This window comes from Nocardia jinanensis, assembly GCF_014645735.1.
GTDB lineage: Bacteria > Actinomycetota > Actinomycetes > Mycobacteriales > Mycobacteriaceae > Nocardia > Nocardia jinanensis.
In genome coordinates, this window is sequence record NZ_BMMH01000016.1 from 1 (window position 1) to 115,343 (window position 115,343).

Genomic DNA, 115,343 nt, shown 5'->3' on the forward strand with positions numbered 1-115,343 from the left:
GAGCGGTCGCGGTTGTTCGGGTTGGCTCGGTCGAGTTGGGCCGATTATGATCGTTCGTTGATCAGTGCGGGTGGTGGTGTGTTCGACCGCACCGCGAAGGCGATTCCGGTGAGCGCGGAAGTCCGTGCCGCACTGAAACTTTCGGCGTCGGTCACCCGGCTCTCGCCCCCGGAGATGATCCGTGCGATCCTCGAGGCCCCGGTCGATCTGCTGTGGAACGGCGGTATCGGTACCTATATCAAGGCGAGCACCGAAACCAATGCCGATGTCGGCGATAAGTCCAATGATGCTGTCCGGGTAAATGCGGATCGTCTGCGGGTGAGGGTGATCGGTGAGGGCGGTAATCTCGGTGCGACGGCGCTGGGGCGTATCGAGTTCAGTCGTAACGGTGGGAAGATGAACACCGACGCGCTGGATAATTCCGCGGGTGTGGATTGCTCGGATCACGAGGTGAATATCAAGGTTCTGCTCGACGGTGTGGTGTCGGCGGGTGAGTTGGCGGTGGAGGATCGCAATCCGCTGTTGGCCGAAATGACCGACGAGGTCGCCGAATTGGTGCTGCGTGACAATATCTCGCAGAACTTCCGGATCGGCCTGTCGCGTTCGGGGGCCGGGCAGCGCGGTGCGGTGCACCGGCGGCTGCTCACCGAACTGGAGACCCGCCGCGGCGTGGACCGGCACCTGGAGGCGCTGCCCACCGATGCCGAGATGGATCGGCGGATAGCCGTCGGGGCCGGGCTCAGCTCGCCGGAACTGGCCACGATGATCGCCCATGTGAAGCTCGCGCTGAAGTCCGATCTGCTCCACGGGGACCTGCCCGACAGCTCCACCTTCGCGGCGGTGCTGCCGGACTATTTCCCGACTCCGCTGCGGGAGCGTTTCGCCGGTGCCATCACGCGGCATCCGCTGCGGCGCGAGATCGTGGCCACCGTGGTGATCAACGAGATGGTCGATTTCGGCGGCGCGACCTTCGCGTTCCGCTTGTCCGAGGAGATCGGTGCCACCACCGACGACGCGGTCCGCGCGTTCACGGCGGCGGTGGAGATCTTCGGGCTGCGGGAACTGTGGCAGCGCATCCGGACCGAGAAGATGCCGACCTCCGTGCGCGACCAACTCGAACTGGAATCCAACCGTACGCTGGAACGAGCCGCGCGCTGGCTGTTGCTGAACCGGCCGCAGCCGATCGCCATCGGCGCGGATATCTCCCGCTATCGCGAGGGTGTGCGTGCACTGGCGGACCGGGTGCCGGGCTGGTTGCCGAAACCGCTCGCCGAACGGGTCGCGGCGCATGCTACCGAGGCGACCGACCACGGTGCCCCGGCCGACCTCGCCTCCGAGGTCTACCGGCTGATCCATCTCTTCCCGCTGCTGGATGTGCTGGATATCGCCGATATCGCGGAACGGGATTCGCGGGAGATCGCCGAACTCTATTTCGCGCTCAACGCGCATCTGGAGATCACCCGGTTGATCAGTGCGGTCGGTGACCTCGACCACGATCAGCGCTGGGCGGGCCTGGCGCGGCTGGCACTGCGCGACGACCTGTACGAATCGCTGCGATTGCTGACGCTGGATATCGCCACGGCCACCGATCCGGAGGATCCGGTGACCGAGAAGCTGGACTACTGGGAGCAGACCAATCGGTCACGCCTCATCCGGGCGCGGGCCGCGCTCACCGAGATATTCGGGGTGTCCCGGCACGACCTGGCGACTCTCTCGGTGGCCGCACGGCAGGTGCGGAGCCTGGCGGGTAGTTCGGAGTCGGGCATCGTCGCCTGACGGCGAGGTGCACGATCGGCCGTCCGGCGGGAGCCGGGCGGCCGCCGCCGTATGCGGAGCTTGTGGGGCAGTGGCCGGGCATGGGCGGTCGGCGGTCCCTCAGGTGTGATGGCTGCGAGTACCGCAGGATGCGCAGAACCTGGCCGTGGGCAACAGTTCGGCGTCACATTCCCGGCAGCGCGCCGGTTCGGCGGGGGCGAAGCGGTTACCACATTCGACACAGAACTTGGCGCCCGGCGGGTTCACCGCGGCGCAGGCTGTGCAGGCCGGGTTCTCGGATGCCGCGGGGCCCAGTTCGGCCGGCTTCGCCGTGGGCGGGAGCGCCGCCGCGGGCTGTTCCTCCCGCTGCTGCTGATGTTGCTGCCAGGGCGAGCTCGGCGCGGGCGGGAAATGCCCGGCGGCCGGTGGTGCGGACTGCCCGATGGCGTTGATACCCAGTGCCGCGCCCAGGAAGCCGCCCTCGTGGCCGTGTCCGGACGCCAGGCCCTGTCCCGCTCCCAGCGCCATTTCCCCGGCCGCGTACTGCCGGAAATCTCCGGCGAGCCTGATGTAGGTGACGTCTTTGGCGAGTCGTTTGAGCCGGTCGGCGTCCTCGGGGGCCAGGGTGATGTCGAAATTGCCGAGCCGGGGTATCCGTAGTCCGTATTCGTAGAGCGCGGTGTTGGTCTGTCGTACCACCGCCTGCTCGATGACGGGCAGTAGACCGGACAAGCCCAGTACCGGCCATTCACCCTGCGAAACATGCTGTGTCACCGCGACCTTCATCGCTTTGAGCAGTAGGTCGGCGCTCCACGATTCGACCCCGGCCGGATCATGGAGATCCGTACTGCCGGCCAGTGAGGTGATCAGCTGCCCGGCGTCGCGGACGCTCAGCGCGAATTCGCCGAAAACGCGCAGGGTGACTATCTGCTCGCTGATGGGGTCGGCGATATCGGCCAGTCGGCCGCCGAACTTGATACCGGCGAATTCCCGGGTGGAAACGAAGTAGAGCTCGGCGCGGTAGTAGTTGCCGCCGGTGAGCGTATCCATCAGTGCGCCGAGGACGGGTAGTTCGTCCGCGTCGATCCGGTGCCGTCCCGGGCCCAGCGTGCCCAGGACTTGGCCGGATTTCACGAACAACGCCGTCTGGTCGGCATTGACGATGGCACGGGAGTACCGCCGGATGTTCACATCCGGCCACTTGTAGACGAGTTGCTTCTTACCGGTCTCGGGGACGGCGATGAACTCGCGTTCGAACCAGGCCATCTCAGTGCTCCCTACGCAATTGACGTGTCCAGCGTATCGACGTTCAGCGGCTCGATCAATGGCACTTACAGTGCGGCCGACCTCGCGTTTTGCCCAAAGCCGCTGGTTTCCCCTGTGTTACATCCAGCGGCCCCCTATTGATCGTGCCGCTAACTAGCGGTACATTGCTCGCAGACATGATCTGCGCCACTCGAAAGGCAAGACGATGACAACAGTGCAAGAGCCTCGGGGACAGGCGGCGCCGACGGAGAGTCTGCACGCCGAAGATGCGGGCTACCACAAGTCGCTGCGCCCCCGGCAGCTCCAGATGATCGCCATCGGTGGCGCCATCGGAACAGGCCTGTTCCTCGGCGCCGGCAGCCGGCTGCACGACGCCGGACCGGGCCTGTTCCTGGTCTACGGCATCTGCGGCATCTTCGTGTTCTTCATTCTGCGGGCACTCGGCGAACTGGTCCTGCATCGCCCCTCCTCGGGCTCGTTCGTCTCCTACGCTCGTGAGTTCTACGGTGAGAAGCTGGCCTTCGCGGTCGGCTGGATGTACTTCTTCCACTGGTGCATGACCGGCATCGTGGATATCACCGCGATCGCCACGTATGTGCACTTCTGGGGCGCCTTCGAGGTGATACCGCAGTGGACCATCGCGCTCATCGCGCTGGCCCTCGTGGTCTCGATCAATATGATCTCGGTGAAGTGGTTCGGTGAGCTCGAGTTCTGGGCCGCGCTGATCAAGGTCGTCGCGCTGGTGAGCTTCCTGATCATCGGCACCATCTTCCTGGCCGGTCGGTTCGATATCGAGGGTCAGCCCACCGGGCTCAGCATCATCTCCGACAACGGCGGTCTGTTCCCGGCCGGATTCCTGCCGCTGGTCGTGGTGACCACCGGTGTCGTCTTCGCCTATGCCGCGGTCGAGCTCATCGGCACCGCGGCCGGTGAGGCCGAGAACCCCGAGAAGATCATGCCGCGCGCCATCAACTCGGTGATCGCCCGGATCGCGCTGTTCTACGTCGGTTCGCTGGTCCTGCTCGGCCTGCTGCTGCCCTACACCGCCTTCAAGTCCGGTGAGAGCCCGTTCGTCACCTTCTTCTCGAAGATCGGTATCGACGGTGCCGGTTCGGTCATGAACCTGGTGGTACTGACCGCGGCGTTCTCCAGCCTGAACGCCGGCCTGTACTCGACCGGTCGCATCCTGCGCTCGATGTCGATGAACGGCAGCGCGCCCACCATCGCGGGCCGGATGTCCAAGAGCGGTGTGCCCTACGTGGGTATTCTCGCCACCGGTGTGATCGCCCTGGCGGGTGTCGGACTGAACGCGATGGTGCCCGAGAAGGCGTTCGAGATCGTGCTGAACGTCTCGGCGCTGGGCACCATCTTCTCCTGGACCGCGATCGTGCTGTGCCAGCTCCAGCTGTGGAAGTGGGCTCGCGACGGCAAGATCACCCGGCCGAAGTTCCGCCTCCCCGGTACCCCGTACACCAGCTACGCCACCCTGGTGTTCCTGGTCGGCGTGGTGCTGCTGATGCTGTTCAGCGAGGAGATCGAACAGCGGGCCGCGGTGATCGCGATGCTGGTGATCGGTGTTCCGGCGCTGGTCGGCGGTTGGTTCCTGGCTCGCAAGCGGGTCACCGAGCTCACCACGGCACGTGCCGCGGTGGCCGCCGGTTCGGCTCCGGCCGAAGAACCCGGCAGCACCGTTCGTATCCTCGACGAACCCGAGGACAAGCAGTAACGCGACGGCTGCGCCGCGAAATACCCCGGGGAGCAAACCCGGGGTATTTCGCATTCCCAGGGAAGGGAATGTCTGCTCTTCCGTGTCCGTGGAGCGGGATCACAATAGACTCTCTCTGTTCTTCCGCGGGTTTGAGAGGTCGTGCATGCCAGAGCATCCCAGCTCGTCGCAGCCCAGCCCATCCGAGCGTCCGCTCCCGCCGCCCTGGTCGAAGCGGCGGGTCCGCGGCGTGGAAATGCCGCGGCGCGGCGCGCACACCTGGTCGACCCTGCGTACCAACAGCAGTGAGAGTGTGCGTCGGCCCGCCGCGGAATCGGACCTCACCCGCGCTGCCGAAGAATTGCTCGCCGAATCCGGCAGTGCCGAGCCGCGCAGTGCGACCGACGCCGCCTCGGTGCCCAGCGGGTCCGGCGTCTTCGTGCCGGTGACCGTGGGGGCGGTGCCCGCGGTCGTGGCGCCGCCGCAGTCCGACAGCCCGCCCGCCCCACCGGATCTTTCGGATTTCGACCGGGCCATCGCGGCGTTGACCGGCGACGATATCGCCCGGCTCAACAGTCTCGCCGGACCCGACGATGACGACGATGATCTCGAAGAACTCCTGCTCGGCGACGACGAGGACGATATCGACGATCCCGACCCGTTCGCGGGCTTCGAAGACGAGATGCTCTCCGGGCGTAATGCCCGGTCGCGGCCGAGCGTGCGCCGGCTCGGTGCGGGCTTGGTGGCCCTGCCGCGGGTGGACCCGGTGGACCCGGCCACCGCGGTGCTCGCGGATCCGGTAGTGCCCGAGCACAAGCGTTTCTGCTGGAAATGCCAAGCGCCCAACGGCCGGTCCGGTCCGGAGGGCCCCGGCACCGTGGCCGGGGAGTGCACGCGCTGCGGATCGGCCTACAACTATCTGCCCGCCTTGTCCGCGGGCGAGGTCGTGGCGGAACAGTACGTGGTCAAGGGCTGTCTGGCGCACGGCGGCCTGGGCTGGATCTACCTGGCGGTCGATACCAATGTCAGCGACCGCTGGGTGGTCCTCAAGGGGTTGCAGAATCCGCAGGATTTCGAAGCCCATGTGGTGGCGCTGGCCGAACGCCAGTTCCTGTCCGAGATCACCCATCCCGGTGTGGTCAAGATCTACAACTTCGTCAAGCACCGCTCGCACCGCGAAGTGGCCGACGGTTATATCGTCATGGAGTACGTGGGCGGGCGCTCACTGAAGAAGATGCTGGATATGGCGGGCCCGGAACGTATTCCGGTCGCCGAGACCATCGCCTACATGATGGAGGTGCTGCCCGCTCTCGACTATCTGCACTCGTTCGGGCTGGCCTACAACGACCTCAAACCGGACAACATCATGGTCTCCGACGACGAGGTCAAACTCATCGACCTCGGTGCAGTGGCGGCCATGGAGTCCTACGGAAGTATCTACGGCACGCCCGGCTATCAGGCGCCGGAGATCATCGAAACCGGTCCGACGGTGGCCACCGATGTCTACGCGGCCGGTCGCACCCTGGCCGCGCTGATCCTGGACCTGCACAAGGATTCCCACGGCAACTACCGGACCGAGATGCCGACCCCCGACGAGTATCCGTTGCTGCGGCGCTACCCGTGCCTGCACCGACTGCTGGTACGCGCGACGCATACGGATCCGAGCCGCCGCTTTCCGTCCACCTATGCCATGTACTGTCAGTTGGCCGGCGTGTTGCGGGTGGTGCTCGCCGCCGACTCCGGCCGCGAACATCCACAGGCCTCGGTCGAATTCGGCCCATTGCGTGGTGATTTCGGCATCGACACCTTGATCGGCCAGACGGATGGAATGGTCGACGGCGGGCATCGCAGTCTCGGCCTGGACGCCGCCGCGGTCGTGGCCACGCTGCCCGTCCCGCTGATCGATGCCGACGACCCCAGCGTCCAGCTGCTGAGCCCGCTGCTGCACGGCGACGCCCGGCAGACGCTGGATTCGTTGCGCCAGACCTCCGAACGTATCGCCGCCGGCACCATCGACGCACCGGAGACCTTCGAGGTCGAGGGGGCGCTCACCGCTGTGCGCGCCCATCTCGACCTGGGTGAACTGGGTACGGCGCTCGCCCTGCTGGACGCCCTGCGCCCCAGCACCACCACCGATTGGCGCATCGAATGGTTCACCGGTGTCGCCGATCTGCTGGAGGGGCACTACGAGCGCGCGTACCTGCGTTTCGACGAGGTGCACACCATGCTCCCCGGTGAGCTGGTTCCGGCACTGGCCCTGGCCGCTACCGCCGAACTGGTTCTGCAGACAGTGGCCGATCCCGATGATTCCGATCGCTGGCACACCGCCGCCTCGGATTTCTACCGGCTGGTCTGGCAGACCAATCACGGAGTGGTCAGCGCGGCGTTCGGGCTGACCCGGCGATTGGCGGCCGATGGTGAACTATTGCAGGCTGTGCAGGTTCTGGACGAAGTGCCCGTGACCTCCCGCCACCACGGCACCGCCCGTATGACGGGCAGTCTGCTGCTGGTGTCGCGGCCACATCGGGAGATCACCGAGATCGATCTGCGCGAGGCCGCATCCCGATTGGAGCTCGTCGACGAGCCGCGGGCGCTGCAGATGCAGGTAGTGGTGGTCGGTGCGGCGCTGGAATGGTTGAAATCCCGGATGCGCCCGGTCTCGGCCGACGCCACGCTGCTGGGCTATCCGCTCACCGTGGCCGGGCTCAGGGGCGGGCTGGAGTCACGGTTACGGGCGCTGGCCCGGACCGCTCCGGGCCGGCTGCACCGCTATCGGCTGATCGATCTGGCCAACAGCGTGCGCCCGCATACCCGCTGGTGAGGTTACGGGGTGGCCCGGCGGCGCCGGATCACGGCCGGTAGCAGGGGCGCGGACACCAGGACGATCACCAGCAGGAGCAGCCAAAGCCAGCCACCGAACACCAGCGCGAGAATCAGCGTGAAGACCGCCGAGCCGCCGGCCAGCATCGCGAATCCAACTGCGGGATCGGTGGTCTCCGGCGGCGCGGGCGGTGGGGTGGGTGCGGGGAGATCGGTGAACAGGGCCGCGAGTTCCGGGGTGGTCTGTGCGGCAGTCGCGGCGGCGGTGCGCTCCTCGTATTCGGTGAGCGTCAACAGACCCGAGCCGAGATGGTCGGCGAGCTCCCGCAGTGCGCGATCGCGCTGCTCGACGGTGATCCGCGCGCCGGGTAGCTCACTCATCCTCGCAGCATAGGACGGTTTCCGGAGTCCGGGCCGGTCTGGTGTTCGCCACTGTCGGGAAGGCTTCGGCGGCGGTTCATGCCGATTCCCAGACATGGGGAGTAACTACGCTGGCCTCACAGAATTGCGGGCAGAGGAGTTGTGTATGTCCACCGTGATCCAGCCTCGGCGCCCGGCGGCCGAGGCATGGGACTGGCAAATGAACGGGTCCTGCCGCGGCCTCGAATCCACCGTGTTCTTCCATCCCGAAGGAGAGCGGGGCCGGGCTCGTGCCGCCCGGGTGCGGCGCGCCAAACAGATCTGCGATACCTGTCCGGTGCTCGACCGGTGCCGTAGTTACGCGCTGGCGGTCGGGGAGCAGTACGGAGTATGGGGCGGTATGTCCGAGGACGAACGCCGCACACATACCCAACGGGCCGTTACTTCAAGCTCGACGAACTAGCAAATCTCACCCCAACACCGACTGAATCGGACCTTTCGGTCGTGTCCGGCACAAGTCGTCCCGGCGTCTTTGTGGTTTCCTTGTTATATGGCTGCTGGTGTGGAGTACACGATCGATGAACTGGCGCGGGCCGCCGGCACGACCGTGCGCAGCCTGCGGGTTTATCACGAACGGGGGGTCCTGCCCCCGCCGCAGGTCAAGGGGCGGACGGGTTACTACAGTCCAGATCACCTCAATCGGGTGCGCACGATCAGCAGGCTGCTCGATCGCGGAATCAAGCTGAACGGGATCAAGGAACTGCTCAAGGCCTGGGATCGCGGCGACGATCTCGGCGATATCCTCGGTGTCGGGCCGCTGCTCGGCGGTATGGAATCCGATGAACCGTCCGCGGACGAATCGGCAGTGCCCGGCGATGCCATTCCCGCCACCGAGCTGCAGGAACGCTACGCCTCGGTGCCCAACGGGCTGGCCCGGATCGTCGCGGCCGGGCTCTACGAGCCGGTGGACGCCGTCACCTATCGTCCCGCTGACCGGCAGCTCATCCGGATAGCAGAGCAATTGGCCGCCGCCGGTGTTCCCGACGCCGAAGTACTGAGTGAACTCGAACGCATCCGCGCCGACAGCGACCGGATGGCCCGCCGCTTCGTCGACCTGTTCCATCGCACGGCCTGGCAGAAGTACCGGGATTCCGAGCAGGACGCCGCCGACCTGGCCGAATTGACCACACAGCTACAGCTCGCCCGCACTCTGCCCGGGAAGGCCGCCGCGGAGCTGGTGAACAAGTTCGTCGCGCACTACATCGACAGCGACAGCGAACTGGCCGATCTGCCCGCGGAGGCCTGAACGGGTATGCCCGGGTTCCCCGGGTTGGGAACTGCTCGATCGGGGTCGCGCCGTATGACGGTACATTCGACGGCGGCTCTTCCGTCGGCCGGTGAACTTCCGGCGTATGTACCTAGGTAATTTTCATCCCTTCTACGGATGCGCGCGGCCCGAGGCGGGTGCAGAATCTGCTTCTTGGCACCTGACGCGGTAGATGAGGCATGGAATGGGAAGCGTGACACTGTGGATGCAGATATCACTCGACGGGTTCGCGGAGGGACCCGACGAGGCGGTCCACTGGCCGGTCGTCGACGAGGAACTCTGTACCGAATACCTGGATGAACTCCGCCGGGCCGATCTGCTGCTGTACGGGCGGAGAACCTACGAGATCCTGGCGGCCTTCTGGCCCACCGCGGATCTGGCCCCGGTCTCCCCGTTCTATGTCGAATTCGCGCGATTCTGGCGCGCCGCGCCGAAACTCGTCGTGACGCGCACTCTGCGGAATCCGTCCTGGAACACCCGGGTCACCGGGCCGGACCCGATCGAGGAGGTGCGGCAGCGCAAAGCGGCGGGCCAGAACATGGTGCTGTTCGGCGGCGCAGAAACCGCGCGATCCTTCATGGCCCACGACCTGATCGACGAGTTCCGGCTCTTCGTGCACCCGTTACTGCTGGGTGGCGGGGTTCCCCTTTTCCGGTCACCGGTCGACACCAGCGGGTTGCAACTGGTGGATGTGCTGACCTTCGACAGCGCGGTGGTCCAGATGCACTATCGGCAGCAGGACTGTGTGATGTGCTGAGCGTCACAATATCCCCGGCTGTGTGCGCTACGTGAAATGAACGGGTTCGCCGGACGGCCCACCGTGACGTGCACTAATTTACGTTCCTATGGCGGTGATCTACCCGGACGGTGCGGCACCCGCCGCACCCGCGACCGAGTTCTTCGGTCGGATGCGGGAACTGGCGCGCCTGCACGACCTGCTGCGTTCCGGTACCGCGCGCCTGATCACCCTGATCGGGCCGGGCGGTATCGGCAAGACCCGGCTGGCCGCCGAAGCGCTGCGCCGGATAAGCCGCGCCGATCCCGGCCGGCCGGTGTACTGGGCGCGCCTGGCCGAACTCGAACGCGACTGCGCCGATTCGGCCGAGAACGTATTGCGCTCGGTGGTGCGGACCGATATCAGCGATCCCGACGCATTGGATGTCGGGGTGGGACCGCGTGCGGGTGCGCTCGCCGAACACGCGATCCTGGTACTGGACAACTGCGAACACGTGCTCGCGGCGGCGGGCCGGGCGGTCATCGACCTGCTCGCCACCACACCCGGCCTCACCGTTCTCGCCACCAGCCGCGAACCCGTCGGCTGGGCCGACGAATACATACTGGCCGTACCGCCGCTGTCGTCGTTCGAATCGCTACAGCTGTTCCGGCAGCGCGCCGAGCTCACCGGACGCCCCGTTCCCGAGGATCCGGCGCAGCTCGCTGTCGTCCGCCGGATCTGCCGCCGGGTCGAGCACAATCCGCTGTTCATCCGGCTGGCTGCGGCCCGGCTGCGTCATCAACCGCCCGCCATGGTGCTGGCCGAACTCACCGGCGACGCGACCGACCAGCGGATGCAGTGGTCGCAGAGCGCGCGGGCGGGCACCGAGCGGCGGCACCGCGGGGTCTACGACGTGATCGCCTGGTCCTTCGACCTGTGTGCGGCCGACGAACAGTTACTACTGCAACGGATGTCGGTGTTCGCGGCCGGATACGAGACCGACGGGGTGACACCGCAGCGCAACGGGGTCGAACTGCCCGCCGTCGTCGCGGTCTGCGCGGACGATGTACTGCCCGCCGGACAGGTGGTGCCACTGCTGGAGCGGCTGGCCGAGTGCTCGCTGGTCTCGACATTCCGCACCGAGACCAGTGTGCGCTGGTATCTGGTGGAGAGTGTGCGCCTGTTCGCCGGTGACCGGTTGCGCCGCGACCCGGCCGAGGTGAACCGGATGGCCGCCCGGCACCGCCGCTACCACCGCGATCGAGTGGTCGCCGCCCGGTCGCTCTGGTTCGGCCCGCGCGAACAATCGTGGCTCGACTGGGCCCGTACATCCTGGGATGACATCCTGATCGGTATCGAGACCGGTCTCGCCGATCCCGGGGAGGCACTGGTCGGCCTGGAGACGGCCTCGGTGCTGCTGTCGGTCTGGGTTCCGTTCGTCAAAGGTGGGAGCCGGGCGCTGACCAGGCTCACCGCGGAGGCTCTCGACATCACCCGGGCCGAGGGGATCACCGAGCACCATATCCGGGCCACCGCCCTGCTCGGCTGGTACTACCTGTGGCAGGGCGAAGCCGATCGGGCCGCGGCACTGCTCGACGAATGCGTCGCCGGACGGAATCCGGGCTCGTCGTGGCGGGATACTCCGGAGATCGATATCGACCTGCCCGCTTCGGTCGAATGGATCTGGGGCCTGGAACTGATGCTGTTCCGGATGGACGCGCGCGCTGTCACGGTCCTGGAGCGGGCCGGCCACAAGTTCACCGCGCAAGGCGATCGGGTGGGGGTGGAGCGCGGTCAGATCTTCGCGGCTCTCGCGGCCTCCATGCTGGGTGATCCGGATCGGGCGAACCGGATCACCCGCCGGCATCTGGAACGCTCGGTGGCCTCGGAGTCCTCGTCGGCCGCCCATTGGGCACGGGTCGCACGCACACTGGCGCTGGCGCGTTCCGCCGAACCGGCCGCTGCGCTGGAACCTGCCCATGCGGTGGTGTCCGGAATGAGTTCGGGCCGTGACACCTGGATGACGTCGTGGTCGGTGGCGGTGTGCATGCTCGTGCTGACCCAGGTACTCACGGGGGATCCCGCCGCATTGGGTGCCGCGGCGGCCATCCGTATCCGTGCCACCGAACTGGCCTGGCTGGTCGGGGTTTTCCGGGCCTGCCACCGCTCGCTGGGGATATGTATCGAGCGGGTGCCGATGGTGGTGCTCGGCGTGCGCCGTGCGACGGAGGTCGCGACGGCGGTCATCGGACCGGCGGATTTCGCCGCCGCCGAACAGCGGGGCGAGCAGTTCCGCCCCGGCGGTGACGCGGTACGGGAATACCTGCGCCATCGCTGGCCGGTGCGTCCGGTAGTGGCGGACGCACCGGTGGATCGTGGTGAACCGGCCGATTCACGCTGGGACAATCTCTCGCCGGCCGAACGCGAGGTCGCGGTCCTGGCCGCCGCGGGCTGGCCGAACAGTGCCATCGCCCAGCGGCGTGGTAGTTCGGTGCGGACAGTGGACGCGCAGGTCGCCAGTATCCGGCAGAAGCTCATGATCGGCTCCCGCCGGCAGATCCCGGATCATATTCCGGTCCATCTCACCGGGGCTGTGGATACCGAACGTGCTACCGCCGCCGACCGTCCCCGGAACCGGCGGCGTACGCCGCGCCTGCCCGACAGGCAGTGATCGCGCGGCGCGGGTATCACCGACAGGCGTAGTAGTACGGCTTGTAGGCGCAGATGTCGAGGTAGCCGCCCTGGTCACCGTCGTAGGTGAAACTGCGCTCGGCCGGGATCGCGTGGACCGGCTCGCTGCGGTTGCTGGGATCGCTGGGCAGGTCGTGGGTGTCGCCGTAGCTGCCGTGACCGGGGTGGGAGTCGTCGCGGCTGCTGTGGCCGGGGGCGTCGGCGAGAGCCAGCTGAGGGGCCACGGTGGCGGGGATCGCGGCGAGGGCTCCGGCCAGCACGGTGGCGGCGGCGATTCTCTTCACGAATCCGAAGGTGCGGGTGATGTTCATGGTGTGCTCCGTTCTGTTCCGGCAGATAGAACGTCTACGGTGAGTCAATGTATGTGGGTCCGTAGTTCTATGTGCCGCTGTTTAACGGTACGGTACACGAGTGTTCGAATGCGCGTCCATGCATTTCTCAGCAATGGGAAAGGATCGGCCGGATTCGGCCGAACAGGCTTACAGCCGGGGATCGACGGGTTCGGATTCCAGGGCCAGCACCGCGAATACCGCCTCGTGCACCCGCCACAGCGGCTCACCGCTCACGAACCGCTCCAGGGCCTCGATACCCAGCGCGTATTCCCGCAGTGCCATCGACCGCTTTCGGCCGAGTCCCCGGTTGCGCAGCCGGCGCAGATTGTCCTCGCGGAGGTACTCGGGCCCGTAGATGATCCGGAGGTACTCCGGTCCACGGCACTTGACACCGGGCTGGACCAACCGGCCGCCGGGCGCCTGCGAAGTCACCTGATCACGGCGGGTTTCCGCAGGTAGCGGTTCGTCTGCGTGACCGGGAGCGGCATTGCCGGGCCACCCGTCGCCGGTGCCGGCGAGATCGCCCGCCGCCGTGATATCCGGGTCCCGGGGCCGTGACTTCGGCACGCCGTGTACGAGGGCGTCCACCGGTTTGACCACCATCCCTTCGCCACCGGCCCCGGTGAGCGTCGTCCACCACGCGGTGGCCGCCGCCTCGCTCGACGGATCGGTGAGATCGACGGTCATCCGTCCGGTCGGCGCGAGCAGGGCCGGGTCGGCGGCCACCAGGCGATCGATCAGTTGCAGCTGCCGGTGATGGTCGTGTACCGCGTAGCAGTTCCCCTCGCCGGCGAGCACCCCGAACGGTGCCAGCCGCAGGCCCGTCAGACCCTCGACCGGCCAGCAGTAGCGGCCGTACGCGCGGGTGAACGCGGCGATATCGGTGGCGCGCCCGGCCATCCGGTCCCGCAGGGGACCCACCTCCTGGCCCCGGGTGGCGGCGGCCGCGAGTACCTCCGTCGCGGCGTCCAGGGAGGCGCGCCCCGCGGCGCCGACAGCGGCATACTGATCGCGCAGGAGTTGCTGGGCCTTCGCCGACCAGGGCATGAGTTCGGTGTCCAGTAGCAGCCACCCGGTCCCGAGTTCGTCGAACAGACCGGCCGTTTCGGCGGCCGTACGTACACGGGCCAGCAGCGCCTCGGTGCGGTCCGGATCGTCGAAGAAGGGGCGTCCGGTCCGCGTATAGATCATGCCGGTGCCGTGGTCCACGCCGAACCGCTCCCGGGCGGCGGCGGCCGATCGAGCGACCAGGACGACCGCTCGCGACCCCATATGTTTCTCCTGGCACACCAACCGCGTGACACCTTCGCCGCGGAAGTAGGCGAATGCCTGCGCGGGGTGTTCGAGGTAGCCCGGGAGTTCGGAGGTGGCGCAAGGTGCCATGGTCGGCGGAAGGTAGATCAGCCAGCGCGGATCCACGGCGAACCGGCTCATCACCTCGAGCGCCGCACCCGCGTTCTCCGCGGCGATCCCTACCCGGCCGTGGTGCCGGGTCTCGACCACGCGCCGGCCGATCACGTCGTCCAGGTCCAGGATCGCGGGATCGCGCTGTACCGGCGCGCCGCCCGGTTCCTCCGCCGGTGTGAGCGGCCGGACCGGCTCGTACCAGACCTGTTCTGCCGGAACGGATACCGGCTGCCGTTCCGGATAACGAAGTGCCGAGAGTCGCCCGCCGAAAACCACGCCGGTGTCCAGGCAGAGGGTGTTGTTCACCCACCGCAGGTCGGTGACCGGGGTGTGCCCGTACAACACGATCGCGCGGCCGCGGTAGTCCTCGGCCCAGGGGTAGCGCACCGGCAGACCGTAGGAGTCGGTTTCGCCGGTGGATTCGCCGTACATGGCGAAGGATCGGACCCGCCCGGAGGACCGTCCGTGATATTCCTCCTTCAACCCGGCGTGGGCGACCACCAGTCGCCCTCCGTCGAGTACATAGTGGCTGATCAGGCCGCGGCAGAAGTCGAGGGCCGCGGCGCGGAACCGCGGATCCTCGGCCTCCAGCTGTGCCAGCGATTCGGCGAGTCCATGAGTCGGGTTCACCTTCTTACCGCCGAGCGCGCGCACAAGCTTGTTCTCGTGGTTGCCGGTGACACAGAGGGCGTCACCGGCGCGGACCATACCCATCACCAGGCGCAGCACCCCGGGAGTATCGGGTCCGCGGTCGACCAGATCACCGACGAATACGGCGGTACGGCCCGCCGGGTGCCGGGCGCCGACCGCCCGGCCCGCCGCGTCGCGTTCGAGCCGGTAACCCAGCACGCCGAGCAGAGTCTCGAGTTCGGACCGGCAGCCGTGTACATCGCCGATCACATCGAAGGGTCCGGCGAGGTCCCGCCGATCGGTCCACAGCCGCTCGTCCACGATGCGGGCCCCGGCGATCTCTTCCACGCCGCGCAGCGTGTGCACGCGCCGGAAGCCCTCCCGCTCCAGCCCGCGCAGCCCACGGCGCAGTTCGCGCTGCTGCCGGTGGACCACATGGGCGCCCAGGGCTGCCCGGTCCAGCCGGTTCGAATTGCGTTGCGCGCAGATCGAGTCCGGGACATCCAGCACGATCGCCACCGGCAGTACATCGTGGGCGCGGGCCAGCGCGACGAGTTCCTTCCGCGCGCCGGGCTGCACATTGGTGGCGTCGACGACGGTTCGGAGTCCGCGCCGCAATCGCACGCCGACGATATGGTGCAGCAGCGTGAAGGCCTCGGGTGTCGCGGCCTGATCGTTCTCGTCGTCGCTCACCAGTCCCCGGCAGAAATCGGAGGAGATCACCGAGGTCGGCGGGAAATGAGTGCGGGCGAAGGTGGATTTGCCCGATCCGGTGCAACCGATGAGAACCACCAGGCACAGATCGGGTACGGCGACATCGTTCACCGGGCGGCTCCTTCGGCATCGTCGATGGCCCGGGTGAAGACAGCGAGCTGACAGGGCGGCCCGACCTCGGGGTCGGGGGCGCCGATCGGGGTGAAGCGGGCCAGATAGCCGTAGTGCTCCGCCACCCGTCCGGCCCAGGCGCGGAATTCGTCCCGGGTCCATTCGAACCGGTGATCCGAATGCCGGAACTTCCCGGCGGGCAAACCGTCGTAGCGGACGTTGTATTCGGCATTGGGTGTGGTCACCAGCACTGATAGTGGGGCCGCGGCGCCGAAGACCACATATTCGAACGCGGGTAGCCGCGGCGGATCGATATGCTCGACCACCTCCATCAGTACCGCGGCATCGTACCCACGCAGGGAGGTATCGGTGTAGGTGAGCGACCCCTGGCGCAACGTGATCCGGCGCGTGACCTGTTCGGGCATTCGATCCAGCCGGAGTCTGCGCCGGGCGATCGCCAGTGCGCGTGCGGACACATCGATACCGGTGATTTCCTGGAAGGATCTGTCGCCGAGCAACTCCCGGAGCAGCGCGCCTTCGCCGCAGCCGAGGTCGAGGACCCGGGCGGCTCCCGTCGCGCGGAGTGCGGCCAGGACGGTGGCGCGGCGCTGCGCAGCCAGCGAGGGTGTGGTCCCGGTCGCCGGGGTGGGGTCCGCGTCCGCGGTGACTGTGCCCCGGGCCGTGCGGTCCGGGCGGATGCTGTCGGCATCCGTATCGGCCGCCCCGACGGCCGGGGTGTCCTGCGGCGGCTCGTCCACGGCGCCGAGATCCTCCGGATCCGTATCGTCCAGTTCGGCCAGCCGGGCGAGAGCCGTGCGAATCAGTGACTGACGGCGCGTCAGATAGCGGCGCGTTATCCAGTCCCGTTCGGGGTGACCGGGCAGCCAGGAGCCGGCCGCCCGCAGGAGTTTGTCCACCTCGCCGGCGTCGAGCCAGTAGTGCTTCGCACCGTCCAGAACCGGGAGCAGGACGTAGAGGTGCCCGAGTGCCTCGGCCACCCGCAGCGTCCCCGACAACACCAGCCGCAGATGGGCCGAATCACCCCATTCGGGGAACGCGGGATCCAGCGGCAGCGGGGTGGCATCCACCGTCCAGCCGAGCGGGGCGAAAACGCGTTCGGCCACCTCCGCGCCGCCTCGGCAACCCACCGCGGGTAACTCGAGACGCAACGGCACCGGGGTGCGGGCGAGTTCCGGGTGCTGCGCGCAGTCGCCGCGCAGCGCACTGCGGAACACGGTCCCGATCGCCACCGACAGCAGTGACGACGCTGCGTACGGGCGATCGTTGACGTACTGGCCGAGGGCGAAGGCTTGCGTCTCGCGAGACGTCCCGCGCACGAGCCGTACCGGATCCACCTCCAGCAGCAGTGCCGCGGTACACCGCTCGGCCGCCGCCTCGGGGTAGAGCACATGGGCGGTGCCGAACGACAGACCGAACTCCTGCACGCGATCGGGATTCTTGTGCAGCAGGAACCCGAGATCGGTCGCAGGCGTGGAGGAATCCGCGTCCCGCGTACAAGTGATGGTCAACAGCATGCTGAGATCGTCGTCGAGCGGCAGCAGTGCGGCAAGACAGTTTCGGCGCGCTCTGCGGTCTGCGCCGCCGGCCCGGCTAGCCGGGCCAGCGCCAGTTCGCCACTTCGGGGATGTCCTCGCCGTACTCCCGCGTCCAGGTGCGGGCGCGCAGGCGGGCGTCGACCATTCGCTGGCGCAGACCGGCCCCCTGCTGCCGCAATGCCGGAACCCGGTCGATCACATCCATCACCAGGTGATACCGGTCGAGATCGTTGAGCATGACCATATCGAAGGGGGTCGTGGTGGTGCCGCGCTCCTTGTACCCCCGCACATGTAGACCCGAGTGATTGGTGCGGCGGTAGGTCAGCCGGTGGATCAGCCACGGATAGCCGTGGAAGGCGAAGATCACCGGGGAGTCCCGGGTGAACAGGGTGTCGAATTCGCTGTCCGGTAGCCCGTGCGGATGTTCGTCGGCCGGTAGCAACCGCATCAGATCGACCACATTCACCACTCGCACCCGCAGCCACGGCAGCTCCTCCCGTAGGATCGCCGCGGCGGCAAGGGTTTCCAGAGTCGGCACATCGCCGGCGCAGGCGAGGACCACATCCGGAGTGGTGGCCGGCTCGTCGCGATGGCCGGCCCATTCCCAGATACCGATACCGCGGGCACAGTGCAGGGCGGCCTCGGTGGCCGGAAGCCAATCCGGTTGCGGTTGTTTACCGGCCACCACCACGTTCACGTAGTGGCGCGATCGCAGGCAGTGGTCGTACACCGACAGCAGTGTGTTCGCGTCCGGCGGCAGATACACCCGGACGATCTCGGGCTTCTTGTTCAGCACCACATCGAGGAAACCCGGGTCCTGGTGGGTGAAACCGTTGTGGTCCTGGCGCCACACATGCGAAGACAACAGATAGTTCAGGCTCGCCAGCGGCTGCCGCCACGGTACCGCCGCGCTCGCGTCCAGCCATTTGGCATGCTGATTGAACATGGCGTCCACGATGTGCACGAACGCCTCGTAACAGGTGAACACCCCGTGCCGGCCCGTGAGCAGATATCCCTCCAGCAGGCCCTGGCACATATGCTCGGACAGCACCTCGATCACCCGGCCGTCGCGATCCAGTTTCTCGTCGTGGTCCCCGATCTCGGCCTGCCACTTCCGGCCGGTGACCTCCAGGATGTCCTGTAGCCGGTTGCTGGCCAGCTCGTCCGGAGCGAAGGTCAGGAAGTTATCGGGATTGTTGGCGGTGACCGTGCGCAACCAGCCGCCGAGCACCCTGGTCGCCTCGTGCTCGGTGGCCCCGGGTCCGGGAACGTCCACCGCGAACTCCCGCCAGTCGGGCAGTCGCAGATCCCGTACGAGTGAACCCCCGTCGGCTACCGGGTTCGCGCTCATCCGTCGTCCTCCGGCCGGTACTAGCCGGCACAGTTCGGAGACCGGCGCGCCGGATTCGTCGAACAGTTCCTCGGGCCGGTAGGAACGCAACCACTCCTCGAGTACTGCCCGATGGGCGGCATTCTCGCGGGCGGCCGGTAGGGGCACCTGATGCGCGCGGAAGGTGCCCTCCACCGGCTCACCGTCCACGACCGGTGGTCCGGTCCAGCCCTTCGGCGTGCGCAGCACGATCATCGGCCAATGCGGGCGGGTGGTATCGCTGCCGTCCCGGGCGGCGCGCTGGATCTGGGCGATCCGTTCCAGGCAGGTGTCCATCGCGGCGGCCATATCCTGATGCACCCGGGCAGGCTCGGCACCGGCGACGATCAGCGGCTCGTAACCGTAGCCCCGCAACAGTGAGACCAGTTCGTCCTCGGGAATACGTGCCAGCAGAGTCGGATTCGCGATCTTGTATTCGTTCAGGGCGAGGATCGGTACCACCGCGCCGTCGCGCGCCGGGTTCACGAATTTGTTGCAGTGCCAACTACCCGCCAGCGGGCCGGTCTCGGCTTCACCGTCCCCGACCACGCAGAACACAGTGAGATCCGGGTTGTCCAGCGCGGCACCGAACGCGTGCAACAGCGAATATCCGAGCTCGCCGCCCTCGTGGAACGAGCCCGGCGTCTCCGGGGCGCAGTGGCTGGGAACCCCTCCGGGAAAGGAGAACTGGGCGAACAGCGCGCGCATCCCCTCGCCGTCGCGGGGGATATAGCTGTACAGCTCGGAATAGGTGCCCTCGAGCCATGCGCAGGCATTCGGCCCCGGACCGCCGTGTCCGGGCCCGGCGACGAACACCGCGTTCAGATCGCGCGCCAGGATCGCGCGATTCGCGTGCACCCACACCAGATTCAGACCCGGCACAGTGCCGAAATGCCCGAGCAATCGGGGTTTTATGTGCTCGGGTGCCAGCGGGTCACGGATCAGCGGATTGGCCCTCAGATAAATCTGCCCGACCGCCAGATAATTGGCCGCCCGCCACCACGCGTCGAGGGCTTCGAGCTCCTCGGGATCCAAAGGTCCCGGCGCCGCCGACAGCACATAAGGCCGGGGCGCGACGGATTCACCACCGCGACCGCCCACATTGTCGGCACCGGTGTCCCCGCCTGCACTCGCCAACTGCGTCATACGCGGAACCTCCTGGAGGTCGTGGTCGCGCCGGGCCGCCGCACCCCCCGGGTGCGGATTGTCACCACGATAGCTGGAGGTGTGCCACACTGCCCCCGGTTCGCGGGACGACGTCCGGCGGAACTTCTCTGCTCTCACTCCCGCCATACCCGTACCGCAGAGCGGAAATCTGTGCCCCGGGCCCTGACCCGTGGGTCACCCGGAGAAAGAGCGTCCGAGTCCCGTCCCGCTCGGACATCGAGGGAGGAGCCGACCCCGGTGCGGGGACCCACCATGTGTACCCGGGATCTGTCAGATCGGTACACCCGAAGGGCGCCCCTTCGCGGTGGAGGCCCGCCCGATCCCGGAGCGACCGAGTGAAGGAGCGCAGAGACCGACCGCGTGCGTCCGGGCCCGGCCGTTGATCGGTGGCCATCGACCACTGGCGGAGCCGTGAGCCTACCCGCGCTGATCAAGGCATACGTTCGTACGCACCTTTCGTCTACTCCGGATGGTCCACCTCAGTGGCGGGGCCCGCCCGGGTTCTGGAGCGACCGAGTGAAGGAGCGCAGAGACCGACCGCGTGCGTCCGGGCCCGGCCGTTGATCGGTGGCCATCGACCACTGGCGGAGCCGTGAGCCTACCCGCGCTGATCAAGGCATACGTTCGTACGCACCTTTCGTCTACTCCGGATGGTCCACCTCAATAGGCGGGGCCCGCCCCGGTTCTGGAGCGACGTAGCGAAGGAGCGCAGCGACTGAGCGAAGGAGTGAAGAACCGGGGTTAATAGGGCCCCGCCAGCGGCGCCGAAGGCGCCGCCAATAAACACAGTAGGGTGCGGCCCATGCAGACAATCGGCAGGATCATCGCTGTCACCGCCTTCGCCGCGGCCGCCTGCGGCCTCACCGCGTGCGGGTCCGGTGACACCGGCAGCACCGCGACAACCTCCACAGCGGCCGATTCGTCCGGCGTCCCGGGACAGTCCGCCCCCACCGAGTCGAAGGGCCGCGAATGCACGGCCGACGATATCGATGTGCAGGGGGGCTTCGGTGCGATCCCGCAGATCACCCTCCCCGACGACTGCGACCCACCGAAGCAACTCGTGACCAAGGATCTGGTACCCGGAACGGGCCCCGGCGCCGCTCCCGGCCAGCAACTGACCATGAATTACGCCCTGGTCACCTGGTCGGACGAGACGCAGCTGGACTCCTCGTTCGACCGCGGCGAACCTTTCGAACTCACCCTCGGCGACGGTATGGTCATCCCCGGCTGGGAGCAGGGACTCGAAGGGGTTCAGCAGGGCGGGCGCCGGTTGCTGATCATTCCGCCCGAACTGGGCTACGGCGCCGGTGGTAACGGGGTGAAGCCGAACGAGACGCTGGTCTTCGTCACCGACGCGGTCACCGTACGGAGTTGATTCGCCCGCCGTCGGCGGGGCGAGCGACACCATGAACACCGCTACCGGGCTGCAAGGCCTACGACCCGGTCAACTAACCTGGTCGGGATGCGTATCCCGGGCGCGTGAAACCGCAGGTGCTCGCCGTTCCGGACGGTACGCCGAGGGTGCGTACCCGCGCGCCGTCGCCAGACCACGCGCCATCACCCGGCCACCAGCACGGATATCGTGCGAGCCGGCGAACACGAACCGACGAGAACAAGGAGCATGTCCGTGAAGAGCACCGTCGAGCAGCTGAGCCCGACCCGGGTCCGGATCAATGTCGAGGTGCCCTTCGAGGAGCTGAAGCCGGACTTCGATCGCGCCTACAAGGCCTTGGCCAAGCAGGTGCGCATTCCCGGCTTCCGCCCGGGCAAGGCGCCGGCCAAGCTGCTCGAGGCGCGCCTGGGCCGCGGCGCGGTTTTGGAGCAGGTCGTCAACGACGCCCTGCCCGGCCGCTACAGCGAGGCCGTCACCACCGCCGACGTGAAGGTCATCGGTCAGCCGGAGATCGAGATCACCAAGATCGAGGACGGCCAGGAGCTGGCCTTCACCGCCGAGGTGGACATCCGGCCGGAGATCGTCCTGCCCGAGGACTACAGCACCATCGCCGTCACCGTGGACGCCCTCGAGATCACCGATGCCGATATCGATGAGCAGCTGCAGTCGCTGCGTCAGCGTTTCGGCACCCTGAACGGTGTCGAACGTGCCGTCCAGGAAGGCGATTTCGTCTCCATCGATCTCTCCGCGACCGTCGACGGTGCGGAGGTGCCGGAGGCCGCGACCACCGGTCTGTCGCACGAAGTCGGGTCCGGTCAGCTCATCGAGGGCCTGGACGAGACCCTGATCGGGCTGTCGGCCGGAGAGTCCAAGGAGTTCACCTCCACCCTGGTCGCCGGCGAACACGCCGGCCGGGAAGCCGCCATCACGGTGACACTCGGTTCGGTCAAGGAACGGGAACTGCCCGAGGCCGATGACGAATTCGCCCAGCTCGCCAGTGAATTCGACACCATCGACGAGCTGAAGGACGATCTGCGGTCCCGCGTCGAGCGGGTCAAGAAGGTGCAGCAGGCCGGCGAAATCCGCGACAAGGTGCTCGAGCAGCTGCTCGACAGCGTCGAGGTGCCGCTGCCCGAGGCCGTGGTGAAGGCCGAGATCGATGCGGTGGAGCACGACGCGGTCCACGGTTTCGACCACGACGAGGCCAAGTTCGCCGAGGCGCTGGAGGCGCAGGGCTCGAGCCGCGAGGAGTTCGACGCCGATACCAAGGAGGCCGCCGAGAAGTCGGTGAAGACCCAGCTGCTGCTGGACGCGGTCGCCGAGGCCGAGGGCACCCAGGTCGGCCAGGAGGAGCTCACCGAGCGCATCCTGTTCCAGGCCCAGCGCTACGGGATGGCCCCCGAACAGTTCATCCAGCAGGTGCAGCAGGCCGGCCAGCTCGGCGCCGTTTTCGCCGATGTCCGCCGCGGCAAGGCCCTGGCGGAAGTGGTCGGCCGGGTGACGGTCACCGATTCCGAGGGCAACAAGGTCGACACCGACGAAATGTTCGGCAACACCAAGGAATCCGACGCCACCGACGAGGCGGCCACCGAGGAGTCCACCGCGGACACGGAGTAACCCACTCGAGGATTTGCATGCAGGAAGCCCTGGGACCTGAGGCGGTGTTGGCCATCCGGAGACAGAACACGATCGACAACTGTCACCGGTTCGCGCATGCCGAGGGCCCCGGGGTTTCTTCGTCCCCGCGACTTCGATCCTCGATCGGCCACCCGGCCGCCGTGTGGCCGGTCGTTCAGGTAAGGGCGGTCATTGGGCACCTACAGTGTTCTGCATCCAGCGAGGCCGGTCGAGGCGCACCTTTGCGCACACCTTCCACCTGCTCCGGACGGTCCACCTCAGTGGTCGGGGCCCGCCCCGGTTCTGGAGCGACGAAGCGAAGGAGCGCAGCGACTGAGCGTAGGAGTGAAGAACCGGGGTTAACAGGGCCCCGACCCCGCGCCGCCGGAGGCGGCGCCATCAATATTGCGCTCTGAGCGAATCGGGGTGGTACCGGGAGTTCGGTGCCGCCCTGCTTCGTTAATGTTTGTGACAGCAACGAGCCGGCGAGAGAAGGCAGGTATCCGTGACAATCAACCAAGCCGAGGTCATGACAGCTCCGACCGCTGGGCTCACTCTCAGCGATTCCGTGTACGAGCGCCTGCTGCGTGAGCGCATCATCTTCCTCGGCACCCAGGTCGACGATGACATCGCGAACAAGATTTGTGCGCAGATCCTGTTGCTGTCGGCGGAGGATCCGACCAAAGATATTTCGCTCTACATCAACTCGCCGGGCGGGTCGGTGAACGCGGGTATGGCGATCTACGACACCATGCAGTACGCCGAATGCGATATCGCGACCACCGCGATGGGTCTGGCCGCGTCCATGGGCCAGTTCCTGCTGACCGCGGGCGCGAAGGGAAAGCGTTTCGCGCTGCCGCACACCCGGATCATGATGCACCAGCCGTCGGCCGGTATCGGTGGTTCGGCCGCGGATATCGCGATCATGGCCGAGCAGTTCGCTTACACCAAGCGTGAGCTCAACGAGTTGCAGGCAATGCACACCGGTAAGCCGGTGGAGCAGATCAACGCCGACGCGGATCGCGACCGCTGGTTCACGCCCGATCAGGCGCTGGAATACGGCTTCATCGACCGTGTGATCAGCAATGCGCGCCAGGCGGGCGGCACGGGCAGCAACTAGGGCGTCGTCCGCGAATCCGGGCGGGATCGCCGGCCGGTTTTCGCGAATCCGTCCAGCGGACAGCTCACTCACAGACTTGGAGACGAATATGCCCAATCCGATCGATCCTCGCGGCCTCGGCGGTATCGCCCCGGCGGGCCCGCAGTCGCGCTACATCCTCCCGTCGTTCATCGAGCATTCGAGTTTCGGCGTCAAGGAATCCAACCCGTACAACAAGCTGTTCGAGGAACGCATCATCTTCCTCGGCGTGCAGGTCGACGACGCGTCGGCGAACGACATCATGGCGCAGCTGCTGGTGCTCGAATCGCTGGATCCCGATCGTGACATCACGATGTACATCAATTCGCCGGGTGGTTCTTTCACTTCGCTGATGGCCATCTACGACACCATGCAGTACGTGCGTGCCGATGTCGCGACCGTCTGCCTCGGACAGGCGGCTTCGGCGGCGGCGGTGCTGCTGGCGGCCGGTACTCCGGGTAAGCGCGCCTGCCTGCCGAATGCCCGGGTGCTGATCCATCAGCCGTCGGTCGAGGGCGGTATCCAGGGTCAGGTGTCGGATCTGGAGATCCAGGCGGCCGAGATCGAGCGTATGCGCCGGTTGATGGAGGCCACGCTCGCCCGGCATACGGGCAAGGATGCCGAGGTGATCCGCAAGGATACCGACCGCGACAAGATCCTGACGGCCGAAGAGGCCAAGGAGTACGGGATCATCGATACGGTGTTCGACTACCGCAAGCTCAGCGCCCAGAAGTGAGGCGTGTCCGGGTCCGGCGCGCCGCGTGAGCGGTACGCCGGGCCGGCCGGGGCAGCGGTTCCCGGCCGAGGTGGATTCCATGCGACGCATCCCGACACACCCCGGGTGATCCGATGTCCGAGAAAACGTGCCGCGACGCGGTATCCGCGTGAATCCCCGCACAACCGCGACGAGAAACCTGCCCGAGTTGTCGACCTCCATCGCACACACCGGGTACGGTCAAACCCAGGGACCTTTGTTCCCGGTTGACAGCACCGCCCTTCGATCCGGGTGATCGAGCCGGATTCGCTCCACCGCAGGCGGCGGTCGGCTGGAAGCTGGACGGATGGTTGCACGCGAACAAGGAAGTAGGGACCCACGAGATGGCGCGCATCGGCGACGGCGGCGATCTGCTCAAATGCTCGTTCTGCGGAAAGAGCCAGAAGCAGGTCAAGAAGCTCATTGCGGGACCAGGGGTGTACATCTGCGACGAGTGCATCGATCTGTGCAACGAAATCATCGAGGAGGAGCTGGCCGAGTCCAGCGAGGTCAAACTCGATGAGTTGCCCAAACCCGCGGAGATCCGGGATTTCCTGGAGAACTACGTGATCGGGCAGGATACTGCCAAACGCACGCTCGCGGTCGCGGTGTACAACCACTACAAGCGTATTCAGGCCGGGGACAAGGGTCGTGACGCGCGCGGGGAAAGTGTCGAGTTGGCGAAGTCCAATATTCTGATGCTCGGCCCCACCGGCTGCGGTAAGACCTATCTGGCGCAGACGCTGGCGAAAATGCTGAATGTTCCGTTCGCGATCGCCGATGCCACCGCGCTGACCGAAGCCGGTTATGTCGGTGAGGACGTCGAGAACATTCTCCTCAAACTCATTCAGGCCGCGGATTACGACGTCAAGCGCGCCGAGACCGGGATCATCTACATCGACGAGGTCGACAAGATCGCACGTAAGAGCGAGAACCCGTCGATCACCCGTGATGTCTCCGGCGAAGGTGTGCAGCAGGCGCTGCTGAAGATCCTCGAGGGGACCCAGGCGAGTGTGCCGCCGCAGGGTGGGCGCAAGCATCCGCATCAGGAGTTCATCCAGATCGACACCACCAATGTGCTGTTCATCGTGGCGGGCGCGTTCGCCGGTCTGGAGAAGATCATCTCCGACCGTACGGGCCACCGCGGGATCGGTTTCGGCGCCGAGGTGCGGTCGAAGGCCGAGATCGACACCACCGATCACTTCTCCGAGGTGATGCCGGAGGATCTGATCAAGTTCGGTCTGATCCCCGAGTTCATCGGCCGGTTGCCGGTGGTGGCGTCGGTGACCAACCTGGACAAGGACTCCCTGGTGAAGATCCTGTCCGAGCCCAAGAACGCTTTGGTGAAGCAGTACATCCGGTTGTTCGAGATGGACGGTGTGGATCTGGAGTTCACCCGTGACGCGCTCGAGGCAGTGGCCGATCAGGCGATTCTGCGCGGTACCGGCGCGCGTGGTCTGCGCGCCATCATGGAGGAAGTCCTGCAGCAGGTGATGTTCGATATCCCGAGCCGCGACGATGTGGCCAAGGTTGTCGTCGACGCGGATACGGTCAACGACAATGTGCTGCCCACCATCGTGCCGCGTAAGCGGGAGCGTCCGGAGCGCCGCGACAAGTCGGCCTGACCGGCTTCGCGATCGTTCCGACGCGGGAACGGGGCCGGCCCGGAGCCGGCCCGCTGTAATCTCGGTGGCCCCTCGGCATTCGTGCGATGGAGAGCAGGTCATGGCGACACAGCTGCGTGCGCGGGACGAACGGTTCGGGCGTCGCTGTGACGCCGATACGCCCACGCGGTCGATCCGCGTGGGCGTATTGCTGTCCTCGATCGCAGCCGTGCTGGCCTCGTGCCTGCTCACCACTGCTCCGGCCGGTGCGACCGTGCGCGAGGTCAGTGTGACACCGGACCTGAACACCGGTATCCGGACGAACTACGGCACCGGGTGCAGCTACACCGTGCGGGCCTGGCTGAGCGAGGCGGTGACCGAGGTGACGTTCCTGGACAACGGGGTCCCGTTCGCTACGCTCCCGCCCGCCGGCGGTGGGCTCGCGCTGGTGCACTGGGTGCCCGCTTACGAGGGCGACCACACCCTGCAGGCCGTCCAGCCGACCGGCGGCGACGACCAGGCGCCCTATGTGCAGGTCTTCGTCGGCCGTGGTGAGCACATCGGCTACGCGTGCTGGGTCATCTGAGCCGGATTCATGCCCAGGGCACCCGGCAGGAATCGGTGCTGAATCCCTGCGCGGTGATGCCCAGAGCGTGGTTGTTGCGTGCCCGGGAATTTTCCAGGGCGATCTGATAGGTCAGTTCGACGACCTCCGCGCGGCCGAAGCGTTCTACCAGGTCGGCGACCTGCTCGTCGGTGACGGTCATCGGGGTGGCCGTCATGGCGTCGGCATAGGCGATGGCCGCGCGCTCGTCGTCGGTGTAGTGCGGTGACGTCTCGTAGTCGGCGATGTGCTGGAGACGGTCTATGTCCAGGCCGTCCAGCCGCTGCAGCATGGTCCCGAAGTCGACGCACCACGAACAGCCGATGGTCCATGCCGTCCGGTAGACCGCGATTTCACGGATATTGGCCGGTAGTTTCTTCGATACCTTCTCGGCGAGCATTTCGTGCACCCCACCGGCGACCAGGATTCCGGTGTGATGCGCGCCGACCGCGAAGGGTTCGGGGACTTCGCCGACTTTGCGCTTGGCGAACCAGTACAGCGCTCTGGTCAGTGGACCGGCGTTCTCCGGGGCTACTGCGGGAATGCGTGAAGTGCTCATCGGGTCTCCTCCTGAGGTGGGTAAGTTGTCCCTGCAACTCGGACGAGATAGCGACCCGTGGCGTGACGCCCCGGAGCGCCTACGGTGACGGCCGAGCGCACCCGTGCCCTGAGATCAGGCTATGCCGGGTGCGCGGTGGGGACCAGGCCGGTCGTAGGCGGCTCCGGGGCAGAGCGATGCGGCGGCTCAGCGCAGTCGAGCCGCCGCATCGCGGCTCATTCGGGTTCGACCGACATATCCTCGGCGCTCCAGTAGGCGCGCATCCGGATGATCCGGCCGTCGTCGTCGAACTCCATCGCATCGATCGGGCTGAGCGTCATCCGCTGCCCGCCCGCTCTGGTTACCAGAGTGAACACGAAGGCGGCGTGGTTTCCGGCGATCCGTACGGTCTCCGGGGCGAGGCTGGTCTCCCGCTCGAGGCTCGCGATCACGTCGTAGAACTCGCGGATGGCCTCGTGCCCCTGTTTGGGCTCGGTGCCGATCGGGTCCTCGATCACGGCGTCGGGGGCATAGAGATCGACGATATCCGCGGTCGGTCCGGTGCCGACCAGTTTCACGTACTGTTCGACTACATCGCGGATCTCCCGTGCCATCACCACTCCTACCGAAATGAAACGTGTTCTAGGTTCGGGAGCGTAGCAGTTGCTTGCGCGTCCGGTATAGGAATCGGCGCGTGACAGGATATTCGCATATCCGCCCACCGCTGTGTTGTGGCCGGATAATGCCAGGTAGAGACGGTGAACCCGCAGAGCGGGCGGGTATCGCCGCTGATCCCTCGGTTCGCCGTTGAACCGCCGCCGTGCAGGTATGTGTCTGCTGATAATTTCGCAGCGAACACTTCGAGTGTTACGTGTTCCAGGCGGTATTTTGCGCAGGAGCCTATTGGCCGGGTGTCCGTGATCCGGGTGCCCTCCGGGCGAGCGAATCAGAAATCATTGCTATGACTGCAGGTCCGGACGGTGTGTCGATCGTTCGGTGTCGGTATTGTGATGTTGAATCGACCCGGTCAACCAGATGTTCGAGCGATGAGTGAAAGCGGAGGAGATATGGCACTGCCAACGATGACCGCGGAACAACGCACGGAGGCTCTGGCCAAAGCGGCGGCGGTGCGCAAGGCGCGCTCCGAACTGATCGGTCAGGTGAAAGACGGCAAAGTCTCTGTCGCCGACCTGCTGCGCAAGGCCGATAGTGATGAACTGGTCAAGAAGACGAAGGTGGTCGCCGTGATCAAGGCGCTGCCCGGCGTCGGCCCCGTGAAGGCCGCCAAGCTGATGGACCAGGCGGATATCCCGGAGGATCGCCGGATCGGCGGGCTGGGCGCCCGTCAGCGGGCGGCGCTGCTGGAGGCGCTGGCCAACTGAGGAGGGGGAGCGTCCGGCTCGGACGCTCCGAACTCCGGCCGTGGCCGAGCCGGTCGGTGAAACGACCGGCGTGGCCCGGCGTGGCTGTCGCGAGCCGTCGTATCCGATCACGCGCGCCGATTCGGCGCGTCGGTTCCGGGCGGTTCGCGGCCCCGATCGGGGGAGTATGGCTACCGTGGCCGTATGGCCATCCGCGAAGAACTCGATGCGTTCCTCGACGAATATCAGTCCACTCTGAGCGCCTACGACGCCGAACGTACGGCCGCGCTGTGGGGGACCCCCGGCACGATAGTCGGCGACGATTTCGTCGGTGCGCTGCATTCACGCGACGAGATGGCCCAGGGGCTGGCGCAGGCTCATCCCATTTATCAGATGCTCGGTTTGACGCGCGTCGACCATACCGTGATCGATTACGCGGAGCTGACCGGTTCGCTGATTCGTGTGCGCGTGCGCTGGCATTTCTACGACAGCGACGACGACCTGCTGACCGATAGCGATTACGAGTATCTGTTGCGCCGAGACGACGAGGGATTGCGTACCTACGTCGCGGTCGCCATCGACGAGGCGGAGAAACTGTCCCGGCTGGCGGCGGACCGGGGAATCAGGTTGCCGGGGATGTGACCTTTCGGCGTCCGGAAGCGGCCGGCCCGGAATTATGCGTCGGTCGCGCGGGCGCCGCGCTCGGCCAGTAGTGCCGCTATTCCGTCGAGAATGCGCTCGGTACCGAATTCGAGGGCGGCATCCCGCTGGGGTGTCCGTGCATGGTGCCCGGTGGGGGCCGCGGGTTCCGATATCGCCGCGGTCAGCTGTGGAAACCGGCCGCCGGCCAGTTCCAGCGCCGCGGCCATCGCGCCGGTGAATTCCTCCTCGGTGGCTCCGGGGCCCACTACTTGCTGCGCCAGGCTGCGCACATGCCCGTTCAGCACGACGAGCGTGTCCAGCCGCTCCGGCCCGGTCAGTTCGATATCGGCCACCGCTGCCAGCGCGGATTCGGTCCAGCCCAGTTCGTTGGGGCCCATCGGCCGCGCTCCGGCCAGTAGTTCCATCACCCACGGGTGGCGCCGGTAGCGCTCGAAGGTCAGCAGGGCCCATGAGCGTAGGCCGCTGCGCCACGGCTCGGGGCCCGAGGTGTCCAGGACGGGCAGCCCGTTCATGGCCTCTTCCACCATCAACGCGGTGAGTTCGGCCTTTCCCGGGAGGTGGCGGTACAGCGACATCTTCGTGTAGCCGAGCCGGTCGGCCAGTCGCTGCATCGACAGGGCGGCCAAGCCTTCGGTATCGGCCAGTTCGACCGCCGCGGCGACGATCGCGGACCGCGTGAGGGTGGGTTTGGGCCCGCGGGTCGGTCGCCGGTCGGTTCCCCAGAGCAGCTCCAGCACGGTCGGCGTGGCCATCGGATGCCTTTCGGAGGTGGTTGACGTGGAACTGTGTCTACCATACGCTGAATCGCGTCCGATGGAAACAGTTTCTGTTGGACGCAGACATGGATGGAGTTCATCATGCAGAACCGCACCGTTCTCGTCTCCGGCGCGAGCATCGCCGGCCCCGCGCTCGCCTACTGGCTCGACCACCACGGATTCGATGTCACTGTGGTCGAGCGCGCACCCGCCCTGCGTCGTGGCGGTCAGGCCGTGGACTTCAAGGGGTCCGTGCAACGCACGGTGCTCGAGCGGATGGGCGTCTACGACGAGATCCGGCGGCGCAGTACCGGGGCCACCGATATGGTCTTCGTCGATGCCGGCGGCCGGGAACAAGCGCGAATGTCCGGCGACTTCACCGGCGGCGATGTCGAGATCCTGCGGGGTGATCTCGCCCGGATCCTCTATGAGCTCACGGCCCGGCGCTGCGCTTACGTGTTCGGGGATTCGATCAGCGCGCTGCGGGAAACCGCCGATGACGTCGAGGTCGAATTCGAACAGGGGCCGCCGCGCCGGTTCGACCTGGTGATCGGCGCGGACGGTATCCATTCCCGGGTGCGCCGCCTGGCGTTCGGGCCGGAAGAGGAGTTCGTCCGGCATCGCGGCTACTACTACGCCATCGCCGGGGAGCCGCCCGCGAGTGAACGCGAGGACGGTCCGCGCCGGCGGGTCTCACACGCGTACAGCGCGCCGGGGCGGCTCGCCGTGCGCGGTGGTCCGAAAGCACAGCAGCTGTACATGTTCGCCGCACCCGAACTCGGGTTCGCCGACGACGCCGAGAAGCGTCGAGTACTGGTCGAGCAATTCACCGGGATGGGCGGCGCGGTACCCGAGATGCTCGCCGAACTCGCGGAGTACGACTTCTACCTGGACGCGCTGGCCCGGGTGCGCATCCCCAGCTATGTGTCCGGGCGAGTGGCCCTGGTCGGCGACAGCGCCTACGGGAACACTCTCGCCGGTTTCGGGACCGGTCTGGCGCTGGTGGGGGCCTACGTGCTGGCCGGTGAACTCGCCGCCGCCGCAGGCGATCACACCGTGGCCTTCGCCCGGTACGAGCAGATCATGCGCCGGTACGCGAAGCTCGGAGGCAGTAGCAGCCCGGGGCCGTTCCTGGCGCCGAAAACGGCCTGGGGTCTGCGACTGCGCAACTGGTTCCTGGGGTCGCGCTGGTTCGATCTGATGGACAGGTTCGCCGGGGACGCCAAGGACGATATCGATCTGATCGACTATGCCGGTGTGGCGCCACGGTAGCGTGCAGGACAGCTCGCCGGTCCGCGCTTCGGGTGACGGGCTCGGGTCACCCGGTGGTGGTGGAGCCGCGAATCCGCTCCGGATGGCTGTAGATGTTCATCGTCTCGCCGCGGACGAAACCCGCCAGGGTGAGGCCGGACTCGTCGGCCAGATCGACGGCCAGCGAACTGGGCGCCGAGACGGCGGCCAGCACCGGAATACCGGCCAGGACCGCCTTCTGCGCCAGTTCGAACGACGCGCGCCCGCTGACCACCAGTACGAGATCGGGAGCCGGGATCCGGTTTTCGCGCAGGGCCCAGCCGATCACTTTGTCCACCGCATTGTGGCGGCCGATATCCTCACGTACCGCCAAGACCTCCCCGGCGGTGGTGAACAGGCCGGCCGCGTGCAGACCACCGGTGGCGTCGAACACCGACTGGCGGCTGCGCAGTCGGTCCGGCAGTACGGCCAATACCTCGGCGTCGAGCAGCGGCTCCGGACTCGGCAGGGGATACCGGCTGCGCATCCGGATCTCGTCCAGCGCGGTGCGCCCGCAAAGACCGCAGGCGCCGGTGGTGAGGAAAGGGCGGGCCGGTAGGACGATCGGGGCGTGCAAGCCCACATCCAGCACGTTGTAGGTGTTGTGTCCCTCGTCGTCGGTACCGGCGCAATAGCGGGCGCTGTGGATATCGGCGGCCCCGGCGATCAGCGTCTCACCGAACAGGAAACCGTGCACCAGGTCGATATCGTGGCCCGGGGTGCGCATGGTGACGGTGAGCGATTCGCCGCGGATCCGGATCTCCAGCGGCTCCTCGACGGCCAGGGTGTCGGGACGGATGATCTCGCCGGACGGGGTGATACGCCGCATCGGGCGTCGCGCGGTGACTCTGCTCATCGCGTGCGGTGGATATGGCGTTCGAGCCGGATGGTGACGGCCTTGGACACCGGGGTGTTCGACCGCGCCGCCACATGGCCGAGGGGTACCAGCGGGTTCGTCTCGGGATAGTAGGCGGCGGCATTACCGCGGGGCGTCGAATAGGCCACCACCCGGAATCCCTCTACCCGCCGGTCGATCCCGTCGGTCCACTCCGAGACCAGGTCGACCAGATCACCGTCGCGGAAACCGAGTTCGGCGATATCCCCGGCGTTGACCAGGACCACCCGGCGGCCGTGGTGCACTCCGCGATAGCGATCGTCGAGACCGTAGATGGTGGTGTTGTACTGGTCGTGGCTGCGCAGCGTCTGCAGGATCAGCCGCCCCGCCGGTACCGGTACCCAGCTCAGCTCGTTCACCGCGAAATTGGCCTTCCCGGTGGCGGTCCGGAATTCGCGGGTATCGCGCGGCGGGTGCGGGAGCACGAAACCGTTGCGCTGCCGGACCCGGGTGTTGTAATCGGCGCAGCCGGGCACCACCCGGGCGATGGCGTCGCGGACGAGGTCGTAGTCGCCGCGAAACTGCTCCCACGGCACCGGATGGCCGGGCCCCAGTAGCGCGTGGGCGAGTTCACAGACGATCGCGACCTCGCTGCGCAGTTCCGGGCTCACCGGATTCAGCCGGCCGGTGGACAGATGCACCATCGACATCGAATCCTCCACCGAGACCTGTTGTCGCACACCGTTCTGGATATCCAGGTCGGTGCGGCCCAGGGTGGGCAGGATCAACGCGGTGGCCCCGTGGACGACATGGCTGCGGTTGAGTTTGGTGGAGACCTGTACGGTCAGCGCGCAACCGCGCAGTGCCGCTTCGGTGACCGCGGTATCGGGTGTGGCGGCGACGAAATTGCCACCCATACCGAAGAAGACGCGGGCGTGGCCATCGCGAAGTGCCCGGATCGCGGCGACGGTGTCGTAGCCGTGCGCGCGTGGACTGGTGATACCGAATTCGCGATCGAGCGCGCCGAGGAAGGATTCGGGAACCTGCTCCCAGATGCCCATGGTGCGGTCGCCCTGCACATTGGAATGCCCGCGGACCGGGCACAGACCCGCGCCCGGTTTCCCGATCATGCCCCGGGCGAGTAGCAGATTCGCCGCCTCCTCGATGGTGGCCACCGCATGGGTGTGCTGGGTGAGGCCCATGGCCCAGCACACGATGGTGCTCTTCGACCCGGCCAAGAGTTCGGCGGTGCGGCCCAGTTCGTCGCGGGACAGCCCGGTCGCGGTGAGCACGGTATCGAGGTCGACGGCGCGGATATGTCGTTCGTAGTCGGTGAATCCCGCGGTGTGTCCGTCGATGAAATCGCGATCCAGTACGGTACCGGGCGCCCGGTCCTCGGCCTCGAACAGCAGTTTCGCCAGACCCTGGAACAGGGCCATATCGCCGCCCAGGCGGATCTGCAGGAAATCGTCGGCGATATCCACGCCGGTGGTCAGACCCCGCACGGTCTGCGGATCGCGAAAGCCGATCAACCCGGTCTCGGGCAGGGGATTGATCGCGACGATCCGCGCGCCCGCCTTCTTGGCGTCGGCGAGAGCGCTGAGCATCCGCGGATGATTGGTGCCCGGGTTCTGCCCCGCGACCAGGATCAGCTCGGCGGCCGCGAAATCGTCGATGGTCACCGAGCCCTTGCCGATACCGATCGAACCGGTCAGCGCGGTGCCCGAGGATTCGTGACACATATTGCTGCAGTCGGGCAGATTGTTGGTCCCGAAGCTGCGGACCATCAGCTGGTAGAGGAACGCCGTTTCGTTGGCGGTCCGGCCCGAGGTGTAGAAGACGGCCTCGTCCGGGGAGTCCAGATCGCGGAGCTGATCGGCGATGAGCCGGTAGGCCTCGTCCCAGGGGATGGGGGAGTAATGGGTATCGCCTGGACGCAGCACCATCGGATGGGTGAGCCGGCCCTGGCGGCCCAGCCAGTACCCGGAGCGGTCGGCGAGGTCGGCGATCGAATACCGGGCGAAGAACTCGGGCCCCACCGTGTCGAGCGTCGCCTCCTCGGCGACGGCTTTCGCGCCGTTCTCACAGAATTCGGCGGGCCGGCGGTGACCGGTCGGCTCCGGCCACGCGCAGCCCGGACAGTCGAACCCGTGCACCTGATTGACCCGGGCCAGGGTCCGCGCGGTGCGGGCGACACCCATATCGGATACCGCGCGCCGCAACGCCACGGCGACCGCTGTGACCCCGGCAGCCTGCTCCTTCGGTGGAGTGACGGTCAGTTCGGACTCGTCGATATCGTCGGTCGGGGCGTTGCGCTGCATACCGCCATTGTGCGCGCGCAGCCGACCGCCGGGAAAGGCGACCGTCACGTCGGCGACTCGGAGCCCTACGGGGACCAGGGCACAGTGGTGCGCCGCGAGCGGGATCGATACCAGAGGTGGTTCCGGCAGCGCATGAAGCGAGCCGTTCGGACCAGGCTTGATGTCGCGGCGGGGCGATCAGGCACCGTGATAGGTGAGGACCTGTTCGCTGATGCGGATCCGGCCGCCCGGCGGGAGTTCGGTCGGTGACTGACTGATCCGCGTCCAGCGCGGTTCGCCCGGGGTGGAGACGAATGTTCCGGCCGCGGTGCCGGCGTCGCGGAGGAAGACCTTCCCCGCATCCACCGACAGGTAGGCGTGTACCCGGGAGATGTGCCGGTCGCGTTGGAGGACCAGGGGTGCGGCCGTTTTGCGGCGCACCGATTCGTCCACCGAGGGCCCGCGGCCGATGACATAGGCGCGGTCGAGCGGGTAGGCGGTACCGTCCTCGGCCACCAGGGCGGGCGCGGCCGGATGTTGCGGTTCGGCGGTGTGCGCGGGGGTGTGCAGATGTGGTCGCGCCGATTCCTTGCGCAGCCGGATCGGCTGAGCTTCGGCGCGCATCGGCGCCGGTGCGGCCGACCATGCCCGGGTGCCGGGTAGCGGCTCGGGGGTGGGGGCTGCTTCGGCCGGACCGGTACGCGGCCCGGACCGCGATTCGAGTTCCGGCTCGCTCGCGGCGAGCCCGGCCGGAGCGGTCGCGGCGGGCTCATAGGACGCCGCCGCTTTCTTCGCCGGTGTGGCGGCGTGGTGCTGGTTCTGGGATTTCCGCCGCACCGCGGCCTTGATGACGAATCCGCCGCCGGGGACGACGCCGGCGCGCAGATCTGTCCGCGGGTACGGCGTGACCCGGCCGTCGGATCCGGGGCCGACGGTCAGCGTCCGTACCGGGTCGCGGACTATCTCGTCCACCCAGGTGAACGCGCGGGCGCCGACGAGCCGCCGGGAGCCCTCCGCGCCGGAGATCATCGCGGAAACCGGACCGCGCAGTAGTACCAGGGTCCCGTCGGCGGTGGGTGCGACCAGCCCGAACGGTGGTGGCTCCGAACCGGTACCGAAGACGACCGCCGCGAGCCGCTGCGCGATGGCCGCGCCGGGGTGTTCGGCGTCCGCCACTGCCTCGACAGCGCCGAGAATCCGCTCGCTGGACGCATTGGCACCCACGAGGTAGATCACGACATCGCCGAATCGCGCGACCAGGCCCTCGCCCGGTGCGATCCCGATAGTGGACGTATCAACGCGCACCCGCGGCTCCTTCCTGGCGCACCACCGGATCCAGCATAGATGCGAATCCGTTACCCGGCCTATGAGATGGTTGCGGCGGACCGCCGGATGGGAGGCCGGGGCGTCCGCTCGCACGGGACAGGAAGAAGGAGCTCATGCCGCTCAGCACATCGGACGAGCGCACCGCCCTGATGGCCGTCGATCCGCAGCACGGGGTGCTGTGCGGATTTCCGGTGCTGCGTGAAATCGGGGCAACGGCCGAGATCCGGGCATCGCGGTGCGTCTCCCGGTCGGGTGCGGCGTGATCCGGGCGGCCGGTGCCGTGGATATCCCGGTGCTGCAGGAGATCGAGGTGCGGGCGGGAGAACCGTTCGCCGCGGTGGGGATGGACGCGATCGCCGGTGACGAACCACTCGCGGCCGAGGTGCTGGGCGAATTCGTCCTGGACGATCGCGCCTGGGTCTGGGAGGAGAAGGGCCGGGGACCGGTGGGTTACCTGATCGTGAGCATCGTCGACGGGAACGCGCATATAGATCAGGTCTCGGTACTGCCCGAATACCGTGGGGCGGGGATCGGCCGTCGCCTGATCGACCGCGCGGTGCGCTGGGCCGCCGACCATCGGCTGCCCGCGATAACGCTCACCACCTTCATCGAGGTGCCGTGGAACGGGCCCTACTATCGGCGACTGGGTTTTCGTTACCTCGATCCGGCCGCGGAGCCCCCGGAGTTGCACGCGTTGCGGGCGGCCGAGATCGCGCACGGTCTCGATCTCTGGCCCCGCTCCTGTATGTGGGCCGCCGTCGGGACCTGGGAATACGCTCAGTTCATCCGGTAGCGCCGGCCACCGCGGCGACGGCCGCGGCGTGGGCGGCCGCGCGGTCGGCCGGAACCAGGCCGATACGGGTGCGGCGGTCCAGGAGATCGGCCGCGTCGAGGGCGCCCTCCTGCTCGAGTGACCAGACGAACTCCGCTGCCAGTACATCCGCGCCGGGCGCGACCGGTTCGGCCAGTTCGGGGTTCGCGGCGGCGAGCGTGACGATCGCGGGAGCTTCGGCACCGTAGCGTTCGATGAGGAGCTGAGGTGCGGCGAGCCGGTCCCGGGCCACCCCGCCGACCGCGCCGGTCAGCGGTAGCTCTCGCGTCCGGCAGGGCCCCGCCCACAGTCCCGCGTGTGCGATGGCCGCGTCGACGGCGTCCTGTGCCATCTTGCGGTAGGTGGTGAGTTTGCCGCCGACCACCGTCACCAGCCCGCTCGGCGCGGTGAGGACAGCGTGTTCCCGCGAGATATCGGCCGTACTGTCGCCCGCCGTACGCAGCAGCGGCCGCAGCCCGGCGTAACTGCCACGGATATCGATGTGGGTCAGGGGGATACGCAGCACCGTGTTGACGGTATCGAGCAGGAAGTCGATCTCGGCGCCGGTGGGCCGCGGTTCGTCGGGGACCGGCCCGGGGGCGTCCTCGTCGGTCAACCCGAGGTAGACCCGCCCGTGTGGGGCCGGCAGGGCGAAGATGAAACGGCCCACGGCGCCGGGTACCGGTACGGTCAGCGCCGCGGTGAGTCCGCCGAAGGCGGCGGCGTCGAATACCAGATGGGTGCCCCGGCTGGGGCGCAGTTCGATGGTGGTGTCGACCTGGTCCGCCCAGACGCCGGTCGCGTTCACCACCGCCGCGGCATGCACCTCGAGGGTTTCGCCGGTCAAGGTGTCGCGTAGGAGGGCCCGGTTCCCGGCGGCCTCCTCGGCGGCGACGCGGGTCAGTACGGTCGCGCCGTGGGCGGCGGCGGTACGCGCCAGTGCGACCACGAGTCGCGCGTCGTCCACGAGTTGTCCGTCCCAGGCCTGCAGGCCGCCGCGGAGCCCGTGCTGCCGCACCGTCGGCGCCAGCCGCAGTGCCTCGGCCCGGGTCACCCGCCGGGAGCGCGGCAGTAGCGCGCCCGGTGTGCCCGCGGCGGCGCGCAGCCCGTCGCCGGCCAGGAAACCCGCGCGGATGAGGGCTCGGGTGGACAACCCGATCTCCGGGAGCAGGGGGACCAGTTGCGGTAGCGGTCGCACCAGGTGGGGAGCGGTGCGGCGGAGCAGGATTCCGCGCTCGACCGCGCTCTCGTGCGCGATACCTACCTTCCCGCTCGCCAGGTAGCGCAGCCCGCCGTGCACAAGTTTCGAGCTCCACCGGCTGGTCCCGTGGGCGAGATCGTGGCGTTCCACCAGCACGGTGCGCAGCCCGCGAGTGGCCGCGTCGAGCGCTACTCCGGCGCCGGTCACCCCGCCGCCGATCACCAGTAGATCGATATTCGGATCGTCGCCGAGGGCTGTGAGTTCACGCAGCCGGCGATGCGCGTTCAACGCGGGTCCCGAGGTGGGGAAAGGGTTCTCGGCCATTTGTTTCTCGGCACGGCGCCCGCCGCGAGGACGGGGCGGACGGTCGCGGGTGGCGACCGCCGGGGTGCGCCGGGCGCTACTCCTTCCTGGAAGGTGGGATCACGGGGCGAGATAGGTATCGAGGGCGTGCCGCAGTTCGGTGTCGAGGGCGGGACCGTCGAGCAGATGGGTGACCGTGGCTGCCGATTGCACCGCGGACTGGGTGATCAGCAGCACCATGGCGGCCAACCGGCCGGGTTCGCCGGCTCGTACCGAACCGTCTGCCTGACCCGCCTGGATCTCGGTGGTGAACAGGTCGAGCAACTGCCGCTGGTTGCGGCCCAGCCGCCCGAACACGTAGGTCAGCATCAAGTCGGTATCGGTGCGGAAGATCTTGCCGAACAGTGGGTTCGACCGGACCTCGGCCGCGCCGGTCACCACTCCGGTGACCAGCCGGTCGCGTGCGAGCCCGCCGGTGGGCACGGCTTCGGCGATGATCTCGCGCAGTTCGCGCACGAGTAATTCGGCGACCAGGGCGCGGCTGTCGGCCCACCGCCGGTAGACCGTGGGCCGGCTGACACCGGCCCGGCGGGCGACCTCGGTGAGTGTGGTGCGCCGGACCCCGAATTCCGCGACACAATCGCGCGCCGCGTCGAGGATCGTCTGCTCGACGGGCGCGGTGCCGGGGTCCGGGGCGGCTGTGCCGGTGGACACGGGCTCGACCTCATCTCCGGTTCGGGTTACTGCTTGACAATGCATGTCAAACTGTAACGCATGACCAGTGAGCAAGGCGAACCTGTGGCGAACTCGGGGTCGAGCGCGGGGCGACCGGATATGGTGTGGGACGCCTGGGGCGTCGCCTCCGGGCACACCCCGCTGCCCGAGCGGATCCGTGGCCTGCTGACGCAGGTGTTCGGGGTCTCCGGGGAGCCGGCGCCGCGTCGTGATGAGGGCGATGTGCCGCTCCGGCCGCCGGTCCTGTCCCCGGATCGGCGGGCCGGTCTGGCGCAGCTCGTCGGTGCCGCCCACCTCTCCAGCGAACCGATCGACCGGTTGCGGCATGCCGGCGGCAAGAGCACACCCGACCTGCTGCGACGGCGCGACCCGGCCCCGCAGGACGCACCGGACGCCGTGATTTTCCCGGCCGATCACGACGAGGTCGCCGCCGTGCTCGCCTACTGCTCGGACGAGGGCATCGCCGTAGTGCCCTTCGGGGGTGGCACCAGCGTGGTCGGCGGTCTCGACCCGGTCCGCGGCGATTTCGGCACCGTGATCGCGCTGGACCTGCGTCGGTTGGACGCGCTGCTGGACTGCGACCCTGTCTCCGGTACCGCGGCCTTCGGCGCCGGTGTCACCGGACCGCGTGCCGAGCAGTTGCTCGCCGAGCACGGGCTCTCGCTCGGTCACTTCCCGCAGAGTTTCGAATTCGCCAGTATCGGGGGGTTCGCCGCGACCCGATCCTCGGGTCAGGCCTCCGCGGGATACGGCCGGTTCGACGATATGGTCCAGCGGATCCGGGTGGCGACACCCACCGGCGACCTCGTACTCGGCCGGGCGCCCGCCTCGGCCGCCGGACCCGATCTGCGTGAACTGTTCGTCGGTTCCGAAGGCACTCTCGGTGTGCTCACCGAGGTCACGGTCCGGGTGCACCCGGTACCGGAGACCACTACCCATATGGCCTGGTCCTTCCCGGATTTCGAAACGGGAACGGCCGCGTTGCGGGCGGTCGTGCAGACGGGTGCCGCGCCGACGGTGCTGCGGTTGTCCGATGAAGCAGAAACCGGGTTGAACCTGGCCCGGGCCGGGAATGTAGCCGGGGCATCGGTTGCCGGTTGCCTCGCGGTGACGACCTTCGAGGGCACCGCCGCGCACACCGCCGCCCGTGGTGCCGAGGCCGCGGCCCTGCTGCGTGCCGCCGGCGGCACCGCACTCGGCCCCGAACCGGCCCGGGAGTGGCAGCACGGTCGTTTCGCGGCGCCCTACCTGCGTGATGCGCTACTGGATGCCGGGGTGCTCTGCGAAACCCTGGAAACCGCGACCACCTGGAGCGCGCTGGCCGATCTGAAGGCGAAAGTGACAACCGCCCTCACCGATTCACTGACCGCCCAGGGCGCACCGGCCCTGGTGATGTGCCATATCTCGCATACCTATCCGACCGGCGCGTCGCTGTACTTCACCGTCGTCGCCAAACTGCTCGACGAGCCGATCGCCCAGTGGCGGGCCGCGAAAACGGCCGCCGGTGATGCCATCGCCGCCGCCGGCGCCACCATCACCCACCACCACGCCGTCGGGGCCGACCACCGGGCCTGGCTGCCCGCCGAAATCGGCGACCTGGGGATCCGGGTGCTGCGCGCCGTGAAACGCGAGATCGACCCGGCCGGGATCCTCAACCCTGGCAAACTGCTGCCATGACTCGCCGCAACGCAGCGGATTCCCGGGAAGTGCGTACGGTCGCCGTGGTGACCAACCCGGCCTCCGGCCAGGGCCGGGCGCGCGAGGCCGCCCGCACAGTCGTAGACCGGCTCTCCAGCGCGGGGATCGAGGTCGTCGAGATCCACGCGCCCTCCGCCGCGCGGACCCGCGAACAGGTGCGCGAGGTGGTGCGCGGCGCGCCCGACGCGGTCGTCTGCGTGGGCGGCGACGGGCTGGTCAACACGATTCTGGATCCACTGGCACATTCGGGTGTCCCGTTGGCTCTCGTCCCGGCGGGTACCGGCAACGATCTGGCGCGTGAACTGGGTATCGCCGACGAACCGGGCCACGCCGCGGAACTGGTCCGGTCCGGCCGGTCGCGCACCATCGATCTGGGCCGGTTGGAACCGGCCGGGCACGACCCGATGTGGTTCGCCACCGTCGCGTGCACCGGCTTCGATGCGCGAGTCACTCTGCGCGCCAACCGGATGCGGTATCCGCGCGGCCGGTCCCGCTATACCTTCGCCGCGGTCGCCGAGATCGCCCACGGTATCGCCGTGCCCTACCGGATCGCCCTGGACGGGCCGTCGGCGGAGGTGATCACCACCGACGCGCTACTGGTCGCGGTGGGTAACACCACCACCTACGGCGGTGGGATGCTCATCTGCCCGGATGCCCGGTGCGACGACGGACTGCTGGATGTGACCGTCGTCGGCAAGGTCTCGCATCTGGAGATGCTGCGGATCCTGCCCGCGCTGTCGGCGGGAAAGCGGATCGAGCATCCCGCGGTGGCCCAGTACCGCGCCGAATCCCTGAGTTTGAGCGCCCCCGGCGCTCCGGCCACCGCCGATGGCGAACCCGCGGGCCGGCTACCGCTGACCGCGCGCGCCGAACCAGGGGCGCTCACCGTGCTGACGCCCTGACGCCGGAATCAGGCGGCGAACCGCACCCGGAGCCGGTCGACGACGCCGCGGTCGATTACCACGACCGAGGCGGGCGCCGGCCGTGGACCGGTCCCGGTCTCCAGTCGGAGCAGCATGCGTCTCCAACGCCATACGTGCCAGTTGAACGACAGCCGCCCGACCCGCCGGCCCCGCGCGTACTGCCCGGCCAGGGCGACGGTCGCCGGAACGTCGAGCAGCACCATATGCAGTTCGCGCCCGTGCCGAGCGGCCCAGCGCGTGAGCATCCGGCGCGTGAAACCGATGGTGCCGCAATCGTGGATCACCACCGGACCGCGGTGATCGCGCAGCGCCACCCAGATCCGGCCGAAGTGCACTACGTGCACCACCGGCCGCCACAGCGGGTAGGGCAGCCAGGCCAGTCGACGCCGCCACGAGTTGCGGGCGTGGATGGAATCGAGCACCACCGAGCGGTCCGGACCCGGTATCGCGTGCTCGGCGTCGGGATCGGAACCGAACAGCCGGCGCAGCGCGGTGCTCTTGCCCGCGCCGGGGATTCCGGCGAACAACACGGCCGCGCCCGCCGGGTACCGGAGCTCCCGCGTCGACCGGCCTCGTAGATCGTCGACGGCCCGCGGGCGGACGGTTTCCGAATCCGATTCGGGGAAGATGGATTCCGCGGGGTTCAACGGCACGGAGTCGAGCGGGGGGTTCACCCCGTCCAGGGTCCCCAGTCGGACCGGATTCGGCAAGATTGTCGCCTTTGTCCGTTGAAGGTCACAGGATTCGGCCGGGCCCGCCCGCCGCGGCGGGCCGCGCGGACACCTGAGAATTCCGGTGCTCAAGCTGAGAATTGCTTATGGATTAGGAGCGCGGGCCAGGATCGGCGGTAGTCTTACGGATGTAGACGGAGTCTTCGGTGTCCCTCATCCACCGAAGGCTCCGTCTCTTCGTTTCTCCCGCACTCTCCCGGCCCTTTGCCCAGGCCGGTGCGGTGGCCGCCCACGATCGCCATCATCGGGCGATATCGCGCGAGCGCTCCTGTTCGCTTCGCGTCCGGGTCGCCGAGTGCTCGCATCTCCCCGGCTTCTCCGGCATCCGATAGGGCGCCGGTATGCGGAGGACGGGGCAGGCAGGCGAACGTGCCGACCTACCGGTCAGGGCGCCCGGCTGCACCATCGGTCGTGCGTTTCCTCTCCGGCCGGCCGTCGCCGGTGGCCGCAGCCTGCTCCGGCTCCGGGCCGACCGAGCCGGCGATCGTGGTGACCGGGCGGTGGAGCGAAGGGCCGGGGTCGCGAGGGCTCCGACCCCGTGGCGTCGCGGGTGCCGCGATCCGACACAGCACCCGCGACGCCGGAGGTGACCCCGTAGACACTAGAATCGCTGCGTGACCAGCGCAGCCCCTGACAACACGCGTAATCGTGCCGATGACCTCCCCAAGAGCTGGAATCCCGGCGAGGTGGAGGCCGACCTGTACGAGCGCTGGGTAGCCGCCGGTTACTTCGCCGCCGACCCGCACAGTTCCGCGCCCGCGTATTCGATCGTGCTGCCGCCGCCCAATGTCACCGGAACGCTGCATATGGGCCATGCGCTCGATCACACGCTGATGGACACTCTGGCCCGCCGTAAGCGCATGCAGGGTTACGAGGTGCTGTGGCTGCCCGGGATGGATCATGCCGGTATCGCCACGCAGACCGTGGTGGAGAAGCAGCTCGCCGTGGACGGTAAGACCAAAGAGGAGTTCGGCCGCGAACTGTTCGTGCAGAAGGTCTGGGACTGGAAACGTGAGTCCGGTGGCGCGATCCAGTGGCAGATGCGTGCGCTCGGCGACAGTGTGGACTGGTCGCGGGATCGGTTCACCATGGACGAGGGGCTTTCCCGCGCTGTCCAGACGATCTTCAGACGCCTCTACGACGCCGGTCTGATCTATCGGGCGGAGCGCCTGGTGAACTGGTCGCCGGAACTGCGCACCGCCATCTCCGATATCGAGGTCAAATACGAGGACGTCGAAGGTGAGCTGGTGTCGCTGCGGTACGGATCGCTGGACGACTCCGAACCGTATGTCGTGGTCGCCACCACCCGCGTCGAGACCATGCTCGGTGACACCGCGGTCGCGGTGCATCCGGAGGACCCGCGCTATCGGGCCCTGATCGGCACCACCCTCGAACATCCGATCACCGGGCGGCAGATCCCGATCATCGCCGACGACTACGTGGATCCCGAATTCGGTTCCGGTGCGGTGAAGATCACCCCGGCCCACGATCCGAACGACTTCGAGATGGGCCTGCGGCACAACCTGCCCATGCCCACGATCATGGACGAACGCGGCCGGATCGCCGATACCGGTACCGAATTCGACGGTATGGACCGCTTCGAGGCCCGGGTGAAGGTTCGCGAACGGCTCGCGACCGAGGGCCGGATCGTCGCCGAGAAACGCCCCTACCTGCACAGTGTGGGTCATTCCGAACGCAGCGGTGAACCGATCGAACCCCGGCTGTCGATGCAGTGGTGGGTGAAGGTCGAATCGCTGGCGAAAGCGGCGGGTGACGCGGTGCGCAACGGCGATACCGTGATCCACCCGGCCAGTCAGGAACCACGCTGGTTCGACTGGGTCGACGATATGCACGACTGGTGTATCTCGCGGCAGCTGTGGTGGGGTCACCGCATCCCCATCTGGTACGGGCCCGAGGGTGAAGTCGTGTGTGTCGGCCCCGGCGAGCAGGCCCCCGAGGGATGGGTGCAGGATCCGGATGTCCTCGACACCTGGTTCTCCTCCGGGCTGTGGCCGTTCTCGACCATGGGCTGGCCGGATGCCACTGCGGAACTTGCCAAGTTCTATCCGACCAGTGTGCTGGTCACCGGCTACGACATCCTGTTCTTCTGGGTGGCCCGGATGATGATGTTCGGCACCTTCGTCGCCGACGATCCGGCGCTGACCACCGGCAAGGGCGGCGCGTATCAGATTCCGTTCCAGGATGTGTTCCTGCACGGCCTGATCCGCGACCAGTTCGGCAAGAAGATGTCGAAGTCCCGGGGCAACGGGATCGATCCGCTGGACTGGATCGACAACTACGGTGCCGATGCGCTGCGTTTCACTCTGGCCCGCGGCGCCCAGCCCGGTGGCGACCTCTCGGTCGGCGAGCCGCACGCCCTGGCCTCGCGTAGCTTCGTCACCAAACTCTTCAACGCGACCAAGTTCGCGCTCATGAACGGCGCGCGCCCGGGCGAGGTGCCCGCGCGGGCCACGCTGACCGACGCCGACCGCTGGATCGTCGATCGGCTCGACGAGGTGCTCGGCGAGGTGGACTCCGCGTTCGACGCCTACGAGTTCGGCAAGGCCTGCGAGGCGCTGTACCACTTCGCCTGGGACGAGCTCTGCGACTGGTATCTGGAACTGTCCAAGGTCCAGTTCGCCGAGAGCGAGGAGCGGGCCGAATCCACCCGGGTCGTGCTCGGGTCGGTGCTGGACGCGGTGCTGCGGTTGCTGCACCCGGTGATCCCGTTCGTCACCGAATCGCTGTGGCAGGCGCTCACCGGTGCGGAATCGGTGGTCGTCGCGGCTTGGCCGCAGCGTACCGGGACCCCGGCCGATACCGGCGCCGCGCGGCGCATCGCCGATCTGCAGCGGCTGATCACCGAGATCCGCCGGTTCCGCAGCGATCAGGGTCTGAACGATAAGCAGAAGGTCGCGGCGCGGGTGCTCGGCCTGGACACGGCGGGCCTGGCGCATCTGCATCCCGAGGTGAGCACGCTGGGCCGGCTCACCGAACCGGGCGCGGGCTTCGCGGCCACCGCCTCGGTGGAGGTGCGGCTCAGCGGCGCCACGGTCACCGTGGAGGTCGATACCTCGGGCACCGTCGACCTCGTGGCCGAACGCCGCCGCCTGGAGAAGGATCTTTCGGTCGCGCAGAAGGAGCTGGCGGGAACCGAGGCCAAACTCGGCAACGAGGCTTTCCTGGCCAAGGCCCCGGAACCCGTGGTGGACAAGATCCGGGCCCGGCGCGATGTCGCCGCCTCCGAGGTGGCGCGGATCGGGTCCCGGCTGGCCGAGCTGAGCGGCAAATGAACGCCCACGGCGACAACGACGAGCCGGAGCCCTTGCAGGGGGGCGCCCGGCTCGGCACCGGGCCGTCGCCGGTGGAGCTGGCGGAGATGGCACTGGTCGAGGCGGAACTCGACCAGCGCTGGCCGGAAACCGCGATCGAACCGTCGCTCACCCGGATCGCCGCCCTGATGGATGTGCTGGGTTCGCCCCAGCACGGCTTCCCGGCGATCCATATCGCGGGCACCAACGGTAAGACGTCGGTGACCCGGATGATCGATTCGCTGCTCACCGCCCTGCACCGCCGTACCGGGCGGCTCACCAGCCCGCATCTGCAGCTGGCCACCGAGCGGATCAGTATCGACAACCGGCCGATCTCCCCGGCCCGCTACGTCGAGCTGTACCGGGAGATGCAGCCCTATATCGAGATGATCGACGCCCAGTCGGCGACCGCGGGCGGCCCGGCGATGAGCAAGTTCGAGGTGCTCACCGCCATGGCCTACGCGGCGTTCGCGGAGGCCCCGGTGGACGTGGCGATCGTGGAGACCGGTATGGGCGGTAGCTGGGACGCCACCAATGTGATCGACGCGCAGGTCGCGGTCATCACTCCCATCGGTCTCGATCACATCGAATACCTGGGCCCCGACCTGGCCTCCATCGCCGAGGAGAAGGCCGGGATCATCAAACGAGCCCCGGAATCGCTGGTCCCCACCGATACCGTCGCGATAATCGCCGAGCAGGACCCCGAGGCGCTGGAGGTGCTGCTGCGCCGGGCGGTCGAGGTCGACGCCGCGGTGGCGCGGGCCGGTTCGGAGTTCCAGGTGCTCGGCCGGCGGATCGCTGTCGGCGGCCAGCAGCTGGAACTACAGGGGCTGGGCGGGGTGTACGACGAGATCTTCCTGCCCCTGCACGGTGAGCACCAGGCCCATAACGCGGCGCTCGCGCTGGCCGCGGTGGAGGCGTTCTTCGGTGCCGGGGCGCAGCGCCAGCTGGATATCGACGCGGTCCGCGCCGGATTCGCCGAGGTCACCAGCCCCGGTCGTCTCGAACGGATGCGCAACGCGCCCACTCTCTTCATCGACGCCGCTCACAATCCGGCGGGTGCCGCCGCGCTCGCCGCGACGCTGACCTCCGAGTTCGATTTCCGCAAACTGGTCGGAGTGGTCGCGGTCCTGGCCGACAAGGACGTCGCCGGTATTCTCACCACCCTCGAACCGGTCTTCGACGAGATCGTGGTGACCACCAACGGGTCCCCGCGCGCGTTGTCGGTGGACCAGCTCGCCGACCTGGCCGTCCAGCGATTCGGCGACGAGCGCGTGGTCACCGCGAATTCGCTGCCCGACGCGCTGGAAACAGCCGTCGCGCTCGCCGAGGAGGTCGGTGACGCGGGAGAAATGGTGTCCGGCGCGGGCGTCGTGGTCACGGGGTCGGTGGTGACAGCCGGTGCCGCGCGCGCCCTGTTCGGTAAGGACCCGGCGTAATGCCGCTGACCGCTCACCGACCCGGTCGCGGCGGCGCCTCGCCGTCCGGGTCCGTAGCGCGGCCGGCGAGGACGGAGCCACCGGCCGGGCACGGAACGTGTGTGCGCACGGTGAGCGGCTGCGCGGCGATCCCGGCCTCGGGCCCCGCCGAAACCGGGCAGCGGGCGCGGGGAGGCCCGAGCGCGTGGCTGCCCAGGACCCGCGCCGCCCGCGGCGACGCCGACGATAAGGAACAGCATGAGTGAGCCCGAAGCGTCCGGCCCCGAGACGACGACCCCGGCCCCGCCCGACCCCTGGAAGGGCCTGCGGGGTGTGATGGCGGGTGCCCTGGTGCTCGAGGCGATCACGGTTCTGCTGGCCCTGCCGGTTGTGGCCGATATCGCCGGGGGCATCACCTGGGTTTCAGGCACCTACCTCGTGGTGCTGGCCCTGGTGATGATCGCGGGCGCGGGATTGCAGCGCCGCTCCTGGGCGATCCCGTTCAACCTGGGCTTGCAGGTGCCGGTGCTGATCGGCGGGGTGTTCCATCTGTCGATCACGGTCATCGGAGTGGTCTTCCTCGTTGCCTGGGCCTTCATCCTGCTGTTGCGCTCGGATGTGAAACGGCGGCTCGAGGAGGGCACTCTGCCCAGTCAGCGCGCTCGCGGCGGTTCCTGACCGGCCGAGCCCTCCGGGTGCGGGCCGGTGGGTGCGCGGATCGCCGGATCGGCTCCGGCCGGGTGCGTCCACGCTGTGGTCACGGGCCTGCGCGGACTGCGGTTGGGTCTTGTCCGGCGGCGCCCATTAGGCTGACCGCGTGACAGAGCAGACGTTGATCCTTATCAAACCGGACGGTGTGGCCCGCGGCTACGTCGGCGAAGTACTGAACCGGATCGAGCGCAAGGGTCTCACCATCGCGGCCCTCGAATTGAAGCAGGTGACCGCGGAAGTCGCCGCCGCCCACTACGCCGAGCACGCGGAGAAGCCGTTCTACGGCTCGCTGATCGAGTTCATCACCTCCGGCCCGGTCGTCGCCGCCGTGCTGGAGGGACCGCGCGCCATCGCGGCCTTCCGGCAGCTGGCCGGCGGTACCGATCCGGTGGAGAAGGCCGCACCCGGCAGCATCCGTGGCGATCTGGGTCTCGAGACCCAGTACAACCTGGTTCACGGATCGGACTCGCCCGAGGCCGCCAAGCGCGAAATCTCCCTCTGGTTCCCCGAATTCCCGCTCTGATCACCGTCCGGCGCCGGGCCGACCGGACCGGTGCGAGTGCCCTGCGCGGCGCCATGGCGAACACCTGGCGCACGGTGTGGGATACTGGTACTTGGTTGCGCCCACAGTGGGTGCGGCCGGATGACACACTGCGGAACGATGCCGCCATCGCTGCCGCGGACGTACAGCCGGATTTCTGGGCTGCGTCTGCCCGGCGCGCTGGGCGAGGGCTCGTACCGCGGAGTTCAGCCATATGCCAGGCGCCGCGTGGACAGTTAGCCCGACCGACGTTCGATAGTGGAGATAACCGGGCACGCGGGGCGAGACCATTGACCTCGCGCCAACCGCGCGAGGCGGACGGAAAGCGTCCCCGCGACGGCCGCGTCACTCGTTGAGGAACGCGCCCGGGGGCCCGAGGAGACTTCGTGGCCGATCAAGAGCCGCTGGACACAACATCACAGGACGACGATCACTTGCCGGAGCGAATCCGAGTACATGCCCTGGCCAAACGGCTCGGCGTGACCAGTAAGCGCATCCTGGCCAAACTCAGCGAACTCGGGACCGAGGCCCGCAGCCCGCAATCGAGCGTGGACCGGGCCGTCGCGGAGTCGGTGCGCGAATCACTGACCGCTCCGCCCGTACTCACCTCGGCCGAACCCAGCCTGTTCGAGCCCGCCGGCACGACAGCGGGCCCGGACACTGCCGGGGCCCCCGCGGCGGTGGATTCCGCCGCGGCTCCGGCCTCGGCGGTACCGGAGCCGGAACGGACCCCGGCCGCTCAGCCGGGTGCCGGTTCCGGGCAAACCCCTGGCATCGAGGCGGAACCGGACGCGGTCGTAGCGGGTACCGGGGAGGAAGTAGCCGAGCCGCAGGCCGCCGCGGCGGCGGAGACCGGTGCCGAACCCGATACCGCGGATTCCGGTACTACGTCCGTGGCCGAGCGGACTTCCTCCGGCACGGCCGGTGAGGGTGTTTCCGCGCAGGCGGTCCCGGCGTCGGCCGACATCGCGAAGGCCGAGGCTCCCGCTACCGAGACCAGTGCCCCCACGGCGCCGGTGACTCCGCTGCCTGCTTTCACGGCCGCGTTCAATCTGTTCGCGAGCCCGGTTCCCGAAGAATCCACCTCGACCGAGCCGGTGGTCTACGAATCGGCATTCGTCGCGGCCCCGCTGTTCCTTTCACCGGACGCCGCCGCGGCCGAACAACCGCGCCGCCGGCGCAAGCCCGAACCGGAACCCGAGCCGGAATCCGGCGCGGACGCCGATTCGGACACCGATACCGATACCGGTGCCGACGACTCCGACGATCAGTCCGAGCAGGGCGACTCCGACGATCAGCCGCGGCGTCGCCGCCGGGGCCGCCGCGGCCGGGGCCGGGGCCGGGGTGAACAGCAGTCCGATTCCGACGACGCCGACTCCGAAGGCGGCGCGAGCGCCGATTCCGACGATCAGTCCGCCGATAACGGCGAGAAGACCGCCGAATCCGAGGACAGCGAAGAATCCGAGTCCGACGATTCCGGAGATACGGGGGAGGACTCCGAGAGCGGTGCCAGCCGGCGTCGCCGACGGCGTCGCCGCCGTAAGGTCGCCGGCGAATCCGGTGAGAGCGAACCGGCCGACGACGACCCGCCCAATACCGTCGTCCACGAGCGCGAACCGCGGAACAAGACCCGCGTCCGCGCGGCCGTCGACGAAGTGCAGGGCATCACCGGTTCCACCCGGCTCGAGGCCAAACGGCAGCGTCGCCGCGACGGCCGCGAGGCCGGGCGCCGCCGCCCGCCGATTCTCACCGAATCGGAGTTCCTGGCCCGGCGCGAAGCCGTGGACCGGGTGATGGTCGTCCGTGAGAAGGAGTTCCCGGGCCACCCGGCAGCCACCCAGGTCGCCGTGCTCGAGGACAACATCCTGGTCGAGCATTTCGTCACCAGTACCGGCTCGGCGTCCATGGTGGGCAATATCTACCTGGGCAAGGTGCAGAACGTGCTGCCCAGTATGGAGGCCGCGTTCGTCGATATCGGCCGGGGCCGCAACGGTGTGCTCTACGCGGGCGAGGTCAACTGGGAGGCCGCCGGACTCGGCGGTAAGGAACGCAAGATCGAACAGGCGCTCAAACCAGGTGCCCAGGTGCTGGTCCAGGTGAGCAAGGACCCGGTCGGTCACAAGGGTGCCCGGCTCACCACCCAGATCAGCCTGGCCGGTCGCTTCCTCGTGTACGTGCCCGGCGGGACCTCCACCGGGATCAGCCGGAAACTGCCCGATACCGAGCGCAAACGGCTCAAGGAGATCCTGCGCGAGATAGTCCCGGCCGATGCGGGTGTGATCATCCGCACGGCGTCCGAGGGCGTCAGCGAGGCCGAACTCACCCGCGACGTGGAACGGCTGCAGACGGCCTGGCGCAAGATCGCCGCGGCCGCCGAGAACGAGTCGGGCGCGCCGAAGACCCTCTACGAAGAGCCGGACCTGCTGGTCAAAGTTGTCCGGGATCTGTTCAATGAGGATTTCTCGAGGCTGGTGATCGAGGGCGATCGCTCCTGGAACACCGTCGAGAACTACATCGGGACGGTCGCACCGGACCTGCTCGCCCGGGTCTCCAAGCACGAGAGCGCCGCCGATGTCTTCGAGACCTACCGCATCGACGAACAACTGGCCAAGGCCCTCGACCGCAAGGTGTGGCTGCCCTCGGGCGGCACGCTGGTGATCGACCGTACCGAGGCCATGACCGTGGTCGACGTCAATACCGGCAAGTTCACCGGATCCGGCGGCGGGAACCTGGAGGAGACGGTCACCCGGAACAATCTGGAGGCGGCCGAGGAGATCGTGCGCCAGATGCGGCTGCGCGATATCGGCGGCATGATCGTGGTCGACTTCATCGATATGGTGCTGGAGTCCAACCGCGACCTGGTGTTGCGCCGTCTCACCGAGGCTCTGGGCCGTGACCGCACCCGGCATCAGGTCTCCGAGGTCACCTCGCTGGGCCTGGTTCAGATGACCCGCAAGAAGCTCGGTACCGGACTCGTGGAGGCGTTCTCCACGACCTGTGAGCACTGCCACGGGCGCGGCCTGCTGGTGCACAGCTACCCGGTGGAGCCGTCGAGTTCGGACGAGGGCGCCGGCCGCGGCCGCGAATCCGGTTCGCGGCGTCGCCGCAGCCGGGACAAGCCGGCTGCCGCGGCGCCCGCCGCACCGCAGCAGACCGCCGCTCCGGAGCTCTCGGAGGAGGAGGCGGCGGCCAAACGCGCCCATCCTGTGGCGCTGGCGATGGCCGCTCATCATCCGGAGACCGAGGAGGCGGAGCAGGCGGCGGATGCCCCGGCCGAGGCGTCGAAGCGCGATTCGGGCGAGAAGGTGTCGCGGGCCGAGGTGCGCGGTGCGGAGTCCGCGGCCGCATCTGCCGCGACCGATTCCGAGAAGGACACTGCGGCGGTCGCCGAACCGCGCCGCCGCCGGGCCCGGGTTCGGCGGTCGGCCGGTGCCGCCGGCCGGACCTCGGGCGCGGAACGGAACGGCCGCGGCGCGGCCGGCGAGACCGGTGCCACCGAGCCGGCGGCGTCCGAGCCTGCTACCGCCGAACCGGCCGTAGCCGAGCCGGTCGCGTCCGAACCGGCCGTAGCCGAGCCGGTCGTGGCCGAGCCGGTCGTGGCCGAACCGGCCGCAGCCGCCGGGAGCGGAACGCGTGCTCCCGAGCCGGAAGCTCCCGCAGTCGTGGCATCCGGCCCGGACGAGGTGGCGGTGCCGTCTGCCGCGCCCGACGCGGTCGCGGCCGAGAGCGGATCTGCCGCGGATCGCAACGGTCTGACCCACGCGGCGAACGGTACGGCCCACCAACCGGAGTCCGCCGCCGTTCCGGTCGCGGAATCGGTACCGGCCGGCGAACCTGCCGCGTCGCCGGAACCCATCGGTGACGGTGTCCCGGAGGCCCGTAGCAGGCGGCGTCGTGTCGCCCGTTCGACCTCGGCTCCGGCCGCCGATAGCGCGGGTGCTGTATTCGTCCTGTCCACCGACGATCAGCCCGCCACGCCGGTGACCGATCTGGTGGCCGATCCGCCGGAGCCCGAGGTGCCGGTGCGCCGGGTGCGCCGCCGGGCCGCGGGGCGCCCGTCCGGGCCGCCGGTCGACGAACAGAACTGAACTGGGCGCCGAGTGCCCGGCCCGCGGACTGTGGGCCGGGCACTCGCGCGTCCGGGACGGCCGGACTGCTCGCACTGTGCCGCGCGGCGCGCGTGACACCGGTTCCGGTGCCGCGCCCGGTTCCGCCGGGTCGTCCGGGGGACCGGTTTGGTCGCATGTACCGGCATCCTGTAATCTTGGCAGTCGCTGCCCGGCGACAGCATGTGCTGTTCCGTGGCCGGTTCCCGATACCGAGAGCCACCAATGGCCGAGGCGGCGGATTATCAGACCAGTCGTGCGGTGGACCCCGGTGCGAAACCGAGGTACTACCGTGTAAGCGAGTGCCGAGCACCAAAGGAAGAAGGGCAGCCGACCGATGGCAACGTACGCGATCGTCAAGACCGGCGGAAAGCAGTACAAGGTCGCGGTCGGTGACCTGGTGAAGGTCGAGAAGATCGAGGGTGCGCCGGGCACCTCCGTGGCACTGTCGCCGGTGCTCGTCGTCGATGGCGCCGAGCTCACCACCACAGCCGACAAGCTGGCGAAGGTTTCGGTGTCGGCCGAGGTGGTCGAGCAGACCAAGGGCCCGAAGATCCGCATCCACAAGTTCAAGAACAAGACCGGCTACCACAAGCGCCAGGGTCACCGTCAGCCGCTGACGGTCCTGAAGGTCACCGGCATCAAGTAACGACCCGCAGGGCTGTACAGCCCGCGCTGAAGGAGTATCAGCAATGGCACATAAGAAGGGCGCATCCAGCTCCCGGAACGGCCGCGATTCCAATGCCCAGCGGCTCGGCGTGAAGCGTTTCGGCGGGCAGTCGGTCAAGGCCGGCGAGATCCTGGTGCGGCAGCGTGGCACCCACTTCCACCCCGGCGTCAATGTCGGCCGCGGCGGTGACGACACCCTGTTCGCGCTCGAAGCGGGTGCCGTCGAATTCGGCAGCAAGCGGGGTCGTAAGACCGTCAACATCGTGGTCCCGGAGCCGGTCGAAGCCTGACCGGCTGACGACTCCACCACAGCGAGCGGGTCAGGGTGACAAACCCTCGACCCGCTTTTCGCGTTTCCGCCCACGTCGCCGCCGTCTCGTCCGGGCACCGGGCACTGCACCTTCCCGACTTCGCCGACGCAGAGTTTGTTCCGCCCCCGGACGCGGTGCCCCATCCCGCCCCCCGAACCTTCAGAGGAGGATGATCCGGCCATGGCCAAGTTCATCGACCGCGTCGTTCTTCATGTCCGCGCCGGTAAGGGCGGGCACGGCTGTGCCTCGGTGCACCGGGAGAAGTTCAAACCGCTGGGCGGGCCCGACGGCGGTAACGGCGGTAACGGCGGGGATGTGATCCTCGAGGTGGACGCCAATGTGCACACCCTGCTGGACTTCCATTTCCATCCGCACGCCAAAGCCGGCAACGGCAAACCCGGCGAAGGCGGCAACCGGGACGGGAAGAAGGGCGGGGAACTGCTGCTGAAGGTCCCGGACGGGACGGTGGTCCTGGACGCCCACGGTGAGGTCTTGATGGACCTGGTGGGGGCCGGGAACCGGTTCGTCGTCGCCAAGGGCGGCCGGGGCGGTCTGGGGAACGCGGCCCTGGTCTCCCGGGCCCGTAAGGCGCCCGGGTTCGCGCTGCTCGGCGAGGAGGGTGAGGCCCACGATGTGGTGCTCGAGCTCAAATCCGTCGCCGACGTGGGTCTGGTCGGATTCCCGTCCGCGGGGAAGTCGTCGCTGGTCTCGGTGCTGTCCGCTGCCAAACCGAAGATCGCCGACTATCCCTTCACCACGCTCGTGCCGAACCTCGGCGTCGTGAACGCGGGGGATACGACGTTCACGGTCGCCGATGTTCCGGGGCTCATCCCCGGGGCCAGCGACGGCCGCGGCCTGGGCCTGGACTTCCTCCGTCATCTGGAACGCTGCGCGGTGCTGGCACATGTGGTCGATCTCGCCACCCTGGACCCAGGCCGCGACCCGATCTCCGATATCGACGCTCTCGAAGCCGAACTGGCCGCGTACAAACCGGCCCTGCACGGTGACGTGAGCCTCGGTGATCTGGCCGGCCGGCCCCGGGTGGTGATCCTCAACAAGGTCGATGTGCCCGACGCCGAAGACCTCGCCGATCTGGTCACGTCCGAGCTGCAGGAGCGCGGCTGGCCCGTGTTCCGGATCTCGGCCGTCGCGCATACCGGTCTGCGGCAGCTGACCTTCGCGCTCGCCGAACTGGTGCAGACCTACCGTGACGCGCACCCGGCCGCCGAACCGAAGCGACCGGTGATCCGCCCGGTGCCGGTGGACAATTCCGGTTTCACCGTGCGCGCCGATCCGGACGAGCCGGGTGGTTTCATCGTGCGCGGTACCCGGCCCGAACGCTGGGTGCACCAGACCCAGTTCGACAACGACGAAGCCGTCGGCTACCTCGCCGACCGTTTGGCCCGCCTCGGTGTCGAGGACGAACTGGTGCGGCTCGGGGCGCAACCGGGTGCGCCGGTGACCATCGGCGAGGTGACCTTCGACTGGGAACCGCAGATCACCGCGGGCGCCGATATCGTGCCCACCGGTCGCGGGACCGATATCCGGCTCGAACAGACCGATCGGGTGAGCGCGGCCGAACGTAAGCACGCGTCGCGGGTGCGGCGCGGTCTGCTGGACGAGGAAAGCGGGGAGTAGGCAGGTGAACCAGGGGAACCGCGGAGCAGGGGCACGGCCGTGAACCTGGTTCCGTCAGAACTCAGTGATGCCCGGCGTGTGATCGCCGGGGCGCGGCGCGTGGTGGTGAAGATCGGTTCCTCGGCGCTCACCAGTTTGTCCGGCGGACTCGATATCGATCGGCTCGATCGGCTCGCCGACGCCATCGAGGCCCGGATGCGATCCGGATCCGATGTGGTTGTCGTATCGTCCGGTGCGATCGGTGCGGGCCTGGCGCCTCTCGGGTTGACCAGGCGCCCGCGCGATCTCGCGACCAAACAGGCCGCGGCCAGTGTCGGGCAACTCGCGCTCGTACATGCCTGGGGTACCTCGTTCACCCGCTACAACCGCACGGTGGGCCAGATCCTGCTCAGCGCAGACGATTTCGCCCGCCGGGAACATCATCGCAACGCCCAGCGCACCCTCGACCGGCTGCGGTCGCTCGGTGCGGTGGCGGTGGTGAACGAGAACGACACCGTCGCGACGGAGGAGATCCGCTTCGGTGACAACGACCGGCTCGCCGCGCTGGTGGCGCATCTGGTGGGTGCCGACGCGTTGTTCCTGCTCTCCGATGTGGCCGGACTCTACGACGGTGACCCGCGCAAGGGGAATGCGAATTTCATCGGTGAGGTGCGCACCAGCGCCGATCTCGACGGTGTGATCGCCGGTAGCGGTGGGGTGCTCGGTACCGGCGGGATGGCGTCCAAATTGTCGGCGGCCCGGTTGGCGGCCGACGCCGGGGTCCCGGTACTGCTGGCCGCGGCCGCCGAGGCGGCCGAAGCGCTCGGAACCGGTACGGTCGGAACCGCTTTCGCGGCCCGCCCGGTGCGGTTGTCCGCACGCCGTTTCTGGGTGCGGCACGCCGCCGACAGCCGGGGCGCGATCCTCATCGATTCGGGTGCCGTCGAGGCCGTGGCCGGCGCCCGGCGGTCCTTGCTCGCGGCGGGAATCGTCGGGGTCCGGGGTCGTTTCCACGGCGGTGATGTGGTGGACCTGGTGGGTCCGGATCGTACGATCGTGGCCCGTGGGGTGGTGGAATACGACGCCGCCGAACTCGCCACCGTGCTCGGCCGGTCCACCCGGGAACTGCCGGACGGTATGCAGCGCCCGGTGATACACGCCGACGACCTGGTGCGGGTCTGAGGAGACGCGGGTCCCGGGGCACGATGCGTACCGCCGGTTGTGACGGTCGGCGCGACGTTCCGACGCCTCCCGTTCCGGGACGCGGTCGCGCGGTGCGCGAGCAAGCCGAGTTCGGGAAAATCGCACGGAGCCGGCAGTTTTACCATGTGGGCATCGATCGTGGCGTAACCGGCGGTATCGCAACCGGTCACGTCCTCCCTTTTTCGCCGAACCTGTACCGACGAGGACGGTCCGGCGGTGGAGTCGGCGCCTTCCGGCGCGTCGTACGGGTTCAGGCGATACGGCCCAGATGATCGGCGGTACGGGTGGTTTCCGGCAGGCGGTAGCGCGGGGCGAGCCGTAACACCAGCGCGCACGCGGAATCCAGAGTGAAGCGGTGTCCGACCGAGACGAACAGTGGTTTGACCCCCGGCTGGGTACGCAGGGCCCGGCCGACGATCTCGTCATCGAAGGTGACCGGGCTCGAATCGCCCCGGTCCGGTCCCGGCTCGCGATAGTCGCCGGAGGCTTTCTTGGCGACACCGATACTCGGCAGGTCGGTGAGCACGCCCAAGTGGGCGGCCAGTCCGAAACGCCGGGGATGGGCCAGACCGTGGCCGTCGCAGATCAGGACGTCTGGTTCGACCCGCAGGGTCTCCAGCGCGCGAGTCAGCGGGGGGATCTCGCGGAAGGCGAAAAGCCCTGAGATATAGGGGAACTCGGCCCGTTCACGAACCACCGCCTCGTCCACCACGGTGAGCGAGTCCACATCCAGCACGGTGACCACCCCGATCGCGATATCGGGATCGCGATAGGCGACATCCAGCCCGGCCGCGAATCGGATCGGGCCGTGCTCGTCATCCACCCGCACCAGGTCGCGTAGCCGCTGCTGGACCGCGACGGCCTCGTCCTCGCTCACCGCCCACTCGTGCATCTGCCGGACCCGCACCATGCCGGAAGCCTATCGGGCGCGGGGCGCTACAGCTGTGCGAGGAACCGGTCGAGGCGGGTCGCGATCCGCTCCGGCGCCTCGCCGTTGATCGCGTGCGAATGCCCGGCCCATACCTCCACCTCGGCGCCCGGAACCTGCCGCGCGCGTTCCGCGGCGCGCCGCGAGTCGTGGACGATACTGTCGCCCGCCAGGATCACCAGGATCGGTACCGAGACGGAACGCAGTTGTTCGGTCGTCGGCTGTCGCGGCTGGGCGGGGCGCTGCACGAAATCCCGCATACCCGAGGCGATGAGGCGGGCCTCCGGAACCGAGTCGTCGGCTTTCGCTGCACCGGAAATCCAGCTCAGCAGCCACTCCCGCACGGTCCGCGGTATTCCCGGCAGGATACTGCCCAGCGAGACCAGGATCATCTTCCAGGTGACCGGGGCGAAGGTGACGGCCGGATCGAGCAGGACGGCCGAGGCCACCCGCTGCGGCCGGTGCACGACGGTCTGAGCGGCCAGCCAGCCGCCGATACTCACCCCGAGCAGATGGACCCGCTCGGTTCCCAGCTGTTCGAGGGCCTGATCCAGCCAGGCCGCCTGGTCCTGCGGGCCGGTGATCGGGGCGGTCTGCGCGGTGGCCCCCGGCTCGCCGAGACTGTCCAGCGACCATACGGTGCGCTGGGCCGTCAGGCCCCCGATATTGGCTCGCCACATAGGAGTCGATGCCTGCCGCCCAGACAGCAGCACGATCGGTTCGGCGGCGGGGGGACCGAAGCGATAGGCGGTGACCCGGCCGAACGCGGTGGTCAGTATCCGGGTCTCGTCGGGCACCGGTAGAGTCCCCATCCCGTCGCGATAGGCCGCCACGAAACGCGCCCGGCCCGCCGTGTCGGTGAAATGGCTGATGCCGTCGGGTTGTGGTGCGATCGGGGCGGTTTCGGGCAGTTCGCTGGTCACGCCCCGACACTATCGGCGATCCGTACGGTTACCCGGGGACGATCGAGGCCCTCAGGTGCCGAATTCGGGGACGACCGCGTAGGTGCGCAACCGTTCGGCGGCCCGCTCGTCGGTGAGTTCGACGCGCAGGTCGGGGTTCTCGTGATAGAAGCGGATCAGCCAGTAGGTGGCCGCGGAGCCGATCGAGAGTTTCTCCGCGTGGATCCGTTTCGCGACGCTGCGACCCGGCTTCCGGCCGGGACGCGAGATCCGGATCGTGCCCTTGGAATTATTACGCGACACCACCGCGATCTGCTCGATCGAGGTCCAGCTCACCATATTCGCGACCGAGGTCTTGGTGGGCAGCACGATATGCATCGGTGTCAATACCAGCCGGCGGATCTCTGGTCGACGCGCGTATACACAGAGGTAGACAAGAACCGCGACGGCGACGGCGACGGCCAGCCAGGGTGGGATCGGCGGATGCGGGTTCACAGTGAGTGTGCCGGTCCAGGTGCCGATACCGAAGATCGCGCACAGTGTCGCCAGACTGATGAAACAGACCACGAGCGCGACCTCGTATCCGAGCGAGCGGCGGACCACCAGAGCGTCCTGGTCGTTCGCGAATCGTGCGCCTTCGATCCGGATCCGCGAACGGCCGCGCGAGGTCGCCGAGAGCATCGGCAGGTACGAGACGACCCAGGCGGCGGCCGCGATATGGAGGGCCGGCTGCAACGGCTCCCCGGAGTCCAGCGCGAGCGCCGCCTGCGCCAGCAGGAAGGTGGCGAGGACGGCCACCAGGAACACCGCCGGATAGGTCCAGCCGTTCAGATTGCCCCGCAGTTCGCGCGGTGGCGGAAAATAGTTCCGGACCTGTGTTGTTCGCGGATCGGCCACCGCGTCCGGCCCCGCGACCATCGTCGGCATATCGGGGGATACGGTGTGCGGCTGGCGTGTCATCGGTACTACCTGTACTTCAGGATTCGATCGGGCGCCTGCGATGATATCGGCAATCGGAGGGCAACTCCGACTCGCACACGGGCGGTGGCGTTTGTGCGCCACCGCCCGGATCGATTCGGCGGCACGCGGGCACGGCTGAATCGTGTGCACGCGCGCGGCCGGGCGATCGCGGCGCAACTCACCGTGACCGCCGCCGGGTGGTGTTTCAGCGATTCAGGATTCGGCTGTCACCGTGGCGAGCGCCTTCCGCGGCCGGAATCGGTCGATCAATGCCACGACGACCAGGTAGATCACGCCCCAGACGGCGAACGTCGTGAGCTGGGAGCCCACGATATCGGCGTCGGAGTACAGGATCGAGCGGGCCGACTCGACCGCCGCGGGTACCGGGAGGACTTCGTGCAGCATCCGGAACAGCTGGGGTTCCAGGTAGCTCGACATCGCACCGTTGGACGCCGGTACGCCGAGGAACATCAGCACCGCGATCACCGGCAGCACCGCGAGCAGGCCGAGAACTCGGACGAAGATCCTGGTGAACAGCGCCGTACTGAATATCGCGACCGCCCCGATTCCGGTGAGCGCGAGGAAATGGCCTTCGATCGCGCCGAGGATCGGTCCGGCCACAGTCCACACCAGCCCTGCCCTGAGCGCCCGTCAGGGGATGGTGCCGGGGGTTACCGCCGAGCGGCGATAGCGAACGACCGGAACGCCGTCGTCGATCGTGATCGTCGCATCCACGCCGTAGACGTCGCGGACGAGTCGCTCGGTGAGCGTTTCGGCAGGGGTGCCGTGTGCGGCGACTCCGCCGCGATCCAGAACCAGGATGTAGTCGCAGAACATAGCGGCGAGATTGAGATCGTGCAGAGCGACGACCGTGGTGACCGGCAGTCGCGTGACCAGATCGAGGATGTCGAGCTGGTGGGCGATATCGAGATGGTTGGTCGGCTCGTCCAGCAGCAGCTCACCGGGCTCCTGGGCCAGGGCCCTGGCGATCTGGGCCCGCTGCCGCTCGCCGCCGGAGAGAGTGCTCCACGTGCGTCGCGCGTGGTCGGCGAGGCCGGTGGCGCGTAGTGCTCGCGCGATCGCCGATTCCTCGTCCGGGTCCTGGCCGAACAGGTCCCGGTGGGGGATACGCCCGAGGCGCACCACATCGTGCACGGTGATATCGACATCGGTATGCGCGTGCTGCCCGACCATGGCGATCCGGCGCGCCAGCGGCCGCCGGCCCAGTCGGCGCAGCGGCGTGCCGTCGAGGGTGACCTCGCCCCGGTCCGGCCGCGAGATACCGGCCAGCAGGCGCAGCAGCGACGATTTACCGGACCCGTTCGGTCCGAGCAGGCCGACCGTCTGCCCGATTTCCGGCTGGACGGTGACATCGTCCACGACGAGGTTGCCGGCCCGGGACCAGAACAGGTTCTGTGCGTTCAGTGTCAACGAGTGCTCCGCTGTGGCGCCGGGTGTTCCGCAGGGGCGACAGGTGCTCCGCTGTGGCGCCGGGTGTTCCGGGGGTCGGCGCGTGCGCCGCAGTGTGTCGTCGGCCGCGCAGTGCCGTCCGCGTACTCCGCGGTGTTGTCGTGGCGTGTGCCCTGGACGATCATGACGTACTCCGGGTGCGGAACAGCAGGAGCGCGAACGCGGGGACGCCGATGAGTGCCGTGACGACACCGACCGGTACCTCCTGCGGCGCGAAAACGGTCCGGGCGAGTGCGTCGACCCAGACCAGCAGGACCGCGCCCAGGACCGCGGTCACCGGGATCAGGCGGCTGTGCCGGGGACCCACCAGAAAACGTGCGGCGTGTGGGAGCACCAGTCCGATGAACCCGATCGCTCCGGCGGCGCTGACCAGTACCGCGGTCATGAGGGCCGTGGTCACGAGCAGCAGCAGCCGGGTCCGGCCGACCGCGACGCCCAGGCTCGCCGCGGCCGACGAGCCGAAAGTGAACGCGTCCAGCGCGGAAGCGTACCACCAGCACAGTGCCATCCCGGTGGCGCAGACCAGAGCGGTTGTACCCGCGTCGGTCCAGGTGGCGCCCGCGAGCGAACCCAGCAGCCAGAACAGGATCCCGCGGGTGCGTTCGGCATCGGCGGAGGACAGCACGATGAACGAGGTGAGCGCGGAGAACAACTGGGTCCCGGCCACCCCGGCCAGGACCACCTTCGCGGTGCCACCACCGGCACCCGCGGCCAGTACCAGTACCAGGCCGAACGAAGCGAGCGCCCCGAGGAACGCCCCGGTGGACAGCGAGACCAGCCCACCGCCCACACCCAGTACGGCCACGATCACCGCACCGGTGGACGCGCCGGATGAGATCCCGAGCACGAACGGGTCGGCGAGCGGATTGCGCAGCAGCGACTGCATGACCACGCCGCAGACCGCCAGACCGGCGCCGCAGACCGCGGCGAGCAGGGTGCGCGGCAGCCGCAACTGCCAGACGATGCCCTCCCGGATCGGCGAGACACCGGCGGTGCCGGCGCCCAGCTTCTCGAACAGCACCGCGTAGACCTCGGCGACCGAAAGATCCGCCGGCCCGATGGTGATCGTGAAGGCCATCGAGGAGATCAGCACGACCAGCCCGCACAGGACCAGCGCCGCCGTCGTGGGTGCGCGGGCGGTCCGGGCGATGGTGCTCGGCGGTGTTTCCGGGCTCACGAACCGTGGCCCCACCGTTCCAGGGCGTCGGCGACCTTCTCGATACCGTCGACCGTCCGGATCGAGGGGTTCAGATCGGCGCCGTTGACCACGATGTAGCGCCGGTCGCGCACCGCGGACAGTTTCGCGGTCACCGGATTCGATTCCAGGAACGAGATCTTGCTGTCCAGCGCGTCCCCGGCGAGACTGCGGCGGCTCAGATCGGCCAGTACCAGGGCAGCCGGGTCGCGGTCGAGCACCGTCTCCCAGCTGACCTGCGGCCATTCGTCTGTGGTGTCGTCGAACACGTTCTTGGCGCCCACTGCGTCGGTGATGATCCCGGACGAGCCACAGCAGCCCGCGACATACGGTGTGGAGGTGTCGGCGAACCAGTACGCCAGCGAGACCGGGTCCGCGGCGATCCGCCCGGCCGCGGCGTCGTAGCGGTCGCGCAGTCCGGTGACCAACTGCTCGCCGCGGTCCCGCACATCGAAGATCGCGGCGAGTTCGCGAATTTCCCGGTAGACCGAATCCATGGTCAGGGGTTCGGTACGGGCGCCGTCGGCGTTGACGCTGATATCGGTTTTCCCGTCGCAGTCGGTCGGCGAGAGGTAGGTGGGTACACCCAGTTCGGTGAACTGCTCGCGTTCGGCGACGCCACCGGGACCGAGTGTGCCGCCGAAGGAGGCGGAGACGAAATCCGGTTCCGTATCGAGCACGACCTCCAGCGAGGGTTTGTTGTCGGCCAATCGCGGCACCCGCGCGTTATCGGCGGCGAGGTTCGCGCGGACGGGGTCGGTCCAGGTGGCGGTGCCCACCATCCGGTCCGCCAGCCCGAGTGAGAGCAGGATCTCCGCCGACCCCTGGTTGAGGGCCACGGCCCGCTGCGGCGGCGCCGGGACGGTGACTTCGGCCCCGCAGTTGCCGATCTTCATCGGGTAGCCGGCACCACCGGCGGGCTCCGCCGCGGGATCGCCGGAACTGCCGGTACCGGAACATCCGGCCAGGAGGAGGGTGGACACCACGGCGGCGACCGCCAGGAAAATGGACCGCGTCACGGCGTGGACTCCTTGTGTCTGGGCCTGTGCGCGAGGCCGGGATCCGAGCTCGGCGGGTGAGTGATCGGACTCCACCACGCGGGTGTCACCGTTGCGCGCCAGTCCCGGATTCGCACCGGGTTCCCTCACCGCGCCGCGACCGCAGTGCGGCCGCGGTCCATGCTATCCGACAGCAAACTGGACGTTCGACCGGCTCATTCGGGGGTGCCGTGGCGGCGAATGCGACGGCGATTTCCTGCCAGCGCGCGTGGGGTGCCCTCGCGGATGCTCGTGGAGTAACAGCGGAATCGCGAAAGGAACGATATGTCGGAGAAGATCGTGGTGGTCACCGGGGCGACCCGCGGAATCGGCCGTGCCACCGCGACAGCGTTCGCCCGGCAGGGTTACCGCGTGATCGTCACCGGGCGCCGCGCGCCGGCGGTGGAGGCGGTGGTGAGGGAACTGCGGGCGGAGGGGCTCGCGGCCGAGGGGGAACTCCTCGACGTGTGCTCGGTGGACAGCGCCCGGTGCCTGCGCGATTCGATCGCCGGACGGCATGAGCACATCGATGTGCTGGTGAACAATGCCGGCATCCTGCCCGAGGCGACCGCCGCGGGCACGGTGAACTTCGCCCATCCCGGCGCGTTCACCGAGACCTTGATGACCAACACATTCGGTCCCGCCAATGTGATCGAAGCGCTGCTTCCACTGGTGCGCCGGGCGCCGGCGGGGCGGATCGTCAACATCTCCACCGAGATGGGTTCGCTCACCCAGCAGCGCAATCCGGACTCGGCGTACTACTCGATGGTGGTCCCGGGCTACCAGGCCTCGAAGGCGGCACTGAACAGCATTACGGTCGGACTGGCGAAAACTCTCGCCGATACCCCGGTCCGGGTGACCTCCGTATGCCCCGGCTTCGTCGCGACCGGACTGGCTCCGGCGGCCGCCGACGCGCCGACGACACCGGAGGAGGCCGCGGCGGTCGTCCTCGCCGCGGCGGAGTCGCCGGAGGTGTCCACCGACGGATCCTTCGTCGGCGCCCAGGGCCCCATCGCCTGGTAGCGGGACCCGGGGGGCCGGGCCCTCACAGCTCGGCTCCGCCGAGGCCATCGGTTCGGTACAGGTCCGGACTCACTCGGCCGTCGCACAGGCGGCCGTGATCGCGGCGGTGGCGTAGTGCACGAAGGACGCGACAGCGTCGTGGCGCCCGGCCCAGTCGTCCACGGCGGTACCGAGATAGCCGTCCCGCGCATGCCGCAGCAGCTCGGCGTGCCCGGCGGGGTCGTGCGAGCTGTGGTGGCGCCTCGCGATCCACCGGGCGCGCTTCCCGCCGGACGGTAGGTAATCCGAAATGCCCATCTTCGTGGTCCGCGGAGTCGTGCGGAGGGAGGACAGCGGAATCGGGGTTGTCACGGAGGTACCCGGCCCGGGATCTGTTCTAGATTCGAGGGAGGATCGGCTCGGGCCGGACGGGGCGTCGAACAGGTCGGACAGCGAGGTGCGGTGTGAACGCGGTGCAGACGGTGACCGGATCCGGGCACGCACCGGCCGAACCCGGGGGCTCGCCACCGGTGCGCTGGCCGTGGCCGGCCCGGTTCGCGTTCCGGTTCGGCGTGGTCTACTGCCTGCTGTTCTGCGTGATGATCGGACAGGTCCTGTTCGTCTTCACCGGATTCGTACACCGGTTCCTGCCCGATACCGCGCCGATGTGGCCGCTGCTCGGGACCGAACCGCTGTTGAAGTGGGTCGGGCAAACAGTGTTCGGCGTCGACGTGCAGCTCAACCGGCTCTCCGGCAGCGGTGATCAGGCGATCATCTGGGTGATGGTGTTCAGCGCGCTGGTCGTGGCCGTCGCCGCGGCGGTGCTGTGGTCGGTGCTCGACCGCCGCCGGCTCGCCTACCCGCGGGCGGCAGCGTGGTTCCTGACCGGTCTGCGACTGTGTGTCGCGGGACAGATGCTGTTCTACGGGATCGCCAAAGCGGTGCCGACCCAGATGCCGCCGCCTCCGCTCTCGGCACTCATCCAGCCCTACGGCCAGTTCTCCCCGATGGCTGTGCTGTGGCTCCAGGTGGGCAGCGCACCGGTCTACGAGATACTGCTCGGGGTGGCGGAACTGGCCGCCGGTCTGCTGCTGCTGGTCCCGCGCACGGCGACGCTCGGGGCGATGCTCGGTGTGGTGAGCATGGCGCAGGTGTTCGTGCTGAATATGACCTTCGACGTTCCGGTCAAGATCCTCTCGTTCCATCTGCTGGTGTTCTCACTGGTCCTGCTCGCCCCGCAGGCCCGCCGGTTCGCGGATTTCTTCGTACTCGCCCGCCGCGCCGAACCCGCTGTGCAACCACCGCTGTTCGTGAGTCGCCGAGCCGAGCGGATCGCCGGGCCGGCCCAGGCGGCGATCGGTGTCTGGCTGGTCGCCGGGGTGGCGGTATTCGGCTGGTTCAGCTGGCAGGACTACGGGGGTGGCGCGCCGAAGCCGGAGTTGTACGGGCTCTGGGAGGTCACCGAGTTCCGTATCGACGGACATCCGGTACCGCCACTGCTGACCGACGAGACCCGTTGGCAGCGGCTGGTCGTCGAGACCGAGGGCACGGTGACCTGGCAGCGGATGGACGGGGCGCTGGTGACGGCGCCCGCGCAGTTCGACGGGCCCGCGCACACTCTCACGGTCACCGGACCACCGGGTCCGGATGCCGCGGATACACCGATCGCGACCTTCACCTACACCCGTCCGGAACCCGGTGTCCTGCGACTGAACGGGCAGCTGGCCGACCGGCCGGTGACCATCGACCTGCGCGCGACCGACCCCGCCGCCTTCCGGCTGAATGGTCCGCGGTTCCACTGGGTCCAGGAGTTCCCGGTCCAGTAGCTCGCCCGGGTCAGGGCTGCTGCGGCGGAATTACTCCGGGCTGGTCGGGAGCGCGCTGTCCCGGTACCGGACCGGTGATACCGGGCTGACCCCCCGGATCCGAGAGCGGTATCGCGGTCGGGTTCTGCGTAGGTGGTGCCGGAGGTTCGACCGGCGCGGGTTCGGAAGGAGGGGCGGGCGGTTGCGCTGCCGCGGGCGGCTGGGCGGGTGGAGCCGGTGCGGGCTCGGTAGGGGCGGGCGGCGCGGCAGGTGCCGAGCCGTCGGTCGGTGCCGGCTCCTCGGGTGTGGGTGGTCGCGGGGTCTCCTCGCTCGGCTCCGGGGAAGGAGCGGGGGAACTCTCCGGCGCGGACGGTGCCGGAGGACTCGGTGTCGCCGGAGCCGGTGGGGTGGAACCGTGCTGCGGTGCGGGCGAATCGGTGGAACCACCGGAATCGGTGGAATCGCCGCCGGACCCGGAAACGGTGGGGGCCGAACCGGCCGGGGCGGGTGCCGAACCCGCGCCGACCGCGGTGTCGACCTGAGCACGGGGCGGGGCCGGCGGTCCGAGTGGCGGCAGCGCACCAGGGGCCGCCGGAGGTTCCGGGAGTGCGGGCACCGCGGTGCCCGCGGCGAGATAGGCGGGTTTGTAGACCATGTTCATGGTGAGGATCGCTTCCTGGTGCAGCACCTCCTGCACCATCTGCGCATCGATCACCTTGGCCGCCTCCAGCAGCCGGGCCAGCGCGCCGACCGGCCCGGAATCGCCGGGCGGAACGACCGCGATCTTCACCGCTTCCGCGGCCGCGGCCACCGCACCCAGGCGCAGCCCCACTTGACCGAGGACCCCGGCCAGTTCCTCCACCGAATCGGCGAAGCTACGGGTGCTCGCGAATGCGGCGTCGGCGGCCGCACCGTCCCATTCCATCGCGTTCATCACCCGGTCCGCGCCGGCGCGGGTCAGTGGGAGCGAGGTCTGCAGAGTGGTGGCGGCGTGCATCCAGGTACCGGAGATCCGCAGGATCTCACCGGCATCGATCTGCTGGGTGGCCCGATAGATATCCTCATGGCGCATGGCTTCGAAATGCTCCATGGCGCTGATGTAGTCGGGATCCGTTCCAGTCATACAGCCTCCTTCGAGGCGGGTGCATGCGGTCCGCGGAGGCCGCAGCGAAGGCGGAGGTATCGCAGTATCGCAGTATCGCAGTGTCGCAGTGTCGCATTATCGGTCGAGCCTCGTTTCGAGGGCGCGTACGGCGGCGGCGTTCGCGGCGTCGGCCTCGTCGTAGAGCCCACCGCTGACCAGGAACGCTTCCTTCATCCGGTAGGCCGCTTCGATGTAGTGATCGAGCAGTACGGCGGCGTCGCGGGCCTTGTGCCCGAACCCGGCCTGCAACTGCCGACCGGAGGTCAGGCCGCCGAAACCGTGTGGATCCGACGCATCCTCCAGACGTTGCCGGAGGTAGATGAGCCGATCGGCCTGACGGTCGTAGAGTTCCGCGCAGCGGCGTGCCGCTTCCGGATCGAACTTGACGGTTCCCGCATGGGCTGCCTGGCGGAACCGGACGATCTCGGCTCGACTGTCTTCGATCTTCATGACTGGCGTACCCTCCGTCGGTCACGCCCAGCGTAGCCGCAACCGATGGTCCGGGCAGCCCGTCTGTGGCGATCCCGGGATCAGACGGGAATACGTTTCTGCAGATGCGCGGCGAGTTGTTCGGGGGAGGCAGGCACCATGTGCACGTTCTCGTCGGCCTTCAGCAGGTAGCGGCCGTCGTCCTCGATATCGAGCCAGGTGTAGTGCAGCGGCGGTGCCGGATTCGGCCGGTCGAGATGCGCTTCGATACGGATGTGCCCGTCTGCCGTATGCGGCGCGCACAGCAGCTTCCGGATCAGCGGCGCGGCACGCTCTTCCTGGATAACGGTTTCGGTATCGCGGACCGCCGCGGCCGTCGCGGTACGGGCCGGACAGCGGCCGGCCGGCGCCTTCGGCAGCAGTGCCGCCAGCCGGGCGCCGAGTTTGGTGCTGTGCCCGATCGAGAGCTGCACCGGCCCGCCGAATTCCCGGGTACGGCCGGGCGCCTGGACGGCCAGGACCGCCCGGTCGTAGACGACGCAGCCCAGTATCCGCAGTTCCCGGCCGGGTTCGGGGGATCCGCCGATGGCGATCACCCGGGTATGCGGTACGGCGAGAATACGCAGACAGGCATCGAGATCGGGGTCGGGCGGGAAGCGCTGTGCGAGTTCGGCGTGCAGGAGCCGGGCATCGCGCTCGGTGCGCGGCGATTCGAGTACCCGCAGCGGATAGGGAATCCGGTCCAGGTCGGCTCGGCGCCATACGTGCGCGAACTCGTCGGGGGTCAGGCTCCAACTCACGCGGAATCACATCCTCACCGAAACCTGCGCGGGCCATCTCAGACTATCGGTTGTTTCGCAGCGCGCTGACCTCGGGCACTGCCGGGGCCCCGGACTCTGTGATCCGACACAAACCACGAATACGCGATGGACGAGCCCTTCCTCGGGTTTACTCGTCCGGAACGGACAACGGTGTTCTGTTGTGACAGACGGGCTTGGAGGTCGGTTCTTGCGGGTGCTCGGGACGGATGACACCGAGACGATGATCGCGGCGCGGTCCGGCGGGGGGACCCGCGAACGCTACGCGCCGGGGGCGGGAGCACGGCTACCGGAGTGGGCGGCCTTCGGCTCCGAGGACCACACCCAGGAGCCGGAAGCAGGCGCGATATACCTCCGGTCCCGGCGAAGCGGCCGGCCGTGACGGCCGTGATCCGGGGTGCCGGCGAGCCGGTCGCACCCGGGGAGCCGCGAATATGGGACGACGCCACAGCGGCGCAGACCTTTCCGGGGATCACCTCGCCCTTGGCCTTCACCGTCGCCGCCGGAATCCACGGACGCGTGGCCCGCGAATACGCGCGCTGCCTCGAAGTGCCGGACGACCAGGTGGCGCAGACGGATTCGTGGACGCCGTACCTGCTGGGGAGTTTTCACGGCCGGGTGTACGGGAACCTGCTGCACTGGTATCGGCTGGCGGGTATCGGGCCCGGGTACCGGTTGAACTGTAGAGCTCTCGAAGAAGTGCTGGGCGCCACCGATCGAGTACCGGAGGAAGTCGCGCGGTCGCTGTCACCCTTCACCTTCGATTCCCGGGTACGCCGCGTCCGATCGCGGCTCTGGACGACCGGTGTATTCCTGCGCCGGGCCTTACGGATCGAGGCGATGATGCGGGAATTCCGTACGGAGTTCGATCGCGTCTGCGACCGTTACGAGGGGACCGAATACGTTCACGGCGAGCACGCCTACGCGGAGTACCGGCGGCTGGATCGGGAACTGGTGTTGCTGTGGGGGCCGACGACGGTGCTCGATTCTGTCGTACTGACTCTCATGGGTGCTGTGGTCGCGCTGACGGAGACCTATCTGCCCGAGGCGCCGCGGTCGTTCCGGTACGCGGCGGTGCGGCCGAGCGTGGCGACCGGGGCACCGGGGATCACCGGGATCGAGCCGGACACCTACCTCGACGGGACACTCGGCGGACTCCGCCGCCGGCTCTACGATCTGGTGCGAGTGCGCGCCGCCCGCTGTGCCGCGCACCGGGACAGCATCCGGGCGAGCCGGGCCCGTGCCGTCGGCATCCTCGACCCGATGATCCGGGTGATGGCCGGCGATCTCGCCGCGCGGGCAGTCCTGCGGGAGCCCGGTGATATCGACTACCTGACCGTCGGTGAACTGTGCGGCTGTTACGACCGGGTACCGATACCGGATCTGCGAGTGCGGATCGCGGCGCGTAAGGCCGCCCGTGCCGCCGCCGATGGCCTCTCGGCTCCGGTGCGTTTCAGTACCGAGGGTGCGGAAGTCTCCGATGCGCAACTGGCGGAACAAGGTTGGGCGCCCTGTACGCAGATCCCGCCCGCCCGCGACGGTGAGGTGTTGACCGGCACCGCCTCCACCACAGGGTTGGTCGAGGGACCCGCGGTGGTGGCGCGGCGACTCCGTGATGTGAGCTCCGGGATTCTCGTCACCGAGAGCGCGGACCCGGATTGGGTGGCGACGCTGCCGTCGGTATCGGGCCTGGTGATCGAACACGGCGGCCCACTCACCGCGGTGGCGACCGTCGCTCGTGAACTCGGGGTGCCCACTGTGGTTCGCGTGCCCGAAGCCACCGCGAAACTCCGGACCGGAATGCGGATCCGGGTGGACGGTTCCACGGGTACGGTGACGGTGTTGTCCGGGGTGGGCCCGGAATGAGGTGGAATGTATGACCGATCTCGAATCCGCGCGACCCGCGGCGGCGCCACCCGAACAGCCGGCGGACCTGCTGAGCGCGCTCACTCCGGCACAGGACAAGGCCGCCGCCTATCTCGGCGACAGCTATCTGCTCGAAAGTATCGAACAACTGTGGCGGATGCGGGTCGACCCCGCGGCCTTCGCCGCCCGTCATTCGCTCCTGTTGCTCACACCGGGCGCGATCGTCTCGCGGGCGGTGGATCCGACGCTGAAATGGTTGTCCGGCGAAGGTTTCCGGGTAGTCGACACCGCGGCCGTGAATCTGAACCGGCATCTGGTCCGCGCACTGTGGCGCTACCGCTGGAACACCGTCTCCCCGGAACGGCGCAGGCTCACCGATCTGCTGGCCGCGATCTCCGAAGCCCTGCTGCTGGTGGTCGCGGGGCCCGACGGTGAACTGCCCGCCCCGGTGCGGCTGGCCGAAGCCGCCGGTCCGGACGCCCCTCGGGCCGGTAGACCGGGACAGCTGCGTCACCTACTCGGCCAGCGCGGTACAGTGCTCGATCCGGTTCACATCCCGGACGATCCGGCCGACGTACTGCGCGAACTGGCCGTCTACTTTCCGGAGAACCGTCGTGCCGAGGCGATCTCCCGCGCCTACACCGGCGCCGACAGCGCCGAATCCGCACGCACCCTCGCCGACTCGCTCTACGCCCGGACGCCGTGTCGTTCCTTCGACAAGACGGTCGCGCTCGACCGTATCCTGCGCGATCTCGATCGGGCGGGTTCGCCCGCACCGGCGGATTTCGACGCCGGTTCGGCCGGTGCCTGTGCCACGATCCTGACCCGGGCTCTGACCTCCGGATTGGATATCGACTCGTGGTCGGCGGTCGTCCTGGGTGCGGAGGTACTACCCGTGGGGGTCGCCGCGGGGTCACCGGCTCTGCGACCCGTGACCGCGGCCGATTGGCGGGCCGGGCGGCGCTGACCGCGCACGCGGACCCGGCGCTCGCCGACGAGGGTGCCGACGATCACGGGCTACCTGCGAGAATGCCCGGATGCACATCGCGATCGGCCTGGTTGTCCTGGTGGCCTCGGCGGCGGCCGTGGCGGCGCTGGCGCGCCGAGCCGGAATCTCCGAACCCCTGGCGCTGACCCTGGCCGGTGTCGCCGCCTCGTATCTGCCGTTCGTGCCCGAGGTGCATCTGGAGCCGGAGATCGTGCTGCTGGGGCTGCTGCCGCCGTTGCTGTACACCGCGGCGATCCGCACCTCGCTGGTCGATTTCCGGGCCAATATCGGTGCGATCGTCTCGCTGTCGGTGGGTCTGGTCCTGTTCAGTACGTTCGCGGTGGCCGCGGTCGTCTGGTGGCTGCTGCCGGTGCCGTTCGCGGTGGCGGTGGCGCTGGGAGCTGTGGTGGCGCCGCCGGATGCCGTGGCCGCTACGGCGGTGGCGCGGCGAATCGGAATGCCCCGGCGCATCGTTTCGATCCTGGAGGCCGAATCGCTGTTCAACGACGCGACCGCGCTGGTGGCGTTGCGGACCGCGATCGCCGCCTCGGCGGGGGCGGTGTCGGTGTGGAACGCCGGTGGGGACTTCCTGCTGGCTGCCGGTGGCGGCGCGGTGGTGGGGATCGCGGTCGCGTACGCGCTCGCCCTGCTGCGCCGGCGGATCACCGACCCGGTCCTGGACACCACCCTGTCGTTCCTGGCACCGTTCCTGGCCTATCTGCCCGCCGAGGAGATCCACGCCTCCGGCGTTATCGCGGTGGTCACCTGCGGCATGATCCTGGGCCACGGTGCGCCGGTATGGCAGAGTGCGGCCTCGCGCACCGCCGAACGCATCAACTGGGGTACCGCGCAGTTCATCCTGGAGAGCGCGGTGTTCCTCATCATCGGGTTGCAGGTGAACACGATCGTCCGGGACGCGTGGGCGAGCGGATTGGACCACGGCACCCTGATCGTGACCGCGATCGCGGTCCTGGTGGCGGTGATGCTGGCGCGGCCGGTGTGGGTATTCGGCTGGACCTTCCTCGAACGCGCGTTCGGCCGTGCCCCGGAGCCACTGGCCCATCCGACAGTGGTCTCCTGGGCCGGTATGCGCGGGGTGGTGACCCTGGCCGCCGTGCTGCTGCTCCCAGCCGACACCCCGCAGCTGCCGGTGCTGAAACTGCTGGCCCTGGTCGTCGTCGCGGGCACGCTGCTGCTCCAGGGGACGTCGCTGTCGTGGCTGGTGCGGCGGATGCGCCTGCGTGGGCCGAGCCGTGCCGAGGACGCGCTGCAGAAGGCGAACCTGCTGACTCAGGCGTCCAACGCGGGACTGGCCGCGCTCGACGCGGCGATCGGCCCGGACACCCCGGAGGAAGTCGTGAACTCGCTGCGCGACCGGGTCACCTGGCGGACCAACGCGGCCTGGGAGCGGCTCGGCCGCCCGGAATCGGAGCTGGCGACCCCGACGGCGGAATATCGGCGCTTGCGGCTGGAGATGCTGCGTGCCGAACGGGAGACGGTGCTGCGGGTTCGTGACGCCGGAGGCGTGGACTACGAGATCCTGCAGCATGTGCTGGCCCGGCTGGACCTGGAGGAGTCGATGATCGACAGGTTCGACGAGGGCGACGACGAGGACCGGGTCGAGACGCTGGCGATCCCGGGCGGTTCGGCCGAGGACTGCGCGCATCTGCGGGCCGCCCCGCTGCTCGGTGAATCGGATCAGCCGGATGTGTGCGCGCGATGCCTGGCGGAGGGTTTGACCTGGGTACATCTGCGCATGTGCCTGACCTGCGGCAATATCGGCTGCTGCGATTCCTCGCCCGGGAACCACGCGGCCGGTCACTACACGTCGACCAGTCACCCCGTGATGCGCAGTGTGGAGCCCGGCGAGGCGTGGCGCTGGTGCTACGTCGACGAACTACTCGGCTGATCTCGATCCCGCCGGCCGCGACCACCCGCCCGGAGACATCCGCGGAAACCGCGGCGGACCGTCCGTGTGGTGCCGGTGTCGGTGGCCTGCGGCAGTATGGGCGCCATGTCGACAGCACCGGGCAGCACCATGGGCGGGGCCGGCGGAGTCGCCGGTGAACTACGTGAGCACGCGGAGGGGCTGCTGCGGGAGCTCGCCGGACCGGGCGCGCGATTGCGGGAAGACCAGTGGACCGCGATCGAAGCGCTGGTGGTCGGTAAACGGCGCGCGCTGGTGGTGCAGCGCACGGGGTGGGGTAAGTCCGCGGTGTACTTCATCGCGGCGAAGCTGCTGCGTGCCCAGGGGCGCGGGCCTACCGTGATCGTCTCGCCGCTGCTGGCCCTGATGCGCAACCAGGTCGCGTCCGCCCAGCGGGCCGGTGTCGTGGCGGCGACCATCAACTCCGGGAACGTCACCGAATGGGACGAGATCCATCAGCAGGTGGCCGGCGGTGCCGTGGATGTACTGCTGGTCAGTCCCGAACGGCTGAACAATCCCGATTTCCGGGACCAGGTACTACCCCGGCTCGCCGCCGACGCCGGTCTGGTGGTGATCGACGAAGCGCACTGTGTCTCCGATTGGGGGCACGATTTCCGCCCGGACTACCGCCGTATCCGAACCCTGATCGCCGACCTCGGGAGCGAGGTCCCGGTCCTGGCCACCACCGCCACGGCCAACGATCGGGTGGTGACCGATGTGGCCGGGCAGATCGGCACCGACACCCTGGTCCTGCGCGGGGACCTCGATCGCGCCTCACTACATCTGTCGGTGGTCCGTTTCGACGACGCCGTGGAACGCACGACCTGGCTCGGCGGTCATCTGGACCGGTTGCCGGGGTCCGGGATCGTGTACACCCTGACCGTCGCCGGAGCCCACGATCTCGCCGATGTGCTGAACTCGCGCGGCCACAAGGTGGCCGCCTATACGGGCCAGACCGATCCCGCCGAGCGGGAAGCGCTCGAAACCGCCCTGCTGAACAACGAGGTCAAAGCGCTGATCGCCACCTCCGCGCTGGGCATGGGCTTCGACAAACCCGATCTGGGTTTCGTGGTCCATGTGGGCGCCCCGTCGTCACCGATCTCCTACTACCAGCAGGTCGGCCGCGCCGGGCGAGCCACCGAACGCGCCGAGGTCGTGCTGCTGCCCGGGCCCGAGGACGCCCGGATCTGGAGCTATTTCGCCTCGGTCGCGTTTCCGCGCGAACACGTGGTCCGTTCGGTCCTCGAAGCACTCGACCGCGAGCGCCCGCAGTCCACCGCGGCCCTGGAACCGCTGGTCGAACTCAACCGGTCCCGGCTCGACATGGTGCTGAAGGTGCTCGATGTCGACGGCGCGGTCCGCCGGGTTCGTGGTGGCTGGCTGGGTACCGGGGAGCCCTGGACCTACGACGCGGACCGTTACGAACGCCTCGACGCCGCGCGCACGGCCGAACAGCAGGCGATGCTCGACTACCAGGTCACCACCGGTTGCCGGATGGAGTTCCTGCGCCGGCAGCTCGACGATCCGGCCCTGCTGGCCGCGGCATCCGGTACCGGCGAGTGCGGCCGCTGCGACAACTGCACCGGCGAGCACCGCGATACCGCCGTCGACAGCGCTGCCGTCGACGCCACCCGGGCCCGGCTCGACCGGCCCGGTATCGATCTCGCACCCCGTAAACAGTGGCCGACCGGTATGGCGAAACTCGGTGTGCCGCTGTCGGGCAAGATCACCGCCGGCGCCGAGACCGGGCGGGTGCTGGGCCGGCTGAATTCGCTCGGCTGGGGCCGGCGGTTACGTCCGGTCCTCGACGGTCCCGACGGCCCGGTGCCGGACGAGGTCGTGCATGCCTGCATACCGGTACTCCGGGAATGGGACTGGGCCGTCCGGCCCACCTCGGTGCTGGCGCTGGAATCGTCCACCCATCCGGTGCTCACGGGTTCGCTGGCCGAGCGCCTCGCCGAAATCGGTCGGCTCCGCGATCTCGGCACCCTGCACATCCGTCCCGACCGGCCACCGGTGTCGGCGGTCAACTCGGCCCACCGGGTCGCCGCCCTGCACGATGCGTGGGAGGTCCCCGACCTCGGTGCCGTGGACGGTCCGATCCTGCTGGTGGACACCCTTACCGATACCGGCTGGACCTTCACCGTGGCCGCGTGGGCGCTGCGCCGGGCGGGTGCTCCGGCTGTCCTTCCGTTCGCGCTGGCGACCCCGGCCTGATCTCCTCGTCCGGATCGATATCCGGCCAGGCCCGGCCCGCGGCGGCGGGAAGCCGGTCTAGCACCGCGAATGCCCCGATGAGCACTACCGCGAGTACGACCACCAGGAGTGTGTTGACCAGCGCGGTCGCGTACCCCTGCTGGGCAGCGTCCAGGAACGGATACGGATACCAGTGGGTCACGGCGCCGTGGGCGAAGGTGTATCCGATCCAGCCGATCGGCCAGCCGAACGCCGCGGCGATCGTGGCCCGGTCGATCCGCGGTCGTGGCCCGAAGACCAGCCAGACACCCAGGGTGGCCCAGGGCGCGATGTAGTGGAATCCGAGATTCGCCCACCAGGCCGCGCCGGTGAGGTGCACCTCGTCGGCGAGTACCAGCGCGAAGACCAGACCGGTGATCACGATGCCGAGCAGGGCGTCCACCCGCACCACCCGCCAGAGCCGGCCGTCGCGATCGGGCCGGATCGCCAGCCCCGCCGAAGTGACCAGCACGAACAGATTGCTCTGGATGGTGAAGTAGCTGAACAGGCGGATGAGTCGCGTCGCGATACCGGCGTCCGGATCCGCGCGCCCGGAGTTCGCGTCCGCACCTCCGGTGAACAACAACACCAGCTGCGTCACCAGCGCCGCGGCGATGACCAGGGCGATCAGGAAATGGCAGATCCGGGCGGCGATATCCGCCGCACCGCTGCGCCCGACCGGCCGATTGCGCATATTCACACCGGCACATACTGCCGCCGACGGCATCGTCGTCGCGGGCGACACGCGACCGAGAGTACGAACTCGTGCCCGGGTACGGCAGGATCGGTGTGGTGACCACATTGCCCGAGAAGGCCGCCGCGTTCCTAGCACTCCATCGTCCCGGTGACCCGGTGATCCTGCCCACGGTCTGGGACGCCTGGTCGGCGGATCTCGTACAGCAGGAGGGTTTTCCGGCGCTCACGGTCGGTAGCCACCCGCTCGCCAACTCGGTCGGCAAATCCGATCGGGAAGGTATGGCCTTCGCCGATGTGCTCGGCCGGGTCCGGGAGATCACCGCCGCGGTGGATGTGCCGGTCTCGGTCGATCTCGAGTCCGGATACGGTGTCGAGCCGGCGGCGCTGATCGACGGGTTGTTGCAGGCCGGAGCGGTCGGATTCAACCTCGAGGACACAGTGCACAAGGAAGGCGGGCGGATGCGCGAGCCGCAGGAGCACGCCGATCTGGTGGGCCGGCTGCGGCAGGCCGCCGACGATACCGGTGTGCACGTCGTCGTGAACGCCCGCACCGATCTGCTGCTCGCCCCCGCCGGTGACCCGGCCGAACTGGTCGGCCCGGCGATCGAACGGCTGCGCCTGGCGGCCGCGGCGGGTGCCGATGTGCTGTATCCGGTGGGCCGCCACGAACCGGAGGTGTTGCGCCGCCTGTGCTCCGAATTGCCGCTGCCGGTCAACGCGGTCACGCTGCCGGAGCAGGGTGATAAGGGGTACTTCGCCGAAGCGGGCGTGGCGCGAGTGAGTTTCGGGCCGTTCCTGCAGTACGCGCTCGGTACGGAGGTGAATCGGCTGCTCGCACCCTGGCGGTGAGCCCGCACGGGTGAAGAACGCCCGGGCTGTCAGGACTGTGGGCCGGGGTCCTCGTCGAGGTCCACCTCGTCGCGGTCGGCCCATTCGATCAGGCGCGTCAGGTCGAATACCGCGTCATCGATGCCCGCGTGCAGATCGCCGAGACGGCGATACCGCTCGGGAACGGTGGCGACGGTGAAATCGCGGGGATGGATATCGTCGATCTCGTCCCAGCTCACCGGGGTCGACACCGTCGCCGCCGGAGTGCCGCGGACCGAATACGCGGCCGCGATCGTATGGTCGCGGGCATTCTGGTTGTAGTCGATGAACAGCTGCGCCGGATCGCGGTCGCGCCGCCACCAGGTGGTTGTCACATCATCGGGAGCCCGGCGGCGGACCTCTCCGGCGAAAGCCAGCGCGGCGCGGCGCACCTGCTGGAAACCGTGATCGGGCGCGATTCGCACATAGACGTGCAATCCTTTGCCGCCCGATGTTTTCGGCCAGCCGACCGCGCCGATCTCGTCGAGCACCTCACGGACCACCCCGGCCACCCGCTGTACCCGGGACCAGGAGCAGTCCGGCATGGGGTCGAGGTCGATCCGCCATTCGTCCGGGCTCTCGGTATCGGCGCGGCGTGAATTCCAGGGATGGAATTCGACGGTGGACATCTGGACGGCCCAGATAACCTCCGCCAGTTCGCCGACGCAGAGTTCGTCGGCGTGCCGGCCGTAACGCGGGAAGTACACGCGCACGGTGGACACCCAGTCCGGCGCCCCGGAGGGCAGCCGCTTCTGATGAACTTTCCCGCCCGGTAGCCCCTTCGGAAAGCGGTGCAGCATGCAGGGCCGCTCCCGTAGTGCGTTGACGATCCCGTCGCCCACGCTCAGGTAGTACTGCACCAGATCGAGTTTGGTCGTGCCGGATTCCGGAAAATACACCCGGTCGGGGTTGGAGATACGAACCTCGCGCTCTCCGACCGTCAACTCCACCGCCGCGCCCGCGCCGCCAGCCATGGTCCGACCATAGCCGTCCACGACGGCCCCGGCCGGGCGATACGCCGGAGTGACGTACATAACGGGGGGCGACCCACGGGCCGAGATCGGTCTCTGTGGGACGCGGACGATCCGGGCTTCCCCGGAACCGAAGGACGAGACGAGAGCACCGGTTACCCGATCGAGTGACCCGGGTAGCACCCAGAGGATGTTCTGCTCTCAGGACTCATCGAACTGAGTCGAATACGAACGGTCGCCGCAATCTCCACATCGAGAGTGTTGCGACGACCGCGTGAACCGAAGCTCCCTGGGTTCTGCGCTTCAGAGATCAGGGGCGGTCGAACTCGCCGGTCTTCGCGCCGTCAATGAAGGCGTCCCACTCACCAGGGTTCCTGAAGCTTGCTGGTCAGCAGGGGCGGGAACGAGAACAGAACGAACGGCGAGGCGATGAGTCCTGCCGGATTCTTCGCCCGGTACGGCACGATACGGATCTCCACATGCTCCGACCGGTTCACCAGGTTCTGGATCTGGCCGGCCATTATCTCCGGGCTACCGACCTGGTAATGGAGCACCCCTTCGGTGAGCAGTGCCTCGAATCGGAAGCCCTCCTGGTCGAGCATCACCTGGCGTTCGGCGGCCATGTCGAGCATTCGATCCACGTCTTTTGGCTCGGTATCCGGGGAAGTCGCCTACGTGATCGCGCGGCGGTACTCCCGTGTCTGGAGTAGTCCCGGAACCAGTGTCGTTTGCCATGAGGTCACCCAGTTCGCGGCATCTTCCAGCGAGAGGTAGTGATCGAAGTTCGTCGCCATCGAGTCCGCGTAGGTTCGCCACCAACCTCCCCCCGAAGCGCCGGAGGTCCGGATTTCTCCGGTGAGGGCCAGCAGCAGCCGACGTTCGGCATCAGTTGCTTTGTAGGCGTTCGCGAGCGTATTGAGAAGCATGTCCGTCACTTTGGTGATCCGGCCATCCTCCAGCCTGCCGTACGTCTGCGGGCTCGTCTCGGCGATCCGCGCCGCCTCCGCCTGGTTGATGTCGTTGCGCTCTCGCAACTTTCGCAGCTGACGGCCCAAAGCCCTTCGGGGAAGCGTAGCTCCAGAGGCCATTCGTTTACCTTTGCTAACCGGATTGATGGAATATGGAGGCTTTCATGAATAAATACCTTGGATTCATGGATGGATCTTCCACAGTAAAGCTTTCAAACGGGCCCTACGGACCGGGTTCGGTACAAGAGTGGGTGCAGTCGACCCGGGGCGTTTCCATCCTGGCCTACTCGCGCCCCGAGCGACAGCAGATGGCGGTACTCGACTATGTGATGGCAAATACCGATCGGCACTGGGACAACTACCTGACGAGACCGGGCGGCGAGGTCGTCGCGATCGATCACGGGCTCGCTTTCCCCGAGGCGCCGGACCCGAGGGCCGGGATCCGATCCGATTTCGTGAAGGCATTCCACAATGACAAACTCGACGACGACATCATGCGCAGCGTCAAAGCCGTGGATCCGAGAGAACTACGCGCGGCGCTCGAGGATCTCCAGCTGAGCGATACCGCGATCGAGGGGGCGTTGGCCCGGCTGGCAGAGATACGGAAAAATGGGATGATCACCGGCGCCGAATGGCCGGATATCCGGCGATGGACCCGCCATGGCCCCCTACGGGAATCGGAGATACCGATGCGGTAGAAAACTCGGCCTCTATCCTTTGCGTGCGACTCACCGATTGTCGTGGTGGGCAGCGGGCTGGGGCTGTGGGTCTGCGCCGGCGTCGACGGTCAGGCTGCCCAGCAGTGACAGCGATCGCTCCGACGGCGAACCGGGTTCGGCGTGGTAGACGATCAGCGTCTCACCCGGAGCCCCGTTGACGGTGAAACTCTCGTAGGAGAGGGTCAACTCGCCGACCATCTCGTGGTGGAATCGTTTCACCCCGGAGGTTTTGGTCCGCACATCGTGGCGTGCCCACAGCTGCCGGAATTCCTCGCTCTTGAGCGACAGCTCACCGACAAGTTCGGTCAATCGCGGATCGTCGAGGTCGGTACCGGCGGCGGCGCGCAGACTCGCGACCGTATCGGCAGCGATCGAGGACCATTCGGGATAGACCTGCCGCGCCTGCGGATCCAGGAAGACCATCCGCACCTGGTTGATCCCGGGTACCGAGCACGCGTTCACCGCGACGGCCAGCGGATTCGCCGCCAGCACGTCGAGGCTGCGGCCCAGGACGAGTGCCGGGGTCCGCTCCCACAGATCCATCAGCCGCAGCAATCCCGGCGCCACCCGCTCGGGCCGGCGGGGGCGTTTCGCCCGGGCCGGGGCCGGCCGGGCGAGTTCCCGCAGGTGCGCGGTGGCTTCGTCGTCGAGGGAGAACACCCGGGCCAGCGCGGTGACCACCTGTTCCGAAGGGTGTTTGTCCCGGCCCTGCTCCAGCCGGATGTAATAGTCCGCACTCACCCCCGCGAGCAGGGCGATCTCCTCGCGCCGCAGCCCCGCGACCCGCCGCTGACCGCCACCGGGCAACCCGAAGTCCTCCGGCCGGACCAGTTCACGGCGGGCTCGCAGGAAGGTGCCCAGGCGGTTGTCCGAATCCATGAGCTCCAGGGTAGGAGCGGATGGGTCCGGCTGACTGGCCCTGCGACTACCAGGAAGTCCGCGACCTGGTAGCGCGGCCGGTGCGGGCCGAATGTGGTGGACATGACGTACAACGAGAAATCGAACGGCCGGGTAGCGGTGATCACCGGGGCTTCCAGCGGGATCGGCGCCGCGACGGCACGCCGTCTCGCGGCGGACGGCGCCAAGGTCGCGCTGCTGGGCCGGCGCAAGGAGCGCATAGAAGAGTTGGCCGCCGAGATCGGCGGGGACGCGATCGCGGTGGTCGCCGATGTGGTCGACCGGGAATCGGTGCGTGCTGCGGCAGCCACGGTGCGGGCGGCGCTGGGGCCGGTCGATCTGGTGGTGGCGAACGCGGGTGTGATGCTGGGTGCGCCGTTCGAATCCGCCGAGGTCGACGAATGGGACCAGATGGTCGGGACCAATGTGACCGGGCTGCTGTACACGGCCCGCGCGTTCATCGACGATCTGCTGGCCGCCGCCGGTGACGATCGCCGCGCCGACCTGGTTCTGGTGGGTTCGGTAGCTGGTCATGCCGTGTTCACCGAATACGCCGTGTACACCGCTACCAAGGCCGCGGTGGCGCATCTGACCCGTAACCTGCGCGCCGAGTTCGGACCCCGCAAGGTCCGGGTGAAGAACGTCGAACCCGGTTTCGTGGCCACCGAACTCGGCGCGGGTATGCGCGGGGAGGAACAGAAGGCCCAGCTGGAGCAGTGGCGTACCGAGTTCACGATCTTGGAGCCGGTGGATATCGCGGAGGCGATCGCTTTCGCGACCTCGGTACCGGCCCGGCTCAATGTGGCCGAGCTGATCTTGGTGCCGACCCAGCAGGGCTGAGATTCGCGGATCGTCTCTGCTCGCCCGGAATCCGGGAGGAGCAGGGACGATCCGCCGCCGGTCTCAGCGCACCGCTGCCTCCGCGGGTGTTCCGGCGGTCTCGCGGTTCGGCCGGATCGCGGGCAGTGCGCGGCCGACCCACAGCGCCAGCGTGAAGTACACGATCTGTTCCGGGATCCGGAACCACAGCGGGGTGGCGGCTTCTCCGTTGAGCGGAACATCCTCCAGCGCCGCATAGATATTGGCCGGGATCATGATCACCAGCAGCGCCGCGAGCCCGAGTCCGGCCCAATGGCGGGTGCCCGTCACCACCAGTCCCACGGCACCGGCGAGTTCCAATACCCCGGTGGCATACACCGCGAAGTCCGCGAACGGGACGAAGGACGGGACCATGGCCACCAGATCGGCGTGGCTGGGCATCACGGTGACCGAATCGGGTGCGAAATGCGCGAGCCCGGTCATGGTGAACAGAAAGGCCAGCCCGTGGGCGGCGCTGACCCGCCAGGTGCCGAACCGGCGGACGCCGATCAGGCCCAGCAGGCGCAGGACCAGTGTGGGGATCACGAACAGCATCAGGGTGTCGAACATGCGGTTCCTCCGAAGCGGGTGTCGGGTTGTCCGGCCGCTCGGTGCCGGGCAGCTTGTGGTTATCGACTGATAACAAGATAAAGAGTATGCATCGACTGATAACTAGTCAATGGCTAGTTCGGGGAATGTGCCGCGGCAACGGATTCCTCCGAACCGTCGCCGACGACTCCGCGCGCTCCGTCCGCGGGCGCGCAGGGCGGGAGCGGCACACGTTGTTGGCCGAGTGTTCTCCGCCGGTTGACGACGTTGTCCGTCGACCGGCGTAGTGGTCGGTGAACCTCGGTATGCGAAGGTGCGAAGCATCCCGCGGTGCGCCGGTGCCGCCGTAACCGTCGATCGATCCGGAGGAGTGTGTATGACCACTGGGGTCGATAAGTCCACAGCCGCGCAATCGCGGGCACCTGATGCGGACACGGACACGCGGCCGGGCAAAGCTCCCGCGAAGGTGCTGCCGGGACGTGCCGCCGCGCCGGAGCGGTCGGACGGTCGCCCCGAACGAGTGCGTCGGGACGACGGCCCTCGATGGCGGCCGGGTCGATGGGGGCGCTCGCTGCCGGTATCGCTGTTCGCGGTAATGCTCACGCCGGTGGCGATCGGTATCGCGGCCAACAGCGCGGTGACCGGCGGGCGCTGGTGGGATACCGGGGACCGCTGGCTGTCGCCCGCGCAATCAGTACTCGGGGCGGTGCTTCTCCTGGTGGTCGCCGGTCTCGCGATGTACGAGCCCGCGGCCGGGGTGGTCGCCGGGGTGGTGTGGGGGATCGCCCCCGCCGTCGTGCAGATCGTGGCGCCCCGGGAGACCTACCGGCTGATCTCGGCGTCGCCCGGACTGCCCGCCGATCTGGCCCGGGCGCTACACACCTGGCTGTCGAGCGGAGTGGTGCTGGTGTTCGGCGTCCTGCTGGCGGGGATCGGGATCATCGCCGCACTGCGCCGCCGCCGACTTCCCGGCTGATACAGGCCGCCGTGATCCGGCCCGGCAGTGTGCCGGGCGGTCGGAAGCCGCCCGGCACCGGAAGGTCACGGCCGCGCTCGCGCGCACCGCCGCCTCAGCCCTTCACACACAGCACCTGGCGCAGCGTCGCCACCACATCGACCAGATCGCGCTGGGCGTCGATCACCTCGTCGATGTTCTTGTACGCGGCCGGGATCTCGTCCACCACACCCGCGTCCTTGCGCGACTCCACGCCCTCGGTCTGGGCGATCAGATCCGCCACACTGAACTGCCGCTTGGCCGCGTTACGACTCATCCGGCGGCCCGCGCCGTGCGACGCCGACTGGAACGACTCCGGATTGCCCTTACCGCGCACCACGTAGGAACGAGTACCCATAGAGCCCGGAATGAGCGCCATATCACCCGCGCCCGCCCGGACCGCGCCCTTCCGGGTCACCAGCATGGGCACGCCGTCGATCTTTTCCTCGGCCACGTAGTTGTGGTGACAGCTTATGGGCGTATCGAACCGCACCTCCCGGGTCGGGAACTGCGCCCGTACCGCCTGGGATACAAGCGCCAGCATGACCGCGCGGTTTCGTGCCGCGTATTCCTGAGCCCAATTCAGATCGTGCCGGTAGGCGGCCATTTCCGGCGTGTTCGCCAGGAAAACCGCCAGATCACGATCGACCAGGTTCTGGTTCTGCGGCAATGTGCGCGCCACGGCCATATGCCGCTCGGCGATTTCCTTGCCGATATTGCGGCTTCCCGAATGCAGCAGGATCCACACCTGATCGTCCTGATCCAGGCACATCTCGATGAAGTGATTTCCGCCGCCGAGCGAACCCATCTGCTTGTGCGCCTTGGACTCCCGCGGCGCGACCGCGTCGTCGAGGTGGCCGAACGCCGACCAGAACCGGTCCCAGCCGGTGCGCAGGGTCGTGGTGGCGACTCCGGACGGCCCGGGTGCCAGCTTGTTCACCGAAACGGGGTGCTGGTGGGCGGCGAAACCGACCGGCACCGCCGCTTCGATGGCCGAACGCAGGGAACGCAGATCGTCGGGCAGATCGGCGGCGGTGAGGTCGGTGCGGACACTTTCCATCCCGCAGCCGATATCCACCCCGACCGCCGCCGGTGCCACGGCATCGCGCATAGCGATCACCGAACCGACCGTGGCGCCTTTCCCGAGGTGCACATCCGGCATGACCCGGACGCCGTGGACCCATTGCAGCCGGGCGATATTGCGCAACTGTTGCAGCGCCGCCGCATCGATATCGTGCTCGTGGGCCCACATCAACGTCCGTGCCCGGGTACCGGACAGCTCGACGGGAAACATCGTTCTGGTCCTTCCATTCGGGGCGGACCGATATCCGCCGCCGTAATTCACGGTATGCCCCCGGACCGAGGAAGGCACTCGAATTTATCGCCGGGTGGAATCCGTTTTTCATCGTCGGGTGAATCCGTTCGGTTCGACGCGGGAGCCGACCGGAGAATCGGCCACTGCGGGGTGAACCCGGGAGCGGTTGTGCGCGTGAAAACCAGCCGGCGGCGATGTATCTCAGTGGTGCGCGCCGCCCGAACCGGTCGCTGAGGCCGCCTCGATCTCCGCCCGCCACGGAATCGAGGCGCTGGCGCCCAGTGTGGTGGTGGCCAGCGCGCCCGCGGCACAGGCAAAACGTATTGCCGCGGCCGGGCCCTGCGACCAGCGGACGGCCAGAGCGCCGGCGAAGGTATCGCCCGCACCGGTGGTGTCGACGACATCGACGCTGGGTCCGGTGACGGTGATCGCCGCGCCGTCGGGGCCGCGATGGCGGGCTCCGTCCGCACCGAGTGTGGTCACGAGATGCGGTACCCCGTCGAGGGCGCTGCCCAGATTCTCGGCTTCGCCGCGGTTCACCACCGCGACATCCACACAGTTCCACAGTTCCCGGGAAAGACGCTGTGCCGGGGACGGATTCAAGATCACAGTAGTGCCATTGTCCCGGGCGTGCCGCACCGCTTCCTCGACGGTCGGTATCGGGACCTCGAGCTGGCACAGCAGGATATCGGCCGCGGCGACGGCGGTGCGGTCGGCGGCGCTCGGACCGGTCAGCCGGGCATTGGCACCGCCGACCACGATGATCGAGTTCTCGCCGCCGGAGTCGACCACGATCGCCGCGATTCCGCTGGGGCCCTCGACCGTGCGCAACCCGGTCGTATCCACCCCGGATTCGGTCAGCACAGCCCGCAGTTGCGGAGCGAGCACATCGGTACCGATCGCACCGAGGAACAACACCCGGCCACCGGCCCGGCTCGCCGCGATCGCCTGGTTGGCACCCTTGCCGCCGGGCACCATCGTGAAGGCGCGGCCCAGTATCGTCTCGCCGGGGTCGGGGCGGCGATCGGTGGTGGTCACCAAGTCCATGTTGATACTGCCGAGCACGGCGATCAGTGGGGTGGTCACGGGGAGAACCTAGCGCGGCGAGCGCCGGTGAAAACGATTTTCCCGGTGCGTAGGCTGTATTGCATGACGGTAGAGACCACCGCTGAGTTCGATATGCGCGCGGCCGTGCACGAGGCCGCCCGCCGGGCCCGGGTCGCTTCCCGCGTGCTCGCCCAGCTCACCACCGCACAGAAGAACGAGGCGCTGCACGCCGCCGCGGATGCCTTGCTGGCCGCCGCCGACACCGTCCTGGGAGCCAACGGTGAAGACCTGGTCGCCGCGAAAGCCGCCGGAACCGAGGATTCGCTGCTGGATCGGCTGCGGCTGACCAAGGACCGGCTCGACGGGATCGCCTCGGGGCTGCGCCAAGTGGCCGGACTGCCCGATCCGGTGGGGGTCGTGGAACGCGGGTCGACGCTGCCGAACGGACTCGAGATCCGGCAGATCCGGGTACCGCTCGGGGTGGTCGGCATGGTCTACGAAGCGCGGCCCAATGTCACCGTCGACGCCTTCGGGCTGGCACTGAAGTCCGGGAACGCGGCACTGCTGCGCGGATCCTCGTCGGCGGCGCGGTCGAACGCGGCACTGGTCGAGGTGCTGCGGGAAGCGCTCACGTCGGTCGGTATCCCGGCCGACACGGTACAGCTGCTGCCGAGTTCGGATCGCTCCAGCGTGATCCATCTGATCCAGGCCCGGGGCCTGGTGGACGTGGTCATCCCGCGCGGCGGGGCGGGCCTGATCAACGCGGTGGTACGCGACGCCCGGGTCCCCACGATCGAGACCGGTACCGGTAACTGCCACGTCTACGTGCACTCCGGCGCCGATCTGGATATGGCCGAAGAGATCCTGATCAACGCCAAGACCCGCCGCCCCAGCGTGTGCAACGCGGCCGAGACGGTGCTGATCGACGCGGCTATCGCCGATACCGCGCTGCCGCGGCTGAGCAAGGCGCTCGCGGACAAGGGCGTCACCCTGCACGGCGACCTCGACGGCATGATCCCGGCCACCGACAAGGACTGGGGCGAGGAGTACCTGACCCTCGATATCGCGGTGAAGGTCGTCGGCGATCTGGATACCGCGATCGAGCACATCAACACCTGGGGTACCGGGCATACGGAGGCCATCGTCACCGCTGAACTGGCGGCGGCCGACGAGTTCTCGCGCCGGGTGGACGCGGCGGCGGTCATGGTGAACGCCTCCACCGCCTTCACCGACGGCGAGCAGTTCGGTTTCGGCGCCGAGATCGGTATCTCCACCCAGAAACTGCACGCCCGCGGCCCGATGGGGCTGCCGGAACTCACCTCCTCGAAATGGGTAGTACGGGGTTCGGGTCAGATCCGCCCCACCTGACCCCTCCACGATCCGAATTCCACCTCCGGATGGTCGACCTCTGTGGTCGGGGCCCGCCCCGGTTCTGGAGCGACGTAGCGAAGGAGCGCAGCGACTGAGCGAAGGAGCGAAGAACCGGGGTCAATAGGGCCCCGACCCCGCGGCGCCGGAGGCGCCGCCATAAACACAGCCCGGTAGCGTGGGGTGGGAAAGTTCTACGGAAGGACGGCCCATGGAGCCCGCGAGTTCCCCCATCACGCCGGTTCAGGAGCCGATCTTCGCATCGGTGGACGATGTGGTGCGCCGCCTCGCCGAGACCGGATACCTGGCCGATAAGGCCACTGCGACCTCGGTCTTCCTGGCCGATCGGCTCGGTAAGCCGCTGCTGGTCGAAGGCCCGGCGGGGGTCGGTAAAACCGAACTGGCGCGGGCTGTGGCCCAGACCGCGGACGCCGAACTGGTGCGCTTGCAGTGCTACGAGGGTGTGGATGAGGCGCGGGCACTCTACGAGTGGAACCACGCGAAACAGATCCTGCGGATCCAGGCCTCCAGCGAGAACGACTGGGCCGAGACCAAATCCGATGTGTTCACCGAGGAGTTCCTGCTCTCCCGGCCGCTGCTCACCGCGATCCGGCGCACCGATCCGACGGTGCTGCTCATCGACGAGACCGATAAAGCCGATGTGGAGATCGAGGGCCTGCTGCTCGAGGTGCTGAGCGATTTCGCGGTGACCGTACCGGAGCTGGGCACCATCACCGCCGCCCGCACACCGTTCGTCTTGCTCACCTCCAACGCCACCCGTGAGCTGTCCGAGGCACTCAAACGCCGGTGCCTCTACCTGCATCTCGATTTCCCGGACGAGGACCTGGAACGGCGGATCCTGGCGAGCCGGGTGCCGGAGCTCCCGCAGGCGGTCGCCACCCAGCTGGTCCGGATCGTGCACGTGCTGCGCGGGATGCAGTTGAAGAAACTGCCCTCGGTGGCCGAATCGATCGATTGGGCCCGCACTCTGCTCGCCCTGGGCCATACCGAACTCGACGACGCCACGGTCCGCGAAACTCTCGGCGTAGTGCTCAAACACCGTAGCGACCACCAGCGGGCGCTGGCCGATCTGAAACCGGCCTGACCGTGATGGCCACCGGCGACCAGCCGCTCGCCCCGCACGGGCTGCCGGGGCATCTGGTCGGTTTCGTGGAGGCGCTGCGGGCGCGCGGCATACCCGTGGGACCGTCGGAGACGGTGGACGCGGGCCGGGTGCTGTCGGTGCTGGACCTGATGGACCGGGAGACGGTCCGCGAGGGGCTGGCCTGCGCGCTGCTGCGGCGCACCACCCATCGCGGTACCTACGACGGGCTGTTCGATCTGTGGTTCCCGGTCGCATTCGGCGAACGCTCCGCCGCCGCGGAGATCGAGATCCCGTACCGCGAGGACGGCCGGGTCGATATCCCGGAGTTGCGCCGCATGCTGGCCGAGATGCTCGCCGAGGAGGGATCCGGAGAGCAGCAGGCGCTGATGGCCGCCCAATTGGTGGAACAGCTGGGTCAGTACCAGTCGGCGCGCGGTGCGTCGTTCTCGTCGTATCAGGCGCTCAAAGACGTACAACCGCAGACACTGCTCGCGCAGATCCTGGCCGCCATGGCCACCCCGGGGATGAGCGATTTCGAGACCGAGATCGCGCGCCGGGCCGCCCGCACCCGGATCGAGAAGTTCCGGCGCACGGTGGAGGCCGAAACCCGGCGCCGGGTGGCCGAACGCATCGGCAAAGAACGGGTCGCTTCCTACGGAGTCCCGCGGCAGGCCGAGGAAGTGGACTTCCTGCGTGCCTCGCAGACAGAGCTGGCCGAGCTGAAACGCAGCACGCAGCGGCTGGCGCGGATCCTGGCGTCGCGCCTCGCGGTGCGGCGCCGGCACGCCAAACGTGGCGAGATCGACCTGCGCAAAACCTTGCGCAAGTCCATGTCCACCGGTGGGGTACCGATCGACCTGGTGAACCGCAAACCTCGCCCCGGCCGGCCCGAACTGGTGCTGCTGTGTGATGTGTCGGGCTCGGTGGCCGGTTTCAGCAATTTCACATTGCTGCTGGTGAGCGCGTTACGAGAACAGTTCTCGAAGGTGCGGATCTTCGCGTTCGTCGATCACACCGACGAGGTGACCAGGTTCTTCGACCCGCACACCCAGCTCGACGAGGCCATGCAGCGGATTTTCGCCGAGGCCGATATCGTCGGCTTCAACGGCCACTCCGATTACGGCAGCGCGCTGACGAGTTTCGCCGAGGAGTTCCCCGACGCCGTCACCAGCCGCAGTTCGCTGCTCATCCTCGGCGACGCCCGGACCAACTATCGGGACCCGGAGCTCGCGACGCTCGGCGAGCTGGTCGAGACCGCCAAGCACGCGCACTGGCTGAACCCGGAACCACGCACCAACTGGGGGTCCGGCGATTCCGCCGCCGACCGGTACCAGCGGGTCATCGAGATGCACGAATGCCGGTCCGCCGCCCAGCTCACCGCTGTCGTCTCCCGGTTGCTGCCGGTCTGATGCGATACCTCCGCCGACGCTTCGGCCGCCGCGGTCCGCCGGCCGACCCCGCAGACGAAGGCTGATCGGCCGGAAGGGGCCCATGGCCGACCCGTTAAGCTCGACACTCATGCACGGAACAGGCCAGGGCGGACCCAAGCTGGGGGTGATGGGCGGCACCTTCGATCCCATCCACCACGGGCACCTGGTCGCGGCCAGCGAGGTCGCGCACCGGTTCGACCTCGACGAGGTCATCTTCGTACCCACGGGGCAGCCGTGGCAGAAAACCGATCGGCAGGTGAGCCCGGCCGAGGACCGGTACCTGATGACGGTGATCGCCACCGCCTCCAACCCGCGGTTCTCGGTGAGCCGGGCGGACGTGGACCGGAGCAAGGTGACCTACACCGTCGACACCCTGCGTGATCTGCGTACGCAGCATCCGGGTGCCGAGCTGTACTTCATCACCGGGGCGGACGCACTGGCCAGCATCCTCACCTGGCAGGATTGGGCCGAGCTGTTCGAGCTGGCGAAATTCGTGGGGGTCAGCCGGCCGGGGTACGAGCTGAACATCGACCATCTCGCCGACCATCTGCGAGGTATGCCCGCCGACGCGGTCACCATGATCGAGATCCCCGCGCTGGCCATCTCGTCGAGCGAATGCCGCCGGCGGGCGGCCGAGGGGCGGCCGGTCTGGTATCTCGTACCGGACGGGGTCGTGCAGTACATATCGAAGCGGCATCTCTACGTGACCGCTGGAGCGGAAGGTAACGGAAACGTGAACGAGGTGCTGGCATGAGTGGTGCACGCCCGGAGGACAGCAGGACGAGTGGTGCACGCCCGGCGGCGGCTCGTGTGACCGCGGAGGTGGCGCGATGACCGCGACGGACGAAGCTGTGCAGATCGCGACCATGGCCGCGCTGGCCGCGGACGAGAAGCTGGCCGCGGATGTGGTCGTGCTGGATGTCTCCGAACAATTGGTGATCACCGACTGCTTCGTGATCGGTTCGGCGCCGAACGAGCGCCAAGTCAACGCGATCGTCGATAATGTCGAGGAGAAACTGCGCGCGGCCGGCCATAAACCGGTACGCCGGGAAGGGACCCGCGAGGGCCGTTGGGCACTCTTGGACTATGTCGACGTGGTGGTGCACATCCAGCACAACGACGAACGTAATTTCTATGCGCTGGAACGGCTGTGGAAAGACTGCCCCGTCGTTCCGGTCGAGGGGATCGGCATGAGCGAGTCAGGCCCGCAGGCGGTAGCGGAGCGTGACCACGCAGGGCCCTCGCTCATGCCGCGTGGACACGGCGCGCCACCGGCCGCCGGAGAAGAAAGTGCTGGAGAAACCGAGTGAGACAGAAAACCGGTGCGCGCACCCTGATCCTGTTGCGCCACGGGCAGACCGAATGGAACGCCAACGACCGGATGCAGGGGCAGATCGATACCGATCTCACCGATCTGGGCCGGCGGCAGGCGAAAGAGGCCGCGCGGGAACTGGTTTCCCACAAGGCTATCGGCTTGATCTCCTCCGATCTGCGGCGGGCCTACGACACCGCGCAGGCTCTGGCGGAGCATTCCGGGCTGGAGGTGGTCCGGGAGCCGCGGCTGCGGGAGACCCATCTCGGGGACTGGCAGGGGATGGGGGATGTCGAGGTCGACTCCCTGTACCCGGGTGCCCGGCTGGAGTGGCGGATGGACGCGACCTTCACCCCGCCCGGCGGTGAATCGAAGCTGGAGGTCGGTGCCCGCGCGCTGCCCGTCGTCCAGGAGTTGTTCGACGACCGGCAGGATTGGCCCGGCGCCTCTATGATTCTCGTGGCGCACGGCGGACTGATCGCCGCACTCACGGCCGCGCTGCTCGATCTGCCGCCACGGAACTGGCCGGCCCTGGGGGGCCTGGCCAATGCCAGCTGGGTGCAGCTGAGCAGTCACGGCCCGAGCCTGGAGAAGCCCGGCTGGCGTCTCGATGTGTGGAACGCAGCGGCGAAAGTAGCACCCGATGTCATCTGAAGACCTGAACCGGCAGATACCGGACGAACTGTTCCGGAAGGTATCCGCGAAACCGGAGCGTGCTCTACCCGACGCGCTGTTCGGCCCGGCGCCCGAGCAGGTGGAGGCCGAAACCACCGAGGACACCGGCCCCGCCGACGACGGCGACGTCCGGAGGGCAGTCTGAATACCAGGAGGGTCGCGCGGTGACATCCACGACGGAGGGCGCGTATACGCCTGATCCGGAAACGAGTGGCCCGGAAACGGGTCCGGTCGCAGACCGCGGTACCGCGCAACGGATCGGCTCGGACGTGGAAGTCACGGTGGGCCCGGCGGCCACCCCCGCCGGGGACACCGATTCGCGGCGGCCCGTGCTGCTGGTGATCGCGGATTCGCTGTCGTATTTCGGCCCGAAGGGCGGCCTATCGGCCGATCATCCCCGTATCTGGCCGAATCTGGTGGCGGCCGAACTCGATTGGGATGTCGAACTCGTCGCCCGGATCGGCTGGACCTGCCGGGATGCCTACTGGGCGCTGATCGGTGACCCACGGGTGTGGGCGGCCGTACCGCGCGCCGGTGCTGTGGTCTTCGCGGTCGGCGGGATGGATTCGCTGCCCTCGCCGCTGCCCACGGCACTGCGCGAACAGATCCGCTATCTCCGGCCGGCGGGCCTGCGCCGGGTCGTGCGCTCGGTGTACCAGTGGATCCAGCCCCGGGCCGCGAAACTCGGCCGTCCGGTGGCGCTGCCGCCCGCGCTGAGCGTGGACTATCTGGAGCAGTGCCGGACGGCGCTCGGGCAACTACGGCCCGAACTACCCGTTGTCGCGGTACTGCCCTCGGTACACGATTGCGCGGCCTACGGCCGGGTGCACAGCGGCCGCGCACCGGCCGTGCGGGCACTGGAGGCCTGGTCGGCCCGTACCGGTGTGCCGCTGGTGGATCTGAAGGCAGCGGTCCACGACAACATCTTCTCCGGTGACGCCAACCCCGACGGGATCCACTGGGGGTGGGACGGGCACACCGAAGTCGCCAAAGCGATGGTGAAAACTCTGCAAGAGGTCGGGTGAGGCGTGGCGGTCGTAGTCGTCACCGATTCGTCCGCCAGTCTGCCCGCGGAGTTGATCGGCGAACTGGGCATCCGGGTGGTGCCCCTGCATGTGCTGGTGGGCGACAGGGAGATTCGGGAAGGTATCGACGAGGTCGCCATCGACTACGCCGCCGAGACCGTCACCACCTCGGCACCTTCGCCGGGTGAGCTCCGCGACGCCTACGTCGAAGCCCTGACCCGCAGCGGCGGTGACGGTGTGGTCGCGGTCCACCTGTCCCGGCAACTGTCGGCGACCTGGGAAGCGGGGCGGCAGGCCGTCCGGGATATGGACGCCACGGAGTCGGTATTGCTGGTCGATTCACTCGGCGCGGGCCTGGCGACCGGGTTCCCGGTACTGGCTGCCGCGCGATGCGCGGCAGCCGGAGGGGCCCTCACGGAGGTGTACGAGGCGGCGGTACGGGCAGCGTCGAGTTCCCATACGTTCTTCGTGGTCAACCGGACCGAACAATTGCGCCGCGGCGGACGGCTGAGTACAGCGGCGGGTTTCTTCGGCAGTGAACTGGTCAGCAAACCGGTGCTGCAACTGGTCCAGGGGCGGTTGGAACTGCGTGACAAGGTGCGTACGCGGTCGAAGGCATTCGCGAAACTGGTCGCGGCCGCCGCGGAAGCCGCCGGGGCGGGTACGGCCGCGATCGGTGTGCAGCATCTGGACGCCGCCGAGGCCGCGGAATCGGTGACGACGCAGCTGCGCGAACGCATTCCGCAGGCCGGGGAGATTCTCACCGCCGAATTCGGGCCGGCGCTGGCGGTCCATCTCGGGTTCGGTGCGGTCGGGGTACTGGTCCTTCCCGGCGGTTGCGGCTGAAGCCCTGATATGGCTCCCGGCCATCGCTCATCCACAGGGCCGGGTTATCCACAGGTTTACCGAACCCCCAGGTGGGAGTGGTCGATCGGCGCTGACCCGGGCCTAACGTCGCGGGCATGGCACCAGACGACGAGCACGGGCGGGTACGCAGACAACTGGGCGGACATCTCGGGGAGTCACCGCGTGACGATCCAGGGGCGGGGCGCCAGTGGCCGGCGACCGCGCTCGCCGACGACGATGCTGTACGCACTCCGCGCTGGCTCGACGAGGAACCCGGCCCGGACGATTGGCGAGACCGCCTGATCCCCGCCCGATTCCGGGGCACACGCCTGGATGCCGGGCGGCGCGGGGTGGCCACCATGGCGGGTATCGGTCTGCTCACCGCACTCGTCACGGTCGTGGTGCTGCTGTGGGACCGGCCTGTCGCGCAATCGGTCCCACCGTTGCCCGCCATACAGCCGGCGGCTGTGCCGGTGGATTCCCCGGTACCCCCGGATACTCCGCTCCCGGCGGGGGAGCCGGTGCCCGCCCGCGCGCAACCCGCCGAACTGGTGGTGAGCGTGGTGGGCCTGGTCAACCGGGCCGGTCTGGTGCGGCTCCCTTCCGGTGCCAGGGTCGCCGATGCGCTCTCGGCGGCGGGTGGGGTGCTCGACGGCGCCGATCTGGCCGGCCTCAACCTGGCTCAGCGGCTGGCCGACGGCGACCAGGTCCGGGTGGGGCCCACCGGATCGGGTGCACCGCCGCCGGGCAGCGCGACGATCAGCGGTGGCGCCGGAGGAACGGCGCCCGCCGGCGCGGCCGGTGATTCCGCCACTGCCACCGGTACTCCGGTGGATCTGAACGCCGCCACCGAAGCCGACCTCGACGCACTGCCCGGGGTCGGGCCGGTAACGGCCAAGGCGATCATCGCCTGGCGCGAAATCAACGGACGGTTCACCGAAGTGGAGCAGCTGGCGGAAGTCGACGGTATCGGCCCGGGCCGGCTGGCGCGGCTGCGCGAACTGGTGACCGTATGACGGCGTTTCCGCTGCGGGCGAGCGACTCCGAAGGCGCCGAACTGTCGCCGGGTGCAGATTCAGGTCGTCGGCTGTTGCACGAGCCGCGCGACATACAGGGGGTCCGCAGTCGGAGAACCGGTCGTGGCCCGGGGTCCGGTGCCCGGCGGAGCCGGTACAGCCGCACTCGGGAGACGGGTTCGATACGAACGGTATGGGCCGCTCTCATCGATGACTTCACCGGCCACCCGGGTTGCGGGCGAGGCCGCCGACTGCTCTGGCAGATGGTGCGAATATTCGGACAGGTGTGCCGGTGAGCTCGAAGCCGGGCACCGCGGTCCGGGACCGGGAGGCAGGGACGAATGCCGAAGCGGTCATCGCGGATCAGGTGCTGGATGCACGACTGCTACCGGCTACGCTGACCTGCTGGTCGGTCACCATCCTCGCGATCGGTGCCGGGTGGGTCACCGGGGTGATCGTCGCCTGCGCGCTGGCAGTGCTCGCCCTGGTGTCGTGGGGACTGCTGTGGACCGGTATCGCCCACCGCAGCGAACGCCGCCGTGTCGTCGCGACGATGGTGCTGGGCGCCGCGCTGATCGGCTCGGCATTCGCCTGCGCCGGGTCATGGCGGGAGCATCAGGTCGGCGTGCACCCGCTGCGCTCGGTGCCCGGCGCGGCGACGATCGATGTGGTGATGGTGCCGGGCGACGATCCGAAACCGGTGCGCAGCAGTGGTTCCGGAGCCGGGCGGCTCTGGGTGGTGCGCGGCGATCTGCGGGAGTTCCGGTATCGCGACCGAGTGGTGCGCGGCGGTGGGGCGTTGGTCGTCCTGGCGGCGGGACCGGTCTGGGGTGAGCTGCTGCCGGGGCAGCCGATCGAATTCCGGGCGCGGCCCACACCTCCGCGGCAACACGATCTCACGGTGGTTACTCTGCGGCCGGTGGGTGAGCCCGCCGTCGCGGGACCGCTGCCGTGGTGGCAAGCGGCCGCCGATTCGGTGCGTTCAGACCTGGTCGCGGTAGCCGGCCGGGCGCTCGCTCCGGACCCGGCCGGATTGTTGCCCGCGCTCGTCGTCGGCGATACCTCGGCACTGAGCGATCGGGTGCACGACGACTTCGTCACCGCCGGTCTCCAGCACCTCACCGTGGTCAGCGGTGCGAATTTTTCCATTCTGCTCACCGCCGTGCTCGCCGCCACCCGCCTGCTCACCGTGGGTCCGCGCCTGTCGCTGCTCTGTGCCGCGGTGGCGCTGGTGTCGTTCGTGATCATCGCCCGGCCCGATCCGAGTGTGCTACGAGCGGCCGCCATGGGATCGGTGACGCTGCTGGCCCTGCTGACCGGCCGCCGCAAACAAGCACTTCCCGCCCTGTGCGCCGGGGTGATCGGTCTGCTGGCGCTGTGGCCCGCTCTCGCCGTGCAGGCCGGGTTCGCCCTCTCGGTCCTCGCGACCGGGGCCCTGCTCCTGCTCGCCCCGAGCTGGTCCGATCACCTGCGGGCCCGTGGCTGGTGGCGGCTACCGGCCGAACTGGTCGCGGTGGCCGCGGCGGCCTTCGTTGTCACGACACCGATCACCATCGCGCTGTCCGGGAGGCTCAGCCTGGTCGCCGTCGTCGCGAATATCCTCGTCGCCCCGGTGATCGCCCCGATCACCATCGGCGGAGCCCTGGCAGCCGCGGCGGCTTCCTGCTGGGATCCGCTCGCCCAGCTGATCCTGCGCACCACGGGACCCCCGCTGTGGTGGCTGCTCAGCGTGGCCACCGAGGCGGCCGCCCTTCCGGGCGCGGAGATCACGGTCCCGGATGGTTCGGCCGGCGGCCTGCTCGCCGCGGCGGTCGTCGCCGGAGGGATCACGGCTCTGCGGCTACCCCGGGTACGGCGAGTACTGGCGGCCGTAGCGATCGGAGCTCTCGCCGCCTACGTGATGCTGATTTTCTGGCTCAGCTGATCTGCGGCGGCGCCGGTTCGCCGGTGCCGGCGGCGTGCCGGCCGGGAGCGCCGCCGTGTGCGAAGGGGCGGGGTGGGTAACCGGGGGCGGCTAGTGCGAACGGCGCGTTCGCGCGCGATAGCCGTCCAGGACATCGCGGCGCAGCAGATGGCCGAAACCGGCGGACTCCAGCCGTGCGCCGAGCTGGGCTTCGGTAATGCCCAGCTGGGCCGCGGTCTCGGCCGGGTGCCAGTCCGCGGCGGCGAGCCGGTTGAGCAGATATCCGCGCCGCACCTGGTTCTCCCCGAGCCGGAAGGTCTTCAGGTACACCACCCGGCCTTTCGCGTCGGTGATCGTCTCGCCGATGTGGTTCTCCCGTTTCAGCTGGAACGGCGGCAGGAAACGCGACAGGGTGAAGCGGCCCATCCGGTGCACCCGCTCCCATGTGTACGTGCTGTCGACCAGGCCGTCGGCCATGGTCGTGTCGTGGAAGTGAATCCAGGCCCGCTCCTGCTGGGTGGCATGCGCTCTGAGGTCGGCGATGGATCGGATCCCGGAATCGGGCAGGCGGACGCGGAACTCACCCACCGGCGGGTGGAAGGAGTAGTGGTGGATCAGTTCTCCGTACAGGTCCTGCACCAGACTGGGATGCAACATCCGGTAGTCGTCCGGATGCGGTACCACGAAGCCCGCGGCGAGCGCGTCAGCGACGTAGATCAGCACACCGCACTGGTCCGGATGGATCTCGAAAACCCGCAGCGCGTCCGGTAGTCCGCTCACCTCCGCCCCCAGGTAGGCCTGTTCTGTGCGCGGCGAAAGACCGTTGCGCAATGCTCGTCGCGACCACTCTTCCCAGGCGATCACCGGACCACCGAAGTGCAGGGACAGATAACCTTCCAACGCCAGGTGCAGGGGGAGGAAACGGAGCCGGGTCCGGCTCTGCCGCCGTGCCATCCGGTGCGGGAAGTGCAACCGCATCCGGTCCGGCCGAGTGGCGGCCAGTTGTGTGCCGTAGGCGGCGGTCGGTACGCCGTCACCGCTCCAGTCGGCAACGAAACCGTGTGGAATATAGGAGGTGTAGTGGTGACGGCCGAGGTCGACGACGCCGAGTTCCGCGTCGTAGAGCTCGGCGTGCAGCCGTAACCCGGCCACCGGGTGCGCGCGCAGTAGTGGTACCAGCCGTATACCACCCCGGACCTGGGCGGGACCGGTGGTCGGACCGCTGAGGTCCAGAGCGGTCATCGCGCCTCCAGGAATTGCCGGATCCGTGCGTCCAGATAGGCCGTCAGCTCGGATAATCCGGTATGCCCGGCGGCGAAATGGGCCAGTTCCACCAGGGCCGGGAGATCTTCGGCATCCCGGATCCCGACGGTCGGCACAGTCGCGGACAGCCGGCGGACCTCGAAATCACCGGCGTCGTACACCGGGTTGAGGTGCACGATATCGACCCGGCTGTCCGTATCCAGGCAGGTACGCCAGACGCGCAGTACCTCGGCGGCCAGGCCGGGCGGGGCGTTGTCCCAGCCGTCGGAAACGATGACGAGCCGGTCGGGTGCTGAGTCGAGGGCGTCGATGATCCGGTGGCCGAGTGGGGTGGCGCCGTAGGGATAACCGAGGACGGCATCGGTACGACCGGACGTCCACAGCGCGATGTATTCGGCGGCGAGCGTACGCAGCAGGTAGTGGGACGCGAGAGCCACGGCGAGCGGCCGGCGTCGCTTCGCGGTGGATCCGGAACTGGAGAAGCTGTCGTCCAGCACGGCCGCGACCCGGCCCCAGCGCCCGGACTCGGTGCCGGCCGCACGACGCGCCGCGGTGGCCAGGGCTTCGTCTAGTTCCGCGCGGCGCCGGACCCGATCGTCGAGCGGGAGCGACAGGACATAGGAGGCCAGCCGGGTCAACGGCATGCGGCGCAGCTCCGTGTGTACCGCGCCCGCGTCGTGCCGGCGGGCGCTCTCCTGGAGGCGCAGCTGTTCCAGCCGGGTCATCCGGGGTGCGATGCGCTCGAGGAATTCGCCGCGGTCGATTCCGCGGCGGGCGGCGAAGCCCTCGGCGACCGTGAAGGGTAGATCGTAGAGCTTGTTCTTCGCGTAGTGGGCCTCGCGCCAGGCGTTCAGCAGCGGGGCGGTGAACCGTGTACCGCCGTGCGGTGCGAACAGGAACTCACCGACTTCCTCGTGCGGGGGTGCGAGATGGGTATGCCGCAGGGTCAGCTCGAGCGCGTTGCGGTACTTCACGGCATCGAGAGTGGGATCGGTGCGGCTCGCGAGCCAATCACGGATGATGGCCCGGGTCCGGCGATTGTTGACCCCCGCCTTACGCAGATCACCGAATAGCCGGTAGACGCGCTGCGGCGGTAGCGATCCCAGTCGCCGTGCGATCAGGCGGCCCTCGGTCCGCCGCTGCGCCACGTTCGCCTCGCCCGCGGAGTCCAGTAACCGCCGGATGATCAGCGCCGCATTGTGGTCGTTGATATCGAGGGCCAGCGTCGCGGTGTAGAGGTCGCGATAGTTACCGAGCACATAGTCGTGCAGAAAATCCAGCGACAGCCGCTGGTGACTCTCTCCCGAATGGAATTCACGCTGGCCGGTCGCGGTGATCGCGGCGTTGGCGAACACCAACACATCCTCGGCGGCAAGCCGATCGCCGCGCGCACTCATACCTACCCCCGGCCATCGTTGGGCGCCGGCCGGGGAATGGGGGTGCGAACAGCGAATTGGCTGCGGTAGAGGCAACGTCCGGAAGTCGCGCCGGAGTCCCGCGGCCGGCGCCTCGGACGGTAGCAAAGGCCGGTAGCGCCTGTCTCCTGGTTATCCCCCGCCAGGGGGAATGGAAGCGGATCCGGCCGCATCGCCCGGGCTGCGGCGGGCGGTCGGGGCGCCGCCGTACGATCGGAGCCGTGAGCGAGCGACCTGCGGCCCTGCATCTGGTGCTGGGCGATGAGGAACTGCTGATCCAGCGTGCGGTGGCCGGGGTGGCCGGGCAGATCCGGGCAATCGCCCCGGACCCGGAGGCGGTGCCGGTGGACCGGCTGCGGGCCGGTGACGCCGGCAGCGCGGAGTTGGCGGAGCTGCTGAGCCCCTCGCTGTTCGCCGAGGATCGGATCATTGTTCTCGAGGCCGCGGACCAGGCGGGCAAGGATGCTGTGGCCGTGATCTCCGCGGCCGCGGCCGCGCCGCCCGACGGGGTGGTGCTGATGGTGGTGCACTCCGGCGGGGGCCGCGCCAAAGCCCTGGTCCCGGAGCTGCGGAAGGCCGGGGCGGTGGTACACGAATGCGCGAAGCTCACCAAGGCCTCGGAGCGGACCGAATTCGTCCGGTCCGAATTCCGGACGGCCGGGGTACGGGCCGCCGCGGATGTGGTGCAGGCGGTACTGGACGCGGTGGGGTCGGAGCTGCGCGAGCTGGCGGCGGCCTGTTCGCAGCTGGTCGCCGATACCGGGGGCAAGCTGGATGTGGCGGCAGTGCGCCGGTACTACTCAGGCAAGGCGGAGGTCTCCGGGTTCGAGGTCGCGGATCTGACGGTCGCCGGGAACCGGGCGGGCGCGGTGGAGGCGCTGCGCTGGGCGCAGGACCGCGGGGTACCGCATGTGGTGCTGGCCGACGCACTGGCCGATTCGGTGCACACCATCGCGAAGGTGGGCTCGGCGGGTCGGGGAGATCCGTTCAAGCTGGCGGGTCCGCTGGGAATGCCGCCGTGGAAGGTGAAGAAGGCCCAGGGCCAGGCCCGTGGCTGGACTCCGGCCACGATCGGGTCGGCGCTGCAGGTCGTGGCGACGCTGAACGCTGATGTCAAAGGTGGCGCCGCCGACTCCGGGTTCGCACTCGAGGACGCCGTTCTGAAGCTCCTCGCTCTGCACGGACGCAGCTGACGGACCGGTGATCGGCCGGGCGGGGGAGGGCCGCGTCGTGCTGCGCGATTCGAGAGCGCCGTGTGCTGCGCTGTTCGTCCGGCGCCGAGTTGCTATTCGACGGCGCTGAGCTCCAGTGCTTCCTCGGCCGCTTCGTCGTAGCGGCCGTCCCATTCTTCGTAGACGGGGGTCTCCTCGTCTCGAGTGACCATCCAGACCACCACGTGCCCACCGTCGTCGTCGGCCGGGGCCAGCACGTTTTCGATCTTCACTCCGATACCGAGGACTTCGGCCGCCCGGATCACACCGGGCAGATCCTCGGCTTGGACTACCGATTGGTTCGCATACACCGTAACCATGCGCCGCATGCTACGGCAGGGAGCGCGGGCCCGGCTCGGCGCCATCCGGGAACACCGAGAAATGCGCTGCTGACCGGGGGTGGCGACACCAAAAGCCGCCACGGTCCTCAATGCCGCGGCGGCTGTGCGTCGAAAGTATTCGGAAGGTCAGATCTTGTTGAGGGCGGTCGCCATCGCCGACTTCTTGTTGGCGGCCTGATTGGCGTGGATTACGCCCTTGGACGCGGCCTTGTCGAGCTTGCGGCTCACGAAACGCAGGCGCTCGGCGGCGCCTTCCTTGTCGCCGGCCGCGGCAGCGGTCCGGAAGGCACGGATATGGGTGCGCAGTTCGGACTTCACCGACTGGTTGCGCTGACGCGCGGCCTCGTTGGTGCGGATCCGCTTGATCTGGGACTTGATATTTGCCACGCCGGTATCCTCTGGTTCCTGTCTGGTTCGGTCGGAAAGTCTGTGTGCACCCCCGCCCTGGTGCTCATCCACCAGGGGAAACAACCGGGCACGGGGTAGGCAACGCCGAGTGGCCAGGTTACCAGGCCCTGGCAGCGCGACGAAATCGTGGGCCGATCGTCATATCGTGGGCGAGTCGATGTCGTTGTGTGGACCGATCGTCGCGCGTAAGGTCGCCCGCGATCAGCGTAGGTGTTTTTCCCAGCAGGACCCAGGTTTCCCGGTGTGCGCCCCCGGAAGCAGGCGGGGCGGCGATCCTCTCGGAAGGTGGACCGGTATGTCTCCCACTGCGCAGGAAAAAGAAGCAGTCCTCGAGGGCGTCGAACCAGCGGTTCCGTCCGACCCCAAGAAATGGGCCGCCGAGGCGTTCGGCACGTTCGTGCTGGTGATGGGCGGTGTGGGGACAGCGGTACTGGCGGGGGAGAAGGTGGGGCCACTCGGTGTCGCGCTGGCCTTCGGGCTGTCTCTGCTGGTCCTGGTGTACGCGATCGGGCCGGTCTCGGGCTGTCACGTGAACCCGGCCGTCACGGTGGGCCAGTTCCTCATGGGCCGGTTGTCACCGGTCAGCGCGGCGGGCTACATCGTCGCCCAGGTGGTGGGCGGTCTGGTCGCGGGGCTGGTGCTGTTCGCGATCGCGAAGAACCTGCCCGCCTACGACCGCGCTGCCGACGGGCTGGGTGCCAACGGCTGGGGTTCGCACAGTCCGTCGGCGGTCACCGGTCCCGCGGGTGAGGTGGTGATCCAGAACGGCTACGGCTCGGCCGCCATGATCATCATCGAGGTGATGCTCACCGCGCTGATGGTCTTCGTGGTGCTGGCCGCGACCGATCGCGTTTCCGAGATTCCGCAGGCGGGTCTGGCCATCGGTTTCACCCTCGCGGTGATCCACCTGATCTCGATCCCGGTCGACAACACCTCGGTGAACCCCGCGCGCAGTCTGGCGGTGGCGCCTTTCCAGGACGGCGCGATGGGACAGCTGTGGGCCTTCATCGTGTTCCCGCTGATCGGCGGTGTGCTGGGCGCGCTGGTCTACGGCATGTTGTTCGGCCGCTCCCGCGACCTGGAGGTCTGACCGCCCCGGCCGCCCGTCAGCTCCAGTGGTATTCGCGGACGAGCCGGTGGGCGACCAGATCGAACAGTGTGCGCGGCAGGATTGCGCCCTCGCGGCGGATACCGTCCTCGGGGACGTCGAGTACGCGGTCCAGCCGCACCCAGCTGTCGCGGCCCTGGTGGTCCCAGGTGCCGGCCCCGATCCCGATCCAGTCCGGATCGTTGCCGCGTACCGGGTTGGAGCTGAGCATGAGCCCGAGCAGGGTGGTGGCGTCGCGTCCGACGACCAGCACCGGGCGGTCCTTGCCGTTGTTCGGATCCTCTTCGAAGGGGACCCAGGTCCACACGATCTCGCCGGGGTCGGCGCGGCCGTCCAACTGGGGCGCGTATACGACACGGCGGGCGCGCTGGGCGGTCGGCACCGGAGTCGACGCCGCGGGCCGCACCGGGATACCACCCGGGCCGGCGGGGCGGCGGTCACGGCCCGATCCGTCACGTGCACTCCGGCGGTCGAGCAGGGCCCCGACCAGTCGCGGCGCCTGCCGTTTGACGATCTTCGGACCCTGTTGTCTCGCGATCGCGGTGAGTTGCTTGCCGAGACTGTTCCAACTTCGGGCCATCTCAGGAGAATAACGCCACCCCGCCAACGGCGTTATCGCCTCCGGCGGACCGCGGCGGGACCTGGGGCGCAGTGGGCGGGGCCCAGCATGGGACGATGGTCGGCACTACGCCCGATACCCAATGAGGAGTGGAGTGCCAGCCAGCTTCGCCGATACGACGTTCACCGATCCGTCGCGGATCCGGAACTTCTGCATCATCGCGCATATCGATCACGGCAAGTCGACGCTGGCCGACCGGATGCTGCAGCTCACCGGTGTCGTGGAGGAACGGCAGATGCGTGCGCAGTATCTGGACCGGATGGATATCGAGCGGGAACGCGGTATCACCATCAAGGCCCAGAATGTGCGGCTGCCCTGGGTCCCGCGATCCGGTGCGCACGAGGGCGAGGATTTCGTCCTGCATCTGATCGATACGCCCGGCCACGTGGACTTCACTTATGAGGTGTCGCGCGCGCTGGAGGCCTGTGAGGGTGCCGTCCTGCTGGTGGATGCCGCGCAGGGCATCGAGGCGCAGACGCTGGCGAATCTGTATCTGGCGCTGGACAAGGATCTGGAAGTCATCCCGGTCCTGAACAAGATCGACCTGCCCGCCGCCGATCCCGAGCGTTACGCGGCCGAGCTCGCCCATATCGTCGGCTGCGAGCCGGAGGATGTGCTGCGCGTGTCCGGGAAGACCGGGGTGGGCGTGACCGAACTGCTGGATCGGGTGATCGAGCGGGTTCCGGCGCCGGTGGGTGACGCGGATGCCCCCGCACGGGCGATGATCTTCGATTCGGTCTACGACACCTACCGCGGCGTGGTCACCTACGTCCGTGTGGTGGACGGCAAGCTGACACCGCGCGAGAAGATCAAGATGATGTCCACCGGTGCGACCCACGAGTTGCTCGAGATCGGAATCGTCTCACCGGAGCCCAAGCCGACCCAGGGACTCGGGGTCGGGGAGGTCGGTTATCTGATCACCGGTGTGAAGGATGTCCGGCAGTCGAAGGTCGGCGATACCGTGACCGCCGCCCGCAACGGCGCGACCGAACCGCTCACCGGCTACCGCGAACCGCGTCCCATGGTCTACTCGGGGCTGTATCCGGTGGACGGGTCGGACTACCCGGACCTGCGGGACGCGCTGGACAAACTCCAGCTCAACGATGCCGCCCTCACCTACGATCCGGAGACCTCGGTGGCGCTCGGGTTCGGCTTCCGCTGCGGGTTCCTGGGTCTGCTGCATATGGAGATCACGCGCGAACGCCTGCAGCGCGAATTCGGTCTCGACCTCATCTCCACCGCGCCGAACGTGGTCTACCGGGTGGTGATGGAAGACGGTGCGGAACATATCGTGACGAATCCGTCGTTCTGGCCGGAAGGCAAGGTGCGCGATGTCTTCGAGCCGGTCGTCAAGGTCACGATCATCGCGCCGAGCGAATTCATCGGTGCCATCATGGAACTGTGCCAGTCGAGGCGCGGCGATCTCGGTGGGATGGACTATCTGTCGGAGACCCGGGTCGAACTGCGTTACACGCTGCCGTTGGCCGAGATCATCTTCGACTTCTTCGATTCGCTGAAATCGCGCACCCGCGGCTATGCCTCGCTGGACTACGAGGAAGCCGGCGAACAGGAATCGCAGCTGGTCAAGGTGGATATCCTGCTGCAGGGTGAGGCGGTCGACGCGTTCAGCGCCATTGTGCACCGCGATGCCGCCCAGGCCTACGGGCACAAGATGACCACCAAACTGCGGGAACTGATCCCGCGCCAGCAGTTCGAGGTGCCGATCCAGGCCGCCATCGGCTCGAAGATCATCGCCCGCGAGAACATTCGCGCCATCCGCAAGGATGTGCTGGCGAAATGCTACGGCGGTGACATCAGCCGTAAGCGCAAGCTGCTGGAGAAGCAGAAGGAAGGCAAGAAGCGGATGAAGACGATCGGCCGGGTCGAGGTCCCGCAGGAAGCCTTCGTCGCGGCGCTGTCGTCGGACGCTCAGTCCGATAAGCCGAAGGACAAGAAGTAGGGTCCGCCCGGCCCACTCTCGGGAATATCGCTGTGCGATAGCCGGATCTGTCGCCGCCGCCCACCCGGCCTGCGAAATCTGCTGATAACGAAAATGTGACAGCCGCAGATGTCGACAATAGGCTGATAGCGGATCCACGCCTGCCGCCCCGGCGTGGTTGCTGTTGAACGCGAGAGTGGAGTATGGAATGGCGCGTGATCTGCCGTTCGACGGCGAGGAACAGGCCACCGAACGCGGTGGTGACACCGCCTATCGCATTGCCAGCGCCACGTCGCGAGTCGCTCGCGGTGGCGCCTATGTGACCGGCGGCGCGCTCATCGCGAACAACGGTGGCGGGGTCCCGGCACCGCCCAGCGAACTGGACAGCCGCAACGCGGGCTGGGCGCGCAACGCCGATCCCGATCCCGATGTACCCAGCCCGGTGATCACCTTCCCGGATCCGGATCCCGTGCAGACCGATTCGCCGGGGTCCGGCGGCGACGCGAGCACGACGATGCCGCTCCCGCACGGCCCGACACTCGATATCCAGGTCGGCCGCCCCGGCGATTTCGATCTCGACGACTACTACCCGGGCGTCCATGTGGAGGACATACCGGGGCTGGCGCTGGAACCGGGCCCCTCGGAGGGTGGCGCGCCCGGTGCCGGGTTCATGCCGGGGACCGGGGTGCCCGACGCCGTGGTTCCGGGTGTGCCCGATTTCGGTGCGCCGGATCCGGGCGTACCGCCGAACGGCTTCCCGGGTCTCGACGGGATTCCCGGTCTGGGGGACGGTTTTCCACTACCGGGCAACGAAGGTCTCGGTGCCCCGGGCGAATTCGAGCTGCCGTCGCCGGGCGATGCCTTCCAGACCGATATCTTCGATCTGCCCCGGTTCGACCTGAGCCCGGATTCCGCGGTGCAATCGGTGGCACGCGACCCCGCCGACGCGGACTACGGTTTCGACCTGGCCGACCTCCTCGCGCGGCCGGGCGGTGGTGCGGATTCCGGGTGGTTCGAGGGAGCTCCCGACGGTGGTGTCAGCGGTGAGTTCCTCATCGACTACGGGGCCGACGGTGGCATCGTCTTCGCCGACGGGTTCGGCCACGCGGTGGCGGTCGATTCGCAACTGGGTCTCGATATCTCGGCGGGGGCGGACGGCTTCTGGATGGCCAGCGACTGGGATCTCGATATCACCGTCGGCGACGGCAGCCTGCTCGACGATCGGCTCGATCAGTATCTGGACTGGGCCCAGTCCGGCACCGCAGCCTCCGAATCGTGGCAGTCCGCCGGGCGCGGTCCGCTGGATTCCGCTTCGCGGGCGGACGCGGCCGCGGCCGCGGGCAAAGAGGCCGCCTCTTCCGGGGCCGAGCAGGGAGTGTCGGCCGGTGCGGATGCGGCCGGGACGGTTGCCGCAGTGTCGTCCGGCGCCGGTACGGCCTCGGGTGCCGCGGCGTCGAACGGTGTCGTGGGGCCCGCCGCGGTGGCGCCGGCCGCGCCCGGTCCGATACCGGCTCCGGCTCCCATGACCTCCAGCCCGATCGCCCCGACGCCGATGGCCGCCGCGCCGATCGCCCCGGCGCCGATGGCGCCCGCGCCCGTCCCGCCGCCGGTGGTTGTCCCGGCCGTCGTCGCGCCGGCGGTGCAGCCGGTCGCGGCGACCCCGCTGCAGACCACGGTGCAGCCCGACGCGGCGACCACCCCGATGGCACATGTCTTCCATCCACCGGCGGGCCAGTCGCCGCTCACCGCGCCGCCCGCGCAGGTGCCGGATCTGTTCCAGCGGCCCCCGGAGTCGCCCGCACGCGATCCGCAACCGCCGGCCGTGCCGGTGCTGCCCGATTCGTCGACGGCCGTGGTGCCCACCACGACCGCACCGGCGACGACGGGAGGCCCCACCTCCACCACCGACACCACGACCACCGGACCGGACGGCAGCACCATCACGTCCGTTGACGGCAGTACGACGATCGACGGCAGCACCACTACTTCGATCGGCGGGAGCACCTCGACGTCTCCGGACGGTTCGACCACCGCTCCGGAGACCACCACCGGTACCGGCGGTTCGTCGACCGGGACCACGCCGGAAACCACCACCTCCGGTGGCGAATCCTCCGCCACCACCGGCGGATCGAGCGGCGCCACCACCACGAGCCCGGACGCCACCGGCGAGACCGGGACCGGTGGCACCACCACCGACCCCATCGGCGGAACCAGTTCCAACGGCCCGGCCACCGGTGGCCAGACGCCCGACGGCACGCCGTCCACGGTGGAGATACCCACCCAGCAGGCGCCCACCGTGGATCAGCCGCCGGCTTCGGTGCCCACCGTGAGTGTGCCCACCCAGCAGCCGGTCGTGCCGGATGTCCCGGCGCCGCATCCGTTGCCGACGCAGCTTCCGGTGGTACCGCAGGTGAAACCGGTCGCTGATCACGGTTCGCCGGTTCCGTACGATGTGCACGGGGTGGCCGCCACGCTGTACACCGACCATTCGGTGCTCGGCTCGACGGACAGTGGCCTGACCGGTGATCTCTCGGCCGGGCTCCTGCCGCATACAGTGGCTGTGACCGAGAATCCGATTGCCGATCACGGCCATTGGGTATTTATGTGACGATTCACGGCCGGCGGGGGTTCTGTCCGGCCGTACGGGGGTCGATTCGACCGAGCGCGGTCGATGACGTGATGTTGTGACCGAGAGTGAGGAGCAGGGCTTGTCTGCCGTAGCCGGACCGCGAGCCGCCACGGTGAAGAATCCGGATGTGATGGCCCCCCTCATCCAGATCATCGACGAGTTGCGCGATGTATCGCGCACCGCGAGCCGTAACGATCTACGTGGCCGCCTCGGAATGGTGCGTGCCAGGGTGGCCGATACCCGGGTGCGGCTGGTGGTGGTCGGACCGCCCAAGAGCGGGACGAGCACTTTGGTCAACACCATGGCGGGGGCGCCGATCAGTGCCACCGACAGTGCGATCAGCGTTCCCGCGATCGTGGAGTACGGTCCCGAACCCACGGCCACCCTGATCCGCCGTGAAGGCGGCGGGCGGATCCGGCGGCAGCTCGTGGACCCGCTCGACCCCGGTCCGGCGCTCATGGCCAAAGGTGTGATCCGGGCCGACTTCACCCAGCCCAGCCCGCTGCTGGCCGAGGGAATCGTGCTGATGGACGCTCCCGGTGCGGCCCTGCAGGACCGCAGCACCTGGTCGATGATCGCCGCCGCCGACGCCGTCCTCTACGTGACCGATGCCGATACCGAGTACAGCCGGGAGCAGATCGCGCATCTGCGCCGCGTCGGGCAGGTCTGTCCCACCGTGATCTGCGTGCTCAACAAGATCGACCGCAATGCGCACTGGACCCATGTACAGGAACGCAATCGGGAACTGCTCGACGACGCCGGACTGGCTTTCGCGGTGGCGCCGGTCTCGGCCGCGATCCATCAGGAGGCGCAGCAGTCGGGTAACCAGCAGCGGGCGATCGAATCCGGGCTCCCGCAGCTGGTGGAGCATCTGCGCGAATACGTCGTCGCGCAAGCCGACGCGACGGCCGTGAAGTCCGCGGTGCGCGATATCCAGCTGGTCGGCGATCATCTCGGTGTCACCCTGCGCACCGAGGCCGACGCGCTGCGCGATCCGCGCCGCCGGGCCCATGTCACCCAGCAGCTGGCCACCGCCCGGGATCAGGCGGATCAGCTGCGGCAGCGCACCGCCACCTGGCAGATCACTCTCGCCGACGGCAGCGCCGAGCTGATGGCCGATATCGAGCACGATCTCCGGCACCGTTTGCGCACTCTGGTGCGCGACGCGGAAGCGGAGATCATGCGCACCGATCCTCAGCGGCGCTGGCCGGAGTTCGGCGCGGAATGGGAGGCGCGCAGCGTCGAGGCCATCGCGGAGAACTTCGAGCTCGCGAACTACCGTGCCGAGGAATTGGCCGACCAGGTGTCGGCGCGCTTCCCCGCCGATCACCGCACCCCGGACCTACCCGATATCCGTCCTGCGTACCCGTCCGAATTGCTCGAAGACGTGGCGCCGCTGGAGTCGTTGCAGACCACGCGGGCGGGTGCGCTGGACCAGTTCCTGTCCGCGCTGCGTGGTTCCTACGGCGGCATCCTCATGGTCGGTATGGCCACCAGTCTGCTCGATATGCCCCTGGTGAACTGGTATTCGATCGGCGCGGGCCTGCTACTGGGCATCCATGTCCTGTGGGAGGACCGCCGGGGCCGCAAACTGCGGCGCCAGGCCGAAGCCAAGGCGGCCCTGGCCCGTTGGATGGAGGATGTCATCTTCCAGGTCGGCAAGGAATCCCGGACTCGTCTGCGCGAGGTGCAGCGGGTGCTCCGGGATCACTTCACCGATATCGCCACCGACGCGCTGCGTGCCGCGGACGAAGCCCTCCGGGTCGCTGAGGAAGCAGGTGCCCAATACGGTGACCGTGGCGCGGAGCGGCTCGCCCGGCTGGACAGTGATATGGGTAAGCTCCGCGATCTTCGACAGCAGGCCGGCAGTATCGTCGCCGCTTGATACCGCGGCCGCGCCCGATCCGCGCGGCCGGATGCGGCCCGGCCGCGGAACGCCTAGCGCCGGGGGCGGCTGCGCCAGGGGGTGCCGGTGGTCCGGCCGTGTGCCGGGCGGAACGTTCCGGCGGGTTGCGAGCCCTCGGCCCGGATCAGGTGTGTGACGGCGTTGATCAGCGCGAGGTGGGTGAACGCCTGGGGAAAATTGCCCAGGTGCCGGCCGGTGTAGGGGTCGATCTCCTCGGCGTACAGCTTGAGCGGACTGGCGTGGTTGAGCAGCCGCTCGCACAGTCTGCGGGCCCGGGTGATCTCGCCGATCTCCACCAGCGCCGATACCAGCCAGAACGAACAGATGGTGAAAGTGCCCTCGGCGCCGGACTGGCCGTCGTCGGTGGTTTCGGTCCGGTAGCGCAGCACCAGCCCGTTCACGGTGAGTTCGTCGGCGATTGCGAGCACGGTGGCGCGCACCCGTGCGTCGTCGGGCGGCAGGAACCGGGTCAGTACCACCAGCAGCAGCGAGGCGTCGAGGGTCGTGCCGCCGTAGATCTGGGTGAAACGCCCGCGCTCGTCCACGCCGTGTGTCAGCACATCGGCGCGGATCTCGTCGGCGATCAGGTGCCATTCCTCAGCGATATGGGCCTGCCCGTGTAGTTCGGCGATCTTCGCGCCGCGGTCCAGCGCCACCCAGCACATCACTTTCGACGAGGTGAAATGCTGTGGTTCGCCGCGCACCTCCCAGAGGCTGCGGTCGGGCCGGCGCCAGTTGTCGATGGCGGCGTCCACCTGGCGTTTCAGCATCGGCCACAGGGTTTCCGGTACGTGCTGACGTGATTTCACGTGCAGGTAGACCGCGTCGAGCATGGTGCCCCAGATATCGTGCTGTTCCTGGTTGTAGGCGCCGTTGCCGATCCGGACCGGGTGTGCGTTGCCGTAACCGGACAGGTGGTCGAGCGTGCTCTCGGTGATACCTCGTTCCCCGCCGATTCCGTACAGCACCTGCAGGGGTACCGGCTCGCCGTCGGGGTCGGTCGTGGCGTCGTGCAGGAAGGCGAAGAAATCGTCGGCTTCGCGATCGAGCCCCAGCGTGTAGAGACCCCACAGCGCGAAACTGGCATCGCGCACCCAGGAGTAGCGGTAGTCCCAGTTGCGTTCACCGCCGGGTGCTTCCGGCAGGGAGGTCGTGGCGGCCGCCATCAACGCGCCGGTGGGGGCGTAGGTGAGGCCTTTCAGGGTGAGGGCGCTGCGTTGCAGGTAGCGGCGCCAGGGGTGGTCCGGGAAAGCGCCGAGGGTGATCCACTGGCGCCAGCATTCGACGGTGGTCCACATCTTCTCGGCGGCCTCGTCGAAGGTTTGTGGCGCGGGCAGTTCCGACCAGGTGAGAGCGACGTAGGCGCAGTCGCCCTCGCGCATCCGGGTGCGCGCCCGGGCCTCCCGCCCTTCCAGGCCGAGGCGCAGATCGGTGGTGAGGGTGAGGGTGGGTCCGGCCGTCGGGTCGGCGGCGCAGACCGCGGAGGCCTCCTCGTACACCTTGCCGGTGTACTCCCAGGTGGCCATGGCCCGGTGGTAGTCGAACGACGGCTCACAACTGAGCTCGAGTTCGACGGTGCCGCTCACACATTTGACCGTGCGCAGCAGCATATGCGCGGCATCCCAGTCGGTCGGGGTGCGCCGGTGCGTGCGGCTGCGCTGATCGGTGCTGTGCCAAGGCCCGAGCACGAGCGCGTCCCGGATGATCAGCCAGCCCGTTTCGGTCTGCCAGGTGGTCTCCAGGATCATCCCGCCGGGCAGATAGCGGCGCGCGGCGGGCACCGAGCGTCCGTAGGGGCCGAGCCGGAAATGGCCGGCGCTGCGATCCAGGACGGCACCGAACACACTCGGTGAATCCGGGCGCGGTACGCACATCCACTCCACCGAGCCATTGCTGGCGATCAGGCAGGTGGTCTCGCAATCGGACAGGAAGGCGTAGTCGTCGATCACCGGGAAGTTGTTCCCGGGCGGCGGGGCCGCCGGGTAGCTGCCCGGTTTGCCTGCGGGGGGCGCGTGCTCGGGACTCGGCATACCCCATGATGGGTCCCCGGGACCCGAGCCGTCCACCACCGGTTCAGTCGGTGCGCCGGATCCTGGCCAGCCAGGCGGCGAGTTCGACCTTCCCGCCCGCGTCGGGGGTGAGGCCCGCGGACTGTTCGGCGACCACCTCGGTGATCCGCCCGTAGTAGTGGTCCGGCCGTAGCTCTTCGAGCTCCCAGCCGGGCCCGGCGAAGGAGTCGCGGATCATATCCGCGCCGATACGCGGGCCGAATCCCGCCTCGGTGTCGGAGAGCGCCAGGATGTGCACATGGCCGCCGGGTTCGCAGAGGCGGTGCAGGGTGCGCACATAGTCGGACCGGGCCGCGGGGTCCTCGACGAACACATGGAACAGCGCGCTGTCGACGATCGTGTCGAAAGTGCCCAGCGGGTTGTCGGCGGACCGGGCCAGGGCGACCATATCGGCCACCTCGAACCGCGCGTTCGGCACTTTCTTGGCGGCGGCGTTGCGACGGGCATAGGCGACAGCGCTCGGAGCGAGATCCACGCCGAGCACGTTGTAGCCGAGGGCGGTGAGCGCGATGGTGTGTTCCCCGGCACCGGTACCGGGATCCAGGACGCGGCCGTGGATCCGGCCGGCCCGTTCCAGTTCGGCGATCGCGGGCTGGGGCTCGCCGATGATCCACGGCGCGGTGTCGTTGTCGTAGGCGGAGTTCCATACCTCTGCTGCCTGTGTCATGGGTCCAGCCTGCAACCTGTAGTCGGGTTGAGGTCAAGCACGGGTCGAGGCGGTTGTGGCGCGGTGTTCTACGCTGGTCGCCGTGGAGCGTATTGCCGACTGGTGGGACGGGTTCGAGATGTGGGTGGCGGGTCTCCCGTTCATCCCGCAGTTCCTCGTGGTCCTGGTGGGCATGGTGCCGATCAGTTTCGCGATCGCCTACCTCATCGACCGGGCGCTGCACGTGGCGGGCGCCGCACTGGGGCGCAACGAGACCGACGGTGACCGCGATCCCGGAAACGGGGTGTTCTGATGCCGCGCTCGCGGGTACAGCTGGCCCTGCTGGCTCTGCTGGTACTGATCGTCGTCGCCTGGCTGTTCACCCGGTGAGCGGTGCGGTTTCGCCCGCCGGTGGTAGGTTCCCGCGGATTCGGCGCGGGTCCGGTGCGGAAGCGTCGGCCATGCGGGATACCAGCCGCCCGGCCGGTCGTCACCGTCTGCTGGCGGTCCTGATCGCGCTGCCGATGTTGCTGGCCGGATGCGCCGGTGGATCCAGTGACGAGGTAGGGGGTGGCGGCGCCGACGGCAGTGGGGGCACGGTCGACCTGTACGCGTACGCGATCCCCAAGGCCGGTTACGACGAGGTCGTCCCGCTGTTCAACGAGACCGAGGTGGGTGAGGGCGTCGAGGTGCGCCAGTCCTACGGTGCGTCCGGGGACCAATCCCGCAAGATCGTGCGCGGAGCACCCGCCGATGTGGTGAGTTTCTCTCTCGAACCCGATATCACGCGTCTGGTCGACGCCGGACTGGTGGATCCGGACTGGAACGCCGACGCCACCCGGGGCGTGCCGTTCGGGTCGGTGGTGTCGCTGGTGGTGCGGTCCGGGAATCCGAAGAACATCCGGACCTGGGACGATCTGCTGCGCCCCGATATCGAGGTGGTAACCCCGAACCCGTTCAGTTCCGGCTCGGCGAAATGGAACCTGCTCGCCCCCTATGCCGCGGCCAGCGCGGGCGGGCGCGACCCGCAGGCGGGGGTGGACTACCTGAACCAGATGCTGGCCCATGTGCGCGTGCAGCCGAAATCCGGCCGCGAGGCCACCGAGGCGTTCCTGCAGGGCACCGGCGATGTGCTGATCAGCTACGAGAACGAGGCGATCTTCGCCGAACGGCACGGCGACCCGGTCGAGCACATCGTGCCCGATACCACCTTCAAGATCGAGAACCCGGTCGCGGTGCTCGAACACGCCCAGCACGCGGAGAAGGCGATCGCCTTCCGTGACTTCCTCTATACGACCGAGGCGCAGCGCGCATGGGCCGAAGCGGGGTTCCGACCGGTCGATCCGGGAGTGGCCGCCGAGTACACCGAGACCTTCCCGCAGCCGCCCATTCTGTACACCATCGCCGACCTGGGCGGCTGGGAGACGGTGGAGGCGGATCTGTTCGCTCCCGACACCGGCACCATCGCCGTCGCCTACGACAACGCGACCGAGTAGCCGGGTGACCCGGCCCACACGCGATACTCGATACTCGTGACCACCAGCCCCACCACCGAGCCCGCGCCCACCGGCGCCGGCCCGGATCTCGCCACCCGCCGGCCGCTCCGGTCCTGGCTGCGGTTCACCGGTTCGGTGGGCCCGCTCGGTATCGCCACCGCGATGTTGTGGCTGAGCGTTATCGTGCTGCTGCCGCTGGCCGCGCTGACCTTCAGCGCGTTCGACGACGGCTGGTCCGGTTTCTGGGGTGCGGTCACCGATCCACTCGCGCTGGCGTCATTGCGGGTGACGGTGCTCGTCTCGCTGGTGGTCGCATTGCTCAACGTCGTGATGGGTACGCTGATCGCCTGGGTTCTCGTACGTGACGACTTTCCGGGCAAGAGCTTGGTCAACGCGCTGATCGACCTGCCGTTCGCGCTGCCCACGATCGTCGCCAGCATCGTCCTGCTGGCCCTGTACGGCCCGCGGAGCCCGATCGATATCCATCTCAACGCCACCCGGCCAGGTCTGGTGGTCGCGCTGGCGTTCGTGACCCTGCCGTTCGTAGTGCGGTCGGTGCAGCCGGTGCTGATCGAAGCCGATCGTGAGGTGGAGCAGGCGGCGCTGTCGCTGGGCGCCGACAACTGGACGACCTTCCGCCGTATCGTGCTGCCGACGCTGGCGCCGGCCGTTATCAGCGGCGGCGGCCTGGCCTTCGCGCGCGCGATCGGTGAATTCGGTTCGGTGGTGCTGATCGGCGGGAATATCCCGCGCGAGACCCAGGTGGCCTCCCAGTACATCCAGCAGCAGATCGAGATCGACCGGCCGGTGAACGCGGCGGCGGTTTCGGTGGCGCTGCTGGTGATCGCGTTCGTCGCGCTGCTGGTGCTGCGCGTATTCGCCGAGCGTACGGCGCGCAAGGAACGTGAGGCCCGATGAAATTGTCCGCTCCCGGCCGGATCACGCTGCGCGTGCTCGCCCTCGGCTATCTGTTCGTACTGCTGGTCCTGCCGCTGGGGATCATTCTGTACCGCGCCTTCGGACAGGGGATCGGGGCGTTCATCGACCAGATCAGTACGCCCGCCGCGATCTCGGCCTTCAATCTGTCCATGATCATCTTGGTGATCGTGGTACCGGTGAACGTGATCCTGGGGGTCGTGATCGCGCTGGCGCTGGTGCGCGGCGAGTTCCCCGGACGCCGGTTACTGCAGGGCATCGTGGATCTGCCCTTCGCGGTGTCGCCGGTGGTCGTCGGTGTCGCGCTGATCATGCTGTGGGGCGTGGACGGCTGGTTCGGCGCGGTCACCGACTCTGGTTTCCGGGTGATCTTCGCGCTACCGGGCATGGTGCTGGCCACCATCTTCGTCACCATGCCGTTCGTGGTGCGCGAGGTGGAACCGGTACTGCACGAGATCGGCGACGACCAAGAGCAGGCGGCGGCCACACTGGGGGCTTCGCGCTGGCAGACCTTCTGGCGGATCACCGTCCCCGCGATCCGCTGGGGCCTCACCTACGGCGTGGTGCTCACCGTGGCCCGGGCCCTGGGCGAGTTCGGCGCGGTGATCATGGTGTCCTCCGGATTCCCCGGTGTCTCGCAGACGCTGACCCTGCTGGTGCACGAACGCTATATCAACGACCACAACGATTTCGGCGCGTACTGCGCCGCCACCCTGCTGATGGGTCTCGCGCTCATCACCTTGCTGTTGATGACGCTCCTGGAACGTAAGCGGCAGGCGTCGTGATGCTGCGATACCTCCGCCTTCGCTGGGGCCTGCGCGGACCGCATGTGTCAGCTTCGAAGGAGGCATTGTGCGATACCTCCGCCTTCGCCGCGGCCTGCGCGGACGGCATGTGTCAGCTTCGAGGGAGGCATTGTGCTGCGATTTCTTCGTCTGCGCTGCGGACTTCGCAGACCGCAGGTAACAGCTTCGAAGGAGGCATTTTGACCGTGCATGCCGGAGGGCGACTGTGATCACCGTGACCAATGCGCGCAAGAACTACGGTTCCTTCGCCGCGCTCGACGATGTCAGCCTGGATATCCCCTCCGGGGAGCTGACCGCGTTGCTCGGCCCCTCGGGATCCGGGAAGTCGACGCTGCTGCGGTCGATCGCGGGGCTGGAGAATCTCGATTCGGGTGTGGTGACGATCGGCGGCCGGGACGTGACCCGGGTGCCTCCGCAGAAGCGGGATATCGGGTTCGTCTTCCAGCACTACGCGGCGTTCAAGCATATGACCGTGCGCGACAATGTGGCCTTCGGCCTGACCATCCGCAAGCGGCCGAAGCACGAGATCGCCGAACGGGTGGACGAGCTGCTCGGCATCGTCGGCCTCGACGGTTTCCAGCACCGGTACCCGGCGCAGCTGTCCGGCGGGCAGCGGCAACGGATGGCGCTGGCCCGGGCGCTGGCGGTGGATCCGCAGGTGCTGCTGCTGGACGAACCGTTCGGCGCGCTCGACGCCAAGGTCCGCGCGGAGCTGCGCACCTGGCTGCGCCGCCTGCACGAGGAAGTCCACGTGACCACCGTGCTGGTGACCCACGACCAGGAGGAGGCCCTGGATGTGGCCGATCGGATCGCGGTGATGAACGCCGGCCGGATCGAGCAGGTCGGCAGTCCCGAGGATGTCTACGATCGGCCCGCCAGCGAATTCGTCATG

Annotated in this window: 100 protein-coding genes, 1 pseudogene and 1 riboswitch (1 of these 102 running past the window's edge); of the genes and pseudogenes, 61 read left to right on the plus strand and 40 right to left on the minus strand. The window is 68.4% G+C overall.

All coding sequences use genetic code 11. From position 1 onward, the window contains the following. On the plus strand, window positions 1-1,776 hold a 1,776-nt coding region (locus IEY68_RS27605; RefSeq protein WP_189094519.1), incomplete at its 5' end, for an NAD-glutamate dehydrogenase domain-containing protein. A 99-nt stretch (window positions 1,777-1,875) separates the two neighbouring features. Here IEY68_RS27605 and IEY68_RS27610 read toward each other — a convergent pair. Then, complete coding sequence (locus IEY68_RS27610; protein WP_058853060.1) at window positions 1,876-3,021, minus strand: SPFH domain-containing protein; 1,146 nt, start codon at window positions 3,019-3,021, stop codon at window positions 1,876-1,878. Between the two features lie 205 nt (window positions 3,022-3,226). Here IEY68_RS27610 and IEY68_RS27615 point away from each other — a divergent pair, with 205 nt between their 5' ends. Both IEY68_RS27615 and IEY68_RS27620 read left to right on the plus strand, forming a co-directional pair. Next, the gene (locus tag IEY68_RS27615; RefSeq protein ID WP_058853061.1) at window positions 3,227-4,747 is read left to right on the plus strand and encodes an amino acid permease; all 1,521 of its coding nucleotides are present in this window, start codon (window positions 3,227-3,229) and stop codon (window positions 4,745-4,747) included. Between the two features lie 145 nt (window positions 4,748-4,892). Beyond that, on the plus strand, window positions 4,893-7,547 hold the full coding sequence (locus IEY68_RS27620; protein ID WP_229719059.1) for a serine/threonine-protein kinase: 2,655 nt from the start codon (window positions 4,893-4,895) through the stop codon (window positions 7,545-7,547). Window positions 7,548-7,549: 2 nt separating this feature from the next. Here IEY68_RS27620 and IEY68_RS27625 read toward each other — a convergent pair whose 3' ends face one another. Further along, window positions 7,550-7,927, minus strand: coding sequence for a DUF1707 domain-containing protein (locus IEY68_RS27625; RefSeq protein WP_058853062.1), 378 nt, complete (start codon window positions 7,925-7,927; stop codon window positions 7,550-7,552). A 145-nt stretch (window positions 7,928-8,072) separates the two neighbouring features. On the opposite strand from IEY68_RS27625, the gene IEY68_RS27630 reads away from it, so the two are divergent. The 4 genes from IEY68_RS27630 (at window position 8,073) to IEY68_RS27645 (ending at window position 12,619) form a co-directional block, all read left to right on the plus strand. Further along, on the plus strand, window positions 8,073-8,369 hold the full coding sequence (locus IEY68_RS27630) for a WhiB family transcriptional regulator (RefSeq protein ID WP_156426003.1): 297 nt from the start codon (window positions 8,073-8,075) through the stop codon (window positions 8,367-8,369). Window positions 8,370-8,456: 87 nt separating this feature from the next. Next, window positions 8,457-9,212, plus strand: a complete 756-nt coding sequence (locus IEY68_RS27635) for a MerR family transcriptional regulator (RefSeq protein ID WP_058853063.1) — start codon at window positions 8,457-8,459, stop codon at window positions 9,210-9,212. A 205-nt stretch (window positions 9,213-9,417) separates the two neighbouring features. Further along, window positions 9,418-9,990 (plus strand): dihydrofolate reductase family protein, encoded by a 573-nt coding sequence (locus IEY68_RS27640; RefSeq protein WP_063916352.1) that lies wholly within the window; start codon window positions 9,418-9,420, stop codon window positions 9,988-9,990. An 88-nt stretch (window positions 9,991-10,078) separates the two neighbouring features. Beyond that, window positions 10,079-12,619 carry an ATP-binding protein gene (locus IEY68_RS27645; RefSeq protein ID WP_058853064.1) on the plus strand — a complete coding sequence of 847 codons (2,541 nt, stop codon included), beginning with the start codon at window positions 10,079-10,081 and terminating at the stop codon, window positions 12,617-12,619. Between the two features lie 16 nt (window positions 12,620-12,635). On the opposite strand, the gene IEY68_RS27650 is transcribed toward IEY68_RS27645, so the two are convergent. The 4 genes from IEY68_RS27650 to IEY68_RS27665 form a co-directional block, all read right to left on the minus strand. Continuing rightward, on the minus strand, window positions 12,636-12,950 hold the full coding sequence (locus tag IEY68_RS27650; RefSeq protein WP_058853065.1) for a hypothetical protein: 315 nt from the start codon (window positions 12,948-12,950) through the stop codon (window positions 12,636-12,638). A gap of 168 nt (window positions 12,951-13,118) precedes the next feature. Next, window positions 13,119-15,833 carry a polynucleotide kinase-phosphatase gene (locus tag IEY68_RS27655; protein WP_058853066.1) on the minus strand — a complete coding sequence of 905 codons (2,715 nt, stop codon included), beginning with the start codon at window positions 15,831-15,833 and terminating at the stop codon, window positions 13,119-13,121. After that, entirely contained in the window at window positions 15,830-17,368 is a 1,539-nt protein-coding gene (locus IEY68_RS27660) for a 3' terminal RNA ribose 2'-O-methyltransferase Hen1 (RefSeq protein WP_058853067.1), read from the minus strand. Before IEY68_RS27660 ends, IEY68_RS27655 begins: the two co-directional genes overlap by 4 nt. A gap of 76 nt (window positions 17,369-17,444) precedes the next feature. Continuing rightward, the gene (locus tag IEY68_RS27665) at window positions 17,445-19,904 is read right to left on the minus strand and encodes a phosphoketolase family protein (protein ID WP_082681089.1); all 2,460 of its coding nucleotides are present in this window, start codon (window positions 19,902-19,904) and stop codon (window positions 17,445-17,447) included. 823 nt (window positions 19,905-20,727) lie between these two features. On the opposite strand from IEY68_RS27665, the gene IEY68_RS27670 reads away from it, so the two are divergent. From IEY68_RS27670 to IEY68_RS27695, 6 genes are all read left to right on the plus strand, one after another. Next, window positions 20,728-21,300: an FKBP-type peptidyl-prolyl cis-trans isomerase gene (locus IEY68_RS27670; protein WP_058856519.1), complete on the plus strand. Its 573-nt coding sequence runs from the start codon at window positions 20,728-20,730 to the stop codon at window positions 21,298-21,300. A gap of 252 nt (window positions 21,301-21,552) precedes the next feature. After that, a complete protein-coding gene (gene tig / locus IEY68_RS27675; RefSeq protein ID WP_058856530.1) occupies window positions 21,553-22,935 on the plus strand; it encodes a trigger factor in 1,383 nt (460 codons plus the stop codon). 529 nt (window positions 22,936-23,464) lie between these two features. Continuing rightward, entirely contained in the window at window positions 23,465-24,055 is a 591-nt protein-coding gene (locus IEY68_RS27680) for an ATP-dependent Clp protease proteolytic subunit (protein WP_058856520.1), read from the plus strand. An 88-nt stretch (window positions 24,056-24,143) separates the two neighbouring features. Beyond that, entirely contained in the window at window positions 24,144-24,809 is a 666-nt protein-coding gene (locus IEY68_RS27685; RefSeq protein WP_058856521.1) for an ATP-dependent Clp protease proteolytic subunit, read from the plus strand. 362 nt (window positions 24,810-25,171) lie between these two features. Beyond that, entirely contained in the window at window positions 25,172-26,452 is a 1,281-nt protein-coding gene (gene clpX / locus IEY68_RS27690) for an ATP-dependent Clp protease ATP-binding subunit ClpX (protein WP_058856531.1), read from the plus strand. Window positions 26,453-26,552: 100 nt separating this feature from the next. Beyond that, the gene (locus tag IEY68_RS27695; RefSeq protein ID WP_058856522.1) at window positions 26,553-27,017 is read left to right on the plus strand and encodes a hypothetical protein; all 465 of its coding nucleotides are present in this window, start codon (window positions 26,553-26,555) and stop codon (window positions 27,015-27,017) included. A 7-nt stretch (window positions 27,018-27,024) separates the two neighbouring features. Here the strand turns inward: IEY68_RS27695 and IEY68_RS27700 are convergent, their stop codons facing one another. Beyond that, the gene (locus IEY68_RS27700) at window positions 27,025-27,594 is read right to left on the minus strand and encodes a carboxymuconolactone decarboxylase family protein (RefSeq protein WP_058856523.1); all 570 of its coding nucleotides are present in this window, start codon (window positions 27,592-27,594) and stop codon (window positions 27,025-27,027) included. A gap of 215 nt (window positions 27,595-27,809) precedes the next feature. Then, entirely contained in the window at window positions 27,810-28,187 is a 378-nt protein-coding gene (locus IEY68_RS27705; RefSeq protein ID WP_058856524.1) for a nuclear transport factor 2 family protein, read from the minus strand. A gap of 453 nt (window positions 28,188-28,640) precedes the next feature. Here IEY68_RS27705 and mihF point away from each other — a divergent pair, with 453 nt between their 5' ends. Both mihF and IEY68_RS27715 read left to right on the plus strand, forming a co-directional pair. Beyond that, window positions 28,641-28,955: an integration host factor, actinobacterial type gene (gene mihF / locus IEY68_RS27710; protein WP_030523251.1), complete on the plus strand. Its 315-nt coding sequence runs from the start codon at window positions 28,641-28,643 to the stop codon at window positions 28,953-28,955. 183 nt (window positions 28,956-29,138) lie between these two features. Further along, on the plus strand, window positions 29,139-29,576 hold the full coding sequence (locus IEY68_RS27715) for a DUF6841 family protein (RefSeq protein WP_058856525.1): 438 nt from the start codon (window positions 29,139-29,141) through the stop codon (window positions 29,574-29,576). A 32-nt stretch (window positions 29,577-29,608) separates the two neighbouring features. Here the strand turns inward: IEY68_RS27715 and IEY68_RS27720 are convergent, their stop codons facing one another. Then, window positions 29,609-30,349 carry a TetR/AcrR family transcriptional regulator gene (locus IEY68_RS27720; RefSeq protein WP_058856526.1) on the minus strand — a complete coding sequence of 247 codons (741 nt, stop codon included), beginning with the start codon at window positions 30,347-30,349 and terminating at the stop codon, window positions 29,609-29,611. Between the two features lie 105 nt (window positions 30,350-30,454). Between IEY68_RS27720 and IEY68_RS27725 the strand changes: the two genes are divergently transcribed. After that, window positions 30,455-31,624 carry an FAD-dependent monooxygenase gene (locus IEY68_RS27725; protein WP_058856532.1) on the plus strand — a complete coding sequence of 390 codons (1,170 nt, stop codon included), beginning with the start codon at window positions 30,455-30,457 and terminating at the stop codon, window positions 31,622-31,624. Window positions 31,625-31,670: 46 nt separating this feature from the next. Here IEY68_RS27725 and fdhD read toward each other — a convergent pair whose 3' ends face one another. The 3 genes from fdhD to IEY68_RS27740 all read right to left on the minus strand — a co-directional run bounded on the left by fdhD (window position 31,671) and on the right by IEY68_RS27740 (window position 36,082). Beyond that, a complete protein-coding gene (gene fdhD, locus IEY68_RS27730; protein ID WP_058856527.1) occupies window positions 31,671-32,498 on the minus strand; it encodes a formate dehydrogenase accessory sulfurtransferase FdhD in 828 nt (275 codons plus the stop codon). Further along, complete coding sequence (locus tag IEY68_RS27735) at window positions 32,495-34,798, minus strand: FdhF/YdeP family oxidoreductase (RefSeq protein WP_058856533.1); 2,304 nt, start codon at window positions 34,796-34,798, stop codon at window positions 32,495-32,497. Before IEY68_RS27735 ends, fdhD begins: the two co-directional genes overlap by 4 nt. 177 nt (window positions 34,799-34,975) lie before the next feature. After that, on the minus strand, window positions 34,976-36,082 hold the full coding sequence (locus IEY68_RS27740) for an FHA domain-containing protein (RefSeq protein WP_058856528.1): 1,107 nt from the start codon (window positions 36,080-36,082) through the stop codon (window positions 34,976-34,978). A 134-nt stretch (window positions 36,083-36,216) separates the two neighbouring features. Between IEY68_RS27740 and IEY68_RS27745 the strand changes: the two genes are divergently transcribed. Beyond that, window positions 36,217-36,366: a hypothetical protein gene (locus IEY68_RS27745; RefSeq protein ID WP_156426364.1), complete on the plus strand. Its 150-nt coding sequence runs from the start codon at window positions 36,217-36,219 to the stop codon at window positions 36,364-36,366. After that, entirely contained in the window at window positions 36,363-36,896 is a 534-nt protein-coding gene (locus tag IEY68_RS27750) for a GNAT family N-acetyltransferase (RefSeq protein WP_058856529.1), read from the plus strand. Before IEY68_RS27745 ends, IEY68_RS27750 begins: the two co-directional genes overlap by 4 nt. Here IEY68_RS27750 and IEY68_RS27755 read toward each other — a convergent pair. Both IEY68_RS27755 and IEY68_RS27760 read right to left on the minus strand, forming a co-directional pair. Next, window positions 36,886-38,439, minus strand: coding sequence for a glycerol-3-phosphate dehydrogenase/oxidase (locus IEY68_RS27755; protein WP_063000352.1), 1,554 nt, complete (start codon window positions 38,437-38,439; stop codon window positions 36,886-36,888). The genes IEY68_RS27750 and IEY68_RS27755 overlap by 11 nt on opposite strands. Before the next feature lie 99 nt (window positions 38,440-38,538). After that, the gene (locus IEY68_RS27760) at window positions 38,539-39,132 is read right to left on the minus strand and encodes a TetR/AcrR family transcriptional regulator (protein WP_229719064.1); all 594 of its coding nucleotides are present in this window, start codon (window positions 39,130-39,132) and stop codon (window positions 38,539-38,541) included. A gap of 120 nt (window positions 39,133-39,252) precedes the next feature. Here IEY68_RS27760 and IEY68_RS27765 point away from each other — a divergent pair, with 120 nt between their 5' ends. Together IEY68_RS27765 and IEY68_RS27770 are read left to right on the plus strand one after the other, a co-directional pair. Further along, a complete protein-coding gene (locus IEY68_RS27765) occupies window positions 39,253-40,830 on the plus strand; it encodes an FAD-binding oxidoreductase (RefSeq protein ID WP_063000356.1) in 1,578 nt (525 codons plus the stop codon). Next, window positions 40,827-41,753, plus strand: a complete 927-nt coding sequence (locus tag IEY68_RS27770) for a diacylglycerol kinase family protein (protein ID WP_063000358.1) — start codon at window positions 40,827-40,829, stop codon at window positions 41,751-41,753. Before IEY68_RS27765 ends, IEY68_RS27770 begins: the two co-directional genes overlap by 4 nt. 8 nt (window positions 41,754-41,761) lie before the next feature. On the opposite strand, the gene IEY68_RS27775 is transcribed toward IEY68_RS27770, so the two are convergent. Further along, the gene (locus IEY68_RS27775) at window positions 41,762-42,484 is read right to left on the minus strand and encodes an ATP-binding protein (protein WP_229719065.1); all 723 of its coding nucleotides are present in this window, start codon (window positions 42,482-42,484) and stop codon (window positions 41,762-41,764) included. A 635-nt stretch (window positions 42,485-43,119) separates the two neighbouring features. On the opposite strand from IEY68_RS27775, the gene IEY68_RS27780 reads away from it, so the two are divergent. From IEY68_RS27780 to proB, 10 genes are all read left to right on the plus strand, one after another. Then, the gene (locus tag IEY68_RS27780) at window positions 43,120-45,798 is read left to right on the plus strand and encodes a valine--tRNA ligase (RefSeq protein WP_063000360.1); all 2,679 of its coding nucleotides are present in this window, start codon (window positions 43,120-43,122) and stop codon (window positions 45,796-45,798) included. After that, window positions 45,795-47,255, plus strand: a complete 1,461-nt coding sequence (gene folC / locus IEY68_RS27785; protein WP_189094520.1) for a bifunctional tetrahydrofolate synthase/dihydrofolate synthase — start codon at window positions 45,795-45,797, stop codon at window positions 47,253-47,255. The genes IEY68_RS27780 and folC overlap by 4 nt, the downstream gene beginning before the upstream one ends. 101 nt (window positions 47,256-47,356) lie before the next feature. Beyond that, complete coding sequence (locus tag IEY68_RS27790; RefSeq protein ID WP_189094521.1) at window positions 47,357-47,500, plus strand: hypothetical protein; 144 nt, start codon at window positions 47,357-47,359, stop codon at window positions 47,498-47,500. After that, window positions 47,493-47,912, plus strand: coding sequence for a DUF4233 domain-containing protein (locus IEY68_RS27795; protein ID WP_063000362.1), 420 nt, complete (start codon window positions 47,493-47,495; stop codon window positions 47,910-47,912). The genes IEY68_RS27790 and IEY68_RS27795 overlap by 8 nt, the downstream gene beginning before the upstream one ends. Window positions 47,913-48,051: 139 nt before the next feature. After that, window positions 48,052-48,468: a nucleoside-diphosphate kinase gene (ndk, locus tag IEY68_RS27800; RefSeq protein ID WP_063000364.1), complete on the plus strand. Its 417-nt coding sequence runs from the start codon at window positions 48,052-48,054 to the stop codon at window positions 48,466-48,468. Window positions 48,469-48,872: 404 nt separating this feature from the next. Continuing rightward, on the plus strand, window positions 48,873-52,574 hold the full coding sequence (locus IEY68_RS27805) for a translation initiation factor IF-2 N-terminal domain-containing protein (protein WP_063000367.1): 3,702 nt from the start codon (window positions 48,873-48,875) through the stop codon (window positions 52,572-52,574). Between the two features lie 355 nt (window positions 52,575-52,929). Beyond that, complete coding sequence (gene rplU / locus IEY68_RS27810) at window positions 52,930-53,241, plus strand: 50S ribosomal protein L21 (protein ID WP_058856967.1); 312 nt, start codon at window positions 52,930-52,932, stop codon at window positions 53,239-53,241. Between the two features lie 43 nt (window positions 53,242-53,284). Continuing rightward, window positions 53,285-53,551, plus strand: coding sequence for a 50S ribosomal protein L27 (rpmA, locus tag IEY68_RS27815; protein WP_058856966.1), 267 nt, complete (start codon window positions 53,285-53,287; stop codon window positions 53,549-53,551). A 201-nt stretch (window positions 53,552-53,752) separates the two neighbouring features. Further along, window positions 53,753-55,210 (plus strand): GTPase ObgE, encoded by a 1,458-nt coding sequence (obgE, locus tag IEY68_RS27820; protein WP_058856965.1) that lies wholly within the window; start codon window positions 53,753-53,755, stop codon window positions 55,208-55,210. 45 nt (window positions 55,211-55,255) lie between these two features. Continuing rightward, window positions 55,256-56,371, plus strand: coding sequence for a glutamate 5-kinase (gene proB, locus IEY68_RS27825; RefSeq protein ID WP_058856979.1), 1,116 nt, complete (start codon window positions 55,256-55,258; stop codon window positions 56,369-56,371). Window positions 56,372-56,642: 271 nt separating this feature from the next. On the opposite strand, the gene IEY68_RS27830 is transcribed toward proB, so the two are convergent. The 7 genes from IEY68_RS27830 to IEY68_RS27860 all read right to left on the minus strand — a co-directional run bounded on the left by IEY68_RS27830 (window position 56,643) and on the right by IEY68_RS27860 (window position 62,743). Next, a complete protein-coding gene (locus tag IEY68_RS27830; RefSeq protein ID WP_058856964.1) occupies window positions 56,643-57,302 on the minus strand; it encodes an endonuclease V in 660 nt (219 codons plus the stop codon). Window positions 57,303-57,328: 26 nt separating this feature from the next. Further along, window positions 57,329-58,132: an alpha/beta fold hydrolase gene (locus IEY68_RS27835; protein ID WP_082681665.1), complete on the minus strand. Its 804-nt coding sequence runs from the start codon at window positions 58,130-58,132 to the stop codon at window positions 57,329-57,331. 162 nt (window positions 58,133-58,294) lie between these two features. Beyond that, a complete protein-coding gene (locus IEY68_RS27840; protein WP_058856962.1) occupies window positions 58,295-59,182 on the minus strand; it encodes a hypothetical protein in 888 nt (295 codons plus the stop codon). A gap of 213 nt (window positions 59,183-59,395) precedes the next feature. Then, on the minus strand, window positions 59,396-59,803 hold the full coding sequence (locus IEY68_RS27845) for a hypothetical protein (RefSeq protein ID WP_156426415.1): 408 nt from the start codon (window positions 59,801-59,803) through the stop codon (window positions 59,396-59,398). Window positions 59,804-59,833: 30 nt separating this feature from the next. Further along, a complete protein-coding gene (locus tag IEY68_RS27850; RefSeq protein WP_058856960.1) occupies window positions 59,834-60,613 on the minus strand; it encodes an ABC transporter ATP-binding protein in 780 nt (259 codons plus the stop codon). 160 nt (window positions 60,614-60,773) lie between these two features. Beyond that, complete coding sequence (locus IEY68_RS27855; RefSeq protein ID WP_156426418.1) at window positions 60,774-61,730, minus strand: FecCD family ABC transporter permease; 957 nt, start codon at window positions 61,728-61,730, stop codon at window positions 60,774-60,776. A gap of 95 nt (window positions 61,731-61,825) precedes the next feature. Then, a complete protein-coding gene (locus IEY68_RS27860) occupies window positions 61,826-62,743 on the minus strand; it encodes an ABC transporter substrate-binding protein (protein ID WP_229719084.1) in 918 nt (305 codons plus the stop codon). A 140-nt stretch (window positions 62,744-62,883) separates the two neighbouring features. Further along, window positions 62,884-63,043, minus strand: a riboswitch (cobalamin riboswitch). Between the two features lie 126 nt (window positions 63,044-63,169). On the opposite strand from IEY68_RS27860, the gene IEY68_RS27865 reads away from it, so the two are divergent. Further along, window positions 63,170-63,907: an SDR family NAD(P)-dependent oxidoreductase gene (locus IEY68_RS27865; protein WP_058856959.1), complete on the plus strand. Its 738-nt coding sequence runs from the start codon at window positions 63,170-63,172 to the stop codon at window positions 63,905-63,907. Window positions 63,908-63,976: 69 nt separating this feature from the next. On the opposite strand, the gene IEY68_RS27870 is transcribed toward IEY68_RS27865, so the two are convergent. Further along, a complete protein-coding gene (locus tag IEY68_RS27870) occupies window positions 63,977-64,258 on the minus strand; it encodes an aminoglycoside adenylyltransferase domain-containing protein (RefSeq protein ID WP_058856958.1) in 282 nt (93 codons plus the stop codon). A 92-nt stretch (window positions 64,259-64,350) separates the two neighbouring features. On the opposite strand from IEY68_RS27870, the gene IEY68_RS27875 reads away from it, so the two are divergent. Next, window positions 64,351-65,712 carry a DoxX family protein gene (locus IEY68_RS27875; RefSeq protein WP_229719069.1) on the plus strand — a complete coding sequence of 454 codons (1,362 nt, stop codon included), beginning with the start codon at window positions 64,351-64,353 and terminating at the stop codon, window positions 65,710-65,712. Window positions 65,713-65,722: 10 nt separating this feature from the next. On the opposite strand, the gene IEY68_RS27880 is transcribed toward IEY68_RS27875, so the two are convergent. The 3 genes from IEY68_RS27880 to IEY68_RS27890 all read right to left on the minus strand — a co-directional run bounded on the left by IEY68_RS27880 (window position 65,723) and on the right by IEY68_RS27890 (window position 68,064). After that, window positions 65,723-66,814: a hypothetical protein gene (locus tag IEY68_RS27880; protein WP_058856957.1), complete on the minus strand. Its 1,092-nt coding sequence runs from the start codon at window positions 66,812-66,814 to the stop codon at window positions 65,723-65,725. 96 nt (window positions 66,815-66,910) lie between these two features. Further along, window positions 66,911-67,285, minus strand: a complete 375-nt coding sequence (locus IEY68_RS27885; RefSeq protein ID WP_058856956.1) for a hypothetical protein — start codon at window positions 67,283-67,285, stop codon at window positions 66,911-66,913. An 80-nt stretch (window positions 67,286-67,365) separates the two neighbouring features. Next, a complete protein-coding gene (locus tag IEY68_RS27890; protein ID WP_058856955.1) occupies window positions 67,366-68,064 on the minus strand; it encodes an ESX secretion-associated protein EspG in 699 nt (232 codons plus the stop codon). Between the two features lie 396 nt (window positions 68,065-68,460). On the opposite strand from IEY68_RS27890, the gene IEY68_RS27895 reads away from it, so the two are divergent. From IEY68_RS27895 to IEY68_RS27910, 4 genes are all read left to right on the plus strand, one after another. Next, window positions 68,461-69,948, plus strand: a complete 1,488-nt coding sequence (locus IEY68_RS27895; protein ID WP_058856953.1) for a PEP-utilizing enzyme — start codon at window positions 68,461-68,463, stop codon at window positions 69,946-69,948. A 10-nt stretch (window positions 69,949-69,958) separates the two neighbouring features. Then, window positions 69,959-70,915, plus strand: coding sequence for a head-tail connector protein (locus tag IEY68_RS27900; protein WP_058856975.1), 957 nt, complete (start codon window positions 69,959-69,961; stop codon window positions 70,913-70,915). A gap of 70 nt (window positions 70,916-70,985) precedes the next feature. Further along, window positions 70,986-72,845, plus strand: coding sequence for a Na+/H+ antiporter (locus IEY68_RS27905; protein WP_058856952.1), 1,860 nt, complete (start codon window positions 70,986-70,988; stop codon window positions 72,843-72,845). Window positions 72,846-72,950: 105 nt separating this feature from the next. Continuing rightward, window positions 72,951-75,080 carry a RecQ family ATP-dependent DNA helicase gene (locus IEY68_RS27910; protein ID WP_058856974.1) on the plus strand — a complete coding sequence of 710 codons (2,130 nt, stop codon included), beginning with the start codon at window positions 72,951-72,953 and terminating at the stop codon, window positions 75,078-75,080. Here the strand turns inward: IEY68_RS27910 and IEY68_RS27915 are convergent. Then, window positions 75,004-75,843 carry a Pr6Pr family membrane protein gene (locus IEY68_RS27915; RefSeq protein WP_199805012.1) on the minus strand — a complete coding sequence of 280 codons (840 nt, stop codon included), beginning with the start codon at window positions 75,841-75,843 and terminating at the stop codon, window positions 75,004-75,006. The genes IEY68_RS27910 and IEY68_RS27915 overlap by 77 nt on opposite strands. A 47-nt stretch (window positions 75,844-75,890) precedes the next feature. Between IEY68_RS27915 and IEY68_RS27920 the strand changes: the two genes are divergently transcribed. Next, on the plus strand, window positions 75,891-76,643 hold the full coding sequence (locus IEY68_RS27920; RefSeq protein ID WP_063000373.1) for an isocitrate lyase/PEP mutase family protein: 753 nt from the start codon (window positions 75,891-75,893) through the stop codon (window positions 76,641-76,643). A gap of 29 nt (window positions 76,644-76,672) precedes the next feature. Here the strand turns inward: IEY68_RS27920 and ligD are convergent, their stop codons facing one another. Beyond that, window positions 76,673-77,635, minus strand: a complete 963-nt coding sequence (gene ligD / locus IEY68_RS27925; RefSeq protein WP_058856973.1) for a non-homologous end-joining DNA ligase — start codon at window positions 77,633-77,635, stop codon at window positions 76,673-76,675. A 359-nt stretch (window positions 77,636-77,994) separates the two neighbouring features. Then, window positions 77,995-78,720: pseudogene (locus IEY68_RS36475) on the minus strand (helix-turn-helix domain-containing protein). A gap of 65 nt (window positions 78,721-78,785) precedes the next feature. On the opposite strand from IEY68_RS36475, the gene IEY68_RS27940 reads away from it, so the two are divergent. Then, complete coding sequence (locus tag IEY68_RS27940) at window positions 78,786-79,298, plus strand: hypothetical protein (protein WP_189094524.1); 513 nt, start codon at window positions 78,786-78,788, stop codon at window positions 79,296-79,298. Window positions 79,299-79,328: 30 nt separating this feature from the next. Here the strand turns inward: IEY68_RS27940 and IEY68_RS27945 are convergent, their stop codons facing one another. After that, complete coding sequence (locus IEY68_RS27945; protein ID WP_058856948.1) at window positions 79,329-80,198, minus strand: helix-turn-helix transcriptional regulator; 870 nt, start codon at window positions 80,196-80,198, stop codon at window positions 79,329-79,331. 102 nt (window positions 80,199-80,300) lie between these two features. Here IEY68_RS27945 and IEY68_RS27950 point away from each other — a divergent pair, with 102 nt between their 5' ends. Further along, window positions 80,301-81,056 (plus strand): SDR family oxidoreductase, encoded by a 756-nt coding sequence (locus tag IEY68_RS27950; RefSeq protein ID WP_058856947.1) that lies wholly within the window; start codon window positions 80,301-80,303, stop codon window positions 81,054-81,056. Between the two features lie 63 nt (window positions 81,057-81,119). On the opposite strand, the gene IEY68_RS27955 is transcribed toward IEY68_RS27950, so the two are convergent. Further along, a complete protein-coding gene (locus IEY68_RS27955; RefSeq protein ID WP_058856946.1) occupies window positions 81,120-81,644 on the minus strand; it encodes a DoxX family protein in 525 nt (174 codons plus the stop codon). A 355-nt stretch (window positions 81,645-81,999) separates the two neighbouring features. Between IEY68_RS27955 and IEY68_RS27960 the strand changes: the two genes are divergently transcribed. Then, window positions 82,000-82,599: a hypothetical protein gene (locus tag IEY68_RS27960; protein WP_058856945.1), complete on the plus strand. Its 600-nt coding sequence runs from the start codon at window positions 82,000-82,002 to the stop codon at window positions 82,597-82,599. 94 nt (window positions 82,600-82,693) lie between these two features. On the opposite strand, the gene IEY68_RS27965 is transcribed toward IEY68_RS27960, so the two are convergent. Further along, window positions 82,694-83,911 carry an RtcB family protein gene (locus tag IEY68_RS27965; protein ID WP_058856944.1) on the minus strand — a complete coding sequence of 406 codons (1,218 nt, stop codon included), beginning with the start codon at window positions 83,909-83,911 and terminating at the stop codon, window positions 82,694-82,696. A 222-nt stretch (window positions 83,912-84,133) separates the two neighbouring features. After that, window positions 84,134-85,018 (minus strand): ribokinase, encoded by an 885-nt coding sequence (locus IEY68_RS27970; protein WP_063916433.1) that lies wholly within the window; start codon window positions 85,016-85,018, stop codon window positions 84,134-84,136. Between the two features lie 63 nt (window positions 85,019-85,081). Between IEY68_RS27970 and IEY68_RS27975 the strand changes: the two genes are divergently transcribed. The 11 genes from IEY68_RS27975 to IEY68_RS28025 all read left to right on the plus strand — a co-directional run bounded on the left by IEY68_RS27975 (window position 85,082) and on the right by IEY68_RS28025 (window position 95,680). After that, window positions 85,082-86,347: a glutamate-5-semialdehyde dehydrogenase gene (locus IEY68_RS27975; RefSeq protein WP_058856943.1), complete on the plus strand. Its 1,266-nt coding sequence runs from the start codon at window positions 85,082-85,084 to the stop codon at window positions 86,345-86,347. 211 nt (window positions 86,348-86,558) lie between these two features. Next, window positions 86,559-87,452, plus strand: coding sequence for an AAA family ATPase (locus IEY68_RS27980; protein ID WP_058856942.1), 894 nt, complete (start codon window positions 86,559-86,561; stop codon window positions 87,450-87,452). A gap of 5 nt (window positions 87,453-87,457) precedes the next feature. Continuing rightward, a complete protein-coding gene (locus IEY68_RS27985; RefSeq protein ID WP_058856971.1) occupies window positions 87,458-88,861 on the plus strand; it encodes a vWA domain-containing protein in 1,404 nt (467 codons plus the stop codon). A 109-nt stretch (window positions 88,862-88,970) separates the two neighbouring features. Then, complete coding sequence (nadD, locus tag IEY68_RS27990) at window positions 88,971-89,636, plus strand: nicotinate-nucleotide adenylyltransferase (protein WP_058856941.1); 666 nt, start codon at window positions 88,971-88,973, stop codon at window positions 89,634-89,636. 76 nt (window positions 89,637-89,712) lie between these two features. Further along, window positions 89,713-90,192, plus strand: coding sequence for a ribosome silencing factor (gene rsfS / locus IEY68_RS27995; RefSeq protein ID WP_229719075.1), 480 nt, complete (start codon window positions 89,713-89,715; stop codon window positions 90,190-90,192). Continuing rightward, a complete protein-coding gene (locus tag IEY68_RS28000; protein ID WP_058856940.1) occupies window positions 90,189-90,848 on the plus strand; it encodes a histidine phosphatase family protein in 660 nt (219 codons plus the stop codon). Before rsfS ends, IEY68_RS28000 begins: the two co-directional genes overlap by 4 nt. After that, window positions 90,838-91,014 (plus strand): hypothetical protein, encoded by a 177-nt coding sequence (locus IEY68_RS28005; protein WP_156426413.1) that lies wholly within the window; start codon window positions 90,838-90,840, stop codon window positions 91,012-91,014. Before IEY68_RS28000 ends, IEY68_RS28005 begins: the two co-directional genes overlap by 11 nt. A gap of 136 nt (window positions 91,015-91,150) precedes the next feature. Then, window positions 91,151-91,894 (plus strand): diglucosylglycerate octanoyltransferase, encoded by a 744-nt coding sequence (gene octT / locus IEY68_RS28010; RefSeq protein WP_058856970.1) that lies wholly within the window; start codon window positions 91,151-91,153, stop codon window positions 91,892-91,894. A gap of 3 nt (window positions 91,895-91,897) precedes the next feature. After that, window positions 91,898-92,740 carry a DegV family protein gene (locus IEY68_RS28015; RefSeq protein ID WP_058856939.1) on the plus strand — a complete coding sequence of 281 codons (843 nt, stop codon included), beginning with the start codon at window positions 91,898-91,900 and terminating at the stop codon, window positions 92,738-92,740. A 116-nt stretch (window positions 92,741-92,856) separates the two neighbouring features. Beyond that, the gene (locus tag IEY68_RS28020) at window positions 92,857-93,756 is read left to right on the plus strand and encodes a ComEA family DNA-binding protein (protein WP_058856938.1); all 900 of its coding nucleotides are present in this window, start codon (window positions 92,857-92,859) and stop codon (window positions 93,754-93,756) included. A gap of 292 nt (window positions 93,757-94,048) precedes the next feature. Next, the gene (locus IEY68_RS28025) at window positions 94,049-95,680 is read left to right on the plus strand and encodes a ComEC/Rec2 family competence protein (protein WP_189094525.1); all 1,632 of its coding nucleotides are present in this window, start codon (window positions 94,049-94,051) and stop codon (window positions 95,678-95,680) included. A 90-nt stretch (window positions 95,681-95,770) separates the two neighbouring features. Here the strand turns inward: IEY68_RS28025 and IEY68_RS28030 are convergent, their stop codons facing one another. Both IEY68_RS28030 and IEY68_RS28035 read right to left on the minus strand, forming a co-directional pair. After that, the gene (locus tag IEY68_RS28030) at window positions 95,771-96,901 is read right to left on the minus strand and encodes an ARPP-2 domain-containing protein (protein WP_058856937.1); all 1,131 of its coding nucleotides are present in this window, start codon (window positions 96,899-96,901) and stop codon (window positions 95,771-95,773) included. Next, window positions 96,898-98,319: a hypothetical protein gene (locus IEY68_RS28035; RefSeq protein WP_058856936.1), complete on the minus strand. Its 1,422-nt coding sequence runs from the start codon at window positions 98,317-98,319 to the stop codon at window positions 96,898-96,900. The genes IEY68_RS28030 and IEY68_RS28035 overlap by 4 nt, the downstream gene beginning before the upstream one ends. Before the next feature lie 239 nt (window positions 98,320-98,558). Between IEY68_RS28035 and holA the strand changes: the two genes are divergently transcribed. Beyond that, window positions 98,559-99,530, plus strand: a complete 972-nt coding sequence (gene holA / locus IEY68_RS28040; protein ID WP_082681660.1) for a DNA polymerase III subunit delta — start codon at window positions 98,559-98,561, stop codon at window positions 99,528-99,530. A gap of 92 nt (window positions 99,531-99,622) precedes the next feature. Here the strand turns inward: holA and IEY68_RS28045 are convergent, their stop codons facing one another. Then, on the minus strand, window positions 99,623-99,868 hold the full coding sequence (locus IEY68_RS28045; RefSeq protein ID WP_058856935.1) for a hypothetical protein: 246 nt from the start codon (window positions 99,866-99,868) through the stop codon (window positions 99,623-99,625). Window positions 99,869-100,015: 147 nt separating this feature from the next. After that, window positions 100,016-100,276, minus strand: coding sequence for a 30S ribosomal protein S20 (rpsT, locus tag IEY68_RS28050; protein ID WP_058856934.1), 261 nt, complete (start codon window positions 100,274-100,276; stop codon window positions 100,016-100,018). 316 nt (window positions 100,277-100,592) lie between these two features. Between rpsT and IEY68_RS28055 the strand changes: the two genes are divergently transcribed. Next, entirely contained in the window at window positions 100,593-101,387 is a 795-nt protein-coding gene (locus IEY68_RS28055; protein WP_058856933.1) for an aquaporin, read from the plus strand. Window positions 101,388-101,403: 16 nt separating this feature from the next. Here the strand turns inward: IEY68_RS28055 and IEY68_RS28060 are convergent, their stop codons facing one another. Then, on the minus strand, window positions 101,404-101,985 hold the full coding sequence (locus tag IEY68_RS28060; protein WP_058856932.1) for a type II toxin-antitoxin system PemK/MazF family toxin: 582 nt from the start codon (window positions 101,983-101,985) through the stop codon (window positions 101,404-101,406). Between the two features lie 121 nt (window positions 101,986-102,106). On the opposite strand from IEY68_RS28060, the gene lepA reads away from it, so the two are divergent. The 3 genes from lepA (at window position 102,107) to IEY68_RS28075 (ending at window position 108,477) form a co-directional block, all read left to right on the plus strand. Further along, the gene (gene lepA, locus IEY68_RS28065; RefSeq protein ID WP_058856931.1) at window positions 102,107-103,984 is read left to right on the plus strand and encodes a translation elongation factor 4; all 1,878 of its coding nucleotides are present in this window, start codon (window positions 102,107-102,109) and stop codon (window positions 103,982-103,984) included. Window positions 103,985-104,171: 187 nt separating this feature from the next. Further along, on the plus strand, window positions 104,172-106,571 hold the full coding sequence (locus tag IEY68_RS28070; RefSeq protein WP_063000375.1) for a hypothetical protein: 2,400 nt from the start codon (window positions 104,172-104,174) through the stop codon (window positions 106,569-106,571). A 76-nt stretch (window positions 106,572-106,647) separates the two neighbouring features. After that, window positions 106,648-108,477: a P-loop NTPase family protein gene (locus tag IEY68_RS28075; RefSeq protein WP_229719078.1), complete on the plus strand. Its 1,830-nt coding sequence runs from the start codon at window positions 106,648-106,650 to the stop codon at window positions 108,475-108,477. A 53-nt stretch (window positions 108,478-108,530) separates the two neighbouring features. Here IEY68_RS28075 and IEY68_RS28080 read toward each other — a convergent pair whose 3' ends face one another. Continuing rightward, on the minus strand, window positions 108,531-110,528 hold the full coding sequence (locus tag IEY68_RS28080; RefSeq protein WP_063000378.1) for a glycoside hydrolase family 15 protein: 1,998 nt from the start codon (window positions 110,526-110,528) through the stop codon (window positions 108,531-108,533). Window positions 110,529-110,571: 43 nt separating this feature from the next. Continuing rightward, entirely contained in the window at window positions 110,572-111,234 is a 663-nt protein-coding gene (locus IEY68_RS28085; protein WP_058856651.1) for a class I SAM-dependent methyltransferase, read from the minus strand. Window positions 111,235-111,316: 82 nt separating this feature from the next. On the opposite strand from IEY68_RS28085, the gene IEY68_RS28090 reads away from it, so the two are divergent. The 5 genes from IEY68_RS28090 to IEY68_RS28110 all read left to right on the plus strand — a co-directional run. Continuing rightward, entirely contained in the window at window positions 111,317-111,526 is a 210-nt protein-coding gene (locus IEY68_RS28090; protein ID WP_058856652.1) for a hypothetical protein, read from the plus strand. 148 nt (window positions 111,527-111,674) lie between these two features. After that, the gene (locus IEY68_RS28095) at window positions 111,675-112,709 is read left to right on the plus strand and encodes a sulfate ABC transporter substrate-binding protein (RefSeq protein WP_058856653.1); all 1,035 of its coding nucleotides are present in this window, start codon (window positions 111,675-111,677) and stop codon (window positions 112,707-112,709) included. Between the two features lie 162 nt (window positions 112,710-112,871). After that, window positions 112,872-113,627: a sulfate ABC transporter permease subunit CysT gene (gene cysT / locus IEY68_RS28100; protein ID WP_156426381.1), complete on the plus strand. Its 756-nt coding sequence runs from the start codon at window positions 112,872-112,874 to the stop codon at window positions 113,625-113,627. Beyond that, window positions 113,624-114,430: a sulfate ABC transporter permease subunit CysW gene (cysW, locus tag IEY68_RS28105; protein ID WP_058856655.1), complete on the plus strand. Its 807-nt coding sequence runs from the start codon at window positions 113,624-113,626 to the stop codon at window positions 114,428-114,430. The genes cysT and cysW overlap by 4 nt, the downstream gene beginning before the upstream one ends. Window positions 114,431-114,656: 226 nt before the next feature. Next, window positions 114,657-115,343, plus strand: the 5' portion of a protein-coding gene (locus IEY68_RS28110; RefSeq protein WP_058856656.1) for a sulfate/molybdate ABC transporter ATP-binding protein. The gene runs 303 nt beyond the window's last position; 687 of the gene's 990 nt are visible here — the first part of the coding sequence; its start codon is at window positions 114,657-114,659; the stop codon falls past the right edge of the window.

What these genes read in the sequence shown, in the direction of transcription:
- IEY68_RS27735 (WP_058856533.1), bottom strand. Translation starts at nt 34,798, where the DNA reads ATGCAGCGCAACGCCCCGACCGACGATATCGACGAGTCCGAACTGACC.
- IEY68_RS27745 (WP_156426364.1), top strand. Translation starts at nt 36,217, where the DNA reads ATGCCGCTCAGCACATCGGACGAGCGCACCGCCCTGATGGCCGTCGAT.
- IEY68_RS27985 (WP_058856971.1), top strand. Translation starts at nt 87,458, where the DNA reads ATGGCCACCGGCGACCAGCCGCTCGCCCCGCACGGGCTGCCGGGGCAT.
- IEY68_RS27630 (WP_156426003.1), top strand. Translation starts at nt 8,073, where the DNA reads ATGTCCACCGTGATCCAGCCTCGGCGCCCGGCGGCCGAGGCATGGGAC.
- obgE (WP_058856965.1), top strand. Translation starts at nt 53,753, where the DNA reads ATGGCCAAGTTCATCGACCGCGTCGTTCTTCATGTCCGCGCCGGTAAG.
- IEY68_RS27835 (WP_082681665.1), bottom strand. Translation starts at nt 58,132, where the DNA reads ATGGGGACTCTACCGGTGCCCGACGAGACCCGGATACTGACCACCGCG.
- rsfS (WP_229719075.1), top strand. Translation starts at nt 89,713, where the DNA reads ATGACCGCGACGGACGAAGCTGTGCAGATCGCGACCATGGCCGCGCTG.
- IEY68_RS28005 (WP_156426413.1), top strand. Translation starts at nt 90,838, where the DNA reads ATGTCATCTGAAGACCTGAACCGGCAGATACCGGACGAACTGTTCCGG.
- IEY68_RS27860 (WP_229719084.1), bottom strand. Translation starts at nt 62,743, where the DNA reads ATGAAGATCGGCAACTGCGGGGCCGAAGTCACCGTCCCGGCGCCGCCG.
- folC (WP_189094520.1), top strand. Translation starts at nt 45,795, where the DNA reads ATGAACGCCCACGGCGACAACGACGAGCCGGAGCCCTTGCAGGGGGGC.
- IEY68_RS27840 (WP_058856962.1), bottom strand. Translation starts at nt 59,182, where the DNA reads ATGACACGCCAGCCGCACACCGTATCCCCCGATATGCCGACGATGGTC.
- IEY68_RS27670 (WP_058856519.1), top strand. Translation starts at nt 20,728, where the DNA reads ATGCAGACAATCGGCAGGATCATCGCTGTCACCGCCTTCGCCGCGGCC.
- IEY68_RS27905 (WP_058856952.1), top strand. Translation starts at nt 70,986, where the DNA reads ATGCACATCGCGATCGGCCTGGTTGTCCTGGTGGCCTCGGCGGCGGCC.
- IEY68_RS27910 (WP_058856974.1), top strand. Translation starts at nt 72,951, where the DNA reads ATGTCGACAGCACCGGGCAGCACCATGGGCGGGGCCGGCGGAGTCGCC.
- lepA (WP_058856931.1), top strand. Translation starts at nt 102,107, where the DNA reads ATGAGGAGTGGAGTGCCAGCCAGCTTCGCCGATACGACGTTCACCGAT.
- IEY68_RS27830 (WP_058856964.1), bottom strand. Translation starts at nt 57,302, where the DNA reads ATGGTGCGGGTCCGGCAGATGCACGAGTGGGCGGTGAGCGAGGACGAG.
- IEY68_RS27980 (WP_058856942.1), top strand. Translation starts at nt 86,559, where the DNA reads ATGGAGCCCGCGAGTTCCCCCATCACGCCGGTTCAGGAGCCGATCTTC.
- IEY68_RS27685 (WP_058856521.1), top strand. Translation starts at nt 24,144, where the DNA reads ATGCCCAATCCGATCGATCCTCGCGGCCTCGGCGGTATCGCCCCGGCG.
- IEY68_RS28020 (WP_058856938.1), top strand. Translation starts at nt 92,857, where the DNA reads ATGGCACCAGACGACGAGCACGGGCGGGTACGCAGACAACTGGGCGGA.
- fdhD (WP_058856527.1), bottom strand. Translation starts at nt 32,498, where the DNA reads ATGAGCAGAGTCACCGCGCGACGCCCGATGCGGCGTATCACCCCGTCC.
- cysW (WP_058856655.1), top strand. Translation starts at nt 113,624, where the DNA reads ATGAAATTGTCCGCTCCCGGCCGGATCACGCTGCGCGTGCTCGCCCTC.
- IEY68_RS27705 (WP_058856524.1), bottom strand. Translation starts at nt 28,187, where the DNA reads ATGGCACGGGAGATCCGCGATGTAGTCGAACAGTACGTGAAACTGGTC.
- IEY68_RS27880 (WP_058856957.1), bottom strand. Translation starts at nt 66,814, where the DNA reads ATGACTGGAACGGATCCCGACTACATCAGCGCCATGGAGCATTTCGAA.
- IEY68_RS27725 (WP_058856532.1), top strand. Translation starts at nt 30,455, where the DNA reads ATGCAGAACCGCACCGTTCTCGTCTCCGGCGCGAGCATCGCCGGCCCC.
- cysT (WP_156426381.1), top strand. Translation starts at nt 112,872, where the DNA reads ATGTTGTGGCTGAGCGTTATCGTGCTGCTGCCGCTGGCCGCGCTGACC.
- IEY68_RS27635 (WP_058853063.1), top strand. Translation starts at nt 8,457, where the DNA reads ATGGCTGCTGGTGTGGAGTACACGATCGATGAACTGGCGCGGGCCGCC.
- IEY68_RS27720 (WP_058856526.1), bottom strand. Translation starts at nt 30,349, where the DNA reads ATGGCCACGCCGACCGTGCTGGAGCTGCTCTGGGGAACCGACCGGCGA.
- IEY68_RS27770 (WP_063000358.1), top strand. Translation starts at nt 40,827, where the DNA reads ATGACTCGCCGCAACGCAGCGGATTCCCGGGAAGTGCGTACGGTCGCC.
- IEY68_RS27660 (WP_058853067.1), bottom strand. Translation starts at nt 17,368, where the DNA reads ATGCTGTTGACCATCACTTGTACGCGGGACGCGGATTCCTCCACGCCT.
- IEY68_RS27765 (WP_063000356.1), top strand. Translation starts at nt 39,253, where the DNA reads ATGGTGTGGGACGCCTGGGGCGTCGCCTCCGGGCACACCCCGCTGCCC.
- IEY68_RS28055 (WP_058856933.1), top strand. Translation starts at nt 100,593, where the DNA reads ATGTCTCCCACTGCGCAGGAAAAAGAAGCAGTCCTCGAGGGCGTCGAA.
- IEY68_RS28095 (WP_058856653.1), top strand. Translation starts at nt 111,675, where the DNA reads ATGCGGGATACCAGCCGCCCGGCCGGTCGTCACCGTCTGCTGGCGGTC.
- mihF (WP_030523251.1), top strand. Translation starts at nt 28,641, where the DNA reads ATGGCACTGCCAACGATGACCGCGGAACAACGCACGGAGGCTCTGGCC.
- IEY68_RS27645 (WP_058853064.1), top strand. Translation starts at nt 10,079, where the DNA reads ATGGCGGTGATCTACCCGGACGGTGCGGCACCCGCCGCACCCGCGACC.
- IEY68_RS28085 (WP_058856651.1), bottom strand. Translation starts at nt 111,234, where the DNA reads ATGACACAGGCAGCAGAGGTATGGAACTCCGCCTACGACAACGACACC.
- IEY68_RS27610 (WP_058853060.1), bottom strand. Translation starts at nt 3,021, where the DNA reads ATGGCCTGGTTCGAACGCGAGTTCATCGCCGTCCCCGAGACCGGTAAG.
- IEY68_RS27680 (WP_058856520.1), top strand. Translation starts at nt 23,465, where the DNA reads ATGACAGCTCCGACCGCTGGGCTCACTCTCAGCGATTCCGTGTACGAG.
- rpmA (WP_058856966.1), top strand. Translation starts at nt 53,285, where the DNA reads ATGGCACATAAGAAGGGCGCATCCAGCTCCCGGAACGGCCGCGATTCC.
- IEY68_RS27950 (WP_058856947.1), top strand. Translation starts at nt 80,301, where the DNA reads ATGACGTACAACGAGAAATCGAACGGCCGGGTAGCGGTGATCACCGGG.
- IEY68_RS28030 (WP_058856937.1), bottom strand. Translation starts at nt 96,901, where the DNA reads ATGACCGCTCTGGACCTCAGCGGTCCGACCACCGGTCCCGCCCAGGTC.
- IEY68_RS27865 (WP_058856959.1), top strand. Translation starts at nt 63,170, where the DNA reads ATGTCGGAGAAGATCGTGGTGGTCACCGGGGCGACCCGCGGAATCGGC.
- IEY68_RS27900 (WP_058856975.1), top strand. Translation starts at nt 69,959, where the DNA reads ATGACCGATCTCGAATCCGCGCGACCCGCGGCGGCGCCACCCGAACAG.
- IEY68_RS27665 (WP_082681089.1), bottom strand. Translation starts at nt 19,904, where the DNA reads ATGACGCAGTTGGCGAGTGCAGGCGGGGACACCGGTGCCGACAATGTG.
- IEY68_RS27795 (WP_063000362.1), top strand. Translation starts at nt 47,493, where the DNA reads ATGAGTGAGCCCGAAGCGTCCGGCCCCGAGACGACGACCCCGGCCCCG.
- IEY68_RS27945 (WP_058856948.1), bottom strand. Translation starts at nt 80,198, where the DNA reads ATGGATTCGGACAACCGCCTGGGCACCTTCCTGCGAGCCCGCCGTGAA.
- IEY68_RS27885 (WP_058856956.1), bottom strand. Translation starts at nt 67,285, where the DNA reads ATGAAGATCGAAGACAGTCGAGCCGAGATCGTCCGGTTCCGCCAGGCA.
- IEY68_RS28035 (WP_058856936.1), bottom strand. Translation starts at nt 98,319, where the DNA reads ATGAGTGCGCGCGGCGATCGGCTTGCCGCCGAGGATGTGTTGGTGTTC.
- clpX (WP_058856531.1), top strand. Translation starts at nt 25,172, where the DNA reads ATGGCGCGCATCGGCGACGGCGGCGATCTGCTCAAATGCTCGTTCTGC.
- IEY68_RS27695 (WP_058856522.1), top strand. Translation starts at nt 26,553, where the DNA reads ATGGCGACACAGCTGCGTGCGCGGGACGAACGGTTCGGGCGTCGCTGT.
- IEY68_RS27855 (WP_156426418.1), bottom strand. Translation starts at nt 61,730, where the DNA reads ATGGCCTTCACGATCACCATCGGGCCGGCGGATCTTTCGGTCGCCGAG.
- IEY68_RS27715 (WP_058856525.1), top strand. Translation starts at nt 29,139, where the DNA reads ATGGCCATCCGCGAAGAACTCGATGCGTTCCTCGACGAATATCAGTCC.
- IEY68_RS28070 (WP_063000375.1), top strand. Translation starts at nt 104,172, where the DNA reads ATGGCGCGTGATCTGCCGTTCGACGGCGAGGAACAGGCCACCGAACGC.
- rplU (WP_058856967.1), top strand. Translation starts at nt 52,930, where the DNA reads ATGGCAACGTACGCGATCGTCAAGACCGGCGGAAAGCAGTACAAGGTC.
- IEY68_RS27615 (WP_058853061.1), top strand. Translation starts at nt 3,227, where the DNA reads ATGACAACAGTGCAAGAGCCTCGGGGACAGGCGGCGCCGACGGAGAGT.
- IEY68_RS27960 (WP_058856945.1), top strand. Translation starts at nt 82,000, where the DNA reads ATGACCACTGGGGTCGATAAGTCCACAGCCGCGCAATCGCGGGCACCT.
- IEY68_RS28060 (WP_058856932.1), bottom strand. Translation starts at nt 101,985, where the DNA reads ATGGCCCGAAGTTGGAACAGTCTCGGCAAGCAACTCACCGCGATCGCG.
- nadD (WP_058856941.1), top strand. Translation starts at nt 88,971, where the DNA reads ATGCACGGAACAGGCCAGGGCGGACCCAAGCTGGGGGTGATGGGCGGC.
- IEY68_RS27940 (WP_189094524.1), top strand. Translation starts at nt 78,786, where the DNA reads ATGGATGGATCTTCCACAGTAAAGCTTTCAAACGGGCCCTACGGACCG.
- IEY68_RS28045 (WP_058856935.1), bottom strand. Translation starts at nt 99,868, where the DNA reads ATGGTTACGGTGTATGCGAACCAATCGGTAGTCCAAGCCGAGGATCTG.
- IEY68_RS27700 (WP_058856523.1), bottom strand. Translation starts at nt 27,594, where the DNA reads ATGAGCACTTCACGCATTCCCGCAGTAGCCCCGGAGAACGCCGGTCCA.
- IEY68_RS27955 (WP_058856946.1), bottom strand. Translation starts at nt 81,644, where the DNA reads ATGTTCGACACCCTGATGCTGTTCGTGATCCCCACACTGGTCCTGCGC.
- IEY68_RS27975 (WP_058856943.1), top strand. Translation starts at nt 85,082, where the DNA reads ATGACGGTAGAGACCACCGCTGAGTTCGATATGCGCGCGGCCGTGCAC.
- IEY68_RS27620 (WP_229719059.1), top strand. Translation starts at nt 4,893, where the DNA reads ATGCCAGAGCATCCCAGCTCGTCGCAGCCCAGCCCATCCGAGCGTCCG.
- IEY68_RS27650 (WP_058853065.1), bottom strand. Translation starts at nt 12,950, where the DNA reads ATGAACATCACCCGCACCTTCGGATTCGTGAAGAGAATCGCCGCCGCC.
- IEY68_RS27755 (WP_063000352.1), bottom strand. Translation starts at nt 38,439, where the DNA reads ATGGCCGAGAACCCTTTCCCCACCTCGGGACCCGCGTTGAACGCGCAT.
- ligD (WP_058856973.1), bottom strand. Translation starts at nt 77,635, where the DNA reads ATGGCTGGCGGCGCGGGCGCGGCGGTGGAGTTGACGGTCGGAGAGCGC.
- IEY68_RS27625 (WP_058853062.1), bottom strand. Translation starts at nt 7,927, where the DNA reads ATGAGTGAGCTACCCGGCGCGCGGATCACCGTCGAGCAGCGCGATCGC.
- IEY68_RS27965 (WP_058856944.1), bottom strand. Translation starts at nt 83,911, where the DNA reads ATGTTTCCCGTCGAGCTGTCCGGTACCCGGGCACGGACGTTGATGTGG.
- IEY68_RS28080 (WP_063000378.1), bottom strand. Translation starts at nt 110,528, where the DNA reads ATGCCGAGTCCCGAGCACGCGCCCCCCGCAGGCAAACCGGGCAGCTAC.
- IEY68_RS27640 (WP_063916352.1), top strand. Translation starts at nt 9,418, where the DNA reads ATGGGAAGCGTGACACTGTGGATGCAGATATCACTCGACGGGTTCGCG.